Genomic DNA, 114,511 nt, shown 5'->3' with positions numbered 1-114,511 from the left:
TTGCTCATTCGGCTGTCGACTTCTGCACGCAGCTGCGCGAGAGCTTCACCCTGGATACGGGGTTCCGGCCCGAAAACGTCAGGACGCAGCTGGTGGCGAGACACACCAGTGGCCTGCTCGATGGCTATGCATCTCTCCGCAGGCACTCGGCGGCGGTCGTACCAGCCGGAAACCGACGGCGGCTTGATGCCAAGAAGCTGGGCAAGAGCCTGCTGGCTACCTGCCGACTCAACTGCTCTATCGAGGGCTGACATGTCCATGCCGCCCATTAGCTCACAGCTAACGCCTAAACGCAAGCTGTCAGCTGCACGATTTAGATTAGTTACCAACTAACCTTGCTCGATGGACATTCGCGAAATCCGCAGCCGCAACTTTCGCCACCTGGTCGAGGCGCTCGAGTCGAAGGGGATCACTAAGCGTCGGGATCAGGGGGCCCAGCTTGGAGGCTTCCTGTCCCCGTCGTATGTGTCTCAGCTGCTCGGCGGCAAATACATCGGTGACGACGTAGCCAAGAAGATAAGCCTGGCCCTCGGCAAGGACCATGGCTGGATGGACCGCCCCCAATGGAGCGACGATGGTGAAGCTTCCGTCTCATCAATCCCGGAGATTGAGACGCAGCCCGGCTATGTTCGCTTCGACTTGTTTGAAGGGGGTGCAGGGATGGGTGCAGGGCTGGTCAACCAGGACTACCCGGAGGTAGTGAAGACCATCGAGGTCGCCGAGTGGGAGGTCCGCCGGAAGCTCGGATACCTACCCAAGCCTGGCAGGATCCAGATCATCACCGGCCGCGGGCCATCGATGCGGCCCAAGCTCGAAGACGGCGACATTGTCTGGATCGACACCAGCTGCGACTACTTCGACGGCGACGACTACTACCTGATCAACATCGGTGGCGAGACGCAAATCAAGATGCTGCAGAAGCGTGGCGATGGGCTATACGTAGTGAGCGTCAACACCGACTTCCCGGCGTATCGGCCGGATCCAGGCGATGTGACCATTTTGGGGAAGGCATTGATCCACGCCGGGCTGCGGAAATTCTAAGTACGAAGATAGTTCTTACTGCTGTCCCCGTTTTGGATGACAAAAAGCCCCGCTAGTGCGGGGCTTTCTTCTTCCTTGCGACCTTCTTTGGCTTCGAGTCATCACCCCTCAGCTTCTTTGCGACTGACTCGTCCAAATCCCATGGAAGGTCGTTAGCGTGCCGCAGTAACGTCACAGAAACCACCGATTGCATACGTTCTCTCAGCATCCAGTAGATTGCTCGACCAAAGAACGGTGATGATTGCGCAAAGCGATCAAGGTCGCCATCGAGATCCGGCGAGCTACCAACAAATCCGGCCACACATTCCATGATGAAGACCTCATCCAGTTGAGCAGGGTTCCCGTCGTCGTCAACACCAACTGCTCGAGCCTGGACACCCATCTCGATAACGCTGCGATCGTCAAACTTGTGCTCGGAGACACGAGCAGCCTGAACACTAATCTCCATGTTGAACGAGGTGCCCTGGGCTCCTACAAATGCCTGCTCGTCGATGAAGATTCGACTGAAGCGTGCACCCACCATGCTGAAGTCAGCCGGACTGGACATCAATGGCTCCTTCCGTAAGCGTCGGGAGTAACGCGGCGGGTCGACGCGCCACTGACAGGCATGTACAGCTGCTCCATGCTGTGAACAATAGGTGCACGTGCGACCATAACTGCCCCTTCGAACTGAACGTGACGATCAACTGCCTGCTCAATGGCAAGGCGCACAAATTCGTTAAGGGAAACACCCCACACTTTGGCTTTGTTGGCCGCCTTGCGGTGAGTTTCGCATCCAACCCGCACATTGAAAGAGCCCTTGTAAGGCTTCTCCGGCTGCAGCCCCAACTCCGCACATTCGGCCAAGTAGCTGTCAATTGCGACCTTCAATTCCGCCTTAAGCTCGGCAATTGAAGAGCCTGAGAACATGATCAAAGCATCGACGTCGATCACTCTCCCAACAAGAACGTCATCCTCCTGGGAGTAGCTGATCTTGGCCTTATAACCTTGGTACTCGATATGCTCATTCATTCATGTATCCCCACTCGCGCAGACACCTCACCACCTCACGTACATAGACAACGAGAACGGTCGGAGGGTTCCGGCCATGCGGCTTATGTAGACGTATGACATGGCTTCGATTCGAGCCATGACGAAAACGAACAGCAGCGCCATCGCCCTGCTGCTCTTCGAAACCCAGCGCCAACAATGGCGCCCTCAGCTCGGCCCATCGCAGATCCCTTGGTATGCGCGCCAACCTTTCGAGCTGTCTCTGTAGCCGTGCAGACATCCTGTTCCCGCTCATCGTCCGGCCGGGCTCCTACTTGTGCAACCATCGCGTAGTTGCACTCCTGCGGCGGAGCATACCTCAGCGCATCAGTTCGGTGAAACCCCTCTCGCGCAAATAGCGTCAATGCCTCAGGAACGGCTCAGCCAAGTTCCTAGCAGGCCTAGGCGTATCAGTTGCAGGGGTGGCCATCACCGGCCGTGGCGGTGAGGACCAGCCATTCGGCAAAATATTAGCGGTTAGCTGTTGACTAATGATTAGTTCGTAGCTAACGTTGCCTCCAGTCGCCCAACACCACCCCATCCCGGGATCGGGCGCAGGAGATCCGCATGGCCATCCTTTCCCTCGGCGTCCGCCAGTCGACGCCAACCGTCGCCGTCGACAGCCTCAACGCCAAGGTGGTTTCCAACTTGGGCGCTGCCCGCCTCCTCCAGTCCGCTGACGAAGCCGAGCGCTATGCCGGCCAGCTGCTGGAAGCCGCCAAGCAGCTGCGCGCCGCGCAGCAGGGCGCCGCCGCATGAGCGCCGCCCTCGCCAACCACTCCACCGCTCAGCGCGCCGCTGCAGCCGCCGGCATCGTCGCCCGCGCCGGGCGCCGCTGGGGCCTCCTCCCCTACCAGGTCGTCGTCGCCGCCAGCATCGCCGCCAATGCCGTCCTGCGGCATGGCCAGAGCGCTGCTGGTGCGGTTGCAGCCGTTCGCCGCGCAGCGCGCGCACAGGCAGGTTCGGCATGAGCGCCCCTGTCGATCTGCTGCAGCTGCTCCAACAGCATGCCAAAGGTATTGCCGGCGGAGCGGAAGGCCCGGACGGCCTGAGCCTGTCAGCGCGCGCGTGCAAGAACGTCGCCAGCGAACTGCAGATGATCCACGACGCGTTTGCCGGCTTGGTCAAGGCTACTCAGGACACGCGCACATCGCTGCAGCACATGCGAGGTCCCGAGGCATTGATCCACACCCGCACGGCGGATCTCGATGCCGCTCTGGCTCGCGTCAAAGGCGGTGCCGCATGAGCCGCAGCGGCTACAGCGACGACTGCGACACCTGGCCACTGATCTGCTGGCGCGGCGCAGTTTCTTCCGCCTTGCGGGGCAAGCGCGGCCAGAAATTCCTGGTCGAGCTTCGCGATGCGCTCGACGCGATGCCCGAAAAGCGCCTCATCGCCGAACAGCTCCAGGACAGCACCGGCTGCCACTGCACGCTGGGCGTCATTGGCGCCAAGCGCGGCTTGGACATGACCGGCTTGGACCCCGACGACCGCGAGGCCGTGAGCAAAGCCTTCGGCATCGCCGAAGCAATGGCAGCGGAGATCGTTCACGAGAACGACGGCGAGTGGTGCTGGGACAACGAAACGCCAGAGCAGCGATGGACGCGCATGCGTGCATGGGTAGACAGCCACATCGCCGAAGGAGCAGCCGCGTGACCGACCACGACTTTTTCGCCGCCATGGCCGTCGGCATCCCGCCCATCACACCGCCCGTCAGCCCGGCGCCCTCGCCGGCCGAGCCCACCAGCGAACAGGAGACCGAGTAATGCGCCACCTGGCCCTGCCGACCTACTGCGCCGTCGTCCTGATCAAGCCACCGTTGCTACTCGTACTTACTTGCAATGTGCGCGAGCCGCTTGGCGCCTTGCCAATCGGCACGATCTGCGCCTGCGTTCTCTTTAAGTCCTTTGCCGAGGTTCATTCCAGGCTCCTCGATAGCCACGAGTTGAAGGTTGAGCCAGGTCGCCAAGGCCTGCCGGAGATTGGAGAGTCCAACAGCAACTTCTCTGTACCAAGACAAGTCGCCCTCTACGTTGTACCGCTGACCCGGCTCAGGCGTAAACAGGTGGACTCGCCGCTTCTCAGCGGCAGAGAGCAATGCCACTGCCTTCGTTACTTCATTCTCAACGTGTCTAGGCAAGTATTGGCTAAAGGGAATCAGTTCCCGCGCCTGAGCCGAACTAAGTACGGAGAGAGACCTGGCCATCTGATCGTACTCCCACGCGTCGGCCACCCCCGATGTGGGCACTTCGAACACGGCGCGGATAGTAATCGCTTGGATTGCAAGGTCATCGGCGAGCACCTTCGCAAGCGCGATCGCCTGCCTCTTCTTCGCTGTTCGATCGATCCATACGGGCAGGATGCCTACAAGCAGAGCAACTACCGCCGCGACGCCAGTAGCAACGGCCGATATGGCGGTCCAGTCAAGTCCAGTCGTCGCAGCCTTACCTACGTGCACCAAGACACTCACCTGAAGATCCCCCTGTGGACTCGCCGGCATTCTGCCATGCCGTCGCGGCGGGCGGAGAACTGCCATGGCTGACCAGCTGCTCACCGCTGCACCTGTGCGCAACGTAATCCGCGCGCAGTTCGTTCCTTCGCCTGGCGCGAGCGTCCTTGCCGCTCGATTCCAATGTCTGTTGTCGTGCGGCCATGTCGTGATCCGCCCAGGTGAGCACGTGCGCGGCACCAGGTTCTCCCTGCGCGCACCCCAGACAGCCGCGTGCAACCAATGCCCAAAGGAGCCCACCTATGGATAACGGTCGCCGCCTGACTGGCGCCGCGCAAGCAGCCTTCCTTCTGGAACAGCTCGAAGCCCGCATCGAGGAGTGCAACAAGCCATGACCCAGGAACATATCAGCCACCCGGAAGGGTTGCCGAACTGCGCCGCCGGCCACCGTGCGCGCCACATCCACGACAAGCGCTCCGCCTCCGCCGGTGGCGGTCACCTGGTCGAGTGCGCCTGCAGGTCGACCAGCAAGCATGCCGACCCCGACAAGGCCATCGAAGCGTGGCGCCGGCTCAACCGCCCGGCGCGCAGCGCGCGCACTGGCGTCGTGCCTACCGCGGCCGACAATGTCCTGCAGTTCCAGCTCGGCCTCGCAGAACGCAAACCCAAGACCCAGCGCGCGGCGCTGGCGGCGAGCTGAGGGAGACCAGCATGCAACTGATGACCCCCGAGCGGTGGCTGGCCCGCTACTTCGAAGAAGGCAGCCGCCCGTCCATGCAGGTGCTGCAACGACTGCTGCGCGAGGGCAAGCTGCCCGGCCGCAAGGTGGGCGGCACCTGGTTCATCGACGAACACGAATGGCTCGCCGGCGGCGATGATCTTGTCGCGCGAGTATTGGGTGAGGCGGCCTGACGATGGCACCGAGGCAACGAAGCAAGAGCCGCCAGGCATGGCCGACCAACCTGTACCCCAACCGGGACGGGTTCAAGTACCGGCACCCGGTCACGAAGAAAGAAACGTGGATGGGCACCGACCAGGCCCGCGCGTTCGCCGCGGCCAAGAAGCTCAACGCGCTGCTGATCCCGACCGACGACCTGGTCGCGAGGGTCATCACACCCGGCGAGACGGTGGCCGATGCGATTGTCGTGTTCCGCCGCGATGACGTGCCCGGTAGGAAGTGGGCGCCGAAGACGGCCGAGGTCTACGAAAGCGTGATCCGACGCATCGAGGCCGGGCTGGGTTCGAAGGCAGTGGCCGACGTGACGGTGAAGGTGTGCGCCACCTTCATCCGCGAGGTGACCGAATCCGACCGCGCGCGCCAGCAGTTCCGGCTGGTGCTGGGCTGGATCCTGGCCTGCGCCGTGGAGGAAGGCTGGATAGATACCAACCCTGCGCTGGCGACTCGCCGGTTCCAGCATGAACGGAAGCGCGAGCGCCTGACCCTCGACGTCTACCGGGCCATATGGGACCAAGCTGCGCCATGGCTGCGCAACGCCATGGACCTGTCATTGGTGACGCTGCTGCGCCGAGAGGATGTGGTAACGGTCAAGTTCACCGACGTGCGAGACGGCCACCTGTGGGTGGTGCCGTCGAAAACCGAGAGCTCGACGAACGTTCGACTACAGATCGCCGTGGCTGGCCCGCTGCTCGACCTGCTGGCCCGCTGCCGCGATGACGTGGTTTCGCCGTTCGTGATTCACCGGCTGCCGGAGAAGGCTAGGCCCAGCGACAAGCGCGCCAAGGACCGAGCGCACCACACACAGGTGTTGCCCGAGCAGCTGTCGCGTGCGTTCGCGAAGGCGCGCGATGCTGCCGCAAAGGCGCGCGATCCTGCCGGCGTGGGTAGCGAGGCGCCGCCAACCTTCCATGAGATCCGCAGCCTGGGCGGTGCGCTGCTGCGCGATGCGGGCTGGACCACGGAGCAGATTCAAGCGCTGATGGGACACGGCAACGCGTCGATGACCGAGCACTATCTGGGCGGCCACGAGGCGCCGTGGCAGCCGGTCACCACGGGTATCGCGCTTCCTCGATAGGGTGGCGATAGGGTGGTAATAGGGTGCACAACGAAAAAGGGCCTGCACCGTATGGCGCAAGCCCTTGTTCTATCGCTGCTTTTGGTCGGGACGGCCGGATTCGAACCGACGACCCTCTGCCCCCCAGGCAGATGCGCTACCAGGCTGCGCTACGCCCCGACTGATGCTGCGATGTGCCCGCCAGTGCGGCGGGCCGTGAAGTATAGCGGATTACGATGGAAATGGGATCAGCGGCGCAGCAACTGCAGCACTTCTTCCAGCTCCATGCGCACCTGCTTGATGATCTGGTTGCTCAGCGCCGATTCCTCGCGGGCATCGGGACCGTCCAGGCGCAGGCGTGCACCACCGATGGTGTAGCCCTGTTCGTACAGCAGGCTGCGGATCTGCCGCACCATCAGCACGTCATGGCGCTGGTAGTAGCGGCGGTTGCCTCGGCGCTTGGCCGGCTCAAGGCTGGGAAACTCGGTTTCCCAGTAGCGCAGGACGTGCGGCTTGACGTCGCACAGCTCGCTGACTTCACCGATGGTGAAGTAGCGCTTGGCCGGGATCGGCGGTAGTTCGCGATTACTGCCCGGATCCAGCATAAGCTTCCACCCTCTCCTTGAGCTTCTGGCCCGGCCGGAAGGTCACCACCGTACGGGCGGAAATCGGAATTTCCTCGCCGGTCTTGGGGTTGCGACCCGGGCGCTGGTTCTTGCGCCGCAGATCGAAATTACCGAAGCCCGACAGCTTCACCTGACGTCCCTGTTCCAATGCTTCACGCAGCACATCGAAAAACGCGTCGACGAATTCCTTGGCTTCCCGCTTGTTCAGACCGACTTCGTCGAACAGCTTTTCCGCCATCTCCGCCTTGGTCAATGCCATTGCCTGCTACCCCCGAGTGCTGCCCGCTCAGCCGCGGATCCGGGCGTGGTGTTCACGCTCGATGGCAGTGACCGCCTCGGCCACCACCGCATCCACGTCGCGGTCCGTCAGAGTGCGCGACTTGTCCTGCAAAATCAAGCCCATAGCGAGACTCTTGAATCCCGGCTCGACACCCTGGCCGACGTAACGGTCGAACAGGTTCAGGTCGCGCAGCAGCGGGCCGGCGGCCTGGCGGACGGTCGCCGCCAGATCGGCCCAGGCCACCTGCTCAGGCACCAGGAACGCCAGGTCGCGACGCACCGCCGGGAAGCGCGACAGCTCGCCGGCACGTGGCAGGCGCCGGGCGCTCAGCGGTTCCATATCCAGCTCGAAGGCGTAGACATCGGCCTCGATATCCATCGCCTTGGCCAGGCGCGGGTGGATCTGGCCGATCCAGCCGATCGCCACGCCATCGCGGAACACCTCGGCCGACCGCGCCGGGTGGCCGTAGGCACGGGCCGACGGGCGGAACTCCAGTACCGCACCACTGGCAGCCGCCAGCGATTCCAGGTCGCCCTTCAGGTCATGGAAGTCGACCTTGCGAGTCGGCAGGCCCCACTGCACCGCCTGCGCCTCGCCGCAGACCGCAGCGGCCACGCGCAGGGTTTCCAGCGGTGCCGGCCGGCTTTCGCCAGTCGACGCCCCGCCGGCCTGCTGGGCGAACACGCGGCCCAGTTCGAACAGGCGCACGCGACCGAGCTGGCGGGCGGCGTTGCGGCCCAGGGTGGCGACCAGGCCCGGCAGCAGCGACGGGCGCATCACCGCCAGTTCGGCCGACAGCGGGTTGGCCAGTGGCACCAGGCCGTCGCGCAGCTGCCACTGGGTCAGCAGCGCATCGTCGACGAAGGCGAAATTGACGGTTTCCTGCTGGTCACGGGCGATCAGCTGGCGGCGCACGCTCAGCGCGTCCAGCTGGGTCTCGCTCGGCATCGCCACGCGCGAAGCACCGCCCGGCAGCGTGGTCGGGATCTGCTCGTAACCGTGGATGCGGGCCAGCTCTTCGATCAGGTCTTCTTCGATGGCGATGTCGAAGCGGCGGCTCGGCGCGACCACCTGCCAACCGTCGGCAGTGGCGGCCACGTCCATGCCCAGCGCGCGCAGGATGCGCTCGATTTCGGCATCGTCGATGCTGATGCCGAGCACGCGGGCGATGCGGGCGCGGCGCAGCACGATGGTCGCCGGCTGCGGCAGATCGGCTTCACGCACGGCCTCGGTCACCGGCGCCGGGGTGCCGCCCGCCAGGTCCAGCACCAGGCGGGTGGCGTACTCGATCGCGATGCGCGGCAGCGCCGGATCGACGCCGCGCTCGAAGCGATGGCCGGCATCGGTGTGCAGGCCCAGCTTGCGGCCACGCCCCATGATCGCAGCGGGCGCAAAGTGCGCCGCCTCCAGGAACACGGCAGTGGTCGCGTCGGTGACACGGGTGTCGAAGCCGCCCATCAGGCCAGCCAGGCCGATCGCACGATCGGCGTCAGTGACTACCAGGAAGCTGTCGTCCAGCGCAGCATCGCGGCCGTCCAGCAGCTTCAGGCTCTCGCCCGCGCGCGAACGGCGCACGGCAATGCTGCCCTGCAGGGTGCCGAGGTCGTAGGCGTGCATCGGCTGGCCCAGCTCCAGCATCACATACTGGGTGATGTCGACCAGCAGCGAAACCGGACGCACGCCACTGCGGCGCAGGCGCTCGGCCATCCACAGCGGAGTCCTGGCGGCGGCGTTGACGCCTTCGATGACACGGCCCAGGTAACGCGGCGCTTCAGCCCCGGCGTCGAGCTGGATGGCCAGCTCGCGGCTGCCGGCCGCCGGAATGGCGTCGGCGGCGAAATCCAGCACTTCACTGCGGGTGGCGGCGGCGACGTCGTAGGCGATGCCGCGCAGGCTGAAGCAGTCGGCGCGGTTCGGGGTCAGCTTGATCTCGATACTGGCGTCCGGCAGGCCGAGGTACTCGACCAGCGCCTGGCCGACCGGGGCATCATCGGGCAGTTCCAGCAGGCCGGAGGCATCGTTGTCCAGGCCCAGCTCCTTGGCCGAGCACAGCATGCCGTTGGACTCCACGCCGCGCAGCTTGGCCGGCTTGATCTTCAGTTCGCCGATCTGCGCACCCACCATGGCCAGCGGCGCGACCAGGCCCGGGCGCGCGTTCGGTGCGCCGCAGACGATCTGCAGCAGTTCGCCCTGCCCGGCATCGACCTTGCACACCTGCAGGCGATCGGCTTCGGGATGGCGCACGGCCTCGACGATGCGCGCCACGACCACGTGATCGAGGCCTTCGCCCAGCGCGGTCACTTCTTCCACTTCCAGGCCGATGGCGGTCAGCACTGCACTCAGTTCATCGCGCGAGGCGCCGGTCGGGACATGGCTGCGCAGCCAGTTTTCGGAGAATTTCATGGTGTCACCCTGGTGGGCCCGGCGCATGCGCCTGGGCCTGCGAATTTAGGAGCAGCCGAGCATGGCTCGGCTCTACATGGTTGCGGCTTACGCGAACTGTTTCAGGAATCGCACGTCGTTCTCGAAGAACGCACGCAGATCGTTGACGCCGTAACGAAGCATCGCGAAACGCTCCACGCCCATGCCGAACGCGAAGCCGGTGTAGCGCTCCGGATCGATGCCGACGTTGCGCAGCACGTTCGGATGGACCATGCCGCAGCCCAGCACTTCCAGCCAGCGGGTGCTGCCGTCGGGCTGCTGCCAGGCGATGTCCACTTCCGCGCCAGGCTCCACGAACGGGAAGTAGCTGGGACGGAAGCGCATCTCGAAGTCGCGCTCGAAGAACGCGCGCACGAACTCGGCCAGCGTGCCCTTCAGGTCGGCGAAGGTCGAATGCTCGTCCACCAGCAGGCCTTCCACCTGGTGGAACATCGGCGAATGGGTCTGGTCGCTGTCGCTGCGGTACACCTTGCCGGCGGCGATCATGCGCAGTGGCGGCGCGTGGTCGCCCATGTAGCGCACCTGCACACCGGAGGTGTGCGTGCGCAGCAGGCGGCCGTCGCCGAAGTAGAAGGTGTCGTGCATGGCGCGCGCCGGATGGTGCGGCGGGAAGTTCAGCGCCTCGAAATTGTGCCAGTCGTCCTCGATCTCCGGCCCTTCCGACAGCTCGTAGCCCAGCCGGCCGAAGATGCCGGTGATGCGCTCCAGGGTGCGGGTGATCGGATGCAGGCCGGCGCGGTCGCCGTTGCGGCCCGGCAGGGTGATATCGATGGCTTCGGCGGCCAGGCGCGCATCCAGCGCCGCGTCTTCCAGCAGCGCCTTGCGCTCGCCCAGCGCGCGGGTCAGCGCGTCGCGGGCCTGGTTGATCGCTTCACCAGCGGCCTTGCGCTCGTCCGCCGGCAGGGCGCCGAGCTGCTTGAGCTGCGAGGTGATGCTGCCACTCTTGCCAAGCAGGGCAACGCGCAGCTGTTCCAGCACGTCGGGACTCTGTGCGGCGGCCACATCGGCCAGCGCCTGGGTGGTGAGGGATTGGATGTCGCTCATGAGGGGCCGGAACTCCAGTCGATCTGCCATCGCGATGCGCGAAGGGCCGACCCCTGTCGCCACCGCCGTCCCCGCGCTGCCGCCATGGCCTCGCCGGAACCCAAAAAAGAATGGGGAAGGACTTGCGCCCTTCCCCATGCATTGCCTTGACCTGACACCGTTCCGAGTGAACGGTTACGGCATCGGGAAGGACTTATGCCGCCAGCGCGCCCTTGGCCTTTTCGGCCAGCGCAGCAAAACCGGCTGCGTCGTGCACGGCGATGTCAGCCAGGACCTTGCGATCCAGGGTGATGCCAGCCTTCAGCAGGCCGTTCATGAAGCGGCTGTAGCTCAGGCCGTTGATGCGGGCAGCCGCATTGATACGGGTGATCCACAGCGAACGGAAGTTGCGCTTCTTCTGCTTACGGCCGATGTAGGCGTACTGCTGTGCCTTGATGACTGCCTGCTTGGCAACGCGGAAGACCTTGCGACGGGCGTTGTAATAGCCCTTGGCGAGATCCAGAATCTTCTTGTGGCGGCGACGCGCCTGTACGCCACGCTTAACTCGTGCCATTTTTCAGTTCCTCAGAGGTAAGGGAGCATGCGGTCCAGACGGCCTGCGTCTTCTGCACGGACATGGCCCGTCTGACGCAGATTACGCTTACGCTTGGTCGCTTTCTTCGTGAGGATGTGGCTACGGTTGGCGTGGCCGCACTTGTACTTGCCCGAGGCGGTCTTGCGGAAACGCTTGGCCGCTGCCCGGTTGGTCTTGATCTTGGGCATTGCAATGTCCTTGATGGGGGTGACCCTGGTTTCTGACTGATCTGGCGGCGGCCTGGGCCGCTCTTTCCGTCCTGCCATGATCGGCGTACGACCCGTCCTGGGTGGGTCGAGCCGGGCATGATACAGGCAAAACCGCCCTGCCACCAGCCCCTACAACCCTTTCGCCGGCACTTCACCGGCATCCTGCAAAAGCAAAGGGACGCCAGCGGCGTCCCCTTACCCTGAACCATTCAGCCAGGCGCCCCGGAAGGCGGCCCGTCAGGCCTCAGGTCTTCTTCTTCGGCGCGATCATCATGACCATCTGACGCCCTTCCAGGCGCGGACGGGATTCAATGACGATGTCCTCGCCCAGATCGGCCTCGATCCGGTTGGCCATTTCACGACCCAGTTCCTGGTGGCTCATTTCACGGCCACGGAAGCGGATGTTGACCTTGATCTTGTCGCCCTCTTCAAGGAACCCGCGCATCTTGCGCAGCTTGATCTGGTAGTCGCCCTCGTCCGTGACCGGACGGAACTTCACTTCCTTGATCTCGACCTGCTTGGTCTTCTTCTTGGCCTCGCTGGCCTTCTTCTGCGCTTCGAACTTGAACTTGCCGAAGTCCATGATCTTGCAGACCGGCGGATCGGCCTGCGGCTGGATCTCGACCAGATCCAGGCCTTCATCTTCGGCCATGGACAGCGCTTCGTCGCGCGACAACACGCCGATCATTTCTCCGTCACTGCCGATCACGCGGACGCGCGGCACACGGATTTCCTGATTCTTGCGGTTCTGTTTGTTGTCAGGGGTGCTGATATTACGTTCTCCCAAGGGTATCGAACCGGCCCGGGTGCCTGTGCCCCCGGACCGGACCTTTGCTTACGCGCCCTCGGCGTGGAGCCGCTCGATGAAGGCCTGCAGGCTCATGCTGCCCAGGTCTTCGCCAGAACGCGTACGCACCGCCACAGCCCCATTTTCCTTCTCGCGGTCACCGATGACCAGCAGGTAGGGCACGCGCTGCAACGTATGCTCGCGGATTTTATAGCCGATCTTCTCGTTACGCAAATCCGAGCTGACGCGGAAGCCTTGCTCCGCAAGGGTTTTGGTCACGCCCGCGACATAGTCGGCCTGGGCGTCGGTGATGTTGGCCACCACCACCTGGGTCGGCGCCAGCCAGGCCGGGAACTGGCCGGCATGGTGCTCGATCAGGATGCCCAGGAAGCGCTCCATCGAGCCGACGATGGCCCGGTGCAGCATGACCGGGTGCTTCTTCTGGCTGTTCTCGTCCACGTACTCGGCGCCCAGGCGGCCGGGCATCATGAAGTCGACCTGCATGGTGCCCAGCTGCCAGGTACGGCCGATCGCGTCCTTCAGGTGGTACTCGATCTTCGGGCCGTAGAAGGCCCCCTCGCCCGGCAGCTCCTGCCATTCCACGCCACAGGCGGTCAGTGCCGAGCGCAGCGCGCCTTCGGCCTTGTCCCAGGTGGCGTCGTCACCCAGGCGCGATTCCGGACGCAGCGCGATCTTGATCTGGATCTCGTCGAAGCCGAAGTGCCGGTAAACCGCCAGCGCCTGCTGGTGGAAGGCCGTCACTTCCGACTCGATCTGGTTTTCCGTGCAGAACACGTGGCCGTCGTCCTGGGTGAAACCACGCACGCGCAGGATGCCGTGCAGCGCGCCGGACGGCTCGTTGCGGTGGCAGGAACCGAACTCACCGTAGCGGATCGGCAGGTCGCGGTAGCTGTGCAGGCCCTGGTTGAACACCTGGATGTGGCCCGGGCAGTTCATCGGCTTGACCGCGTACGTGCGCTTCTCCGATTCGGTGAAGAACATGTTGTCCTGGTAGTTGTCCCAGTGGCCGGACTTCTTCCACAGGCTCACGTCCAGGATCTGCGGGCAGCGCACTTCGCCGTAGCCGCTGTTGCGGTAGACCTTGCGCATGTACTGCTCGACCACCTGCCACAGTGCCCAGCCCTTCGGATGCCAGAACACCAGGCCCGGGGCTTCTTCCTGCAGGTGGAACAGGTCCTGCTGCTTGCCGATGCGGCGGTGGTCGCGCATCTCGGCTTCCTCGATGCGCTTGATGTACGCCTCGAGCTGCTTCTTGTCGGCCCAGGCGGTGCCGTAGATGCGCTGCAGCTGTTCGTTCTGCGCATCGCCGCGCCAGTAGGCGCCGGAGATGCGGGTCAGCTTGAAGGCCTTCAGGAAGCGCGTGTTGGGCACGTGCGGGCCGCGGCACATGTCCACGTATTCCTGGTGGTAGTACATGCCCATCGCCTGGATGTCGTCGGACATGTCTTCGATCAGGCGCAGCTTGTAGTCCTCGCCACGGGCCTTGAAGATCTCGATCACCTCGGCGCGCGGCGTCATCTTCTTGATGACGTCGTAGTCCTGGGCGATCAGTTCACCCATGCGCTTCTCGATTGCGGCCATGTCGTCCGGCGTGAACGGGCGCTCGGAATAGATGTCGTAGTAGAAGCCCTCGGCGATCACCGGGCCGATCACCATCTTCACGTCCGGGTACAGCTGCTTGACGGCGTGGCCGACCAGGTGGGCGCAGGAGTGGCGGATGATCTCCACGCCCTCCTCGTCCTTGGCGGTGATGATGCGCAGGCTGGCATCGTGGTCGATGACGTCACTGGCATCGACCAGCACGCCATCGACCGAACCGGCGATGGTGGCCTTGGCCAGGCCGGCACCAATCGACTGGGCGACGTCCATGACGCTGACGGGATTTTCGAACTCGCGGCGGCTGCCGTCGGGAAGGGTAATGTTGATCATCGCATTGGCTTCGTGCGGGGCCCGCGGGGCGGGCTGGAAAGCGTTCCCGGGCCGCGGCCCGGGCAATAAAAAAGCGCCGCGAGGGCGCCTGGAACACAGGGCCTTCGGGGGCAGGTCAACAGTGGGCGGTGGTAGTGCTCATGTCGCACGCTCGGCCGGCGCCGGGCGCGGGCCACCTTGTTCCAGTCAGGAGTCTGCGACGATCTTAAACCAGCGCACCGGAAAGCCCAAGGGCTGCCGTACGGTCCGCTGAATGGCCTGCGCTGGCGGCGTGAAAACGCAATGATTACCATGTCCGCGCAGCCCGCCCCGTGCCAGCCTGCCCGCTTCCCCCAGGACCTCGTGATGCGCCACCCGCTCCGACCGGCTCCCGCCGGCCCCGCCCGTGCCCCGCGTTCGCCGGCCCACTGCCGCGGCGCCCGCCCACAATGATCACCGTCGGCCTTTCCACCCTGGGCTTCTGCAGCCTGGGCATGCTGGCAGCGATGTTTTCGGCACTGGCCTTCTATGCCGCCTCGCCGCACTGCCGTTGGCCCCGCCTGCGCCGTGCCGGTCGTCTCGGCCGCCAGATCGGCCTGGTCGCCGCAGCTGCCGCATTGTGGCTGTGGATGGCCGAACTCGGCTTCGCTGCCGGTCTGGTGGCGATGCTGTGCACCTGGATGCTCGCTGCGATGCTGCTGCCGGCGCTGGCCGCCTGGCATCGCCCGGGCACGGAGTCGCCCTGATGTGGCCGCGCGCCTTCGCCGGCATCATCGCTGGCTTCCTGCTTGCGGCCGCCGCTACCGGCCTGCTGGCCTGGCTGCCGCCCGGCCCGTGGCAGCGTGCGCTGGTGCCGACCCTGATCGCCTTCATCCCGTTATGGATGCTGGCCGCCCTGTGGGCGTTCAGCTTCCGCAGCGCACTGCGCGCCTGGCTGGTTCTGGGTGGCAGCGCCGCGGCCGGCTTCGCCGTGCTCGGGCTGCTGCGCCTGACCGGCGCGGTGCAATGAGATCCCCGCCATGAAGTTCAGTTCGCAGACGCTGCGCACGTTCACCACCCTGCACACCTGGGTCGGCCTGGTCGCCGGCTTCGGCCTTTTCGTGGCCTTCTATGCGGGTGCGCTGACCCTGTTCCATCATGACCTGCCGCTGTGGCAGACCCCGGGCGCCGCCACCGCCTTGCCGGCGGGCCTGGACGATGCGCAGTACCTGCTGGAAGACGTGCTGGCGACACACCCGGAAGCGCGCCGCCACGTGGGCATGACCTTCCCCGGTACCGAACACCCGCAGCCCCTGGCGTACTGGCAGGCCGATGACGGCAGCTGGCGCTACGCCTGGCCGGGCCAGATCGCCGGCAGCCCCGCGCCGCCGCAGACCGGACTGGCCGAACTGGTCAACGAACTGCACTACAGCCTCGGCCTGCCGGCGGCCGGCGTCTACGTGATGGGCATCGTCAGCCTGCTGTATGGCATGGCGCTGCTGAGCGGGCTGGTGATCCATCTGCCGAAGCTGTTCGGCGACCTGTTCGCGCTGCGCCCGGGCCGCAACCTGAAGCAGTTGTGGCAGGACGCGCACAACGTGATCGGCGTGCTCAGCCTGCCCTTCCACCTGATGTTCGCGGTCACGGGCGCCCTGCTGTGCCTGGTGTTCGTGCAGATGGCCCTGCTCAACCCACTGATCTACGACGGCAAGGTGCTGCAGGCGGTACCGACGGCGATGGACACTGCGCCGGTGCGCGAGGCCAGCGGGATTCCGGCGCCACCGGGCAGCCTGCGCGTGCTGCATGCGCGCGCACTTGAAGTGGCCCGCGCGCAAGGCGTGGCCAACTTCGAGCCGGCGTACCTGAAGCTGACCAATGGCAGCGATGCCAACGCCACGATCGAGATCACCGGCGAGGCCAGTGGCACCCTCGGTCCGCTTGGTGCCGTGGCATTGGACGTGGCCAGCGGCGACCTGCTGGCCTCCCAGCTGCCGGGGCAGCGCGACGCCAACCACGCCACGCTCAGCGCCGCCTACGCGCTGCACTTCGGTGAGTTCGGCAACGGCGTGGTGGTCTGGCTGTACTTCCTGCTCGGCCTCGGCGGTGCGTTCCTGTTCTACTCCGGCAACCTGCTGTGGATCGAGTCGCGGCGCAAGCGTCGCCAGCCGCAACAGCCGCGTGCCGGTGTGAACATGGCGCGGGCCACGGTCGGCGTGTGCATCGGCCTGTGCGTGGCGATCTCGGTCGCGTTCGTCACCGCACTGGTGCTGGAGCGGCTGGCACCGTCGGCGGTCGACCACGGCATCCGCTGGGCCTGCTTCGGCAGCTGGGCAGCCTGTGCGCTGTGGGCTGCACTGCGCCGCCCCGCGCAGGCCGCGCGCGAACTGCTGTGGGCCGCAGCGATCAGCACTGCACTGGTGCCGGTCCTGCACGGTGCACTCAATGGTGACTGGCTGTGGCGCGCCGCCGGGCGTGGCCAGTGGCCGCTGTTCTGGGTCGATGCCATCGCGCTGGCCATGGCCTTCGGCTTCGCCCGCCTGGCCGTCGCCAGCCAGCGCCGCGCCCGCAACGGCGATCCCAACAGCGTCTGGGCGAACTGAAGCGTCGCCGGGCATGGCCCGGCGCCAGCAGGCGACTCAATCACCGATGCGCGCCTTCTGCCACGGGGCGAGCATGGCGTTGAGCAGGCTGGCCTGCTCGTCGTCACCGGTCAGCTCCCACATGAACACCCCGGCCAGGCCCTGCTCGCGGGCGAACCGGGCACGCAGGCCGATCGAGCGCGGGTCTTCATAGCTGATGAAGATCTTCTGCCCGGCGTTGTACAGCCACGGGCTCTGCGCCTGCGGTTGCCAGTGCCTGGTCCAACCCGGCTGGTCGAGATAGCGCGCCTTGATCACCCGCCAGTCGCCGGCGTCGGCCGGTGCGCTGTAAGGCTGATACAGGCCATCCGGCGCATCGCCAGTGACCTTGAAGCCGCGCCCGTAGAACGGCACGCCCAGCACCAGTTTGTCGGCCGGCACGCCATGTTCACGGTAGTACTGCACCGCCCCGGCCACGTTGTTCCAGCGGCGCAGCTCCGGCGCCAGCGGATCGGCCGGCACTTCATGCAACGGCGCATTGAAGGTCGACACCGACGAGAAGCCGGTGCCCATGTCGTAGCTCATCAGGTTGATGAAATCGAACACCTTCGCCAGCGCCGGCAGGTCGTAGCTCGCCACCGGATCATAGGGGCCATTGGTCTGCAGGCGACCGGCGGCCAGCGCGGCGGTCAGCAGCATCGGCTGCCCCGCCTTGCGCCCCCGCGCATCCAGTGCTGCGCGGAAGGCCTGCGCAAGCCGGGTCAGGTTGGCGCGATCCTGCGGGCGATGCGCCAGCTCCTTCGGTCCGCCACTGACCGGGAACTCCCAGTCGATGTCCACGCCATCGAAGCTGCCGGCGTGGCGTTCGAAGAACAGCGCCATGCAAGAGTCGACCAGGCGCTTGCGGCTGGCCTCGGTCAGCGCTGCATCGGAGAAGCCGCCTGCGCCCCAGCCACCGATCGAGATCAGCGTGCGCAGGTGCGGGTGCGCCTTCTTGAGTTCGGCCAGTGCGGCGAAATTCTTCGGCGCTTCCGCACCGATCGTGCAGCGCCCGTCCTCGATGGTGGAGAACGCGTAGAACAGGTGGGTCAGGCGCTCGGCCGGAATGCTCGACACCGGATAGCGCTCGGCCGATCCACCCGGGTAATAGGCGCCGAAGATCGGCGGCTGCGCGGGCGCTGCGTGCGCGGCAACGGGCACGGCACCGGCAATCAGCACGGCAAGGACGGCCACGGTCTGGCGGAACATGGGATCTCCCGGTTCAAAGGCGCCGCCACGTTAGCAAACCGATGGGGCTGCGGTACGGATGTCGCGGCATGTCGTCCCATGGACAGGCGCGATCCGTGCAATCGTGACAGAACGATGGCCGCGTGGCGGGCCTCATGCACTGCGGCAGGACATGCAGCGACCTGGATGTGCGTCTCTCCACAACATCGAGGCAAAGAAAAAGCGGGCCGAAGCCCGCTTTTTCATTTGCGAAAGCGTGAGGACCAACGGTCCTCACCCACCGCACGATCAGCAGTACCGATTATTCGGCGCTGGCGCCTTCGCCTTCTTCGACGGCCTTCATCGACAGGCGGATACGGCCCTGCTTGTCGACTTCCAGCACCTTGACCTTGACCACATCGCCTTCCTTCAGCTTGTCGCCGACCTTCTCGACGCGCTCGCTGGAGATCTGCGACACGTGGACCAGGCCGTCCTTGCCCGGCAGGATGGTGACGAACGCACCGAAGTCCATGATCTTGGCGACCTTGCCTTCGTAGATGCGGCCCGGCTCGACGTCCGAGGTGATCTGCTCGATGCGGGCCTTGGCAGCCTGGGCAGCAATGGCGTTGACCGACGCGATGACGATGGTGCCGTCGTCCTGGATGTCGATCTGGGTGCCGGTTTCCTTGGTGATGGCCTGGATGGTCGAGCCACCCTTGCCGATCACTTCGCGGATCTTGTCCGGGTGGATCTTGATGGTCAGCAGGCGCGGCGCGTAGTCCGACAGCTCCTCACGCGGAGCGGTCAGGCCGTGGGCCATTTCACCCAGGATGTGCAGACGGCCAGCCTTGGCCTGCTGCAGGGCCTGCTTCATGATCTCTTCGGTGATGCCTTCGATCTTGATGTCCATCTGCAGGGCGGAAATGCCCTCAGCGGTACCGGCCACCTTGAAGTCCATGTCGCCCAGGTGATCTTCATCACCCAGGATGTCGGACAGGACCACGAAACGGTCGCCTTCCTTGACCAGGCCCATGGCGATACCGGCCACCGGGGCCTTCACCGGCACGCCGGCGTCCATCAGCGCCAGCGACGAGCCGCAGACCGAGGCCATCGACGAGGAACCGTTCGACTCGGTGATTTCCGAAACGACGCGGATGGTGTACGGGAAGGCTTCCAGCGACGGCATGACAGCCAGCACGCCGCGCTTGGCCAGACGACCGTGGCCGATTTCGCGGCGCTTCGGGCCCATCATGCGGCCGCACTCGCCCACCGAGAACGGAGGGAAGTTGTAGTGGAACAGGAAGTTTTCCTTGTACTCACCGGCAACGGCATCGATGACCTGGCCATCACGGGCGGTGCCCAGGGTGATGGTCACGATGGCCTGGGTTTCGCCGCGGGTGAACAGCGAGGAACCATGGGTACGCGGCAGCACGCCGGTCTTCACGGCGATCGGGCGGACGGTGTCCAGCGCACGGCCGTCGATGCGGACCTTGGTGTCCAGCACCGAGTCACGCATGGTGCGGTATTCCAGCTCGCCGAATTCCTTCGACAGCTCGGCCGGGTTCCAGCCTTCGGCGGCCACGCGGCCCGCCAGGGCTTCGAACACGTCCTTCTTGATCGCCGAGATGGCGTCACGGCGCTGCAGCTTGTCGCGCACCTGGAAGGCTTCGCCCAGGCGCGGGCCGATGGCTTCCTTCAGCGCGGAGATCAGCGCGTCGTTCTTGGCCGGGGCTTCCCAGGTCGACGGCTTGGTGCCGGCTTCGACGGTCAGCTCGTTGATCGCGTTGATGACCTTCTGCATTTCGCGGTGACCGAAGGTCACGGCGCCCAGCATCACTTCTTCGGACAGCAGCGCGGCTTCGGATTCGACCATCAGCACGGCGTTGGAGGTACCGGCAACGACCAGTTCCAGCTGCGAGTCAGCCAGTTCGCTGACGGTCGGGTTCAGGATGTACTCGCCGTTCTTGTAGCCGACCTTGGCAGCGCCGATCGGGCCCATGAACGGGGTGCCGGCCAGGGCCAGGGCAGCCGAGGCGCCGATCAGGGCCGGGATGTCGCCGTCCACGTCCGGGTTCAGCGACATGACCGTGGCGATGATCTGCACTTCGTTCTTGTAGTCTTCCGGGAACAGCGGACGGATCGGACGGTCGATCAGACGCGAGATCAGCGTTTCCTTCTCGGTCGCACGGCCTTCACGCTTGAAGAAACCACCCGGGATGCGGCCGCCGGCGTAGAACTTTTCCTGATAATCGACGGTCAGCGGGAAGAAGTCCTGGCCTTCGCGCGCGCTCTTGGCGGCGACGGCGGTGACCAGCAGTACGGTGTCGTCCATCTTGACGATGACCGCACCGCTGGCCTGGCGGGCGACTTCGCCGGTCTCAAGCGTGACGGTGTGCTTGCCGTACTGGAAGGTTTTGGTGATTTTTGCCACGGAGGGTGTCCTTGGGGATGCTGTCTGCGAATTGGACCGTCGGCGACCCTTGCCGCCAGCGGGTGGCCGGATCGTTCCGGCCTGAATCGGGGATTGCGGTGCTACAAAACAAAACCGCGGCGCATCGCTGCGCCGCGGGGGATTCGTTGCTTAGCGACGCAGGCCAAGCTTTTCGATCAGGGCCTTGTAACGCTCGACGTCCTTCTTCTTCAGGTAGTCGAGCAGGCTGCGACGGCGGTTGACCATCTGCAGCAGGCCGCGGCGGCTGTGGTGATCCTTCTTGTGGGTCTTGAAGTGGCCGGTCAGCAGTTCGATGCGGGCGGTCAGCAGGGCAACCTGGACTTCCGGGGAGCCGGTGTCAGCGGCGCTGCGCTTGTTGTCTTCAATGACCTTCTGGGTGTCGATCGACATTTCTTTTTTCTCTGTGATGCGTGGCCGGCAGGAACGCGCTTCGCGCACCGCCAGGCTCGCCGTGGACTACGAGGATGAAACCTGCGCGAGGCAGGTTGCCGGAAAACGGCCGCGAAATTGTAACGGCCAGGGGCTTCCGGGACAAGGACCGGGGCTGAACCACCCTGCCCCGGTCAGAGGTTGAAACGGCGCTGCGGGGCCAGCAGGCCACTGTCGTCGACCTGGCCCAGACCCTGGACAGCATCGTCCGGACCGAACACGGCCACCAGGCCATGCGGCCAGGACGCGTCGCGCTGGCGCTGGCCGACGCAGAAGCGGTGGGTCTGCTCAGCATCGAGGTCGACCCGCGGGTATTCAGCCAGGCCGGCTGCCAGCGGCAGCAGCAGCGCGTCCATGCCCGCCTCGTCGCCGGCCTCGACCATCGCCCGCAACTGGTCCAGGGTGACCATGGCCGGCGCGCGGAACGGCTCGACCCACAGCCGGCGCAGCGCACTGATATGGGCGCCACAGCCCAGGCGTTCGCCGAGGTCGCGTGCCAGGCTGCGGATGTAGGTGCCGGAGCCACAGGTCACGCGCAGCCGCAGCCGTTCCGGCTGCTGCTCGAGCACCTCGATGGCGTGCACCTGGACCTCGCGCTCCGGGGCCTCGATGGCCTCGCCGCGGCGGGCCTTCACATACAACGGTTCACCGCCCTGCTTCAGCGCCGAATAGATCGGAGCCCGCTGGCGGATGTTCCCCGTCAGTGGCGCCAGCGCAGCCTGCAGGGCCTCGGCGCTGATCGCCGGCACCGGGCGCTGCAGCAGTACCTGGCCCTCGGCATCATCGGTGTCCGTGGTCTGGCCGAGGACGATCTCGGCATCGTAGGCCTTGGCCGAACCCAGCAGCAGGCCGGCGATCTTGGTTGCCTCGCCGAAGCATAGCGGCAGCAGGCCGGTGGCCAACGGGTCGAGGCTGCCGGTGTGGCCGCCCTTCTCGGCACGGAACAGGCGGCGCGCCACCTGCAGGGCGGCGTTGGAGCTCATGCCGGTCGACTTGTCGAGCAGCAGGATGCCATCCAGGCGGCGGAACTGAATTCGGGTCATGGCAGGAATGTGTAGGGCCGAGCCATGCTCGGCTGCCGCAGCGCGGTCTGCGTCAGACGTCGCACAGCCGGAATGCAACGACGCCGGGCATGCCCGGCGTCGCGCGGTTATTCTTCGTCGCTCCCGCGACGCTTCTCCGCGGCCAGCGTATCGGGCAGGTCGCGCAGGATGTTGTCGATGTGCTCACCACGGTCGACCGAGTCGTCGTAGTGGAAATGCAGCTCCGGCACGTGGCGCAGCTTCATCGCGCGGGCCAGATCCATGCGCAGGCGGTAGCCCAGCTCCTTCAGGCCGGCCACGGCTTCAGCCGAGCGTTCCGGCATCAGCGCGGTGACGAACACCTTGGCATGGGCCATGTCGCGGGTGATTTCCACGTCGGACACGCTCACCGAGGGCAACCCGTGCTCGCGCACGGCGTTGTGCACCAGGGTGCCGAGTTCACGGCGCAGCTGGGCGGAGACACGGTCGGTTCGATGGAAAGTCTTGGGCACGAGGAGCTCTTGGTTCAGTTGTCGCCCGACCAACGGTCGGGCGCTACAGGTACATGGTAGGGCCCGACCGTTGGTCGGGCCACCTTGCAGCATTACAGGGTGCGCGGCACTTCGATACGCTCGAAGCACTCGATCTGGTCGCCCGGCTTGACGTCGTTGTAGGCCTTCACCGCGATACCGCATTCGGTACCGTTGCGGACTTCCTCGACGTTCTCCTTGAAGCGACGCAGCGATTCCAGCTCGCCCTCGAAGATCACCACGCTGTCGCGCAGCACGCGGATCGGCTTGTTGCGCTTGACCACGCCCTCGATGACCATCGAGCCGGCAACGGCGCCCAGCTTGGAGCTGCGGAAGACGTCGCGGACCTCGGCGATACCGATGATCTCTTCGCGGATCTCCACGCCCAGCAGACCGGATGCCACCTGCTTCACCTGATCGATCACGTCATAGATGATCGAGAAGTAACGCAGGTCGACGCCGTTGGATTCGATGATGCGACGGGCCGAAGCATCCGCACGCACGTTGAAGCCGATGACGGTGGCCTTCGAAGCAGCCGCCGAGTTGGCGTCCGATTCGGTGATGCCGCCCACGCCGGAGTGGATCACGTTGATGCGGATGTCCTCGTTGGACAGCGCGACCAGTGCCTGGCTCAGGGCCTGCACCGAACCCTGCACGTCGGCCTTGATGACCAGGTTGAGGACCTGCTGGCCCTCGCCCTTGCCCAGGGTCGCCATGATGTCTTCCATGCGGCTGCCAGCGGTGGCGACCAGGCGCGACTCACGGCGCTTGGTCTCACGCTGCTGGGCAACATCCTTGGCCAGGCGCTCGTCCTCGACCACCACGAAGTCGTCTCCGGCTTCCGGCACACCGGACAGGCCCAGGACCTGCACCGGGATCGACGGGCCGGCGAACTCCGGCTGCTTGCCGGTTTCGTCGAACAGCGCACGCACGCGGCCGTACTGGATACCGCACACCAGGTAGTCGCCCTTCTTCAGGCGGCCCTGCTGCACCAGCACCGTAGCGACCGGGCCGCGGCCCTTGTCCAGCGACGATTCGATCACCACGCCCGAGGCGCGGCCTTCGTCGACGGCCTTCAGTTCCAGCAGTTCGGCCTGCACCGACACCGCGTCCAGCAGGTCGTCGATGCCCAGGCCGGTCTTGGCCGAGATCTCCACCATCTGGATGTCACCACCGAACTCTTCGGCCACGACCTGCTCGGAGAGCAGCTCGTTCTTGACCCGCATCGGGTCGGCACCGGACTTGTCGATCTTGTTGATCGCCACGATCAGCGGCACACCCGCCGAACGGGCGTGCTGGATCGCTTCCTTGGTCTGCGGCATGACGCCGTCGTCGGCAGCAACCACCAGCACCACGATGTCGGTCAGCTTGGCACCGCGGGCACGCATCGAGGTGAACGCGGCGTGGCCCGGGGTATCCAGGAAGCTGATGACGCCCTTGGGCGTCTCGACGTGATAGGCACCGATATGCTGGGTGATGCCGCCGGCTTCGCCGTGGGCAACCTTGGTGCGGCGGATGTAGTCCAGCAGCGAGGTCTTGCCGTGGTCGACGTGACCCATGATGGTGACCACCGGCGGGCGCTGCACGGCTTCGCCCTGGTTTTCACCGGTCGAAGCCAGCAGCGCGTCTTCGGCATCATTGTCGTTGGCACGGATCGCCTTGTGGCCGAGTTCTTCGGTCACCAGCGCAGCGGTGTCGTGGTCGATGGACTGGGTGATGGTCGCCATCACGCCCATCTTGAACAGCGCCTTCACCACCTCGCCGCCCTTCAGCGCGAGCTTCTGCGCCAGGTCGGCCACGGTGATGGTCTCGCCGATCGCGACTTCACGCACGACCGGGGCGGTCGGGCGCTCGAACGCGTGCGGACCGGCATTGTTGCCACCACGCGACATGTCGCGACGGCCACCGGACTGGTTGCGGCCACCCGGACGTCCACGCGAATTGCTGTTGTTGCTGTTGCCACGACGCGCACGGTCGGCGGCCGACAGGTGCATCTGGCCGGCGAAGCGGTCGCCCGGGCCACGCTCGTTGCGCGGCGCGCTGCGGTTGTTGCGGTCGTCGTTGCGCGGCGGCGGCGGCGGAGCACCACGCGGCGCAGCCGGGGCGGCGGCCGGGGCGCGCGGCGGGCGCGGCGCGGTTTCGTCGATCGGAGCACGCTTGGGCTTGCTGGCGGCCAGTGCCTCGGCCGCCTTGGCCGCAGCCGCAGCTTCCTCGGCGGCCTTCTTCTCGGCCTCGGCGCGTTCCTTGGCGGCGGCCTCTTCCTCACGGGCACGGACGATGGCCTCGTCGCGCAGACGATCCTTCTCGGCCAGGGCCTGCTGTTCGGCGAGGTTGCGCGCACGCGACTCTTCCAGCTTGCGCAGGATGTCGGCGCGCTCTTCGTCCGGCGTCATGGCGCGAGCACCATCCTTGACGTAGGTACGCTTCTGGCGCACCTCGACATTCACGGTCGTCTTGCTGCGACCGGAATTGACCGTCACTTCCTGCTGCTTCCGGCGGTTGAGCGTGATCTTCTTCGCAGACTGATCGGACTCTTCCGGGGCCTGCTCGGGCTTGCCGTGCGAACGACGAAGGAAGCCCAGGAGCTTTACCTTCTCGGAGCTGGTCACGACCTGGTCGGGACCGCTGAACTTCATGCCGGCACCGGCCAGCTGTTCCAGCAGTTTTTCGACCGGCGTGTTGACCAGTTCGGCAAGCTTGCGGATGGTGGTTTGCTGCGACATTCGGATCCTATGATCTTGTGGGCGCCCCCCCGCATCTGGAGGTGGCGCGGATTCTACGCCCTGAGCGGCTCAGGGCCCTGTTCATTGCCGGCTCATTCGCCGCGTTCCAGTCGGGCGATCTCCTCGGCACGGGCGGCCAGGATCAGCGCAGCGGCGCGCGCCTGATCCAGTCCTTCGATGCCGAAGTCCATGACCTCGTCGGCGGCCAGGTCGGACAGATCCTCGCTGGTACGCACGCCGTGGCCGGCCAGCGCGTATGCGGTGGCTTCGTCCATGCCCTTCAGGGACAGCAGGTCCTGCGCCGGCTGGCCGTCTTCAAGGCCTTCTTCGACTGCCAGGGCCTCATTGAGCAGCGCATCGCGGGCACGAGCGCGCAGCTCTTCGACGATGTCCTCGTCGAAACCTTCCACGGCCAGCAGTTCGCCGACCGGGACATATGCGATTTCCTCGACGGTGCCGAAGCCTTCGCTGACCAGGATGCCGGCGATTTCCTCGTCCACTTCCAGCTTGTCCATGAACAGCTGGCGGGCGGCAGCCTGCTCGGCCTCCGACTTGGCGGTGACCTGGTCCTGGGTCATCACGTTGAGCTGCCAGCCGGTCAGGCGGCTGGCCAGGCGCACGTTCTGGCCGCCCTTGCCGATCGCCTGGGCCAGGCGGTCTTCGGCAACGGCCAGGTCCATCGAGTGCTTGTCCTCATCGACGATGATCGACTGCACTTCGGCCGGCGCCATCGCGTTGATGACGAAGTTGGCCGGGTTGTCGTTCCACAGCACGATGTCGACGCGCTCGCCATTGAGCTCGTTGGACACGGCCTGGACGCGCGAACCGCGCATGCCGATGCAGGCACCGATCGGATCGGTGCGCTGGTCGTGGGCCAGCACGGCGATCTTGGCGCGGTCGCCCGGATCGCGGGCGCAGGCCTTGATTTCCACCAGGCCCTGGCCGACTTCCGGCACTTCCAGCTTGAACAGCTCGATCATGAATTCCGGGGCGGCACGGCTGATGAACAGCTGCGGGCCACGCGGCTCCGAGCGCACTTCGGCCAGGTAGCCGCGCACGCGGTCGCCAGCGCGCAGCACGTCGCGCGGAATGCCCTTGTCCTTCGGAATGAAGCCTTCGGCATTGCCACCGAGGTCGACGTAGATGTTGCCGCGCTCGGCGCGCTTGACCACACCGGTGATCAGCTCACCCACGCGATCCTTCCATGCATCCACGACCTGCTGGCGCTCGGCTTCGCGCACGCGCTGGACGATGACCTGCTTGGCGGCTTGGGCAGCGATGCGGCCGAAGTCCGGGTTCTCGATCTGCTCTTCGATGTAGTCGCCGACCTCGACGCCTTCGGCCTCGTCGACGGCGTCCATCAGGCGGATCTGGCGATCCGGCGATTCCATGACCACGTCATCGGCCACCACTTCCCAGCGGCGGAAGGTTTCGTAGCTGCCATCCTTGTGGTCGATGACCACGCGGGTCAGCACTTCCTCCTCGGGATAGCGCTTCTTCGCTGCCGAGGCCAGGGCGGCCTCGATGGCATCGAAGATCACTTCACGCGGCACGCCCTTCTCGTTGGCGACTGCGTCGACTACCAGCAACAGTTCCTTGCTCATTGGCTCACTCCGCGCGCGGCTTCTTTGCCGCCGGCTCGTTGGAAGAAGAATTCGTGTTCGGCTTCGGACGCTTCGGCGCCGGACCGGTCGGCTTGCTCGGGGCCAGCCCCAGCGCCACCCAGTCGGGCATGATCCGTGCCTTGTCGATGTTGTCGGCCGACACGACCACTTCAGCCTTGTCGACGATGAAGGTGACGGTGCCCGCGGCCTCGTCGATCGCTTCGATGCGGCCCTGCAGGCGACGACGGTTGTCCTGCGGCAGCTTCAGCGTGACCTTGGCCGATTCACCCTGGTGGCGGCCGAACTGCTCCAGGTTGAACAGCGGGCGGTCCACGCCCGGCGAGGACACTTCCAGCGTGTAATTGCCGCTGATCGGGTCTTCGACGTCCAGCTGCGCCGAGACTTCGCGGCTGACCCGCTCGCAGTCGTCGACATTGATGATGCGCTCGGGCTGTTCAGCCAGCGGCACGTCGATGTAAAGGCGCAGGGTCGCACCGCCGGGGGCCGGCAGATACTCAACGCCCAGCAGCTCCAGGCCCAGCGACACAACGGTCGGGGCGAGCAGATTCGCGATGTCGGTTGCCTTGTCGCTCACAGCCTGCCTTGATCTCTATGGTTGGGTGCCGGCCTTGGCCGGCGTGGAAACATGACGCCCCGGAAACGACAAAGGGCCCGTTGGGCCCCTTTTCCGGAAAGACTCCGGTGACTGGATTCCGGTTGCAACCTGCATTGCCTGCCGGTTGCGGCCCTCCTTCCGGGTCCGGACTCCCGCTGGGAGGCCGCCTTCAGGGGTACTGCTAGGCCGCTGATGATAGCGGCTGCACCGCGCTGGTGCAAGGTGCGGGGCCAGGGCTCAGATCCCTTTTCCATACCGGCAGTCGAGCACGGCTCGACTCTACAAAAACGGAACCCGCCCAAAGAAAAACGCCCTCGAAGCAGGACTTCGAAGGCGATCTCCTTACTTGGTAGCGGGGGCAGGATTTGAACCTGCGACCTTCGGGTTATGAGCCCGACGAGCTGCCAGACTGCTCCACCCCGCATCAGAAGCGGAATTATGAGCGATGGCTCCAAAAACTGCAAGCCTTCCCTCATTCATCAAACCGGTTGGCGCCGATCGGACGTTGGTAGCGGGGGCAGGATTTGAACCTGCGACCTTCGGGTTATGAGCCCGACGAGCTGCCAGACTGCTCCACCCCGCACCGGAAGTGTTTGAACTGCTGCCCTGCTCTTTCGAGGAGGGCTACCGCAACGATGTTCTGGCTGAACCGCTGCAGTGACAACTCAGGCTGCGCATATTACACGAATCGCGCAGCTTTGTGTCAACTTTTATGCAAGATGCGCAAATGCCTGCTGGCACCAGACCATGATCGGGTTCCAGGCCAGGCCCAGGGCCAGCAGCGCCAGGGCATTGACGCCCAGCACCACACCCAGCACGCGGTCGTTGTTGCGCGGCATGGCCTCGCCCACCGGCTCATCGAAGTACATGACCTTGATGACGCGCAGGTAGTAGAAGCAGCCGACCACGGCGCACAGCACGCCCAGGATGGCCAGCCACAGCAGGCCGCCGTTGACGGCCGCGCCCAGCACCGCCAGCTTGGTCCAGAAGCCCAGGAACGGCGGGATGCCGGCCAGCGACGCCATGATGCACAGCACCAGGCCGGCCATCCACGGGTTGCGGGCATTGAGGCCCTTGAAGTCCTCGATGTTCTCGGCTTCAAAGCCGGCACGCGACAGCGCGATGATCGCGCCGAAGGCGGCGGTCGACATGATGGCGTAGGCCAGTGCGTAGAACAGCGCAGCGGCATAGCCCTGCGCGCCACCACCGGCGATGCCCATCAGCAGGAAGCCGATGTGCGAGACGGTGGAGAACGCCAGCATGCGCTTGAGATTGCTCTGCGCGATGGCCATCAGGTTGCCGATGACCAGCGAGACTGCGGCCAGGCCGGCGATCAGCAGCTGCAGTTCGGTCGACAGCGGACCCACGCCCATTTCCAGCAGGCGGTAGGCCATGCCGAAGGCGGCCAGCTTCGGCGCCGAGCTGATGAACAGTGCGATCGGTGCCGGGGCACCCTGGTACACGTCCGGCAGCCACATGTGGAACGGTGCGGCACCCAGCTTGAAGGCGACGCCGGCGATCATGAATACCGCACCGGTGATCAGCAGCACGCGCTCTTCCGAGTGCGGGATGGCGTCACGGATGACGTCCAGGTGCAGGCTGCCGGTAGCGCCGTAGATCAGCGACATGCCGTACAGCAGCAGGCCAGAGGCCAGCGAGCCGAGCACGATGTACTTCATCGCCGCTTCCGAGGCCAGGCCGTTTTCGCGGTTGCTGGCGACCAGGGCGTAGGAGCACAGCGCCAGCAGTTCCAGGCCCAGGTAGACCATCAGCAGGCTGCCGGCCGACACCAGGATCATCATGCCGGCGGTGCCGAACAGGATCAGCACCGGGATCTCGCCCTGGAACAGGTTGCGGTCACGCAGGTAACGCCAGCCATAGACCAGGGTCAGGCCGCTGAGCAGCACGATCCCGGTCTTCATCACGTCCGCAGCGGTATCGCGCACGAACATGCCATGGAAGACCTCGCCCTGCCCGCCCACGCCGGTGGCCAGCATGAACAGCACCACGGCCAGCGCAGCGAGCGAGAACAGGTGGGTGACGATCTTATTCCGGTTGCTGACGAACAGGTCGAGGATCATCAGGGCGAAGGCGCTGCCGATCAGCACCAGCTCGGGAGCGAGCGGTGGCAGGTCAGCGGCGGTCAATGGCAGCAGCGGCGAGGTGGTCATCATCAAATCCTGGAATTACAGCAGCTTGCTGGATGCGATCTGCATCGCCAGCTTCGCGATCGAGGGCTCCATCAGGTCGGTCAGCGGCTTGGGATAGATGCCCAGGGCCAGCACGCCGATGGCGAACACGCCCAGCACCAGCCATTCGCGGCCGTTGATGTCCTTCAGTTCGGCAACATGGCTGTTGGCCACTTCACCGAAGAAGATGCGCTTGTACAGCCACAGGGTGTAGGCGGCGCCGATGATCAGGGTGGTGGCCGCGCCCAGCGCGATCCACGGATTACGCTGGAAGGCCGACAGGATGACCATGAACTCGCCGACGAAACCGCTGGTACCCGGCAGGCCCGCGTTGGCCATGAAGAACAGCATGGCGAAAGTGGCGAACCACGGCATCACGTTGACCACGCCGCCGTAATCGGCGATGCGGCGGCTGTGCATGCGGTCGTACAGCACGCCGACGCAGGAGAACATCGCGCCGGACACGAAGCCGTGCGAGATCATCTGCACCATGGCGCCCTGCAGGCCCAGGCGGGCGGCGTCGGCGTTGCCGGCTTCACGCACCAGCCACAGGGCGATGAAGGTGCCCAGGGTGACGAAGCCCATGTGCGCGATCGACGAATAGGCGATCAGCTTCTTCATGTCGTCCTGCACCAGGGCGACCAGGCCGACGTAGATCACTGCGATCAACGACAGCGCGATCACCAGCCAGGCCCATTCCTGCGACGCGTCCGGGACGATCGGCAGGTTGAAGCGCAGGAAGCCATAGCCACCGATCTTCAGGGCGATGGCGGCCAGGATCACCGAACCGGCGGTCGGCGCTTCCACGTGGGCGTCGGGCAGCCAGGTATGGACCGGGAACATCGGCACCTTGACCGCGAAGGCGATCAGGAACGCGAAGAAGATCCAGGTCTGTTCCTTGGCCGACAGCGGCAGCGCGTACAGGTCGGCCAGCTGGAAGCTGCCGCCCTTCATGTACAGGTAGATCAGTGCCACCAGCATCAGCACCGAGCCGAGGAAGGTGTACAGGAAGAACTTCAGCGCAGCGTAGATGCGGCGCGGGCCGCCCCAGACACCGATGATCAGGAACATCGGGATCAGCATCGCTTCGAAGAACACGTAGAACAGCATCGCATCCGTCGCCGCGAAGATACCGACCGTGACGCCTTCCAGGATCAGGAAGGCTGCCACGTACTGGTTCACGCGCTTGTCGATGGCGCTCCAGGCGCCGATCAGGGCGAGCACGCTGACCAGGGTGGTCAGCAGGATCAGCGCCACGGCAATGCCGTCCACGCCCAGGTTGTAGCCGATCTTGTACGCCGGGATCCAGGCATGGGTCTCGACGAACTGCAGACCGTCGATGCCCGCGTTGTAGCCGCTCAGCAGCGAGAGGCTCGCCACGAACGTCAGCACCGCTACGCCCAGCGACGCCCAGCGGGCGGTCTGCGCATCACGGATCGCAAGGATCAGGGCGCCACCGATGATCGGCAGCCAGATGAGGACACTGAGTAGAGGCCAGTTCGACACGTCTTCTTATTCCGTACAGGTCATCAACGCAGGTAATGCATCAGCACGCCCAGCAGGGCAATCAGGCCGATGATCATCGCGAAGGCGTAGTGATAGAGGAAACCGGATTGGGTACGACGCAGCACGCCGGCTGCGACGTCCACAACACGTGCCGAGAGATTGACCACGCCGTCGACGATGTTGCTGTCGATCCAGCGCGAGACCTTGCCCAGCTTGACGCTGCCACCGGCAAAGCCATCGATCCACAGCTTGTCGAAGCCGTACTTGTTTTCCAGCACCGACACCAGCGGAGCGAAGGTCTTGCGGGCCTTGCCCGACAGGTCCGGCTTCCACAGGTAGAACAGTGCGGCCAGCAGGAAGCCCGCAACGGTCAGCATGAACGCCGGAGCCATCATGCCGTGCAGCGCGAAGGCGACCGGGCCGTGGAACTCCTCGCCCAGGAAGCCGATGGTGTTCTTGGCCGGATCGTAGAAGTCGACCACGCCGGTGAAGAACGTATGCGCCTGGCCCTTGATGGCTTCGTGCGCGTGGTGGCCGGCCCAGTCGGTGCCGTACAGCATCGGACCGATGCTGAAGAAACCGATGGCGATCGACGGGATGGCCAGCAGGATCAGCGGCAGGGTCACCACCCACGGCGTTTCGTGCGGCTCATGCGGACCGTGGCCATGGCCGTGGTCATCGTGATGCGCATCGCCGTGGTGGGCGTCGGCGGCGTGGTGATCGTCATGGCCGTGACCATGATCGTCATGATGCACGTCGCGGAAACGCTCCTTGCCATGGAAGGTCAGGAACAGCAGGCGGAAGCTGTAGAAGCTGGTGACGATCACGCCACCCAGCACCGCCCAGTAGCCGTAGGTGGCCACCCAGTTGTTGGACAGGTGCGCGTGCAGCTCGGCGGCCTCGATGATGGTGTCCTTCGAGTAGAAGCCGGAGAAGAACGGCGTACCCACCAGTGCCAGCGTACCGATCCACATGGTGATGAAGGTGATCGGCATGTACTTGCGCAGGCCACCCATCTTGCGCATGTCCTGCTCGTGGTGCATGGCAATGATGACCGAGCCGGCACCCAGGAACAGCAGCGCCTTGAAGAAGGCGTGGGTCATCAGGTGGAACACGGCTGCCGAGTAGGCCGACACGCCCAGTGCAACCGTCATGTAGCCCAGCTGCGACAGCGTGGAGTACGCGACGACGCGCTTGATGTCGTTCTGCACGATGCCGATCAGGCCGGTGAAGAAGGCGGTGGTGGCACCGATGAACAGCACGAAGTTCAGCGCGGTCTGCGACAGCTCGAACAGCGGCGACATGCGGGTGACCATGAAGATACCGGCGGTCACCATCGTCGCGGCGTGGATCAGTGCCGAGATCGGGGTCGGGCCTTCCATCGAGTCGGGCAGCCACACGTGCAGCGGGACCTGGGCCGACTTGCCCATGGCACCGATGAACAGGCAGATGCAGATGACCGTGGCGATCGACCAGATCACCGGCTCGTTCAGCAGCTGCATGCCCAGGATGGTGCCGTCCCAGATCTGCAGCTGGGCGCGCGGGTCGGCCAGCATGCCGGCCTGCGAGAACACCTGCGAGTAGTCCAGGGTGCCGAACACCCACAGCACGCCGGCGATGCCGAGCAGGAAGCCGAAGTCACCGACGCGGTTGACCAGGAACGCCTTCATGTTGGCGAAGATCGCGGTCGGGCGCTTGAACCAGAAGCCGATCAGCAGGTACGACACCAGGCCCACCGCTTCCCAGCCGAAGAACAGCTGCAGGAAGTTGTTGCTCATCACCAGGGTGAGCATCGAGAAGGTGAACAGCGAGATGTAGCTGAAGAACCGCTGGTAGCCCGGGTCGTCCTGCATGTAGCCGATCGTGTAGATGTGGACCAGCAGCGACACGAAGGTCACCACCACCATCATCATCGCGGTCAGCTTGTCGACCATGAAGCCGACGTGGGCCGAGTACTGGCCGACTTCGAAGAACGTATAGATGTTCTGGTTGAACGGCTGCGCGCCGCCCCACAGCAGCTGGTAGAGCGTGTACATCGACAGGCCGCAGGCCACCGCGACGCCGAGGATGGTGATGGTCTGCGCGCCGAAGCGCTTGACCTGGCGACCGAACAGGCCGGCGATGATGCTGCCGAACAGCGGTGCAAGCACCACTGCGATCAACAGACTCTTGGAGAGAGTGATTTCCATCTGTGGATCAGCCCTTCAACGAATCGACTTCGCCGACATTGATCGTGCGGCGGGTACGGAACAGGGTCACCAGGATCGCCAGGCCGATGGCGGCTTCCGCGGCGGCGACGGTCAGGATGAAGAACACGAACAGCTGGCCGGACGGATCGCCCAGCTGGCGCGAGAAGCCGACGAAGTTGATGTTCACCGACAGCAGCATCAGTTCGATCGACATCAGCAGGACGATGACGTTCTTCCGGTTGAGGAAGATGCCGGCCAGGCTGATGGCGAACAGCACCGCGCCAAGCGCAAGGATGTGGCCAAGGGTAATCACGGCTGGGTCTCCTCGCCGGTGGCCGGCTTGCTGTTGCTGTGCACGACCGGTGCTTCGGCACCCATCTTGACCATGCGCAGGCGCTGGCCGGCCTTGACCATGGTCTGCTCGCCCGGGTTCTGGCTCTTGACGCCGGTACGGCGGCGCAGGGTCAGCATGACGGCGGCAACCACGGCCACGGTCAGGATGACTGCGGCGAACTCGAACGGCAGCAGGTATTCGGTGAACAGCGTGCGTGCCAGCCAGGTGATGTTGGAACTGTCGGCGGCGACTGCAGCGGCGTTGTCGGCCGGGAACGGCGTGACCGAGCGTGCCTTGACACCGATCAGGATCAGCATCTGCGCCAGCATCGCCACCGCGACAATGAGCCCGACCGGCAGGTAGCGCACCCAGCCCTCACGCAGCTTGGTGGGGTCGATGTCCAGCATCATCACCACGAACAGGAACAGCACCATCACCGCGCCGACGTAGACCAGCACCAGGGCCACGCCGAGGAACTCGGCACCCACCAGCAGCCACACGCAGGCAATGGAGAAGAAGGTCAGCACCAGGCAGAGCACGGCGTGAACCGGGTTGCGCACGCTGATCACCGCACCGGCCGAAACCGTTGCCGCGATGGCGAACACCCAGAAAGCGATATTTACCCAATCCATCTCTCGACCTCAGCGGTAAGCGGCATCGGCGGCACGACGCTCGGCGATCTCGGACTCGAGACGGTCGCCCAGGGCCAGCAGCTGCGGCTTGGTAACGATGTTTTCGCCACGGTTCTCGAAGTGGTACTCGAGGATGTGGGTTTCGACGATCGAGTCCACCGGGCAGCTTTCTTCGCAGAAGCCGCAGAAGATGCACTTGAACAGGTCGATGTCGTAGCGGGTGGTGCGGCGGGTGCCGTCCTCGCGCTTGGCCGAGTCGATGGTGATGGCCAGCGCCGGGCACACCGCTTCACACAGCTTGCAGGCAATGCAGCGCTCTTCGCCGTTGGGATAACGGCGCAGGGCGTGCAGGCCACGGAAGCGCGGCGACTGCGGGAACTTCTCCATCGGGTACATCATCGTGTACTTCGGCTTGAAGCTGTACTTCAGCGTCAGCCAGAGGCCGGCCAGCAGTTCGAGCAGCAGCAGGCTCTTGAAGTAATGGGTAATCCTGTTCATCACTTAGACGCCCTTTTGAATCACGCCGAAGAACACCATGACGGCGGTAACCGCGATCCACAGAATGGCCAGCGGGATGAAGACCTTCCAGCCCAGGCGCATGATCTGGTCATAGCGGAAGCGCGGGAAGCTGGCACGGAACCAGATGTAGGCACTGGCGAAGAAGAACACCTTGACGAACAACCACGGTGCACCGCCCTTCCAGATCCAGTCGACCAGCGGCGAGACATTGCCGAAATCGACCCAGCCCTGGACCGGGCTCAGCCAGCCGCCGAGGAAGAAGATCGAGATCAGGAAGCTGATCAGGATCATGTTCGCGTATTCGGCCAGGAAGAACAGGGCGAACGCGCCGCCGGAGTACTCCACCATGTGGCCGGCAACGATTTCCGACTCGCCTTCCACCACGTCGAACGGCGCGCGGTTGGTTTCAGCCACGCCCGACACCCAGTAGATGACGAACAGCGGGAACAGCGGCAGCAGGAACCAGTCGAAGAAACCGGAGCTACCGGCCTGCGCAGCGACGATGTTGCTCAGGTTCAGGCTGCCCGAGGCGATCATCACGCCGACCAGGGCGAAGCCCATGGCGATTTCGTAGCTGATCATCTGCGCCGAGGCGCGCATGGCGCCCAGGAACGCGTACTTCGAGTTGGACGCCCAACCGGCCAGGATGATGCCGTAGATGCCCAGCGAGGTCATCGCCAGCAGATACAGCAGGCCGGCGTTGGCGTTGGACAGCACGATCTGCGAATCGAAGGGCACCACCGACCAGGCCGCGAAGGCCGGCGCCAGGGTGATCAGCGGCGCCAGCAGGTAGATCGCCTTGTTGGCGCTGCTCGGCTGGACCACTTCCTTGAACAGCAGCTTGAAGACGTCGGCGAAGGCCTGGAAGATGCCCATGCCCACGTACATCGGGCCGTGGCGGACGTGCATCCAGCCGATCAGCTTGCGTTCCCAGACCACGTAGAAGGCCACCGAGATGATCACCGGAACAGCGATCACCAGGATCTTCAGGATGATCCAGATCAGCGCGCCGATGTCACCAAGGCCAAGCAGCCACTGGTGCAGCGGATCGACCGCGTTCAACAGCAATTCGTTCATGCAGCCACCACCGATACGCGAGCGGCACCCAGCGGCGCGGTCGCGCCGTGGCCCGATTCAATCCAGACCGAACCCGCAGCGACGCGGGCGTCGACCACCACCGGCAGGGTGGCCTTGCCGGCATCGGTGCCGACCTTGGCCATCTGCCCTTCCTGCAGTTGCAGGCGAGCGGCATCTTCAGCGTTCAGCACGATGCGCGGGGCGTTGTTGAGCGGATGCGACTGCAGCGCCGGCGCGCGACGGACCACCGCATCGGTGCGGTAGATCGCGGCGGTCGAAGCCACTTCCAGGCCTTCGCCGGCAACCGCCGGCTGCGCCGAAGCGGCGACGTTGACCGACACCGGGGCCAGGCTGGCACGCAGGCCGGCCAGGTCGGTGAAGTCGAAACCGGCCAGCGCCATGTCGCCGCCCAGTGCGCGCAGCACGCGCCAGCCTTCACGGGCCTCGCCCGGCAGCTTGCCGCCGGCACGGGCCGACTGCTCGCGACCATCGAGGTTGGTCAGGGTGGCATCGATTTCCGGCAGCGCACCGATCGGCAGGATCACGTCGGCAACGTCGCGGGTCGAGGCGCAGGCGAACTGGCTGAAGGCCACCACCTGCGCACCAGCCAGCGCCTTGCGGGCGGCCGGGGCGTCGGCGAAGTCCAGGCCCGGCTCGAGGCCGTACACCACGTAGGCCTGGCGCGGCTGCGCCAGCATCGCGGCGACGTCCTTGCCGGCCGGCAGCACGCCGGCGCGGGTGAGGCCGACGGCGTTGGCACCCTGCGGGATGCGGCACAGCCTGGCACCGGTGGCGGCAGCGAACTCACGCGCAGCAGCGCGGATCGCGGCGGCCTGCGGGTGGTTCTCGGCGATGCCACCAACGATCAGCACGGTGTTGTTGCCGCCCTGCACGGCCGAACGCAGCTCGGCGTTGGCCAGCGCGTCGACGAACTTTGACGGGGCAACGATCTGCTTGCCGGCAATGCTGAAGGCGAAGTCGAAGTCCACCGGATTGATGACGTGGATCTTCGCGCCCTTGGTGGTCTGCGCCTTGCGCAGGCGGGCGTGCAGCAGCGGCAGTTCGTGGCGGATGTTGCTGCCCAGAACGACGATGCGGTCGGCGCCTTCGATTTCGGCCAGCGGCAGGCCGAACACTTCGGCGGTTGCGGCGTCGGAGAAATCGCGGTTGTTGATGCGGTGGTCGATGTTGCCCGAACCCAGGCCCTTGGCCAGGCGGGCCAGCAGTGCGCCTTCCTCGTTCGAGGTCGACGGGTGCACCAGCACGCCCAGGTTGTCGCCCTGGTTGGCCTTGAGGATCTCGGCGGCCGCGGCCAGGCCTTCGGCCCAGCTCACTTCCTTCCACTCGCCATTGACCTTGCGCAGCGGCTTGACCGCACGGTCTTCGCTGTACAGGCCCTGGTGCGAGTAGCGGTCACGGTCGGACAGCCAGCACTCGTTCACCGCTTCGTTGTCGCGCGGCACGGTGCGCAGCACTTCGCCGCGACGCACGTGCAGGAACAGGTTCGAACCCATCGCGTCGTGGTAGCCCAGCGATTCGCGCGCGGTCAGTTCCCACGGGCGGGCGCGGAACTGGAACACCTTGTTGGTCAGTGCGCCGACCGGGCAGACGTCGACGACATTGCCGGACAGTTCGGTGGTCAGCGGCTTGCCGTCGAAGGTACCGATCTGCAGGTTCTCACCGCGGTACATGCCACCCAGTTCGTAGGTACCGGCAACGTCGGCGGTGAAGCGGACGCAGCGGGTGCACTGGATGCAGCGGGTCATCTCGGTGGCGACCAGCGGACCCATGTCCTCGTCAGGCACCACGCGCTTGCGCTCGTTGAAGCGGCTGACCGAACGGCCATAGCCCAGCGACACGTCCTGCAGCTCGCACTCGCCGCCCTGATCGCAGATCGGGCAGTCCAGCGGGTGATTGATGAGCAGGAACTCCATCACCGAGCGCTGGAACTTCAGCGCCTTCTCGCTGCGGGTGGCGACCTTCATGCCGTCCATCACCGGGGTGGCACAGGCCGGCGCCGGCTTCGGCGACTTCTCCACGTCCACCAGGCACATGCGGCAGTTGGCGGCGATCGGCAGCTTCTCGTGGTAGCAGAAGCGCGGAATGGAGATGCCGGCCTTGTCGGCGGCCTGGATGATCATCGAGCCCTTGGGCACGACCAGCGACTTGCCATCGATCTCGATGGTGACGTGATCGGGTGGGACGCTCGGATTTACGGGTTGCGCGCTCATGCAGCGGCTGCCTCCACCTTCTTGCCGTCAACCATCGAATGACCGTTGACGATGTAGTACTCGAACTCGTCCCAGAACTGGCGCAGGAAGCCCTGGATGGGCCATGCAGCCGCTTCGCCGAACGCACAGATGGTGTGGCCTTCGATCTGGCCGGCCACTGCCTTCAGCTGGTGCAGGTCTTCCATCGTGGCCTTGCCGGCGACGATGCGCTCCAGCACGCGGTGCATCCAGCCGGTGCCTTCACGGCACGGGGTGCACTGGCCGCAGGATTCCTTGTGGAAGAACTGGCTGATGCGGCAGGCGAACTTGACGCAGCAGACGCTGTCGTCGAGCACGACGATCGCGCCCGAACCCAGGCCGGAACCCAGAGCACGGATGGTGTCGTAGTCCATCGGCAGGCCCTTCAGCTCGGCTGCGGTCAGCACCGGCATCGACACACCGCCCGGGATCGCGCCCTTGAGCTTGCGGCCCGGACGCAGGCCACCGGCCATTTCCAGCAGGTCGTCGAAGGTGGTGCCCAGCGGCACTTCGAAGTTGCCGCCGTTCTGCACGCAGCCTGACACCGAGAAGCACTTCGGGCCGCCGTTGGCGGTCAGGCTCAGACCCTTGAACCACTCCGGGCCGTTGCGGATGATCGCCGGCACCGAACCGTAGGTTTCGGTGTTGTTGATCGTCGACGGCTTGCCGTACAGGCCGAAGTTGGCCGGGAACGGCGGCTTGTAGCGCGGCTGGCCCTTCTTGCCTTCCAGCGATTCCATCAGCGCGGTTTCTTCGCCGCAGATGTACGCGCCGGCGCCCAGCGCGCCGTAGATGTCGATGTCCACGCCGCTGCCGAGGATGTTCTTGCCCAGCCAGCCGTTCGCATAGGCGTCGGCCAGGGCCTGCTCGAAGTGCTCGAACGGCTCGTGGTGGAACTCACCGCGCAGGTAGTTGTAACCCACGGTCGAACCGGTGGCGTAGCAGGCGATCGCCATGCCCTCCACCACCGAATGCGGGTTGTAGCGCAGGATGTCGCGGTCCTTGCAGGTGCCCGGCTCGGATTCGTCCGAGTTGCAGAGGATGTACTTCTGCATGTTGCCCTTGGGCATGAAGGACCACTTCAGGCCGGTCGGGAAGCCGGCGCCACCGCGGCCGCGCAGGCCCGAGGCCTTGACCATCTCGATGACCTGCTCCGGCGGGATCTTCTCTTCGAGGATCTTGCGCAGGGCAGCGTAGCCACCGGTCTTCAGGTAGCTTTCGTACGACCACGGGGTGTCGTAATGCAGGGTGGTATAGACCACCTGGTGCGGCAGCGGCGCGGGGCCGACCGGACCCTTGGATTCGTGGTGATGTGCCATGCCCTTACTCCAGCCCGTCCAGCAGCTCGTCGACCTTTTCCAGGGTCAGACGCTCATGGTAGTGACCGTTGATGACCATCATCGGCGCGCCACCGCAGCCGGCCAGGCACTCTTCCTCGCGCTTGAGGTAGACGCGGCCGTCAGGGGTCGATTCACCGTGCTTGATGCCCAGCTTCTTCTCGCAATGGCGCACGATGTCCTCGGCGCCATTGAGCCAGCAGCTGATGTTGGTGCAGATGGCCACGTTGTTGCGGCCCACCTTCTCGGTCTCGAACATCGAGTAGAAGCTGGCGACCTCGTAGGCCCACACCGGCGGCAGGTCCAGGTACTTGGCCACGCCGGCGATCAGTTCGTCGGTCAGCCAGCCCTGGTTCTGCTCCTGGGCCGCATGCAGGCCCTGCAGCACGGCAGAGCGCTTGCGGTCCGGCGGGAACTTGGACAGCCAGTGATCGATGTGAGCGCGGGTCTTGTCGCTCAGCACCACCATCGGGTCGACGTCGCGCGCCGCCTCGAAATTACCTGTCGCCTTCATCGGCCGACCTCAGCGAAATGCATAACGTGAAATTCCAGAAACTGCGGCGCCGGCTTGCGCCGGCTGCCTGCAGCGGGCGTTGGCGTGGCGGACGGCATTACCGGTCAACCTCGCCGAACACCAGGTCGTAGGTGCCGATCATCGCCACCACGTCGGCCAGCATGTGGCCGCGCACGACCGAATCGATCGAGGACAGGTGGGCGAAGCCCGGCGCACGCAGGTGCACGCGGAACGGCTTGTTGGCGCCATCGGAGACCAGGTAGCAGCCGAATTCGCCCTTCGGGGCTTCCACCGCCGAGTAGGTCTCGCCGGCCGGCACGCAGTAGCCTTCGCTGAACAGCTTGAAGTGATGGATCAACGCTTCCATGTCGTCCTTCATGTCCTCGCGCCTGGGCGGAGCGACCTTGAAGTTCTTCACCATCACCGGGCCCGGGTTGGCCTTCAGCCACGCCACGCACTGCTTGATGATGCGGTTGGATTCGCGCATTTCGGCAACGCGGACCAGATAGCGGTCGTAGCAGTCGCCTTCCTTGCCCAGCGGGATGTCGAAATCGACGGCATCGTACTTGGCGTACGGACGCTTCTTGCGCAGGTCCCAGGCAATGCCCGAGCCGCGCAGCATCACGCCGGTCATGCCCCACTGGTGGGCCAGTTCGGGAGTGACCACGCCGATGCCGACGGTACGCTGCTTCCAGATACGGTTGTCGGTCAGCAGGGTTTCGTATTCGTCGATGCGCTTGGGGAACTCGACGGTGAAGTTCTCCAGGAAGTCCAGCAGCGAGCCCTCGCGCGAAGCATTGAGCTGCTTCAGCGCCTTGCCCTTGTGCCAGCGCGACTCCTTGTACTTCGGCATGTGGTCCGGCAGGTCGCGGTAGACACCGCCCGGACGGTAGTACGCCGCGTGCATGCGCGCGCCGGAAACCGCTTCGTAGCAGTCCATCAGCTCTTCGCGTTCACGGAAGGCGTACAGCATCACCGCCATCGCGCCCAGGTCGAGCGCGTTGGAACCCAGCCACATCAGGTGGTTGAGGATGCGGGTGATTTCATCGTACATGGTGCGGATGTACTGGGCACGCTCCGGCGCCTCGATGCCCATCAGGGTCTCGATCGCGCGCACGTAGGCGTGCTCGTTGCACATCATCGATACGTAATCCAGGCGATCCATGTAGCCGATCGACTGGTTGAACGGCTTGGACTCGGCCAGCTTTTCGGTACCACGGTGCAGCAGACCCACGTGCGGGTCGGCGCGCATGATGGTTTCACCGTCCATTTCCAGGATCAGGCGCAGCACACCGTGAGCGGCCGGATGCTGCGGACCGAAGTTCATGGTGTAGTTGCGGATTTCCTGCCGGCTTTCGGCGGCGTTGCTGGCGAATGCTTCGCCGGCCTGGTGTACGTGGCTCACTTCACTGCCTCCTGCGCGCGCTCACCTTCTGCGGTCTGCAGGCGGGCGTCGTCGCGGATCACGCGCGGCACGCCGACACGCGGCTCCACCGAGGTGACCGGTTCGTAGATCACGCGCTTCTTCTCTTCGTCGTAGCGGACTTCGACATTGCCGATCAGCGGGAAGTCCTTGCGGAACGGATGGCCAACGAAACCGTAGTCGGTCAGGATCCGGCGCAGGTCCGGGTGGCCCTCGAAGATCACGCCGTACAGGTCGAACGCCTCGCGCTCGAACCAGTTCAGGCCCGGCCAGATACTGGTCAGCGAGGACACCACCGGCAGCGCTTCGTCAGGGGCGAAGCAGCGCAGGTGCATCATCAGGTTGTGCTGGTAAGAACGCAGCTGCGCGACCACGGCGAAGCGCTGGGTCGGCATGTGCTGCGGGCGGGCACCGTCGGCACCGTTTTCCTCGGTGGGGAACTCGCCCCACGCGAAGCGGCCCTGGGCCTTGCCTTCGACGCCTCGGCTGAAGCCCTGCGAGGACACGTCGGCGGTGTCCCATTCGTCGGAGCCATAACCGAGGTAGTCGACGCCGCACAGATCCACGGCCTGCTCGAAACCAAACTCGTCACGCAGCGCCAGGGCGGTGGCGTGCCACTCGGCGGCAGGCACTTCCAGCGTCACTTCGCCGCGGGGTTCGACCACGATGACCTTCGCACCAGCGAAACGTGCGGAGAGTCGGTCGATGAAGGATGCTTGCTCTGCCATGGGGGCTTGGCGCGCTCTAGTCAGGTGAAGGGGTCAGCGGGCGATGGTCTGTGTACGCCAGATCTTCTTCTGCAGCTGCAGGATCCCGTACACCAGCGCCTCGGCGGTCGGCGGGCAGCCCGGGACATAGACGTCCACCGGCACCACGCGATCACAGCCGCGCACGACAGAATAGGAGTAGTGGTAATAGCCACCGCCGTTGGCGCAGCTACCCATGGAGATGACCCACTTCGGGTCCGGCATCTGGTCGTAGACCTTGCGCAGCGCCGGGGCCATCTTGTTGACCAGGGTACCGGCCACGATCATCACGTCGGATTGACGCGGCGACGGGCGGAACACCACGCCGTAGCGGTCAAGATCCAGGCGCGCGGCGCCGGCGTGCATCATCTCGACCGCACAGCAGGCCAGGCCGAAGGTCATCGGCCACATCGAGCCGGTGCGCGCCCAGTTCAGCAGTGCGTCGACGCTGGTGGTGACGAAGCCCTTTTCCAGCAGCGGGTTGTCGCCTTCCGGCCGCAGGATGTCATCAACCCGGCCTTCCGGCGACGGGTTGTTCATGAGGCCATCGAGAGTCTGAATCACTCCCATTCCAGCGCTCCCTTCTTCCAGACGTAAATGAAACCGAGGAACAGCATGCCGACGAACAGGCCCATGGTGACCAGCGAACGGGCGCCCAGTTCCATGAAGACCTGGGTCCACGGCACGATGAAGATGATTTCCAGGTCGAAGACGATGAACTGGATCGCGATCAGGTAGTAGCGCACGTCGAACTTCATGCGCGCGTCTTCGAAGGCTTCGAAGCCGCACTCATACGGCGACAGCTTTTCCAGATCGGGGCGGCGGGGACCGAGGAATCGACCAACCAGCATCAGCGTAACGCCGATACCGGTGGCAACGATCAGAAACAGCAGAGACGGCAAATATTCGGCCAGCACAGCGATTCTCTCTTGCCTCTGCCGCCGCGCCTGCAGGCGCTTTGGCATGGGGGAGTGGACGGGAACCTGCCTGGCGCCTTGCGCGCCAGACGAACCCGCTTTACTTACAAATGGTGCCCAAGAGGGGACTCGAACCCCTACGACTTGCGTCGCTACCACCTCAAGGTAGTGCGTCTACCAATTCCGCCACCTGGGCAAACGATCACATCAGACTATCTTCCCGATGCGCCGCGTATTGTAACCGGCTTCAGTCTTTCTGGGAGCCTTCCGAAGGCTTTTCTTCACCAGAAACCGAAGATTCCGCCTGAGCCGGCACATTTGCGGCCGGAACCGGGGCGGCCGGAACCGCATCGGCCTTCGGGACGGCCGGCAGCTCGCCCGCCGGAGCCGCCGGAGCGGTCGCTGCCGGGGCGGACATCAGACCCAGATCCTGGTCGGCCGCCGGACGGGTACCGTGACCGGCATACCAGGCCATGAAGAGGCTGATGCCAAAGAACACGACAGCCAGCCACTTGGTGGATTTGGACAGGAAGTTCGAAGCGCCACGCGCACCGAACACCGTGCCCGAGGCACCAGCACCAAAGCCCGAACCTGCCGCCGCACCCGAGCCACGCTGCATCAGGATCAGCGCGATCATGGCCACAGCGACCAGCACGTAGACGACATTGAGGATCAACATCAGCATTGGAAACCGCCCTCGGACAATACTTCTAGGATTAGTTCGCGGCCGCCGCCCGTGCGATGGCCAGGAAGTCCGCGGCCACCAGGGAGGCGCCGCCGACCAGCCCACCATCGACATCCGGCTGCGCGAACAGTTCCCCGGCATTGTCGGGCTTCACGCTACCGCCGTAAACAATGGGCAGTGAATCAGCGATTCTAGCATCGATACGGGCGACTTCGCCACGGATGAACGCGTGCACCTGCTGTGCCTGCTCCTTGCTGGCGGTACGGCCGGTGCCGATGGCCCAGACCGGCTCGTAGGCGACCACGGCGTTGGCGAAACCGGCCGCACCGACCAGTTCCAGCACCGGCGCCAACTGGCTGGCGATGACCGTTTCGGTCTGCCCGGCCTCCCGCTGTTCCAGGGTCTCGCCCACGCACAACACCGGGACCAGGCCGGCATGCTGGGCGGCGGCGAACTTGCGCGCGACCAGCTCGCTGCTTTCATGGTGGTACTGGCGGCGCTCGGAGTGGCCGACCAGGCCATAGCGGGCCCCGACCTCAACCAGCATGGCTGCACAGACCTCGCCGGTGTAGGCACCCTTCTCATTGCTGCTCACGTCCTGCGCGCCGAACGCCAGGCCGGTCCCGCCGAAGTCCTCGACCAGCTCGCCCAGGTACGGCAGCGGCGGCAGGATCACCACCTCGACCCCGTCCAGCGGCAGACCGGCGGCCACCTGCCCCAGCAGTTCATTGGCGAATTGACGGCTGCCATGCAGCTTCCAGTTTCCGGCGACGATCTTGCGGCGCATGAGCGGGTGGCTCCTGTGTGAAGTCAGCCGATCATGATACCCGTTACGGCAAAAATCCGTTTCCTTGTAAGCGGTTACATGGATTTTCAGCCAACGGCGCAGCCCCTCGTGGCGGGGGGGGGGGCGGGGTTTGGTTGGTCGCGGAGAGCCCGGCTAGATCTGGGGCTTGGCCGGGCGGGTGGGACTGCGCAGGGGGCGCTGCAAGTACGTCCATGTAAGCTCGATCGCCGCTTGCTCGTGTGCGCTGTCCTGCGCACACGAGCAAGGCGCCATCGAGCCCCCAGGGGTGAGGTCGCTTTGCTTGCGAAGCACTGCTTCGCAAGCGCCCGAACGCACAGCCGCCAGCGGCTGGGCCGGTCTGGGGGTTCACGGCGTGTCCTGCCAACTCACGCCGCCCCGCCCAACACGCAGAAACCCAGAGCCGCTTTGGCTTTGGGTTTGCCGGCCAGCGGCCGGCACTACCGCGGGTGCAGGGTGCAACCCTGCAAAGAAAAAGGCCGCCTTTCGGCGGCCTCGCTTCTCTTTATTTCAGCTTGATCTCGCGCAGGCGCTCCTCGAGGAAGCCGTGGGCGGTGATCGGCTCCGGGTACCGGCTCGGGTTCTCCGGGGTGATGCACGAGGGCAGCACGTCGATCAGGAAGTCCGGGTTCGGGTGCAGGAAGAACGGCACCGAGTAGCGCGGCTGGCGCGCCAGCTCGCCCGGAGGATTGACCACGCGGTGGATGGTCGACGGATACACATGGTTCGTCAGGCGCTGCAGCATGTCGCCGATGTTGACCACGATGGTGTCCGCGTCCGAGGTGAACGGCACCCACTCGCCGTCGTGCGACTGCACTTCCAGGCCCGCGGCACTCGCACCCACCAGCAGGGTGATGAAGTTGATGTCGCCATGAGCACCGGCACGCACGTTCGGGATGTCGTCGGTGGTGATCGGCGGGTAGTGGATCGGGCGCAGGATCGAATTGCCGAAGTTGGTCTTGTCGGCGAAGAAATTCTCCGGCAGGCCGATGTGCAGGGCGAGCGCCGACAGCACGCGCGACCCCAGGTTGTCCAGCGCCTGGTACAGGCCGTACCCCCGCTCGCGGAAGCCCTCGACTTCGGTCGGCCACAGGTTCGGCGCCATCACGTCACGGTACTTGGAGTCGTCGGCGATCTCGCGGCCGATGTGCCAGAACTCCTTCAGGTCGAAGTGCTTGGAGCCCTTGGCGGTCTCCACGCCGAAGGGGGTATAGCCGCGGGCGCCGCCGCTGCCAGGCACGTGGTACTTGCGCTTGACCTCTTCCGGCAGGGCGAAGAAGGCCTTGAAGGCATCGTAGGCCGCGTCGATGTCGGCCTGCGGGATGCCGTGGTTGCGGATGCCCGCGAATCCCCATTGGCGATAGGCCGCGCCCAGCTCGGCCACGAAGGCCTCGCGGTCGCTGTCGAAACGGGTGATGTCGAGGGTGGGGATCTGGCTCACAGCGGTTCCTGGCTTGTCATTGGGTCTGGGGGGCCAGCGCATTCATGGCCCGCCTGAACATTGTGACAGATCGCCCGGGGGACGCCACTCGATACGAAGAAACAAACCGATACAATGCGCGACCCGCGCGCGGATTAACGCTTCCGTCACGTTGGGCCCGACCCTTTGCCCGCTTCCTGAATCCGCCCCGCATGTCCGCAGCCGCCCCTGCCACACCCGCCCTTGAAGGCTCCACCCGGCGTTGGCGCCGGCTGGCCTGGTGGTCGCTGTTCGTCGCCGGCAATGCGGCCCTGGCTGCGGCGATCGCACTGGGCAACGTGCCGCTACGGGACAATCCAGGCGGCAGCGCGGGCCTGGCCTACCTCGCGATCGCCCTGCCCGGCCACCTGCTCGCGTTCGGCGCGCTGGCCGGCCTGCTGCCGTTGCTGCTGGGGCTGTGGCCACGCACTGCCCGTACGCTGAGCATCAGCGCCGTTCTCCTGCAGGGCCTGTGGCTGTGCCTGCTGCTGGTCGACGCCAAGGTCTTCACCCTGTACCGCTTCCACCTCAACGCCATGGTCGTGAACATGGTGTTCGGCGGCGCCCTGCAGGACCAGGTCGCCCTGTCCTGGAAGACCTGGCTGCAGGTCGCGCTGCTGGTCGCCGCGGTCTTCGCCGCCGAAGGCCTGCTGGCCTGGGCGTGCTGGAAGCTGCTGCCGGCAGCGCCACGCCGGCGACGGGTGCTGCAGGCGTGGGCAGCGGTCGCGCTTCTGATGGCCGGCGGCCAGGTGGCCACCGCCTACTACGACGCCCGCGGCGACCGCGATGTGATCGTGCAGTGGAACTACCTGCCGTGGGCGCAACCGATCACCGCCAAGAGCTTCATGCGGCGCCTGGGCGTGGTCAGCCGGCAGCAGGCCGGCCTGCCCGACCCGCGCCATGCGCAGCTGCAGTACCCGCTGCACCCGCTGCGCTGCCAGAACCCGCATCGCCCCAATGTGCTGATGGTGGTGCTGGAATCGCTGCGCCAGGACGTGCTGACACCGCAGTTGATGCCCAACACGTCTACGCTGGCGCAGGACGCGCGTGTGTTCGATCACCACTTCAGCACCGGCAATGCCACCCGCTACGGCCTGTTCGGGCTGCTGTACGGCCTGCCCGGTGGTTACTGGCCAAGCATGCTCGACGAACAGCGTGGCTCGCAGCTGTTCCAGGTGCTGGGCCAGCAGGGCTACGACCTGCACCTGTACGGCAGTGCGCCGTTGTACAGCCCGGAATTCGATCGCACCGCATTCGCCGATGTGCGCGACCAGCTGCACCAGGGGCCATCGGCACTGAAGTCCGACGGCCGCGACCGCGCGATCATCAGCGCGTTGCAGCAGGACATCCGCGCCAGCCAGGCGGCGCAGCGCCCGTGGTTCGGCTTCGTGTTCCTCGACTCCACCCACGCGCCCTACCACATGCCCGACGGTTACCCGCCCGTGGCGACGCCGATGGCCGCGGACATCGACTTCCTCAAATTTGGCCCGGAGCATGACCCGACGCCGGAACTCAACCGCTACCGCACCGCCGTGCACTATGCAGACAGCCTGATCGGCTCGCTGTTGGACGACCTGCGCTCACAGGGCCTGGCCGAGGACACCATCGTGCTGGTCACCGGCGACCATGCCGAAGAGTTCAACGACCTCAAGCTGAACTATTGGGGCCACAACGGCAACTTCTCCGACTACCAGCTGCAGGTCCCGTTCGTGCTGCATTGGCCAGGCATGGCCGCTGGCCGCGACGCCCGCACCAGCTCGCACGAAGACTGGGTACCGACACTGATGCGCCATGCGCTGGGCTGCGAGAACGCGCTGAGCGATTTCAGCACCGGCCAGGACCTGCTGGCCGAACCGCAGGGCCCGCGTGCCCTGGTGGTCGAAAGCTGGTCGCAGCGCGCGATACGCCATGGCGACGCGATCTACGTGTTCGACAAATTCGGCAACGCCACGGCGCTGGACCGGCACTACCTCCCGCTGCCCCAGCAGGCCCCTGATGCGGCTGCCGTACGCACTGCATGGGAAGCGTTGACCCGCTTCCGCAACCGCTGACCCTCAAGGATCGATCCCGCATGAACCGTCCGCTGCGCATCCTGCACACCGAAGCCGCCAAGGGAATGGGCGGACAGGAGATCTACATCTTCCGCCACATGCAGGTGATGCGCGCGCGTGGCCATGAGGTGGCGCTGCTGTGCCAGCCCGAAGCACGACTGGCCAAGCTGGCCCGCGACGACGGTTTCACCGTGCACACCCTGCGCATGGGGGGCCTGCTGCGCCTGCTGCGCGGCATCTGGTCGGTCTCGCGCCTGGTGCGTCGCGAGCGCTACGACGTGGTCAACACCACCAGCCGCCGTGACGCGTTGATCGCCGCCGCCGGCGCACGCCTGGGCGGAACACCGCTGGTTATACGCTCGCGCCACCTGATGAGCCCGGTCAACTCGCTGCTGACCTATACCGGCCTGCCGCACCGGGTGCTGACCGTCAGCAGCTTCGTCAAGCAGCTGCTGGCCGAGCGCGGCATTCCGGCCGAGCACATCGGCATCGTGCCGCCAGTGGCAGTCCCGCCGCGCTGGAGCGAGATCCGCAAGGCCGATCCCTGGCAATGCCTGCAGGAGGTGCGCGCGGAAGTGCGCGCCGAGCTCGGCTTCGGCGAACAGGACATCGTGGTCGGTTGCGTGGCGGTGCTGCGCGAACCCAAGGGCCATGCCGACCTCCTGCAGGCGATGGTGCCGCTGTGCAGGACGCATCCGAACCTGCACCTGGTGGTGATCGGCGATGGCCAGCCGGTCATGGATCGGCTGCAGGCGCTGCGCGACGAGCACGGGCTGCAGCAACAGGTGCATCTGCTGGGCTACCGCGATGGCGCCTGCCGGCTGATGGCCGGCTTCGACGTCTTCGCGCTGGCTTCGCACAAGGAAGCGGCCGGTACCGTGTTCCTGGAGGCCGCCTATGTCGGAGTGCCGATCGTGGCCACGCGCGTGGGTGGCGTGCCGGAGATGGTGGTCGATGGCAGCAATGCCATCCTCACCCGATTGGGCGACAATGCAGCCCTGACAGGCGCACTGCGCCTGCTGGTGGAAGATCCGGAACGGCGACGGCAGATGGGCCGCGCCGGGTGGGACTGGATGCACGGCGCGCACCGGTTCACCCCCGATGGCCACGGTGAGACCACCGAACACTACTACCGCCAGTGGCTGAAGGAGCTGGGACATGGCTGATGCCCGAACCGTACCGGTGCTCATGCACCACCACGTCAGTCCGTCGCCGGGCATGATCACCGTGTCACCGGAGAATTTCGAAAGCCAGATCGCTTGGTTGGCCGGCAACGGCTGGACTTCGCTGACACTGGACCAGTACGCCGGCTTCCTGGCCGGCAGGCCGGTGCCGCGCAAGTCGATCGTGATCACCTTCGACGATGGCTACCTGGACAACTGGGTGTATGCGCACCCGATCCTGCAGAAGTACGGCATGCACGCAGTGGTGTTCGTGGTCACCGGCTGGATGGGCGAAGGCCCGGAGCGGCCCCATGCGGGGCTTGCCGGGGCAGTGCTGCCTGCCACGCCGGACCACCGCGGCTGCGAAGCGGCGATCTACGAGCAGAACCGCAGCGACGACGTGATGATGCGCTGGAGCGAAGCGCGCGCGGCCATCGCCGCCGGCACCTTCGAAGTGCATTGCCACACCCATACCCACACCCGCTGGCTGCGCCGCGACGACCTGGACCGCGCACAGCGCCGTGCCGGCCTGAGCCACGATCTGGCAGTCTCGCGCGAAGTCCTGCGGGACAAGCTCGGCGAGGTGTCCGATACGCTGTGCTGGCCGTACGGCGATTTCGACCAGGACCACATCGAGGTGGCACGCGAGCACGGCTTCCGCTACCTGCACACCACCCACCCGTTCGGCCGTAACGTGGTCGGCGGCGATCCGGAACGCATCTACCGCTTCGCGATCCGCAACCGCCCGGCCAGCTGGTTGCGCAAGCGCATCGCACAAAGCTACAACCCGCTGATCGCGCCGCTGTTCAATGGCTTCAAGGCGCGGCAGAAGAAGATGGTGCCGGGGCCGTGAGCCTCGCGCAGCCCTGCCGCCTGAACGAAAAACGCCCCGGCTTTACGGGGCGTTCTTGTTTGGGCGCATGCACAGCTGCCTCAGGCGGCGGCTTCACGTACCGCCGCGGACAGGCGGTCCAGCGTGTCCTGCATCAGCGATGCATCATCGGCCTCGACCGTGACACGCACCACCGGCTCGGTACCGGACGGGCGCAGGAATGCACGGCCACGGCCGGCCACTGACTGCTGCGCGACGGCCAGCGCGGCCTGCACGCTGTCGGCCTGCACCGTTGCCTTGGCCGAGACATTGCCCAGCCGCACGTTGACCGTCTTCTGCGGCACCCGCACCAGTCCCTTCAATGCCTGGCGCAGGGTCTGCCCGCTGTTGCGCAACGCCACCAGCACCTGCAGCGCACTGACGATGCCGTCACCGGTGGTGGCCCGATCCAGGCACAGCAGGTGACCGGAGGCTTCGCCGCCGAGCACCCCACCGCCTTCGATCAACGCCTGGTGCACATAGCGATCACCGACGTTGCTGCGCACGAAAGGAATCTGCAGATCGGCGAAGGCCTTCTCCACGCCGTAGTTGCTCATCAGCGTGCCGACCACCGGGCCGCGCAGGCGGCCTTCGGCTTTCCATGCTCGGGCCAGGATGTACAGCAGATCATCGCCGTCGACCGGGTTGCCCTGGTCGTCGGCCATCAGCACGCGGTCGCCGTCGCCGTCGAAGGCAATGCCGAGATCGGCGCGGGTTTCGCGGACCTTGGCCGCGAGATTGTCGATATGGGTGGAGCCCACGCCGGCGTTGATGTTGACGCCGTTGGGCTCGGCGCCAATGCCGATCACCTCGGCACCCAGCTCGCGGAACAGCAGCGGTGCGATCTGGTAGGTGGCGCCGTGCGCGCAGTCCAGCACCAGGCGTACGCCACGCAGGTCGAACGCGCGCGGCACGCTGGCCTTGCAGAACTCGATGTAGCGGCCGACCGCCTCGCGGCCACGCGACGCCTTGCCCAGCTTCTCCGATTCGACGGTGGTGAACGGAACGTCCAGCGCCGCTTCGAGGGCGAGCTCGGTGGCATCGTCGAGCTTCTCGCCCTGGGCGGAGAAGAACTTGATGCCGTTGTCGTAGTGCGGGTTGTGCGAGGCACTGATGACGATGCCGGCATCCACGCCCAGCGTACGGGTCAGGAACGCCACCGCCGGAGTCGGCATCGGCCCCAGCAGCTGCACGTCGGCACCGGCGGCCACCAGGCCGGCTTCCAGTGCCGCCTCGAACATGTAGCCGGAAATGCGGGTGTCCTTGCCGATCACCACGATCGGCCGGCGCCCGTCCTGGCCGCGCTGGGCGACCAGGACACGGCCCAGGGCGTTGCCCAGGCGCAGCACGAAGTCGGCCGAGATCACGCCCTGGCCGACCCGGCCACGGATGCCATCAGTACCGAAGTACTTGCGGCCTCCCATCAAGCCACCTCCGGCGCCGGCTGACGGCCCAGCATCGCCAGCAGGTCGGACAGGCGGTCGCGCAGCTCGCGGCGGTCGCAGATCTGGTCGATGGCACCATGTTCGAGCAGGAACTCCGAGCGCTGGAAGCCTTCCGGCAGTTTCTCGCGCACGGTCTGCTCGATCACGCGCGGGCCGGCGAAGCCGATCAGCGCCTGCGGTTCGGCGATGTTGATGTCGCCCAGCATCGCAAAGGAGGCCGAGACACCACCGGTGGTCGGATGGGTCAGCACCGAGATGTACGGCAGCCCGGCTTCACGCAGCTTGCCCAGCGCGGCCGAGGTCTTGGCCATCTGCATCAGCGAGAACAGGCCTTCCTGCATGCGGGCGCCACCGCTCTGCGAGAAGCACACGTAGGGCGCACCGATCTCGACCGCGGTTTCTGCGGCCAGTGCGAAACGCTCGCCGACCACCGAGCCCATCGAGCCGCCCATGAAGGCGAAGTCGAAGGACGATGCCACCAGCGCACGGCCCTTGAGCAGGCCGCGCATGGCGATCAGCGCGTCGTACTCGCCGGTGTTCTTCTGCGCGATCTTGATGCGCTCGCTGTACTTCTTCTGGTCCTTGAACTTGAGCAGGTCGGTCGGCCCCAGGCGCGCACCGATCTCGGTGGTGCTGTCAGCGTCGAACAGGGCGGCCAGGCGCGCACGCGCGCGGATCGCCATGTGATGGCCGCACTTCGGGCAGACCTCCAGGTTCTCTTCCAGTTCCGGACGGTACAACGCGCTGCCGCAGTTGCTGCACTTTTCCCACAGGCCCTCGGGGACACTGCGCTTCTTGCTGGGGGTGTTGTCGGTGCGGATGCCGGACGGCATCAACTTGCTGAGCCAACTCATGCGGGAGGACACTTCCGTTCAGGGCGGCCCGGGGGCCGCAAAGGCGGACAGTCTAGCTCCGCTTTCCCCGCCCGTGCACCCCCTTGCCAGCCGCGGGGCAGCCGGAAAAAACCATGCTGGGACGTACGTTTAGGTGCTGGGCGGTGCCGGCCGCCGGCCGGCAGCCCTTGCGTGCAGACCAATGGGTAGTGCCGGCCGCTGGCCGGCAGCCCTTGCACGCGAACCCTCGGGAGGATGCCGGCCAGCGGCCGGCACTACCGTTACGCGTCCAGCGCCCGCCGCAGCGGGGCGAGGAAGGCCCGGGCGTGCTGCGCGGCCTCTTCCGCCGAGCCCGCTTCAGCCAGCGCCGCCACCAGCGCGCTGCCCACCACCACGCCGTCGGCCTGGCGGGCCATGGCCGCGGCACTGGCGGCATCCTTGATGCCGAAGCCCGCCACCACCGGCACCGACGCGCGCGCGCGCAACGCCTGCAGGCGGGTACTGGCGGCATCGCTGTCCAGGCGCTCGGACGCGCCGGTGACACCGGCAAAGCTGACGTAATAAAGGTAGCCACGGGCCAGGGCCAGCAGCTTGTCGGCACGCGCCTGGCTGGTGGTCGGCGACGCCAGCAGGACCAGCGCAAGGCCGGCTGCGTCGAACGCCTGCTGGGCGTCGCCCGCTTCTTCCGGCGGCAGGTCGACCAGCAGCACGCCGTCCACGCCGGCATCGACGGCGGCCTTGGCGAAGGCCGCGTAGCCATGGATCTCCACCGGGTTGAGGTAGCCCATCAGCACCACGGGGGTCTGCGCATCGCGCTCGCGGAACTGCGCCACGGCCTGCAGCACGTAGCGGCTGCCGGCTCCCCGCGCCAGCGCGCGTTCGGAACTGCGCTGGATGGTCGGGCCATCGGCCATCGGATCGGAGAACGGCACGCCCAGTTCGATCACGTCGGCGCCGGCCTCGACCAGCGCGTGCATGACCGGCACGGTGGCCTCCAGCGAGGGATCACCGGCGGTGATGAAGGGAATCAGCGCCTTGCGCTGCTGTTCGCGCAGGCGCTGGAAGCAGGCATCGAGTCGGGATACGGACATGTCAGGTACATCCTTCGATCAGGTCAACGGCGCCGCTGGCGCCCCAGTACATTCGGGAGATGGTGCCGTCGACGATCTCCACGCGGATCGCCAGGTCGGAACCGGGGTCCTGCCAGAGCAGGCTCTCGCCGGCCTCCGCATCATCGCCATAGGGTTGCGTGGAAACGCCCTTGGGCAACTGCTGGAGTGCCTGCGCGCGTGGCATGCCCAGATGAAGGCCGAACGGCCCCGGCTGCAGCACCACCTGGCCGGAATCGTCAATGGGGGCCAGGTCGAAGCGCACCACGTCGCCGTCCTGCACCATCATCGCCACGCCCTCGGGCAGCGTGCCGCGCTCGTAGTACTCGCAACGCCCAGCGGTCGACTCGCCCAGCCCGGCCGAGTGCCACTGCGCCTCGCCCTGCAGTTCGCTGAAGGGCTGGCCGATCAGCACCTCACCGGCATGGTCCAGGGCCACCGACACCACCGCCCGGGCCGCCTGGTCCTCGCCGCCATCGCCTGCCGTGGACATCGCCGCGTCCTCGATCGGGCGATGTGCGGCCTCATCGTCGTTGCTGGCCGGTTCGCGTGCCGGGGCGATCGCCGCAGGGGTGGCAGGGGCCGAGGCAAGCACCGGTGGATCGGGCGGCGTGCAGCCGCCCATGCCGATCACCAGCACCAGCGCCCCGCCGTGGCGCAGCACGTGATTCACAGCACAAGCCCTTCGCGCGCGGCGATGGTGTGCACGTCCTTGTCGCCACGACCGGACAGGTTGCACAGCACGATCTGGTCACGCGGACGCTCACGCGCCAGCTTGATCGCCTGTGCCAGTGCGTGGCTGGACTCCAGTGCCGGCAGGATGCCCTCGGTATGCGCCAGCAGGTGGAAGGCCTGCAGCGCTTCTTCATCGGTGATGCCGAGGTAGCGCGCACGGCCGGTATCGGCCAGGAAAGCATGCTCCGGGCCGACGCCCGGATAGTCCAGGCCGGCCGACACCGAGTGGGTCTCGATGATCTGGCCGTCGTCGTCGCACAGCACATAGGTGCGGTTGCCGTGCAGCACGCCCGGCCGACCGGCGGCGATCGATGCGGCGTGGCGGCCGGTGCCGATGCCGTCGCCGGCGGCTTCGGCGCCGACGATCTCGACCTGGCGATCGTTGAGGAAGGCGTGGAACAGGCCGATGGCGTTGCTGCCGCCGCCGACGCACGCGGTGATCGCATCGGGCAGGCGGCCGTACTCGGCCAGCATCTGCTCGCGCGCCTCGCGGCCAACGATGGCATTGAAGTCACGGACCATGCGCGGATACGGATCCGGGCCGGCCACGGTGCCGATGATGTAGAAGGTGTCCTGCACGTTGGTCACCCAGTCGCGCATCGCTTCGTTGAGCGCGTCCTTCAGGGTGGCCGAGCCGGAGGTGACCGGCACCACCGTCGCGCCAAGCAGCTTCATGCGGTAGACGTTGATCTTCTGCCGCTCGATATCGGTGGCGCCCATGTACACCACGCATTCCAGGCCCAGGCGGGCGGCAACGGTGGCACTGGCAACGCCGTGCTGGCCGGCACCGGTCTCGGCGATGATGCGCGTCTTGCCCATCCGCGCGGCCAGCAGCGCCTGGCCGATGGTGTTGTTGATCTTGTGCGCGCCGGTGTGGTTCAGGTCTTCGCGCTTGAGCAGGATCTGCGCGCCGCCGACATGGTCGCTCAGGCGCTGGGCGTGGTAGATCGGGCTCGGCCGGCCCACGTAATGGGCCAGGTCGCGGTCGTAGGCCGCCTGGAATGCCGGATCCTGACGGGCCTGGTCATAGGCCTGGGCCAGTTCCTGCAGCGGACCGACCAGGGTTTCGGCGACGAAGCTGCCGCCGTAGCGGCCGAAATGGCCCTGGGCATCCGGGAAGGCGTGGTAGTCGGCAATGGGGGAGGCAGACATGGAAGCGACCGCTGGTATCGAGACAGGTGGATACTCTAGCGCACGGGTCTTGACCGGAAAATGGATATTATCTGGCGCATATCGTCAGGAAATCTCACATGAGCCGCTCCCTGCTGCCACCGCTCAATGCGCTGCGTGCGTTCGAGGCCACCGCCCGTCTCGGCGGCGTTGGCCGCGCCGCACACGACCTGCATGTCACCCATGGTGCGGTCAGCCGGCAGCTGAAGCTGCTGGAAGACCATCTCGGCCTGGCGCTGTTCCAGCGTGCCGGTCGCGGCCTGCGCCTGACCGCTGCGGGCACGCGGCTGCAGGCAGCGTGCAGCGAGGCCTTCGGCGGCATCGAAGACTGCGTGCGCGAACTGCGGCGGCCGGCGGCGGCCCCGGCGCTGGTGCTGGGCTGCAGCGGCAGCGTGCTGGCGCGCTGGATGATTCCGCGCCTGCCTGCGCTGCAGGGAGCCCTGCCCGGCGTGCGCCTGCAGTGGTCAGCGCTGGATGGCAGCTTCACCGAGGCACAGGCGGCCCTGGATGCGGTGCTGCTGCTGGCGCAGGGGCCGTGGCCCCGGGGCTGGCAGGTGCGTGAGCTGGCGCCGGAACGGGTCGGCGTGGTGGTGGCGCCCTCGCATCCGGCGGCGCAGCGGCTGCGGCATGTACCGCCCTCGGCGCTGCTGCAGGAGACGCTGCTGCACACCAGCTCACGGCCGCAGGCGTGGCCGGCGTGGGCGCAGGCGCACGCTCTGGACCCCGCGAAGCTGCAGCTGGGCACGGCCTTCGAGCATCTGTATTACCTGCTGGAGGCAGCGGTGGCCGGGCTGGGCCCGGCGATCGCACCCGAGCCACTGGTGGCCGAGGACCTGGCCGCCGGGCGACTGGTCGCGCCGTGGGGGTTTGCCGCCACCGGTGGTTTCTGGGTGCTGGCGCGACCGGACGGACCAACGGATGCGCGCGTGGATGCGCTCGCCGACTGGCTGGGCCAGCAACTCCGCTGACAACAAAAAGGGGACGGAGGGAATTAAGTCGCAAGTGGCACAAACGACTTAATTCCCTCCGTCCCCTTTTTTCAGCTGACGGTCGGTGTGGCCAGGCGCTGTTGCAGGTCTTCGCGCAGGCGCGACAGCTCGACTTCGGCCTGCTGCCGCTGCTGCATCCCTTCGCGATGGATGCTGCGCACTTCTTCCACCGTGGCGATCAGCTGGTCGTGCACATGGCGCAGCGTGGCCACGTCGATCACGCCGCGCTGGTTGCTGCGCGCGGTATCCACCGAGGCCTGGCGCAGCAGGTCGGCATTGCGGCGCATCAGTTCGTTGGTAGCATCATCGATGGCCGTGGACAGTTCGACCGCAGCCTTCTGTTCGCCCAGCGACAGCTGGATGGCGAACTGGCGCTTCCACGACGGAATGGTGATGTCGCGGACGGTGTTGAACTTCTCGATCAGCTGCAGCGCGTTGGCCTGGATCAGGCGGATCATCGGCAGCGACTGGTCGGCGGCGTGCTGCATCAGCTGCAGGTCCGACACGCGCTTCTCGATCAACCGGATTGCATTGTCGATCTCGCCCTGGCGGATGCGCTGCTGGGGGTCCTCGCTGCCCTGCCCGGCCAGCTGTTCGGCCTGCAGTTCGGCCAGCCGCTGCTTGCCCGCTGCCGCATACAGGCCGAGCGCACGACGTTCTTCGCGGACGATGTCGTGCATGCGGTCGAACTCGCCCACGCGCTTGCCCATCAACGCCTGCTGCACGCCGACGTCGGCCAGCAGCTGTTCGATCTGCGCGTTGGTGTCGCTGAACTTCTGCACCAGCTCGCCCTTGGAGGCCCGCATGCGGTCGATCAGGCCACCGATCACCGGCACCTTCGAACGCTGGGCGAAGCCATCCAGCTTCAGGCTGCGCGCGATGCGCACCACCTCGCCCAGCTTCTCGCCACTGGCATCCAGGTCACGATTGCGGACCTGGTCCAGCAACTGGCTGGAGAACGCGGCGGTGCGCGTGGCCGCCTCGCGGCCGAACACCTGCAGGTTGCCCGGGCGCAGATCGTCCAGTTCCAGACGGATCTCGGCGATGCGCGGCAGATCCTCGCGGACCAGTCCCAGCGCCTGAAGCGCACCTTCATCGAGCGCAGTGGCGGTGGTCGTGCCGGGTACGAGGGCAGCGGGGGTCTGGCTGTCCTGGGTCATCGGGCAGTCTCCTTGCAGTTGGGTAAGCGGCAGCGGCGGCCGGCTCAAGGCAGTCTAGCCTGAGCCGCGGCCACCTCGTCATCGATCTGTGCGTGCAACGTGGCAGCCTTGCCAGCCAACGCAGCGCCCGCAGCGGCCTGGCCCGCCAGTGCAGCCTGCCGCCAGGCCGGCAGCAGCACGTCATGGATGCGCGCGAAGCGTTGCAGCAGCATGTTGTCCTGGTCCTGCAGCAGCTGCCATTGGCCGGCTTCCAGGCGGCGCAGCGAGGCCAGCCGGCGAAGATGGTCCAGCCGATGCGACAGCGCGGCCCGGCCGGCGATATCCAGCGTCGTCAGCCGCGACGCGGCCAGTTCGGCCCAGCCGTCCAGCGCCGCGGCCGCCGCGGAATGTTCAACGATGGCCATGGCCCGCAGCTGCATGTGCTGCTGCAGGTGCTGGGCCTGCTCACGCGCCTGCAGGGCCAGTACGCCCAGCTGCGACTGCAGCGCGTGCCCCTCAGCTTCGCGAGCGACATCGCGCCCCAGCAGCCACCCCCACCAGCCTTCCTGCTGCCGGATCTGCGCCGGATTGCCGGCCTGCAGGGCCAGCGCGATGCGCGCAAGCGCAGCCACCAGGCGCTCGCCCGCATCCGGTGGCAACGGCGTCTCGCGCCGCGCCAGCGCCTGCAGCAACGGCGCACCGTAGTCGGCCAGCGCGGCGACATCGACCGTATCCGGCAGCATCGGTGGCGGCAGGGGCACGCGCGTGGTCACGGCAGCGGCGGCGGCTTCGGCGTGGATGCCGGCATGCCATCGCCGTCTTCCGGCGGCAATGACTCGCCGTAGAAGTGGCGCATCAGCGCCTCATCCAGTGCACGCTCCTCCGGCGTCGCGGCGCGGCGCGCGCGCGCACGCTGCGCCACCACAGCGCTCGGCGTGCCCCGTTCGACCTGCTGTCGCGCCCAGCCGGCGAACGCGGCCAGGGTCTGCGACACCTGCACCTGCTGCGCCTGCGATGCCGCCAGCAGCTCCACCAGTGGCGCCAGGCCCGCCTGCAGGTCTTCGGCCAGGGCCGTGGACGGCACGCTGGGGGCTGCCGCGACCGGCGCCGGCGCAGCGGCGGGACGCGCCTCTGAAAGGCGATCCAGGGCCTCCAGCAGCGCCGGCCACGGCGCCGGGTCCGCAACGGCGATCGCTTCCGGCGCGGGCGGTGGCAGCTGCAGCGCGGTGGCGATATCGGCCAGCTGCGCCACCACGCGCCCGCCGACATCGCTGTCGTCGGCCCCCATGGCCTTGTTGCGCAGGAAGTCGCGCTTGATCTGTGCCCAGCGCTGCGCCTGCGTGTCATCCAGTACGCCGCGCAGTTCGGCCAGCTTCAACAGGTTCTCTTCGGCGCCGGTGGTCAACAGCTGCGCCTCGCCCAGGTAGTGGTCGGAGATCAACTGCTGCAGTTCGTCCTCGTTCATCACCGGGGAGATCTTCTCGGCCAGCTTGTTCATGTTGCGGTAGCTGCCCTGCAGGCGGAACGGCGGCTCGGTGCGGTAGCGGTCGTCCTGTGCGGCACTGGCGATGTACTGCTGGTTGACCCGGTAGACCACGTCGCGCACACGCAGCATGCGCTGCAGGGTGGCGGTGATCTCGTTGATCTCCGCGCTGCTGTAGGCGTGGCTGAGGCCGTTGGTCGAGACCTCCTTGCCCATCGCGCGGTCGACCAGCACATACAGGTCGGCCATGTCGCGGGTGGCCAGCGGCGCCAGCACCGGATTGGAGGTCAGGCTGTTCTCGATGTAGCTGAGGGTGAAGGCAGCCTCCATGCCACCGAGCACGTCACCGAGGTTGTAGATGTCGGCACGGTTGGCCAGCATGTCCGGAATCTTGAACACCTCGCCGGACTCGGTGTACGGGTTGCCGGCCATCACCACGCAGAACTTCTTGCCGCGCATGTCGTAGGTGCGCGTGCGACCGCGCCACACACCCTCGATACGGCGGGTGCCGTCGCACAGCGAGATGAACTTCTGCAGGAACTCGGGATGGGTGTGCTGGATGTCGTCCACATACAGCATGGTGTTGTTGCCCATTTCCAGCGCCAGGTTGAGCTTCTCCAGCTCCTGCCGCGAGGTCGCGTCCGGTGCCTGGGCCGGGTCCAGCGACCGCACCTCGTGACCCAGCGCCGGGCCGTTGATCTTCATGAAGACCAGGCCCAGGCGGTGCGCCACGTATTCCATCAGCGTGGTCTTGCCGTAGCCGGGCGGCGAAATCATCATCAGCAGGCCCATCAGGTCGCTGCGCTTGTTCTCGCCGACCGTGCCCATCTGCTTGGCCAGGTTGTCACCGATCACGCCCAGGTAGACATCATTGATCAGCTTGTTGCGCACGAAAGACGACAACGGCCGCGCCTTGAATTCGGAAAGGCGCAGGGTCTCGCGCTCGCGACCGATGATGCTCTGGCGCAGCGCCTGGTAAGCGTGGAATGCCGGCACGAAATGGCGCAGGTGCTGCTGCAGGCGCGCGAGGAAGTCATCCAGCGACACCACCAGCGTGCCATTGCTGATGCGCGCGTGTTCGCCCAGCAGGCCACTGACCTCCGCCTGCAGTGCGGCATCGCGGGTACGGGTGCGCAACTGGCGCTGCACCAGCAGCAACGCGGCGGCTTCGTCGACATAGCCGGCATGCTGGGCATGCGCCGGCATCCGCGCCACTGCGCGCAGCCACTGCCCAGCCAATGACCAACGCGTAGCCAGTGGATCCTGGCCACGCTGCAGGGCACGCTCGACCGCCTCACGCTGCCCCGCCTGTTCCAGCTGCTGGGCCAATGCCTCCAGCAGCGCCACCGCGTGGCGGCTGCTGCTGAACACCGGATCGCCTGCCGCCAGTTCTTCGCCCAGATAGGCGGCTGCAGCCTCCGCGGCATCGGCGTCGAACGGCAACGCGTGGGATTGCGCATACGCCAGCAGCGCCTCGGCCATTTCTGTGCGCAACGCCAGACGCCCTTCGTCGGACCCCAGCAGGCGTGCCAGCGCCTCGGCGCCCACCTGCCGCGCCGGCCACTGCGCCACCGCCTCGCGGCGCTGCTCGCCTGCCCAGAACAACAACGCCAGCGCACGTGTCCGTGGTGCATGGCGCAGGCTGCCAGCGGCTTGCTGCAAGGGCAGCAACGCACGCAGGATCAGCGCGGCATCATGGTCATGGATGCCACGCTCATAGCCTTCGCGATAGCGCGGCGCGGCAAACGCACGCACGCGCTGATCCAGTGCTTCCGGGTTGGCGACGTCGTGCTGCAGCGCAGCCAGATCGAGGCCATCGCGCCCCTCCTGCGCGGCCAGCAGCAGGCTGCCGGCCAGATACTCGCCGCGATACAGCGTGGGCGATTCCGAGTCGAGGGTGACCGGCCAGAACGGCTTGAGTGCGTCCAGCTCCGGATCGTGCAGGGTCTCCAGGAAGTCGGTGCCGGTCAGATGGATGGCCAGCGCATCGCCACGCGGCAACAGGGTCAGGTCCAGTGCCTGCGTATTGACGCTGAAGCGATGGCGCGGGCCCAGCCGCACCACGTTGCCGCCGGCTTCGTACAGGTCACTGCGGTCGCGCAGCTGGCGCACCGCCTGGTCACGCACGCCCTTCAGCCGCGCCTCGATGTCGTCGGCCTTGACGTTGTCGTGCAGCGTGCGCAGGCGCTCGGCCAGCTCACGCAGCTTGAGGATCAGCGGATCACCGGCAAAGAACGCGTTGAGCTCATCGGCGGTGGCGAAGCGCTCGGTGCGCCTGGCCAGGCCGTCGAGGATCCGATTGGCCGCATCCAGCACCGAACGCGCCTTGCGCTGGCGGTCATCCAGCAACACCTGCTTGTGCGTTTCGAAGGCCTCGACCAGCTCTTCGCGCTTGCTCAGGATGTCGCCGAGGAACTGCTCGTGTTCGCCGAACTGGCTCTCCAGTTCCTCCAGCTGCACCAGCAGGCGCGACAACTGCTCGTCGGCACGTTCGGGGTCTGTGGACAGCGCCAGCGCGCTGGTGATCGACTGCGAGAACAGCGCGAACTGGGCGGCGAACTGCGCCACGGCCTCGGCCGAACCGAGTGACCTGCGGCGCTTGTCAGCACGCGCGCGGGCCTGGTTGAGGCGACCGTACAGCACCGAGATCGACTCGACCACGCGGGTGCGCGCAGTGGCATCGTCCACCTTCAGGCCGGCCATCAGCTCGGACAGCATGTCCAGGTCGGACGCCATGCCACGCAGGCCTTCCAACTGCTCGTCCAGCTGGCGCGCCGTCTGTGCCTGCTGCGCGGCATCATCCAGCGCCTGCAGGCGCGTGGCCAGCGGCGCCAGCGCTTCCTCGCCGGCGAGGAAGTCACCGGTGGCGGCGCCAACACGGTCCTGTGCCTCCACCAGTTCGACGGTCATCGCCTCGATGCGCGCGGTGTCGATGTAGCGCAGCTCGCGGAGGGTCAGCAGCCGCCCGCGCAATGCGGTGATCGCGTTGAGGGCCTCGACGAAGGCCTGCACCTCGCTCCAGTTCTGCGGTTGCAGCCGGCCCAGCAGTGCCTTGTGCGCGGCCTCGGCCTCCACCATCGCCTGCGCCGATTGCTGACGGATCGACTGCACCTTCTCGTATTCGTCCAGCACCGATTCGCCGGTCGCACTGATCTGCCGCAGCAGCGCCTCGGCGCCATCGCAGGCCGCATCACCCAGCCAGTGGTGCGCATCGAACAGGCGCCGCGTATCAGCCACCAGACGCTGGTAGCGCTGTACCGACACGTCCTGGCCATCGATCTCGCGCGCCAGGTTGAACAGGTTGGAGATGCCGCGCACCAGCTCGGCGTTGCCGATGCGGCCCATGAACGTGTTGCCGGGCGGCCGATTGGCGGCGAACTCGTCACTGCTGAACGGCGTTTGCCAGACCTGCATCGGATGGATGCGGGTCGGTTCGCTGCCCTCGGCATGGAACAGCACCATGCGCCCGTCCTGCATCAAGGCGTAGCCATGGCCGAACACCGGGTTCTGCAGCACGCGCTGGATGGTGTTGTAGACGAACAGCGCCGAGCGCCCGCCTTCGCGCTCGTAGAAGATGTACAGCACGTCCTCGCCGTTTGGCGAACGGATGCTGCGCTTGAACTGCATGCCGGCCATCGAGGCATCAAATGCCTTGTGCTCGCCGCCCTGCAGGTAATAGCCACCCGGGAAGATCACGCCATGGTCTTCGGGCAGCTGCACGCAGGCCTGCACGATCGCATCATTGCGCACGATGCCGCCGGTCAGCGTGTTGTAGATCAGGCCGCGCCATTCCGTCTCGCGGTACGGCAGCACCTTCAGCAATACCAGCGAGCCGACCCGGGCGAACTCGAACTGGGCATCGTCCAGCGACTGCGTGCTGTCCTCCACGGGTTCGCTGTAGATGCCCTGTCCGGTTTCGGTGTTGTTTTCGACCTTGATGGTGAGGTCGCCGCCGGTGGTCTCAACGAACAGGGTGTCGAGGATGTTCAGATGCGAATGGCGGCCGTTGACCGCCAGGTCGCGGGTCGCCCGGGTCCATTCGAAGTCGAACGGCGGCGGCAGTGCGATATCGCGCTCACCGCGCGCATCCAGGTAGGTCAGCTCGCCCTCGCGCGACAGCGCCCAGCGGAACACGCGCACGTCGCTGCTGCGCTCGCCGATCTGGAACGAGGCCAGCAGCTTGTCGCCGACCACGATCAGCTGCAGCAGGCGCGCGTGCTTGTAGTAGGCATACAGCTCGTTGAAATCGTGCACGAAGCCGGGCTGGTCGAGGAAGCTGCCCTTCAGTTCCAGCGCAGCGACGTCGTAGCCGTCGCTGCCCTGCACCAGCCGGTACAGGCCGAACACATCCTCGATGCGGGTCTGGGTCTTCAACCCGATGAACACGTTGTAGCCGAACAGCAGGCGGTCCGGGCCCACCTGCACGATGTCACGGCCGACGCAGTTGTTGTCGCTGCGGATGCGGAAGCGCCCGACCACATCCAGGCGGCTGTCGCCGAACTCGGCCAGGCGCTGGCGGTTGAGCGTTTCGGCCAGGCCCTGCAGGCGCTGGCCCTGCTCGGCCAGGCGGCGGCGCAGGACTTCGTAGGCGCCGCCCTGGGCGACAGCCTGGTCGACGGTGCTGCCGCCGGCCTCCGGTGCGGTGGATTCGGCGGACGGATGGGTTTCAGACATCAGCAGGTTTCCGGCTCACGGGCGGACGGCCGCGGTTGCGGCCGGCGCGGGCGGGCGATGGCCGCGGCGGCCATCGCCCGATGCATCAACGGGCGCTGTCGACCACGGTCGCCGACACGGTCGGTACCGCGTCGGCATCCTCGGCAATCTGGCGCGGTGCTGGTTCGGCCACGGCCACGCCCAGGTAGCGCTGCATCAGCTCCTGCACGATCGGGCTCTTGCCGGCGAAGCCTTCGATCGACTTGCCCAGCGACACCGCCTTGACCAGGTTCTCGAACATGCCGCCGTCGCCACCGACCAGGTCGATATCGGCGTTGCGCAGCGCGCTGGCGATGACATTGGCGTTCTCGCGCGAGACCTCCTTGCCGGCTTCGATCGAGGCCAGCGCCTGCTTCAGGCTGTTGTCCAGCATCATGCGGAACTCTTCATGGCCACGTGCCTGGTCACTCAGCGAGGCGATGGCTTCGAACTTGCGCACCAGGCCCTCGGCCTCGGCCAGCAGCTTCTTCTGCACCACCCCGGCTTCGGCATTGCCCAGCGACTCGGTGGCGCTGGCACGGGCCAGGCCCATCTTTTCCTCACCCTGCGCCTGCGCCTGCAGGGTCTCGGCCAGCACGCGGGCTTCGTTGCTGCCCTGCTTCAGGCTGGCTTCGGCCTTGGCTTCGATCACGCGGGCCTCGGCAATGCCGACCTTCTCGATGGCCAGCGCCGAGGCTTCACGCACCTGCGCTTCGGCCAGGCCCGGCGCTGCCTGTTCGGCACGCAGCGCGTCGGCCAACAGGCGCTTGGCTTCGGCCTGCTTGCCGGCCGCTTCGTGCTCGGCCTGGGCCAGCGTGGTCAGCTCCACCGCGCGATGCTTTGAAGCGGTTTCGCGCGCTTGCGCTTCCTTGACTTCGCGCACCAGCGCTTCCTGCGCCTTGGCCTCGGCTTCCAGGATCAGCACCTGCTTCTGGCGGTCGGCCTCGGAGACTTCGCGCACTTCCTTGATGCGCTCCTCTTCCTGCGCCACGGTCTTGTCGATTGAGATGCGTTCACGGGTGATGTTGGCCACGTCCATCTTGCCCTGCTCGACCACCTTGTCACGCTCCACGCCCTGCAGCTGCACTTCACGATCGGTGGTGACCTGCTCCAGCTGGCGTGCGCGCTCCACGCGCTCGGCCTCGATGGCGACGGCACGCTGGCGGTTCTGCTCGGCCACTTCCACTTCGCGCAGGCGGTTCTGATCGCGGATCTCGATCAGCTGCTGCGCTTCGATGCGGGCGTTCTCGGACAACTGGCGCTGCTCCTCCTGCACCTTGGCGGTCTCGGCCTCCTCGCGTGCGCGGATGGTCTCGATCTCGCGCTTCTGCCGTGCTTCGGCTTCGGCCTGCTGGCGTTCCAGCGCCAGCAGCGCCTCGCGCGCTTCCACGTTCTTCTTGGTGATGGCGAGCTTCTCGTTCTGCTCCAGCTCGTTGGTCACCACGTTCTGCGCGGCGGTCAATTCGGTGATCTTGCGGATGCCCTGCGCATCGAGAATGTTGAACTGGTCCAGCAGCGATTTCGGGGTCTGCTCCAGATAGTCGATCGCCACGTCCTCGAGGACGTAGCCGTTCAGATCATTGCCGATCACCGCGATGATCTCGTCGCGGAACTCCTGGCGCTTCTCGAACAGTTCGGTGAAGTCGAACTTCTTGCCGACCGTCTTCAGCGCTTCGGAGAACTTGGCGTTGAACAGCTCGTCGACGGCATGCTTGTCCGATGCACGGTCGGCACCGATGGCCTTGGCCACGCGCAGCACATCGGCCTGGGTCTCGTTGACCCGCAGGTAGAACGCCACTGCGATATCGGCACGCATGTTGTCGCGGCAGATCAGGCCTTCCTTGCCGCGGCGGTCGATCTGCAGCGTGATCAGGCTGATCCGCATCAGCTCGGCGCGGTACAGCACCGGGATGATCAGCGCACCGGTGAAGTGCACCTTGGGCGTGGAGCTCATGTCGTTGACGATCAGGGCCACGCCCTGGTCGACCTTGCGGTAGAAGGCCTTGAACAGGCCGGCCAGGCCGAGCAGTGCGACCAGCAGCACGGCTACGCCGATCAGGAAGGGGGCCATGGTTGCCAACGTCATCAGTGATTCTCCTTGTTGCCCGGAAGCAGGTTGTCCTGGAAGTCGAGGGCGACCGCGTCGGCGCGGACCACCCGGTAATGGTGTTGATCAGCCACGTGTTCGATCAGCACGATGCGCTCGCCACGCTGCAGTTCGATCTCGCTGCGCACCTGCAGCACCAGTCCGGCGCCGCCATCGTCGAAGGTGGCGTGACCGCTGCGGGCATCCACCTTCGGCGAGGCAACCACGCCGGTACGCCCCAGCAGCGAGGCCTGCGCCACCGGGCGCAGACGCAGCAGGAACCTGCGGACGGGGCGCAGCAGCAGTGCGGTGAACGGCACCGCCGGCAGCGGTGCCAGAAGGGCCACGACCGCACCGATCGCCCAGCGCAGCAGGTCCGGCAGCGGCAACAGCACGAACAGATGGACGAAATAGGTAACGATCCAGGCGAAGAAGCCCAGCAGCGTCACCACAAGCATGAGGGGAACCCCACCCAGGCCCCAGCGCGCCAGCAGCGCGGACAGTCCCTGCAGATCATGTGGGTCGCCATGCAGCGCCCCATCGGCGCCGGCATCGCCAAACCCGTCGTCGACCAGGCCGAAGGCCGCCAGTGCCCAGTACAGCACCGCCACCGCCAGCACGATGCTGTACGGCAGGGTCGGGAAACCGAACACGACGGTGAGGAACTCCTGCATCGCTTGCCTTCCTGGGCTGTGGGCGGCGGCCGCCCGTTCGGGACGCGCCGAGCGCGTCCCGTCGATCCCCGCGCCAGCCCTCATGGCAGGCGCGCCTGGGTCCATCCTATGTGAAGAATGCGTGCAGGCTCAAATCCAGGTCCAAATTACGGCAGATAGTGACGCCAATCACTCCAGAACCGCGCAATCGGCACGACGCACTTCTTCGACAAAGGTGCGCATCCTGTAGCCATCCTTGATGCCCGGCTCCAGTTCGATGCCGCTGGAGACATCCACGCCCCACGGCAAGGTGGCCAGCACGGCGTCGTAGACGTTTTCCGGATTCAGGCCACCGGCCAGCAGGAACGGCCGGTGCAGGCCGGTCGGAATGCGGCCCCAGTCGAAGGCCACGCCGGTACCGCCGCCGCCGCCCGGGGCATGGCTGTCGAACAGGAAGCCGGCGGCGCTGGGATAGCGCAGCTGCAGGGTGCGGGCGTTGATTTCTTCACGCCCCCCCATCGCGATCGCCTTCAGGTAGGGCATGTTGAAGCTGCGGCAGAAGCTCTCGTCTTCCTCCCCGTGGAACTGCAGCAGGGTCGGCCGTACCGTGCGCAGCACCTCGCGCACTTCTTCCTTGCTGTTGTTGCGGAACAGCGCCACTACGTCGACCATCGGCGCGATCGCCTGGCGCATCGCGCGCGCCTCGGCCGGGGCAACCCGGCGGCTGCTTTCGCGGGCAAAGATGAAGCCCACCGCGTCCACGCCCAGTTCACCGGCCAGGCGGACGTCGCCGGCCCGGGTCATGCCACAGAACTTGATGCGTGTGCGGTAGTAGGAGCGGCTCATAGCGTGACCTCGGCGGGCAGGTGCCAGTTGTCGGGGTACAGGGGCCCAAGGAACACCAGGCCCTGCGGCGGTGCGGTGGGACCGGCTACGGTGCGATCGCGCCCGGCCAGCAGTTCGGCGATCCATTCCACCGGCTTCTCGCCACTGCCCACCAGGATCAGCGATCCGACGATATTGCGGACCATGTGATGAAGGAATGCATTGCCCTGCACGGCGACCTCGATCACCTCGCCCTGGCGGCTGACCTGCAGTGACTGCAGCTCACGCCGGGCGTGCAGCGCCTGGCACTGCACCGAACGGAACGCGCTGAAGTCGTTCTCGCCGAGCAGGGCCTGGCCGGCGGCGTGCATCAGGGTCTCGTCCAGTGCGCGGCGCTCCCAGCTCAAGGTCTGCCGGTCCAGCGCGGGCCGCACTTCGCGGTTGAGCAGGCGGTAGCGGTAGCGGCGTGCGCGCGCGGAGAAACGCGCGTGGAAATCCTCGGCCACCGGCACGCACCAGCGCACTGCGATCGAGCGCGGCAGGCGGGTGGTAGTGCCCAGCATCCAGGCGCGCGGATCGCGCACCACGTCGGTATCGAAATGCACGACCTGGCACTGGCCGTGCACGCCGGCATCGGTGCGGCCGGCACAGACCACCTGCAGCGGCGAATCGGCCACCGACGACAGGGCCTGCTCAAGGCTGGCCTGCACGCTGGGGCCGCCCTCGCCGAGGTTCTGCCAGCCCCTGAAATCGCTGCCGTCGTACTCGACGCCAAGCGCGTAACGCATGTGCTACCTCAGATGTTGCGGGAGGGGCGGCGCTCAGGCCGGATCGCGCTCGGACCAGACCGCCAGTTCGTTGCCACCGGGCTCGACGAACTGGAAACGGCTGCCGCCGGGGAAGGAAAACACCGGCCGCACGATCTCACCGCCAGCGTCAAGCACCGCCGCTTCGATCGGTGCCAGCTGGTCAGCGTACAGCACCAGCAGCGGCGCACCGGCATCGCTGGCACGCAGCGGCTGGCCGCGGAAGAAGCCGCCCTGCAGGCGGCCGTCGTCGAACGCGGTGTAGTCGCTGCCATAGTCGACGAACGACCAGCCGAACGCCTTCTCGAAGAAGGCGCGGCTGGCTGCAGGATCCGTGGAAGCGAATTCAACGTAGTCGATGCGGCGCTCGCGGCTCATGGCGGGATCCTTGTCGGCAGGGTCGATCACGGCAGGCGGGCCAGCAGTTCGCGGGCCTGGGCCTGGCAGTGCAGGTCCCCGCCCTCGGCCACTTCCTGCAGCAACGTCCGCGCGGTCTGGGCATCGCCCAGGTCGAGGTAGGCGATGGCCAGCTCAAGGCGCTCCTGCCCGGCGCGCGGCGCCCAGCCGGCATCGCTGGCCGGTGCCGCAGTACCCTCTTCATGCGCCGCGGCGGCCAGCGCGTCGTGCGGCGCCGCGCCTGAAGCCTCGCCGTCATGGTGCTCGGCCGGCAGGTCGAACACGCCGCGGAACTGCGGCTGCTGTTCGGCGTGCAGCGCGTAGTCCGGTACTGCCACCTCACCAGGGGCCGCCTGCGCGAGCGGCTCATCCTGCACGGCGGCGGCCGGCGCGGGATCCTCCTGCGTGGTCACCGGCTCGTCCCAGCGCGGCAGGCCGGTCACTGCCTCGGGCAGCTCCACCACTTCGTCATCGCGCAGCGTCTGCGCCTGCCAGTCAGCCTGGGCGGCGACGTCGGCGACCGGTTCGGCAACCACGTCATCCTGCCCCCCGGTTTCGCTCGCCCAAGCCGGCATCGCCGGCTCCTGGCGGCCCGCTTCGGGCACCACCGACGACCACGAGGACTGCTCGGCCAGCGTATCCAGCGCCGCGCCCGCCGGTACCGCAGCGGCCAGGCCGGCGGCATCGTCTTCTTCCCGCAGCGGCGGCAGCGGCGACGGCTTGCGACGACGCAGCAGCCAGGCTGCACCGGCCGCCAGCAGCAGCACCGGCAGCCCCAGCCAGTACCACGGCGTTGCCGCATCGCGGGTATCCGGTGCCTGCGCCAGGCGCTGCTGCGCGGCGGCCAGGTCGTTATCCTTCATCGCGATCAGCGACTGCTGCTGTTCCTTGAGTTTTTCCAGGTCGGCCACGCGCTGCTTCAGCTCGCCAATCTCGGCATCGCGGGTCGCGATGTCCTCGCGTGCCTGGCGCAGTTGTTCATTGCCCAGCATGTCACCCTCGCTGCCGGCTCCAGTGCCGGTGGTTGTGCCCGCGCGCGCGGCGTCGGAAGCCAGTGCCGGGGCGATTTCAAGTCGTGCCCCATTGGCCGCGGCCGGGGAAGAAGCGTTCGTGGTTGCCGCCGCGGCCGCCGGGGCGACGGTACCCGCCGGTTGCGGCACGGTGCGCGCCTGCCGCCACTGCGCGGCGTGCTCGCGCACCAGCGCTGCGGCCTCGGCGGCATCGACCGCCGCCAGTGCATCGCTGTCGGGCATGCGCAGTACGGCGCCTTGCTTGAGCAGGTTGACGTTGCCGCGGATGAAGGCCTCGGGGTTGGCCCGCAGCAGGGCGATCATCGCGCGGTCGCGGCTGACCTGGTTGCCGCGGGCCACCGCGCTGGCGATCTGCGACAGGGTCTGCCCACGCTGGACGATGACGCTGCCATCGGCTGCCTGCGCGGCAGCGGGTGCAGCCCCTGCACGCGGGCGAGCCGATGCAGGTGCCGGCGCTGCCGCAGCGGACGGCGCAGGTGTGCTTGCGCTCTCCGCAGCGGCCGGTGCAGGTGCCGGTGCAGCGTCACGGACGATGGTGTTGGAGAGGGTACCTGCCGGCGCGACGATTTCCGGTTCGGCCACCGCCAGTGCGCTGGAGGGCGCATCAACCAGTGCCGAGTATTCGCGCACCAGGCGGCCCTGGCCCCAGTCGGCCTCGATCAGGAAGCTCAGCGACGGGGTTTCGACCGGCGTCTGCGAGGTCACCCGCACCACCGCCCTGCCCTGCGCATTGCGGGTCAGTTCGAACTGCAGCTCGCTGACCAGCCCGGCCGGCCGCTGCAGGCCGACGCGTTCGAAGGTGACCGCAGAGGCCAGCGCGACGCGCAGGTTCTCCAGTTCGGACGGATCGGCCGAGACTACCGGGATTTCGGCCAGCAGGGGCTGGCCCGGCTTGGACAGGACACGGATGTCACCCAAGCCCAGGGCAAGCGCCGAACTGCTGGCCAGGGCCAGCAGCGCGGTGGAAAGATAGAGGAGCGGGCGCTTTGCGCCCCTGGCCCGTTTATTCATGGGCGACACTATAAAGCGTGCGGACCGGGGTCCGCACCCACCGAGGGGGGACCTTCGGTCACGCACGCCCCCATCACGGCAATGCCGGCCAACGGCCGGCACTACCGGTGAGGCAACCGCTGTGATCAGCGCTGTTCGGCGGCGACCAGCTCGGCCAGCTGCACGGCGTTCAGGGCAGCGCCCTTGCGCACGTTGTCCGACACGATCCACAGGTTCAGGCCACGCGGGTGCGACAGGTCCTCGCGGATACGGCCGACATACACCGCATCGGTCCCCGAAGCATGGGTAACCGGAGTCGGATAACCACCGGCCTCGTGACGATCCACCACTTCGATGCCCGGCGACTGCTCCAGCAGCGCGCGCGCTTCAGCGACGGTGACCTTGTCGCGCGTCTCGATCGCCACCGACTCGGAGTGGCCGTAGAACACCGGCACGCGCACCGCGGTCGGGTTCACCAGGATGCTGTCGTCACCCAGGATCTTGCGGGTTTCCCAGATCAGCTTCATCTCTTCCTTGGTGAAGCCATTGTCCTGGAAGTCATCGATGTGCGGGATCAGGTTGAAGGCGATCTGCACCGGGAAGCGCTGCGGATCGATCTCCTGGAAGCTGAGCAGCTGGCCGGTCTGCTTGCCCAGTTCCTCCATCGCCGAGCGGCCACCGCCGGACACCGACTGGTAGGTGGAGACATTGATGCGTTCGATACCGTACTTGCGGTGCAGCGGCGCCAGCGCCACCAGCATCTGCATGGTCGAGCAGTTCGGGTTGGCGATGATGCCGCGCGGACGGTTGGCGACCTGCTCCGGGTTGACCTCGGACACCACCAGCGGCACGTCATCGTCGTAACGGAAGGCCGAGGAGTTGTCGATCACCACCGCACCGGCGGCGGCGAACTTCGGTGCGTATTCCTTGGACACGCTGCCGCCAGCCGAGAACAGCGCGATCTCGACACCGGTCGGATCGAAGGTGGCCAGGTCCTGGACCTTGACCTTCTGGCCGTTGAATTCGATCTCGCCGCCGGCCGAACGCTCGGAGGCGAGGACGCTCAAGGTGCCGACCGGGAAATCACGCTCGGCCAGGATCGACAACATGGTCTCGCCAACGGCGCCGGTGGCACCGACGACGGCGACGTGGAAACTGCGCTGTGCATTGCTCATGGGGAACTCTCACAAAAACGGGAATGGGGGAAATCACGCACGACAGCTGGGTTCGGGGAACCTCCTCAAGCGGGGCGCGCGGAGGTTCCCTATCGTTTCCCGGTTTTTTTGCCCAGCGTCACGCGCGCGGCCATCGCCGCGTCAGCGTTGATCGCGCTCGGCATCCGCGACGGGCCGCTGTCCAGGCCGAGCCCGGCAGCCAGATTATCCACGGCCAGCTGTACCATCGCCGTGCGCGTGGCCAGCGAGGCGCTGCCGATATGCGGAGTGAGCACCACGTTGCGCAGCGCCAGCAGCTCCGGGCGCACCGTCGGCTCGCCCTCGTACACATCCAGGCCGGCGGCCGCCAGGTGGCCGTTGGCCAGTGCGTCGGCCAGCGCCAGTTCGTCGACGATGCCGCCGCGGGCGATGTTCACCAGGGTTGCCGTCGGCTTCATCTTCGCCAGCGCAGCCGCATCGATGATGTGATGCGAGGCCGGCGTGTAGGGCAGCACCGTGACCAGATGGTCGGACTGTGCCAGCAGTGTATCCAGGTCCACATAGGTCGCGCTGAGCGACGCCTCGGTATCGGCCGACAACCGTGAACGGTTGTGGTACAGCACCTTCATGCCGAAACCGTGCGCGCCGCGGCGGGCGATGCCCTGGCCGATGCGGCCCATGCCAAGGATGCCCAGCGTGCTGCCATGGACATCCGCGCCCAGCATGGTCTGGAACGACCACTGCTGCCACTGCCCTTCACGCAGCCAGCGCTCGGACTCGGTGATCCGGCGCGCGGTTGCCATCATCAGGGCAAAACCGAAATCGGCGGTGGTTTCGCTCAGCACGTCCGGCGTGTTGCTGGCCAGGATGCCGGCCGCGCTGAGCGCGTCGACATCCAGGTTGTTGTAGCCGACGCCGACGTTGGCGATCACCTGCAGCTGCGTGGCCGCCGCCACCTGGGCCGCACCGATGCGCTCGTTGAGGGTGATGATCGCGCCGTCGGCGCTGGCCAGCTGTGCGGCGATCTGGTCCGGCGACCAGGCGGTGACGGTGTCGGTGCTGCGCAACTGCACGCGATCGCGCAGCGGCGCGATGGCCGCCTCGATCAGCGGCTGGCTCACCCACACGGTCGGCCGCGTGTCAGCCATCGATCTGCCCGGGAATGCGCGGGGTGATCGTGCCGACATCGCCGCACTGCGCGCGATGGCGCAGCGCCTGGTCCATCAGCACCAGCGCCACCATCGCCTCGGCGATGGGCGTGGCGCGGATGCCGACGCAGGGATCGTGGCGTCCGGTGGTGATCACCTCGACCACGTTGCCGGCCGTATCCAGCGACGGGCCCGGCAGGCGCAGGCTGGAAGTCGGCTTCAGGGCGATCGACGCAACGACCGGCTGGCCGGTGGAGATGCCACCGAGGATGCCGCCGGCATGGTTGCTGGCGAAGCCCTGCGGGGTCAGCAGGTCGCGGTGTTCAGTGCCCTTCTGCGCGGCGCTGGCGAAACCGTCGCCGATCTCCACGCCCTTCACCGCATTGATGCTCATCAGCGCAGCGGCCAGTTCGCCATCAAGCTTGCCGTAGATCGGCTCACCCCAGCCCGGCGGCACGTTGTCGGCGACCACGTCCACGCGCGCACCGACCGAATCACCGGACTTGCGCAGCGCATCCATGTACGCCTCGAGTTCCGGCACCTGTGCGGCGTGCGGCCAGAAGAACGGATTGTCTTCCACCGCCGACCAGTCGAAACCGGCCGGGGTGATGTCGCCCAGCTGCGACAGGTAGCCACGCACGGTGACGCCGAAACGCTCGGCCAGCCACTTCTTGGCGACCACGCCAGCGGCCACGCGCATGGTGGTCTCGCGTGCCGAGGAACGGCCACCACCGCGCGGATCGCGGATGCCGTACTTGTGCCAGTAACTGTAGTCGGCATGGCCCGGGCGGAACTGCTGGCCGATGTTGGCGTAGTCCTTGCTGCGCTGGTCGGTGTTGCGGATCAGCAGCGCGATCGGGGTGCCGGTGGTCAGGCCCTCGTATACGCCGGACAGGATCTCGACCTCGTCAGCCTCGCGACGCGCGGAAGTGTGCCGGCTCTTGCCGGTCGCACGGCGCTGCAGGTCGTGGGCGAATTCGGCCGCGTCCAGCGCCAGCCCCGGAGGGCAGCCATCGATCACGCAGCCGATGGCCGGCCCGTGCGACTCGCCGAACGTGGTGACAGTGAACAGCTTGCCGAACGAATTGGAGCTCACGGGCGCTGCGCCGCCAGTTCGGTGATGCGTGCGCTGTGGGCGATCAGCTCGCGGCATTCGACCGCGAAGATGCCCATCTGGCCGACCTTGAATTCGATCCAGGAAAAATCGACTTCCGGCAGCAGCTTGACCAGATGCTGTTCGGACTCACCCACTTCACAGATCAGCAGACCGTCTTCGCTCAGGTGCAGCGGGGCGTCGCGCAGGATCTTCAGCACCAGGTCCAGGCCATCATCACCGGCACGCAGGCCCATTTCCGGCTCGTAGGAATATTCCTGCGGCAGGGCATCAGTCTCGTCGTTGGTGACGTACGGCGGGTTGGTGACGATCAGGTCGTAGTGGCGGCCGGTCAGGCCATTGAACAGGTCCGACTTGATCAGGGTGACGTTGTGCGCCTGCAGGCGCTCCTTGTTCTCCTCGGCCAGCGACAGTGCGTCGTCACTCAGGTCGACGCCGTCCACTTCCCAGTTCGGGTAGTAGTGGCCCATGGCGATGGCGATGCAGCCCGAACCGGTGCACAGGTCCAGCGCACGGCTGACATCGCGGCCGGCCAGCCACGGCTCGAAGCCGCATTCGATCAGTTCGGCGATCGGCGAGCGCGGCACCAGCGCGCGCGCGTCGCTCTTGAAGCTCAGGCCGGCGAACCAGGCCTCACCGGTCAGGTAGGCGGCCGGGATGCGTTCATCGATGCGGCGCTGGAACAGCTCCAGCACGCGCAGCTTTTCGGCCTCCAGCAGGCGCGCCTGGCCGTAGGCCGGGCCCAGATCGTGCGGCAGGTGCAGGCTGTGCAGCACCAGCTGGGTCGCCTCGTCCAGCGCATTGTCGTAGCTGTGCCCGAAGGTCAGCCCGGCTTCGTTGAAACGGCTGGTGCCGTAGCGGATCAGATCGATGATCGTATGGAGTTCGGCGGCCGTTTCAGCGGTCATGGCGGTACTGCGGGCAAAGTGGCCCCCGATTATAGGGGCTGGCGCCCGCGGCGGCATCCGTTGCGGCGGAAACGATCGGGCCGCAGCCGGTATGATGGAGCCCATTTCGCGCGGGAGCCCCCATGTTCAATCGCAACGCCGGCATCATCCTGCTGATCGCCCTGGCCGCGGGGCTCGGCCTGCTCGCCGCCCAGCAGGTGTTCGCGCCGAAGCCGCCGGCCAACGCCCCGGCCACCGAAGCGATCACCCTGTACCCGCAGCCGCGTGAACTGCCCGACTTCAACCTGGCCCAGTCCGACGGCACCCGCCTGATCCCGGGCGAGCTGAAGGGCCACTGGACCCTGGTGTTCCTGGGCTTCACCTTCTGCCCGGACGTCTGCCCGACCACGCTGGCCGAGCTGGCCGGCGCGCAGAACCAGTGGGAAGCCCTGCCCGACAGCCTGCGCCCACGCGTGCTGTTCATCTCGGTCGACCCGGACCGCGACAGCGCCACCCGCCTCGGCGAGTACGTGCACGGCTTCCACAAGGACACCCTGGCCGCCACCGCCGATATCCCCTCGCTCGAGCGCTTCGCCACCTCGCTGGGCTTCGTGTTCCAGAAAGTGCCGGGCAAGCATTTCGACGAGAACGCCGAGGATTACACCGTCGAGCATTCGGCCAGCCTGGCCGTGCTCGACCCGCAGGGCCGCCTTGCCGGCCTGGTGCGCCCCCCGTTCAATGCGCCGGCGATCGCCCGCGACCTGCACAAGCTGACCGAGAAAACCGCCCCATGAGCCTCACCACCGCCCTGACGTACGCCCTGCCCCATCGCCTGCTGTCCTCGATGGCACGCTCGCTGGCGTACTCGGACGATCCGCGCGTGTCGCGCTGGCTGATCGACACCGTCACCCGCAAGTTCAACGTCAACCTGGACGAAGCGGCCAACCCGGACCCGCGCAGCTATGCGACCTTCAACCAGTTCTTCACCCGCGCGCTGAAGCCGGGCGCGCGCGTGGCCGATGCCGATCCGCGCAGTCTGGTGATGCCGGCCGACGGCCGCATCAGCCAGCTCGGCAGGATCGAGGCCGGCCGCATCTTCCAGGCCAAGGGCCAGTCGTTCACCGCCGCCGAACTGCTGGGCAGCGACGAGGATGCCAAGCCGTACAACGATGGCCTGTACGCCACCGTGTACCTGTCGCCACGCGACTACCATCGCGTGCACATGCCGTGGACCGGCACCCTGCGTGAAACCGTGCACGTGCCAGGACGCCTGTTCAGTGTCGGTCCCGCAGCCGTCAACGGCGTACCGCGCCTGTTCGCACGCAACGAGCGCCTGGTTTGCCACTTCGACACCAGCTTCGGCCCGATGGCCAGCGTGATGGTCGGCGCGCTGCTGGTGTCCGGCGTGGAAACCGTGTGGAGCGGCGAGGAGATCCCGGCCTACGGCGACCGCATCACCCGCAAGGACTACCGCGGCCAGGGCATCAAGCTGGAGCGTTTCGCCGAGATGGCACGCTTCAATTACGGCTCGACCGTGGTGGTGCTGCTGCCGCCGGGCGTGGCCGAGTTCGCACCGCATCTGGATGCCGAGCATCCGGTGCAGCTGGGCCAGGCGCTGGCAAAGCTGCGCTGACCGTAGATCCACGCGATGCGTGGATGAATTCAACGGGATGCCGGCCAGCGGCCGGCACTACCGGGTCTGTAGAGCCGAGCATGGGCTCGGCTCTACAGACGCAGGACGATTACTGCAGGACCGGTGCCGGGCCGACGTCCATGCCGTCGTAGTCTTCCACGCCGTGCTCCGCGGCCAGCGCCGCGAATTCCTGGTTGCGGCGGTCCAGCGAGGCTTCGTCGTGGATTTCCACGCGCTCCACGTGCAGCACGTGGAACGGCGCGTCCCCCTCTTCCGGCTCCTGCTCGAAGAGTTCCACGAACGTGTAGCCCTGCGCCTGCAGGTGCTGGGCCAGCGCCTGCAGCGGCTCGGCACTGGCGTGGACGAAGAAATACCCCCACAGCAACGGGCCGTTGATGTCCCAGTCGGTGTTCTCGCGGAGGTTGGCGAACAGGTTGCGGGTGGCTTCGAGGTCCATACGGATTCCAGTGGTCTTGGGAATTACTTGTCGCAGCCCTGCAGCTTCAGCGTCTGGCCCTGGCGCAGGCTGTAGGCCGGAGCCTTCAGGCCGTTGGCGCGGGCCAGGGTCGGCAGGTCGCACTGGAACTTCGCGGCGATGGCGCCCAGGGTCTCCCCCCGGCCCACCTTGTGGCTGCGCGCCGGCTTCGGCCGGGCGGCCGGCGCCGGGCGCGGTGCCGCCACTGCAGCCACCGGTGCGGTCGGCACGCTGGTGGATGCAGCCGCGTCGGCAACCGGCACCACGCCGCCCACCGCCACGCTGCCGGTGTAGCTGGCCGCGGTCGGGCGCTTGATCGCCGCGTTGAGATCAGCGGTGATCAGCGTGCGGGCGAGGTCGGCACGCGGACCACTGACACAATTTCGCTGGTACAGGCCGGCGATGCGGGTGGTGGCGTTGATCAGCGTACCGGCCGGAATCCAGCCATCGGCTTCATAACGCGGGTTGAGGTTGCGCAGCGCGCGCATGTAACCATCACGGGTGCCGTGGCTGCCCAGGCAGATGGTCAGTTCGTAGATGGTGGTGGACTTGGCCAGCCGCAGCGTGGCCGGCTGCGCGCTGATCTTCGGGAACTCCACGCCGTACTGCTGCGGGTGCAGGAAGATCCAGGCCGCGGCGATCACCATCGGCACGTAGTCCTTGGTCTCGCCCGGGAACTGGTTGTAGACGCTGTCGGTCCAGAAGCTCTGCCCACCGCTCTGCTTGAACACGCGCGCAGCACGGCCTTCGCCACCGTTATAGGCGGCCACCGACATTTCCACGTTGTTGTTCAGTTCACGCAGACGCTCGTTGAGGTAGCTGGCGCTGGCCTCGGCGGCGCTGCGCGCGTCGAAGCGGGTATCGAAGCCGGTGCCGTCCGGGCCCAGGCCGAAACGGCGGCCGGTGGCTGGCATGAACTGCATCAGGCCGGCGGCGCCGGCGCGCGAGGAAGCATGCACACGGCCATTGGATTCCTTGGCCATGATCCCGAACAGCAGCGCCTCGGGCAGGCCACGCTTCTCCCACTCCGGCCACATCACCGCGCGCAGGTTCTGGTAATTCTCGTAGCTGGTCAGCAGCGCCGGGCGCATGTCGGTCAGCCAGCGGCGGATGCCGGCCTGCACCGCCGGGTTGTACTCGACCATCGTGTCGAAGGCGTGCCGCTTGTCGTTCAGCAGCGCGGCAGCGCGCGCGGCCTCGGGCACGTCGGCGGTGAGCGGGCCGATGTGGTCCGGGTCGGCTTCCAGGCGGTCACCGCCCTCGTCGGCCACGTCATCGCTGGCGGCGGCATCGGCGTCGTGCTTGAGCAGCCGCTTGTAGCTGGCCAGCAGGGTCCCCATCTGGCAGCCCTTCTGCTTGACGCAGTCGTTGAGGACATCTTCCATGTCCTCCAGCGCGGCATCGGCCTCGTTGCTGCCCTTGGGATCGGCGTTGGCGACCAGCAGCAGGGCATCGCCGTAGCGCTTTTCGGCGGCGGTCATGCGCTGCTGCAGCGCATCCACCTTCACCTTGTCCCGGGCCGAAACCCGCTGTGCGTGGGCGTCGGGCGCCAGGGAAACCAGGCCGGCCAGGGCCAGCAGCGGCCAACCGCGGGAAATCAGGACAGGAACGGGCATTGATGGCACTGTGTGCGAAACAGGCAGGCAGAGTAGCGGCGCCGCCAAGGTCCGGGCAAGCCGACCTTCGGACCGTCACTGCCGGCGGTTAACATTGGACTATTCATCACAAGGGCTGGACCATGGATCCGATTCTGCTCGGCAAAGGCATTACCGACGATATTGCCGTCACCCTGCTGCCGAAACTCGGCAACCGCCACGGTCTGGTGGCCGGCGCCACCGGTACCGGCAAGACCGTGACCCTGATGACCCTGGCCGAGGGCTTCTCGCGACGGGGCGTGCCGGTGTTCCTGGCCGATGTGAAGGGCGATGTCTCCGGCCTGGCCGTGCCCGGCAGCGGCGCCGAGAACCTGCTCCAGCGTGCCGCCGAGATCGGCGTGGCCGACTATGCGCCGGCCGCCAGCCCGACCCTTTTCTGGGATCTGTACGGCAAGCTGGGCCACCCGGTGCGTACCACGGTCAGCGAGATGGGCCCGACCCTGCTGGCGCGCATCCTCGAATTGAACGACACCCAGGCCGGGGTACTCGACATCGTATTCAAGCTGGCCGACGACCGCGGCCTGCTGCTGCTGGACATGGACGACCTGCGCGCCCTGCTCGGCCTGGTCGCCGAGGAGCGCAAGGACATTTCCACCGAGTACGGCCTGGTCAGTGCGCAGTCGATCGCGGCCATCCAGCGTTCGGTGCTGCGCCTGGCGCAGGACGGTGGCGAGAATTTCTTCGGCGAACCGGCGCTTGAACTGGCCGACATCATGCGGGTCAACCACGACGGCCGCGGCATGATCGGCATCCTCGCCGCCGACCAGCTGGTGCTCAAGCCCAGGCTTTATTCCACCTTCCTGCTGTGGCTGCTGTCGGAACTGTTCGAGCAGCTGCCGGAAGTGGGCGACCTGGACAAGCCGAAGCTGGTCTTCATCTTCGACGAGGCGCACCTGCTGTTCGATGATGCACCGCCGTCGCTGGTGCAGCGCATCGAGCAGGTGGTGCGCCTGATCCGTTCCAAGGGCGTGGGCGTGTACTTCTGCTCGCAGTTCCCCGACGACGTGCCGGGCAACATTCTCGGCCAGCTGGGCAATCGCGTGCAGCACGCACTGCGTGCGTTCACCCCGCGCGACCAGAAGGCGGTGAAAACCGCGGCCGAGACGTTCGTGCCGAATCCGAAGCTGGACGTGGCCAAGGTACTGAGCCAGCTCGGCACCGGCGAGGCGCTGGTATCCACGCTGCAGGACAAGGGCGTGCCGATGCCCGTGCAGCAGACGTTGATCGCGCCGCCGCGCTGCCGGATGGGACCGATCACCGAGGCCGAGCGTGCACAGGTACGCGCCGGCAGCCCGGTCGGCAGCCGCTACGACACCGCGGTCAACCGCGAATCGGCCGCCGAGCTGCTGGCCCAGCGTGCACAGAAGACCGTCGAACAGGCCCAGGCGCCGGCCGCGCGCAGCCGCGAGCAGGACGACGCACAGGAAGGCGGGTTCGGCCAGGCCATCAAGGACGCGATCTTCGGCACCAAGCGCCGCCAGGGCATGATCGAAACCATGGCCAAGCAGACCACGCGCACTGTCGGCACCAAGCTGGGCAACCAGATCGTGCGCGGCATCCTCGGTGGCATCTTCGGCGGCAAGCGCTGATCTGCCACGGCCGGGGTCAGAGCCCTTTCCGCTGGAAAGGGATCTGACCCCAGGGTCGGATCCCTCCCGCCAGGGAGGGCTCCGACCCCGCTCCCCGTTCGTCATCCAGAAAAAGAAGCCGTATTGCATGTCCCGTTGGCGTCCCCCCGCAGAAAAAAGCACCGCCCTGATCACCGCCTCCGGGCATGCGCGACTGAAGGCCGAACTGGATGAGCTATGGCGCGTGCGTCGCCCGGAGGTGGTGAAAGCGCTCGCCGCCGCTGCCGCAGAAGGCGACCGTTCCGAGAACGCCGAGTACACCTACCGCAAGAAGCAACTGGGCGAGATCGACCGCCGCGTGCGCTACCTGACCAAGCGGCTGGAATCGCTGCGCGTGGTCGATACCACGCCAACCGATCCGCTGGCAGTGTTCTTCGGCGCGTGGGTGGAACTGGAGAATGTGGACAGCGGCGACACCAGCCGCTATCGCATTGTCGGTCCGGATGAGACCGATGCGGGCCTGGGCTGGATCAGCATCGATTCCCCCCTGGCGCGTGCGCTGCTGAAGAAGCGGCTGGATGATGAGTTCTCGGTGGAGCTGCCTGGCGGGCAGTTCACCTTTGCGGTGATCGGGGTGGAGTACGAGCCTGTGTAGCGTCGAGCCATGCTCGACCTCGCTGTCCATGCGGAGCCGAGCCCATGTTCGGCTGATGCGCCGCGCAGCCGAGCATGGGCTCGGCTCTACAACGGCGGTGGGTATGTGCGCCCCGCACGCAACGGGCGGAAATAATCGGCATTGCGATAGAAGGCGGAATCCTGCACGACATGCCAGCCGGGAATACCGGCCAATGGCAACGGCCGCAGCTGCAGCGGATCGGTTACTGCCCTGCCCTCGGCGATGGCCGCGGTCACCGCGTCAACACAGGCCGCATCGGCATCGCTTTGCACCACCACGCACTTGCCCACCAGCAATCGCCCCGGCAGCAGCGCCTGCTCCATCAGCGCATGCCCGAACACCGCCACGATGGCGATGTCGCCGCTGTGCCAGCGCGTCGGCTCGAACACTGCAGGCCAGTCATGCCCATCCCATGCGCGCAGCACAGTGCCATCGCGCACACGCACGATCACGCCGGCTTCGTCGAACTGGGTCAAGGCGGCCTGCGCACGGTTGCGCTGGCCGGGCGGCATCGCCTCGATATGCAGGCACTGCTGCACGTTGAGCGCGCGCTTCAGCTGCGGCTGGGAAGCCCACACCAGCGCATTGAACAGGTCGTGCCAGTTGCCGGCGCGGGTGGCGATGCGACCCTGCGCAATACGCTCCTCATAATGCAGGCCATCGGCCAGCAGCGCGGCGTCCTGTTCAACCAGGCGCTTGCCCGGCACGGCCAGGCGTGCATCTAGCGCCGCGATGGACGGCCACGCGGTGCCGTCCAGAAGGTCACGGAAGTCATCAAGTCCGGCAAACAGCGGATGCTCGAACCGCCGTGCAGCTACCGCCGCACGTGGCGGCGGTACGAAGCGCCGTGAACCGCCGCCGTTGCCGGTGGCGGCCGTCGCTGCGGTCACAGCACCTTGAGGTCGAACGCCGGACGGGGGGCGGCCGCCAGCGCGTCACCGTACAGGTCGTGCTCGTCGCTCTCGGTGATCTCCACGTCGACGAATTCGCCCACGCGCAGCGGCACCTGGTCGGCATTCTGGATGTGCACCAGGCCGTCGATCTCCGGGGCATCGGCCTTGGAGCGGGCCACGGCGATATCGCCTTCGATGGCGTCGACCAGGCACTGCTGCACGGTGCCTATCTTGGCTTCCAGGCGTGCGGCGGAAATCTGCGCCTGCTTCTCCATGAAGCGGGCCAGACGCTCCTGCTTCACCTCTTCCGGCACGGCGTCAGGCAACTCGTTGGCGGTGGCACCCTCGACCGGCGAGTAGGCGAACGCACCGACGCGATCCAGCTGCGCCTCGTCGAGGAACGACAGCAGTTCCTCGAACTCGGCTTCGGTCTCGCCCGGGAAGCCGACGATGAAGGTCGAACGCACAGTGATGTCCGGCGCGATACGGCGCCAGTTCTGCACGCGCTCCAGGGTCTTCTCCACCGCGCCGGGGCGCTTCATCAGGCGCAGGATGCGCGGGCTGGCATGCTGGAACGGGATGTCCAGGTACGGCAGGATGCGGTTCTCGGCCATCAGCGGCACCACTTCGTCCACGTGCGGATACGGGTAGACGTAGTGCATGCGCACCCACGCATCCAGCTCCGACAGGCCTTCGCACAGCGCCTTCAAACGGGTCTGGTAGGCCTTGTCGCGCCACATCCTTTCGGCGTACTTCACGTCCACGCCGTAGGCCGAGGTGTCCTGCGAAACCACCAGCAGCTCGCGCACGCCGCCACGCACCAGGCGCTCGGCTTCACGCAGCACCTCGTCGACCGGGCGCGAAACCAGCTTGCCGCGCATCGACGGAATGATGCAGAAGCTGCATTTGTGGTTGCAGCCCTCGGAAATCTTCAGGTACGCGTAGTGCCGCGGAGTCAGCTTGATACCGTAGTCGGGCACCAGGTCCACGAACGGATCGTGCTTGGGCGGCAGTGCTTCATGCACCGCTTCCATCACGCTCTGGTAATCCTGCGGGCCGGACACCGCCAGCACGTTGGGGTACGCCTCGCGGATCTGCTCCGGGCGCTTGCCCAGGCAGCCGGTGACGATGACCTTGCCGTTCTGGTTCATCGCCTCGCCGATCGCGTCCAGCGACTCGGTCACCGCCGAATCGATGAAGCCACAGGTGTTGACCACCACCACGTCGGCCGAATCGTAGGACGGGACGATGTCGTAGCCTTCCGAGCGGAGCTGGGTGAGGATGCGCTCGGAATCGACGAGGGCCTTCGGGCAGCCAAGGCTGACGAAGCCGACTTTGGGGTTCAGCTGGGACATGGAAATCGCGGGACTCTGGGGGCCTGGGCCCCTGCCGGCATGGCAGGGGGTCCTGGGGGCCGGGGCCTGAAAGGGCGCCAGTATACCGGGGTTGGCGGCGTCGCTCTGAACGGCCAGCCGCCCGATCGCGCACAGCCACTGACACCGCGCTAACCCGCGCAGCAACGACAATGCAGCCCTGTCCCCTGCAACGAGAGTAGATGACGATGGCCGAATGGATCACCCTGGATACGCATCACGGCCCGGTACGGGCGTGGCAGGCCCTGCCGGAAGGCACCGCGCGCGGCGGCCTGGTGGTGGTGCAGGAAATCTTCGGCGCCAATCCGCATATCCGCAGCGTGGCCGAGCGCTTCGCGGCGGAAGGTTATGCGGTGCTGGCGCCCTCGTTCTTTGACCTGCTCGATGGCCCCGACGCCGATCCGGACGCGCTGCCCTACGACGCCGAAGGCGTGAAGCAGGGCCTGGAACGGGTCGGCGCGCTGGGCATGGAGCGGGCGCTGGAAGTGGTCCGCGCCGCGGCCACCCGGCTGGCCCCCTACGGCAAGGTCGGCACCGTCGGCTACTGCTGGGGCGGTACGGTGGCGATGCTGTCCGCAGTGCGCCTGGGGCTGCCGTCGGTCAGCTACTACGGCGCACGCAACGTCCAGTTCCTTGATGAGACACCCAAGGCGCCGGTGATCTTCCACTTCGGCGCCCAGGACCGCAGCATCCCGCCGGAAGCAGTGCAGGCCCACCGCGAGAAGCTGCCGCAGATGGCCACCTACGTCTATCCGGCCGATCATGCCTTCAACCGGGAGGTCGGACATGCGTATGATCCAGACAGCGCCGCCCTGGCGCTGCAACGCACCCTGGACTTCTTCTCGGAGCATCTTGGATGAGCGAATTCGAACTCGATTCACGCCTGGCCACCGATAGCGTGCTGGTGGCGGAAGGACCGTTGTCGCAAGTGCGACTGATGAACGACGAACGATTCCCCTGGCTGGTGCTGGTACCGCGCTTGGCCGGGGTCACCGAGTGGATCGAGCTGGACGGCGAGCAGCAGGACAAGCTGCGCACCGAGCTCAACCGCGCCTGCAAGGCCCTGAAGGGCTCCGACGGAGTGGAAAAGATCAACATCGGGGCGCTGGGCAATATCGTGCGCCAGCTGCACTTCCATGTGATCGGCCGCCATGACGGTGATCCGGCCTGGCCGGGCCCGGTCTGGGGCAGCGGCCCGGCGCACCGCTACGAGCCGGCGGCGCTGGACCAGCATGTCGCCTACTGGAAGGAACGGCTAGGATATCCGGCCCTGTCCTGAGCCTCCGCCGACCCGATGCGATTCAACCTCGTTGCCGCCGTCCTGCTGATCCTGATCGGCCTGTTCATGCTCGCCAGCAATCTCGGCTGGACGCACCTGAACCTGTCCAAGCTGCTGCTGACCTGGTGGCCGGTGGCCCTGGTGGGTGTCGGCATCGCGATGCTGTTCGGTCGCGGCAAGTAAGGAAGGCGGCGCATTGCGCCGCCTTCCTTCATGTAGAGCCGAGCCATGCCCGGCGGCCCGGCATTGAAGCCGAGCATGGCTCGGCTCCACAAATCGCCTGCGATCTTCAGGTCCGCGGCAGGGTCACGCCGGTCTGGCCCTGGTACTTGCCGCCACGGTCGCGGTACGACGTCTCGCAGATGTCATCGGCGGCCGCCTGGAAGAACAGCATCTGCGCCACGCCTTCGTTGGCGTAGATGCGCGCCGGCAGCGGCGTGGTGTTGCTGAATTCCAGGGTGACGTGGCCTTCCCATTCCGGCTCCAGCGGCGTCACGTTGACGATGATGCCGCAGCGCGCGTAGGTGCTCTTGCCCAGGCACACCACCAGGGTATCGCGCGGAATGCGGAAGTACTCCACGGTACGCGCCAGCGCGAAGCTGTTCGGCGGGATGATGCACTCATCGCCGACGATATCCACGAAGCTGCCCGGATCGAAGTGCTTGGGATCGACGATCGTCGAGTTGATGTTGGTGAACACCTTGAACTCGCGCGAGCAGCGCACGTCATAACCATAGCTGGACGTGCCGTAGCTGACGATGCGCTGGCCGTTGGCCTGCTTGACCTGCCCGGCCTCGAACGGCTCGATCATGCCGTGCTGCTCGGACATGCGGCGGATCCAACGGTCACTCTTGATGCTCATGCTTTGTCCTGGGGGATACGAGGGGGCGCGAGGATTCTAGCAGGGGGCCGGCCTGCGCCGGCGGCCCCTGCACCTGCACTTACAGCAGCGAGGACAGGATCGGGATCGAGGCCCGCGGGCGCTTGCCGACTTCCTCGATCAGGCGCTGCGCGGCATGGCGGTAGGCCTGGGCCGGTGCCGAATCCGGCTGGGCCACGGTGATCGGCGTGCCTGCATCGCCCTGCTCGCGGATGCCGATCTGCAGCGGCAGCGACCCCAGCAGCGGCACGCCGTACTGCGCGGCCATGCGCTCGCCGCCGCCCTCGCCGAACAGGTGCTCGATGTGCCCGCAGCTGCTGCACGTGTGCACCGCCATGTTCTCGACGATGCCCAGCACCGGCACCTCGACCTTCTCGAACATCTTCAGCGCCTTCTTCGCATCCAGCGTGGCGATGTCCTGCGGCGTGGTGACGATCACCGCACCGGCCAGCGGAATCTTCTGGGTCAGGGTCAGCTGGATGTCACCCGTGCCCGGCGGCAGGTCGATCAGCAGGAAGTCCAGGTCGTCCCACAGGGTATCGTTGAACAGCTGGGTCATCGCCGAGGTGGCCATCGGGCCGCGCCAGATCATCGGGGTGTCTTCTTCGATCAGGTAGCCGATCGACATGGTGTCCACGCCGAACGCACGCAGAGGCTCGATGCTCTTGTTGTCCGGGCTTTCCGGGCGGCCGGACAGCCCCAGCATGGCCGGCACGCTGGGGCCGTAGATGTCGGCGTCGAGCACGCCCACCCGCGCACCGAGCTGTTGCAGCGCCACGGCCAGGTTCACCGAGGTGGTGGACTTGCCGACGCCGCCCTTGCCCGAACCGACCGCGATGACATTGCGGATGCGGGCATGCGGCGCAAGTCCCTTCTGGACCTGGCTGGCATGGGGACGGCGGGGAGAACTGTTCACAACGAGCACCGGCGGAGTCAGGGGGATAACCCAACATCATACAAGCTGGACGTAACCTGACTGAAATTCAGGATTGCGACGGATTCGTGCACAGATTGTTAAGTTCATGTTACGTTCGATCAGCACTGTTTTGAGCTGCGGAGCCCGCTGTTCCGGCCCGCGCGATGGCGCATGCGCAGTGCCGTTTTTGTTTTTTGCTCTCCATTGGAACTACATGAAACACGTCAGCAATACCGCACGTCGCAACACGCTCGCCGTCGCCCTGATTTCCGCTCTGATGGCCGCCGCCCCGGCAATGGCCCAGGACAAGGCGACCAACCTGGACAAGATCACCGTCACCGGTTCGCTGATCCCGCAGACCCAGGTCGAAACCCAGACCCCGGTGATGTCCATCACCGCCGAAGACATCCAGACCCGCGGCTTCAGCAGTGTTGCTGAAGTGCTGCAGCAGTCATCGCTGACCACCGGCGGCCTGCAGGGTGGCCAGACCTCGGGTGCGTTCACCCAGGGCGCCGAAGCCGCCGGCATGTTCGGCCTGAATCCGGGCTACACCAAGTACCTGATCAACGGCCGCCCGATGCTCTCGTATCCGGCGCTGTACAACGGCAGCGAGTCGTTCAACAACATCAGCGGCATTCCGATCGACATCGTCGAGCGCATCGAAGTCCTGCCGGGCGGCCAGTCGTCGCTGTACGGCTCGGACGCGATCGCCGGCGTGGTCAACATCATCCTGAAGGAACGCATGGACGGCGGCACGATGTCGATCCGTGGCGGTACCTACACCGAAGGTGGTGGCAGCAACATCCGCTTCAGCGCCGCCAAGGGCTTCAACGCGTTCGACGACCGCTTCCACGCGCTGGTCAACGTGCAGATCGAGAACGGCAGCCCGATCTGGGGCTACCAGCGTGACATCACCAAGCAGAACAACCCGGTCGGTTACACCGCGCAGCTGCCGTCGAACGACTTTGCCGTCATCGGCAACGCCGACAACAAGCTGTACATGATGGACCCGACCCGCTGCGCCAACGTGGCAGGCCTGTACGACGGCACCACCACCGTCGGCAAGCGTGCATCGGGCGAATCCTGCGGCTCGGTGTACAGCGCCGGCTACAAGACCCTGAAGAACGGCAAGAACAGCGGCCAGTTCTACTCGTCGATGACCTTCGACGTGAACGACAACTTCCAGCTGTTCGCCGACGTGCTGTACAGCAAGGAAAAGACCGAGTTCACCTCCGGCTCCAGCGCCCTGTGGTGGGGTACCAAGTCGGTGATGGGCGGCTTCTACGACCAGGGCCTGGGCAAGGTCGTGAACCTGCAGCGCGCCTTCGCGCCGGAAGAAATCGGCCCGGGCCACTACAACAACATCCTGAACTCCGATGAGAGCCGTTCCTACCAGGTCACCCTGGGCGGCAAGGGCATGGTCGGCGACTGGGACTACAGCGCCAGCTTCACCCGCGGCGAATACCGCCTGGACCAGAACCGCTTCGCGCGCTGGAAGGACAAGATCGAAGGCTTCTTCGGCGACACCGTGCTGGGCCCGCGCCTGGGCACCACTGCTGATGGCTTCGGCATCTACAACCCGAACTACACCGCCTTCTACTCGCCGATCACGCCGGACCAGTTCGCCAGCTTCACCGGCTATGGCACCCACCGCAGCAAGACCTGGCAGAACCTGGGTCGCGTGCAGGTGACCAACGGCTCGCTGTTCTCCCTGCCGGGCGGCGACGCCGGCCTGGCCGTCGTGCTGGAAGGTGGCAGCGAGGGCTGGGACTACTCGCCCGACCAGGCCTTCGTCGATGGCAACGCGTGGGGCGCCAGCGCCGTGGCCGGTGCCGGCCACCGCAGCAACTACGCGGTGACCAGCGAACTGCGCATGCCGGTGTTCGAGTCGCTGACCGTCAGCGCCTCGGGCCGCTATGACGCCTTCAAGATCGCCGACAAGACCGTCGACAAGGCCACCTACAGCATCGGCCTGGAATACCGTCCGGTGGAAAGCCTGCTGCTGCGCGGCAAGTACGGCACCGCGTTCCGCGCGCCGACCCTGTCCGATGCCTTCCAGGGCATGAGCGGCTCGTTCGCCTCCGGCCAGAACGACTACTACCGCTGCAGCCAGATGGGTTACGCGCTGCGTGACGAAGCCTGCTCGTTCTACAAGACCACCTCGGTGTACAGCGAAAAGTCCGGCAACCCGGACCTGAAGCCGATCACCGCCGACGTGTGGAGCGCAGGCGTGGTGTGGGCCCCGGTGAGCAACTTCTCGCTGTCGGTCGACTACTACAACTGGAAGATCAAGAACGAGGTCAAGACCCTGAGCACCGACCAGCTGCTGCTGGCCGAGTACCAGTGCCACAACGGCCTGCCGAACAACACCTCGGCCAGCTGCCAGAACGTGACCGACTGGGTGACCCGCGACGCCGGTGGCAACCTGACCCGCGTTTACACTCCGAAGCTCAACGTGGCCAGCCAGAACCTGGAAGCGGTGACCGTCGGTGCCAAGTACCAGCAGGACCTGGGCCGCTTCGGTTCGCTGATGTTCTCCGGCAACTACACCAACATGCTGAAGCGTGAAGTGGTGGCCCTGCCGGGTGCGCAGAAGCTGGACCTGCTGAGCGATCCGTACAACATGTGGTACTACGACAACTTCGCCAAGGTACGCGGCGACGTGTCGGTGGGCTGGGCCATCTCCAAGTTCACCACCACCGTGTACGCCAACTACGTCGGCAGCACCCCGAACTACCTGGCCTACACCGGCCGCAGCTATGACTACGTCCACGCCTCCGGCGCCAAGGCCGGCAAGTGGGGCTCGTACACCACGTACAACATGAGCCTGAACTACCAGGCACAGGACGATCTGACCCTGTCGCTGATGGTCAACAACGTGTTCAACAAGCTGCCGGAAGGCCAGCGCTACAACTACCCGGGCAACGAATCGACCCCGTTCAACGACGGCTTCTACAGCGTCTACGGCCGTCAGATCTCGGCCCAGGTCAAGTACGACTTCTGATCCCGTCGTATTCCGGACGCCGTGTCTGGACCAGGCCCCGCTTCGGCGGGGCCTTTTTTTTGGGCACCACTGCGCTCCGCCCCCCGGTCCGGCCTATAGCAGAAAGTGTGATCCACAACGCACAAACGTCCGGGTTACCGGGAACGCTGATCCAGGACAACACATTGATCTACAAGGCATATCCGTCATGCTGACATGCCCCCTTGCACGTCGCCATCTTTTGAAACATGCCAAAACAAATCGCCTTATTAATTGATTCTGAAGCGTTTTTTCATCTCCCAACGGCACCTTGATGTGACAGGCCCGTGTTGGCGGCGTTAACGACGTGTTACGGTCGACCTGAATGGAGTCACACTGAACGAATTGTTAATGCGCAGGGAATGCGCCGCCAAGACATTGCTCACTACGGGGATCCACCATGTCTCGCCAACGTTCCACGCTCTCGCGCCACCCTCTGACCCTCGCCCTGCTCGGCACCCTCCTGGCCTCCGGCACTGCCCTGGCCCAGGACGGCAATGCGCCGACCCAGCTTGATCGTGTGACCGTCACCGGGTCGCTGATTCCTCAGACCGAGATCGAGAACCACACGCCCGTCCTGACCGTCACCGCCGAGGATATCCAGACCCGCGGTTTCACCAGCGTCGCCGATGTCCTGCAGCAGTCCTCGCTGTCCACGGGCGGCCTGCAGGGTGGCCAGACCTCCGCATCCTTCACCCAGGGCGCCGAAGCGGCGGGCATGTTCGGCCTCAGCCCGGGCTATACCAAGTACCTGATCAACGGCCGCCCGATGCTCTCGTATCCGGCGCTGTACAACGGCGGCGATACCTTCAACAACATCAGCGGCATCCCGATCGACATCGTCGAGCGCATCGAGATCCTGCCGGGTGGCCAGTCGTCGCTGTACGGCTCGGACGCGATCGCCGGCGTGGTCAACATCATCCTCAAGGAGCGCATGGATGGCGGCGTGCTCAACGTGCGCGGCGGTGCCTACAGCGAAGGTGGCGGCAACAGCTTCCGCTTCAGCGGCGCACGCGGTTTCAACTCCAAGGATGACCGCTTCAATGCACTGGTCAACGTGCAGTATGAGAAGACCAGCCCGATCTGGGGTTACCAGCGCGACCTGACCAAGGTCAACAACCCCGACGGTTACAGCCCGCAGTACGTCTCCAACGATTTCCTGGTGCTGCTGCCGGCCGCCAACAACCGCTACGCGATGATGGACCCGAACCGGTGCGCCAACGTGGCGGGCCAGTTCGACGGCACCACCGTGCTCGGTACCCGCCCGACCGGCCAGGCCTGCGGCTCGGTCTACGGCACCGGTTACAAGACCATCAAGAACGGCAAGGAAAGCGGGCAGATCTACAGCTCGGCCACCTTCGACGTGAACGACAATTTCCAGCTGTTCGGCGACGCGCTGTACAGCCTGGAGGAGGTCAAGTACGCCACCGGTTCCGGTTACACCTGGTGGGGCACCTCCTCGGGCTGGGGCCGCTTCTACGACCAGGCCAGCGGCCAGTACATGAACCTGCAGCGCGTGTTCGCGCCGGAGGACATCGGCGGCGGCGGTTACCGCGACATCATGAACACCGACCGCAACAAGGCCTACCAGGTCACCCTCGGCGGCCGCGGCACCGCAGGCAACTGGGACTACAGCCTCAGCTTCACCCGTGGCGAGTACAAGCTGACCGAGCGCAATTTCGTGCGCTGGAACGACCCGATCAACGACTACTTCGAGCAGCGCGTGCTGGGCCCGGTGCTGGGTACCACCAGCACCGGCTACAACATCTACAGCCCGAACTGGGAAGCGTTCTACGCACCGCTGCCCGCCGGTGACTTCCAGAGCTTCACCGGCTACAGCTACAGCGAAAGCCGCACCTGGCAGAACCTGGCCCGCGCCCAGGTCACCAATGGCTCGCTGTTCAAGCTGCCGGGTGGCGATGCCGGCTTCGCCGTGGTTCTGGAAGGCGGCAGTGAAGGCTGGGATTACACGCCCGACCCGGGCCTGATGGATGGCAGCGTGTGGGGGACCACTGCCGTATCCGGTGCCGGCCATCGCAGCAACTACGCGGTGACCACCGAACTGCGCATGCCGCTGCTGGAAACGCTGACCGTCACCGGCTCCGGCCGCTATGACGCCTTCAAGATCGGCAGCAACACCGTGGACAAGGCCACCTACAGCGTCGGCATCGAGTTCCGCCCGATCGAAAGCCTGTTGTTCCGTGGCAAGTACGGCACGGCGTTCCGCGCACCGACCCTGTCCGATGCCTTCCAGGGTCGCAGCGGTTACTACGCCAACGGCTCCACCGACTACTACCGCTGCGGCCAGCTGGGCTACGACCCGGCCAACACCACCGGCTGCCCGTACGACAGCGTCTCGGTGTTCGGCACCCGCTCGGGCAACCCCGACCTGGAGCCGATCACCGCCGACGTCTGGAATGCAGGCGTCGTGTGGGCACCGATCAACAACCTGTCGCTGTCGGTCGACTACTACAACTGGAAGATCAAGAACGAGGTCGATACGCTCAGCTCCGACCAGCTGCTGCTGGCCGAGTACTACTGCCGCAACGGCCAGTCCAACAACACTTCGGCCAGCTGCCAGAACGTCGATGACTGGATCACCCGTGATGCATCGGGCGTGCTCGACGAGATCTACACGCCGAAGATGAATGTCGCCCGCCAGAACCTGGAAGCACTGACCGCCAGCTTCAAGTACGTGCAGGACATCGGCCGCTTCGGTTCGCTGCAGTTCTCGGCCAACTACACCGACATGCTCAAGCGCAAGCTGCAGCCGCAGCCGGGTGACGAGTTCCTGGACCTGCTGCACGACCCGTATGCGATGTGGGTGTATGACTCGTACGCCAAGGTACGCGCGGACGGTTCGATCGGCTGGGCCAAGGACAACTGGACCACCACCCTGTATGCCAACTACATCGGCAAGACGCCGAATTACATGGCTTACGTGGGCAACGGCTATGACTACGTCCACAGCTCCGGCTACAAGGCAGGCAAGTGGGGTTCCTACACGACCTACAACCTGAGCGTGAACTACCGCGCGATGGAGAACCTGACCCTGTCACTGATGGTCAACAACGTGTTCAACAAGATGCCGGACAACCAGCGCTACAGCTTCGCCGGCACCAGCGGCCAGCCGTACAACAACTACCTGTACAACGCCTACGGGCGCGCGATCTACGTGCAGGCCAAGTACGCGTTCGGCGTGAAGTAATCCCGCAACCGCAGCAACGGAAAAGCCCCGCCATGGCGGGGCTTTTTCGTGTCCGGCCTGAGCGGATGGAAGAACAGGCCCTGGTGGAACAGGGCCTGCCCATTCCCGGCCCCAGCGGAACTGGCACTTGGGCTCATCGAACGTATCCATGCGCTCCACGAACCGCACATCCGCGTTCGCCGCCTGACCACTATGCTTCGGCATGTAGCCGTAGAAATCGAATGCAACTTGGCCCAATCGGCCCATATCCCAGTTGTAGAAACCTGTCGAACTCGGCCGACTGCTACAACTGCAAGATCGAGAACGAAGTTGATGCAGCCAGCATAGACCGGCTGCTGCTGGCCGAGTACTACTCCGCAAGGACTCGCCGAAGAGCTCCTCGCCCCCGTCAGAACATGGCCGACTGGGTCGTACGCGATTCGGCCAGCAACCTGAGCTCGCTGTGCACCCCGAAAATGAGTATGGCCTGCCAAAACCTGCAGGGCCTTATCGTCGGCTTCACGTACTTGCAAGACATCGGCGGCTTCGGTTCGCTGCAGTTCTCGGACAACTACACCAACATGCTGAAGCATGAAGTGCAGGCGCAGCCGGGTGAGGACTTCCAGGACCTGCTGGGCAACCCGAAGTCGATTTGGAATTACGAAAGCCAAGCAAAGGCACGTTCCGACGCATCGGCGGCCTAGTCGCCAGCCAAGTGGACCGCCACGCTGTAGGCGAACTACGGCAGCTTCCTCCGCCCCGCTGATAAACACCCACTCCTGGACGGATGACACGCCTATTTGCGCAAAGTGCGCGTCTCACCACATTCAGCTTCGCGTCATCAAGTTGCCGCCGACAGATCACAATTGATATTAAATGATTGTATTTGTTGCACTTTCAGCTAGCTGCGAACTGGGCCTAGTACCATTTTGTGACATTTGTATGCATTTCTCGTTAAGGTCGTGTTAGGTTCCATGAACGACGCCCGTTATATGAACTTAGATGTAACGAACGGACGGAACAGCACGCTTCAATTCATTAGGGGACCCATAACGATGACGTACAACCGCCCACCTGGCCGTCACCCGCTCAGCAGCGCCCTGCTCGTCGGTCTGCTCGCCGTGGCCGCAGCACCTGCCTTCGCGCAGGAAGCCTCCTCCAACCCGATCGACCTCGATCGCGTCAGTGTGACCGGCTCGCGCATTGCGCGTACGGGCTTTGTGACCCCCTCGCCGGTCACGGCCATCACCGCCGAGGAGATTCGTGCCACCGGTGCGAACAACATCGGCGATCTGATGACGCGCCTGCCAGCGCTGACGCCGACCTACACGCTGGGCAACTCGACCCGCTTCATCGGCACCGCCGGCGTGGGTCTGATGGACCTGCGTGGCATGGGCACCTCGCGCACTCTGGTGCTGGTCAATGGCCGCCGCCACGTCGGCGCGACCTCGGGCTCCTCGGCCGTGGACGTCAACACCATCCCGGTGGAATGGATCGAGCGCGTGGAAGTGATCACCGGTGGTGCCTCGGCCGTGTACGGCGCCGACGCCGTGGCTGGCGTGGTCAACTTCATCATGAAGAAGTCCTTCGACGGCGCCGAAGTGCGCGGTCAGACCGGCATGGCCAGCGAAGGCGGCTTCAACCGCTCCTTCATCAGCGCCTCGGCCGGCACCGACTTCGCTGGTGGCCGCGGCAACGCCGCCGTCGCCCTTGAGTACAGCAAGCAGGACCGCTTCGTCCGCACCGACCGCGCCATCGGCAACGAGTTCTTGGTGTCGGTGCGCAACCCGAACTACGACAGCAGCAAGCCGTCCAGCGAAAGCAACCCGGAAACCGTGCTTGCAGGCCCGGGCGGCAACCACTCGATCTCCTTCGGCGGTACCTTCAACATCGGCACCTTCAACCCGAACAATCCGGCTACCTGGGGCAACCGATACCAGTTCAACCCGGATGGCACCTTCCGCAAGCAGCGCTATGACGGCACCGTGGTCAGCGCAACCAGCTGTGTGAACTGTGATTTCGCCGACCTGAACTCGGTTGCCGACCTGCAGCCGAAGTTCGACCGCAAGAGCATCAACACGGTCGTCAACTTCGACCTGACCGACAACCATCGCCTGTACTTCGAAGGCAAGTACACCGAAACCGAGTCGGACTTCCTGGCACAGCCGTCGTTCGACCAGACCTTGCGCATCCAGCGCGATAACGCTTACGTGTCGCCGGAATTGCGTGCACTGATGACCAGCGCCGGCCTGAGCCAGCTAACCCTGAGCCGCTTCAACGTCGACGCCGGCCAGCGTGGTGAGCACGTGGAGCGCAACACCCAGCGCTTTGTGCTGGGCATGGAAGGCAATCTGACCGAGAACTGGACCTACGACGTTTACGGCAACTGGGGCCAGAGCGAAGTCAAGCGCTGGAACCTCAACAACCGTATCAACGAGCGTTGGCAGGCTGGCCTGGATACCGTGGTCAACCCGGCCACTGGCCAGATCGTCTGCCGCACCACGCTGAACCCGAACGCGACCAACCCCAACAACGGCAACCGCGTGTACTCGCAGTTCGCCCGCGAAGGCTGCGTGCCGTTCTCAGTGTTCGGCAACGGCGCGGTGACCCAGGCCGCACGTGACTGGATGAACGTCAATTCGTTCAACTACTCGCGCCTGCAGCAGTCGGTGTTCAGCGCATCGCTGGCCAACGGCTCGCTCTTCAGCCTGCCGGCCGGTGACGTCGGCGTGGCTGGTGGCGTTGAATACCGCCGCGAAAAGAGCCGCGAAATCACCGATCCGCTGGCCGCGCAGGGCCTGACCTTCCTCAACGCCATTCCCAACCGCATGGGCAAGTACGACGTGCGCGAGGCCTTCGTTGAAACCACCGTGCCGCTGCTGGCCGACATCCCGGGCATCTACAACCTGACCCTGGACGCCGCAGGCCGCTGGTCGGACTACAGCAGCATCGGCAAGACCACCACCTGGAAGGTGGGCCTGGACTGGACCATCATCCCGTCGCTGCGTGCCCGCGGCACCCTGTCGCAGGCGGTGCGCGCACCGAGCATCGGTGAGCTGTACAACCCGCAGAGCGAAAACTTCGCCACGGTCAACGACCCCTGCAACTACCTGGCCACCAACCCGAACCGCCCGAACACCGCAGCGGACCCGGCACTGCGCCAGGCCAACTGCTCGGCACTGGGCGTGCCGGTCGGCTGGGTCGACACCTACACTGCCACCCGCCCGGGCGTCAGCGGCGGCAATCCGGACCTGAAGCCGGAACGCGCACGCAGCTTCACCTATGGCCTGGTCTGGCAGCCTGATTTCCTGCAGGGCTTCGGCATGTCCGTCGACTACTGGTGGATCAGTCTGAAGGACGCCATCGGTGCGGTGACCGCGCAGACCAATGCAACCCGTTGCGTGGATTCGCCGGGGGGGATCAACAACAGCTTCTGCGGCTTCATCGAACGCGCACCGGTGGGCGGCAAGACCGATGCTGGCGGCCGCACCTTCCCGGAATACTCGATCAGCCGCTGGGTTGCGCTGAACGAAAACCTGGCCCGCTCGCGTCGCGTCGGCGTCGATCTGGAAATGGACTACCGCTTCAAGCTGGCCGAGGGTGACACCGTCATCCGCCTGGTGGGCACCCGCCTGCTGCAGTCGCGCGAGTGGGCCTTCCAGGCCTTCCCGAACGAGTACGACGAGAACGTCACCTGGGTGACCGATCCGCGCTGGCGCGGCCAGTTGCAGACCAAGTACTCGCTGGGCCAGTGGCGCGCGTCGTGGGACATGACCTACGTCGGCCCGAACCTGCGTGTGCAGCCGAAGAGCTACCAGGCCAACCCGGGACAGACCAGTCCGATCCGCAACGGCTCGTACACGTACCACAACTTCCAGTTCGGCTACCGCTTCCCGGGTGACAAGATCGACGTCTACCTGGGCATCGACAACGCCTTCGACAAGGACCCGCCGGTGAACTACTTCGGCTCCGATGTCGGTTCAGCGATGTACGACAACATCGGCCGTTACATGTATATGGGCGCCACGTACAAGTTCTGATCCATCCAGAACCGCAACACCCGACAGCCCCGGCTTTTGCCGGGTCTGTCTTTTCCGGGCCACCAAGCGGCCCCCTTGCACCCGGCCATGACCTTCGACACCCTTGCAGGTCTGGCCGGCGGCGTATCGTTCGGCCCACGGCCGTCCCACGGCCTTTCCCTGACTCACTCGGCCTGGAGGCCATCAAAGTGACCCGTACTCCCAAGATCGTGCTGCTGACCCTGGCCGTTTCGGCCGCGCTGGTCGGCTGCGGCAAGACTGAAACCCCGGCCAAGGACGCCACCGCCTCCACGCCGGCCGCGGCCGAAGCCACCAACTACACGCTGGACGAAAGCAAGCTGCCGGCCTACAACGCTTTCCAGCCCAGCGATCTGGATACCACCAAGGACGCCTGCGGCGCCTTCGGCGACTATGTGAACAGCAAGTGGCTGGCCGCCAATGAAATTCCGGGCGACCGCACCAGCTGGGGTGCGTTCACCATCCTCGACGAGCGCTCGGTGGCCGTGCAGCACCAGCTGGCCGAACAGGTGGCGCAGGTCAAGAATCCGAACCACATCGAGAAGATCGTCGGCGACCTGTGGGCCACCGGCATGGACGAAGCCAAGATCAACGCGCAGGGCATCGAGCCGCTGAAGGCCGACCTGGCCGCCATCGACGGCCTGCAGGACAAGGCGGCGATCGCCAACTACCTGCGCAGCAGCGCCGCCAAGGGTGACAACGTCCTGTTCGGCTTCGGTGCCGAAGCCGACTTCAAGAACTCGGCCATGAACATGGCCTACGCCAGCCAGGGCGGCCTGGGCCTGCCGGATACCACCTATTACACCGATGCCAAGAACGCCGACAAGCTGAAGGCCTACCAGGCGCACGTCGCCAAGGTGCTGGAGCTGTCCGGCGTCGCCGCGGCCGACGCGGCCAAGCAGGCCGAAGACGTGGTCAAGTTCGAAACCCGCCTGGCCAAGGCCTCCAAGTCGCGCGTCGAGCTGTCGCGCAACGTCGAGCTGTACTACAACCCGGTCACCCTGGCCGACGCCGACAAGCTGACTCCGAACTTCAGCTGGACCGAGTTCTTCAAGTCGCAGGGCGTGGCCGCGCCGGAGAAGTTCTCGCTGGCCATGCCGGCCTTCCATGAAGAAGTGAGCAAGGCGCTGGGCGATACCGACCCGTCGGTGTGGCGCGCCTACCTGCGCTTCCACACCGTGGACAGCGCCTCGCCGTACCTGGCTGACGCCTTCGTGCAGGAGAACTACGAGTTCTACGGCAAGACCCTCAACGGCCAGAAGGAACAGAAGCCGCGCTGGAAGCGCGTGCTGGGCACCATCGAGAACGATGCCGGTGAAGCCTTCGGCCAGCTGTACGTGAAGGTCGCCTTCTCGCCGGAAGCCAAGGCGAAGATGGAAGAGCTGGTGAAGAACCTGGCCGCCGCGCTGAAAGACCGCATCCAGGGCCTGAGCTGGATGAGCGAGGAAACCAAGGCCAAGGCCATCGCCAAGTGGGAGACCTTCACCCCGAAGATCGGTTACCCGGACAAGTGGCGCGACTGGTCGGGCCTGCAGACCCAGCGCGACAGCTTCCTGGGCAACGTGCGCGCGGCCAACGAGTTCAACTACAAGTTCAACCTGTCCAAGATCGGCAAGCCGGTGGACAAGACCGAGTGGGGCATGACCCCGCAGACCGTCAACGCCTACTACAACCCGCTGCAGAACGAGATCGTGTTCCCGGCCGCCATCCTGCAGCCGCCGTTCTTCGATCCGAAGGCCGACGACGCGCTGAACTACGGCGGCATCGGTGCGGTGATCGGCCATGAAATGACCCACGGTTACGACGACCAGGGTGCACGCTTCGGGCCGACCGGCAACATGGAAGACTGGTGGACCCCGGCCGACAAGAAGAACTTCGAAGGCCTCACCGGCAAGCTGGTCAAGCAGTTCGACCAGTACAAGGTCGACGGCCAGGCGGTGAACGGCCACCTGACCCTGGGCGAGAACATCGCCGACCTGGGTGGCCTGGCCACCGCCTACGACGCGCTGCAGAAGGCCACCGCCGGCAAGGAAGATGCGAAGGTCGATGGCTTCACCCGCGACCAGCGCTTCTTCTTCAACTGGGCCACCGTGTGGCGTACCAAGTACACCCCGGAAAACGCCAAGGTCCGCCTGGCCACCGACCCGCACGCCCCGGCGCAGTTCCGCGCCATGGGCGCACCGTCGAACCTGCCGACCTTCGCCGCCGCGTTCCAGTGCAAGGCCGGTTCGCCGATGGCCCGCACCGGCGAGCAGCAGGTGGTGATCTGGTAAGTCGCGGCTGACGTTGCGGCGTACCTGCGAGGGCCCGGGAATTCCCGGGCCTTTGTTTTTCACAGCACCCGTCATCCACGCATGGCCCACGCCGTTGGTAGACGCCGACCTTGGTCGGCGCACGGCTTGGCGGAGCCACCGTGATGCGTGCATGCCGCGCCCATGCCCGGCTTGCTATAGTGCGCGCGCCCTCAATCCATCACGGATTCGTTCCACATGCCCAACTTCCGTCCGCTTGCCATCGCCCTGGGCATCAGCCTGGCGACTCTGGTCCCGACCCACGATGCGTTTGCCGCCGCCAAGAAGAAGGCCGGACGCGCCCCGGCCGTCAGCGCCCAGTGCAGCGACTTCTACGACGCCACCAATGCAGGCTGGCTGAAGGCCAACCCGGTGCCGCAGACCGGTGCCACTACCGCGCTCGGCCAGCTGGTCGACCGCAGCCGCCAGCAGCAGCGCGAGCTGCTCGACGCCGCGATGAAGTCGCCGCAGGGCAACGTGCAGAAGCTGCTGGGTGACTTCTGGGCCAGCGGCCTTGACGAAGTCGCCGTGGAAGCGGACGGTTCCAATCCAATCGCCCCGCTGCTGACCCGCATCAACGCCATCAAGAAGGCCAAGGATGTGCCGGCCTCGATCGCCGCGCTGCACCAGGTGGGCATCCCGGTCGCCTTCAACTTCGGCCCTGACGTCGACCTGAAGGCACTGGACCGCCACATCGGTTACTTCATGCAGGGCGGCATGGGCCTGCCGGATCCGGCGTTCTATACCCGCACCGACGCCGATACCGTGGCGCTGATGGGCCGCTACCGCAACTACGTCAAGCAGATCCTGGCGCTGACCGGCACCCCGGCGGCCAAGCTGGATGCCGAATCGCAGGCGGTGATCGCACTGGAGACCGAGCTGGCGCGCAACGCGCAGTCGCTGGCCGGCATCAACAACCCGTTCAACAACTACGCGCCGATCTCCACCAAGGAGCTCAACAGCCGCTACCGCAACCTGCAGCTGGACGCGTTCCTGAAGGCACAGGGCGTGGATGACGACCTGGTCTCGCTGGCCGATCCGGGCCTGTTCAAGCAGCTCGATGGCATGGTCACCAAGCTCAAGCCGGACCAGTGGAAAGCCTACCTGCGCTGGCGCGTGGGCGATTCGATGGCGCCGTACCTGTCCAAGGCGTACCGCGACGCCGAGTTCGAATTCCGCGGCCGCGTGCTGCGCGGCGAAACCCTGCCACCGCAGCGCTGGGAAAGCGTGCTCGATGCGATCAACGTGGCCGCCGGCCCGATGGTCGGCCGCGAATATGCCGCGCGCTACCTGTCGGCCGAAGATCGTCGCCAGGCGGCGTGGATCGTCGACAAGCTGCGCGAAGTACAGATCGAAGCGGTCAAGAACAACAGCTGGATGAGCGCCGAAGCCAAGGCTGAAGCGCAAGCCAAGCTGGCTGCGCTGAAGATCGAGATCGGCACGCCGCTGCGCGACCTGGACTACAGCGTGCAGCCGATGGGGCGCGGCTCGTTTGGTGGCAACATGCTGATTGCTTCGACCTGGCGCCACCGCGAGGAAATGAAGCGCATCGGCAAGGGCAATGCCGACCGCCGCTGGGACGTGCTGCCGCAGCAGCCGTCGCTGGCCTACGACCTGGCGCAGAACCGCCTGATCGTCACCGCCGCGATCCTGCAGGGCCCGGTGTTCAACGCCAAGGCCGACACCGCCGACAAATTCGGCAGCTTCGGTGGCCTGGTCGGCCATGAGCTGACCCGTGCGATCGATGCCAAGGGCGCGCTGGTCGATGCCAAGGGCGAGCTGCGCAGCTGGTGGACCCCGGCCGACAAGACCGCCTGGACCCTGCTCGGCAATCGCGTGGCCGCGCAGTACAGCGCCTACGACTTCCCGGGCGTAAAGGGTGCCAAGGTCAACGGCACGCTCACCCAGGAAGAAAACCTGGCCGACATCGCCGGCCTGGAACTGGCATGGGCGGCGTATGCTGCGCAGGAGCCCAAGGCCAAGCAGGCACAGCAGCAGGGCTTCTTCCGCGCCTGGTCGACGCTGTGGGCACAGCAGCTGTCGCCGAACGAGGCCGCGCGCCGCCTGACCGCCGACATCCGCGCACCGGGCCTGTGGCGCAGCAACGGCACGCTGGCCAACCTGCCGGCGTTCGGTGCCACCTTCAGTTGCAAGGCCGGGCAGCCGATGCAGCGCAGCGAAGCCGACCAGATCAAGGTCTGGCGCTGAGCCGGCTGCCGCACGGGTAATACAAAGGGCGCCTTCGGGCGCCCTTTTTTTGCGGGTGCAGCACGATGCCGCATTAACACCAGGCGTGCTATCGCTGCGCCTTCGTCCGCTGCGGAGCCCGACCATGGCCCACAAGAACACCATCTGCGTGTGGTACGACAAGGAAGCGCTGGAGGCCGCCACCTTCTATGCCAACACCTTTCCCGACAGCGCGGTGACCGCTGTCCACCGCGCCCCGGGCGACTACCCCGACGGCAAGGAAGGCAACGTACTGACGGTCGAATTCACGGTCTGCGGCATCCCCTGCGTCGGCCTCAACGGCGGCACCGCGTTCAAGCACAGCGAAGCCTTCTCCTTCCAGATCCAGACCGAGGACCAGGCCGAGACTGACCGCTTGTGGGACGCCATCGTCAGCTACGGCGGACAGGAGAGCCAGTGCGGTTGGTGCAAGGACCGATGGGGCGTTTCCTGGCAGATCAGCCCACGCCTGCTGATCGAAGCGGTGACCAGCCAGGACAAGGCACTGGCCAAGCGCGCCTTCAACGCGATGATGCCGATGAAGAAGATCGACATTGCCACCATCGAAGCGGCAATCAAAAAAGGGGACGGAGGGGATTAAGTCGTTATTCCCCATTGCCGAGGACCCCATGCGACTTGCGACTTAATTCCCTCCGTCCCCTTTTTCCGAGGTGTTGATGTCCTGGGATGCGATCATCATCGGTGGCGGCCACAACGGCCTGGTCTGCGCGGCCTATCTCGCGCGCGCTGGCAAGAAGGTGCTGGTGCTGGAACGTCGTGGCGTTCTGGGCGGTGCTGCGGTCACCGAGGAATTCCACCCCGGGTTCCGCAACTCGGTGGCGTCATACACGGTGTCATTGCTGCAGCCGAAGGTGATCGACGACCTGCAGCTGCACGCGCATGGGCTGCGCATCATCAATCGCCCGGCCAACAACTTCCTGCCGCTGCAGGATGGCCGTTACCTGCTGTCGGCACCGGGCCACACCCAGGCCGAGGTCGCGAAGTTTTCCGAACGGGATGCACAGCGGCTACCCGAATACGAAGCGCGCCTGGAGATCTTCGCTGATGTGCTGCGCGCCTGGGCCCTGCGCGCGCCGCCGGACCTGGGTGCAGCAGGCGGTTGGCGTGCCCTGCCCGCCCTGTGGCAGATGGGCCGTCTCGGTCGTGAACTGGCCACGCTGGATGCCTCGCTGCGGCAGGAGCTGCTGGACCTTTTTACGCTGTCGGCGGCCGAGTACCTGGACCGCTGGTTCGAAAGCGAGCCGATCAAGGCGCTGTTCGGCTTCGATGGCATCGTCGGCAACTACGCAAGCCCGTATACACCGGGCAGTGCCTACGTGCTGCTGCACCACGTATTCGGCCAGTGCAATGGCATGAAAGGTGCGTGGGGCCATGCGATCGGCGGCATGGGCGCGATCAGCCAGGCCATCGCCACTGCCGCGCGGGAGGCCGGGGCTGAGCTGCGCGTGGATGCCGGTGTGCAACGCCTGCTGATCGAGCAGGGTCGTGTCGTGGGCGTGGTGCTGGCCAATGGCGAAATCCTTCGCGCACGCGCGATGATCGCCAACGTCAATCCAAAGCTGCTGTACGAGCAGATGCTGGCACCGGAGCAGGTACCGGACGCAACGCGAGAACGCATGGCGAACTGGCGCTGCGGTTCCGGCACGTTCCGGATGAATGTCGCGCTGTCGCAGCTGCCGGACTTCCGCGCCCTGCCCGGTCCCGGCGATCACCTCAGCGCCGGCATCATCATGGCCCCAAGCTTGGATTACATGGACCGTGCCTGGCTGGATGCGCGTCGCAATGGCTGGTCACGCGAACCGATCGTGGAAATGCTCATTCCCAGCACGCTGGACGATTCGCTGGCGCCGCCGGGGAAGCACGTCGCCAGCCTGTTCTGCCAGCACGTGGCGCCGGTGCTGCCCGGTGGGCGTCACTGGGATGATCATCGTGAAACGGTGGCCGATCTGATGATCGCCACCGTTGAACGATATGCGCCGGGTTTCGCTGGCAGCATACTGGGCCGCCAGGTGCTGTCACCGCTGGATCTGGAGCGCACCTTCGGCCTGATCGGCGGCGATATCTTCCATGGAGCGCTCAGTGCCAACCAGTTGTTCTCGGCACGGCCGATGGTTGGCCAGGCTGGCTATCGTGGTGCCCTGCCCGGCCTGTATCTGTGTGGGTCGGGAACACATCCCGGGGGTGGCGTGACCGGCGCGCCAGGTCACAATGCGGCGCAGGTGGTGTTGCAGGATCTGTAGAGGCATGCCGACCAACGGTCGGCACCTACCGCATCAAATGATCCTGGCCAAGGTGTGCCAACCAAGGTTGGCACCTACCCCGCGTGAAGCGAGGCGCATCGCGTCTCACTTCACGCTGCGCAGATGGTTCGGGCGCTTCGGTGGGCCCGGCGGGCGGCGCTTGTTGAACGGCGGCTGCCCGCGCCAGTAGCGGATCAGCAACCAGCCGAACAACATGCCGCCCAGGTGCGCGAAGTGGGCCACGCCCGGCTGCAAGCCGGTCATGCCCAGCACCAGTTCGCCCACGCCGAACAGGATCACGAAGGTACGCGCCTTCATCGGGATCGGCGGGAACAGCAGCATCACCCGCTGGTTCGGGAACAGCATGCCGTAGGCCAGCAACAGGCCGAACACGCCGCCGGAGGCCCCCAGCACCGTGGCCGGGTTCTCCAGCAGCGTACCCACCAGCAGCTGGCAGACACCGGCACCGGCTACGCAGACCAGGTAATACAGCAGGAAGCGCTTTTCACCCCAGGTCTGCTCCAGCGGCGCGCCGAACATGAAGACCGCCAGCATGTTGAAGAACAGATGCATGAAGCTGCCATGCAGGAAACCGTAAGTCAGCAGCTGCCAAAGCTGGAAGTTGCCACCCGGCGAGAACGCGTCGAAGCCCTGCTGCAGCGGTTGCAGCATGAACGGCTCGAAGGTCTGCATGCCGAGCAGGAACGGCTGCTGCAGCAGGAACAGGATCGCGTTGGCGATCAGCAGGGCCTTGGTGACGGTTGGCAGTCGCGGGAACATGGGAGCACCGGCATGGAACGACCTCCATCATAGCCGCAGCACCGCGCCTTGTTGGCGACCCGCAGGTCCGGCCTGTTCAGTCGCCGGGGGCGCTCAGCCCGGCCCCCATACGGCAGCATCCAGCGCTACCGCCGGATCGGTCGTGGGCATCCGCACCCGGCCGTTCTCAACCACCACGCCCTCGGCACGCAGCCGCTGCGACTGCTCGCGCCAGCCCGCCGACCCTTCTTCCATGGCGATGCGCCCATCCGAGCGCAGCACGCGGTGCCAGGGCAGCTCCGGGTCGTCGTTCTGGCCCAGGATGCGCGCGGTCAGGCGTGCACGCCCGGGCAGGCCCGCGCGCATCGCCACCTGCCCGTACCCCATCACCTGCCCCGCCGGGATCGCGCGGATCACCGCCAGGATGCGCGCACGCGCCTGCTCCGGCGTCAGCGCCGCAGGCGGGTCACCAGCAGAACGCCGATCAGCACCAGCACGGTGCCGGCGATCTGTGCCGGCCCCATCGGTTCGTCGAGCAGCCATAGGCTCATCACGATGGTGGAAACAGGGCCCAGCATACCGACCTGCGCGGCCAGCGACGAACCCACGCGCTGCACCGCCAACATGATCGCCAGCACCGGCAGCACCGTGCACACGGTGGCGTTGACCAGCGACAACCACTGTACCGGTGCCGGTGCCTGCCACAGCAGTGGCAGCGGATGGGTCACCGCGAAATGCAGCAGCACCAGCACGCCCGCCACGCAGCTGGCATAGGCGGTCAGCCGCACCGCGCCGATGCGCGCCACCACCTGCCCACTGCCGAACAGGTACAGCGCGTAGCTGAGCGCACTGCCGAGCACCAGCAGGCTGCCGACGATGATCTGACCGCCCTCGCGCTGCAGATCGTGGCCGAACGCCAGCAGCACGCCCAGATAGCTCAGCACCAGCGCGCCGATCTGCCAGCGTCCCGGGCGCTGCCGCGCCAGCAGCACGTTGATCAGCAGCACCAGGGTCGGGTTCAAGTACAGGATCAGCCGTTCCAGCGTCACGCTGATGTACTGCAGGCCCTGGAAATCGAGCAGGCTGGACAGGTAATAGCCGGTGAAGCCCAGCCACAGCACGCGGGCACGGTCGGCCCAGGACAGCGGCGTGGCCCGGCGCGCGGCCCACAAGGCCATCAACGCGAGCAAGGGCAGCGCCATCAGCATGCGCAGGGCGAGCAGCGTGGTGGCATCCACGCCATGGCGCAGGCCGAGCTTGACGATGATGGCCTTGCCGGAAGCAGCAATGGCGCCGATCGCAGCCAGGCCGATCCCCCCCAGCGCGATGCGGGGGGAAGCCGTAGCGATGCGGGAAGCGGGAGTGGACATCAGGACGACGGCGGGCCGCGCAGAGCGGCCCGGTAAGGCGTGGGGGCGCCCATTGTCGCATGGGGGCGCCTGCTGTCCTGTAGCGTCGAGCCCGCGCTCGACTCCGCCAAGCCGGGGCGAAAAGCAGCCGAGCGTGGGCTCGGCGCTACAACGGGCACGTCAGCGCATCAGCACCACTTCCTCAGCCGAGGTCGGGTGGATCGCCACGGTATCGTCGAACTGGGCCTTGGTCGCGCCCATCTTCACTGCCACGGCAAAGCCCTGCAGGATCTCGTCGGCCGCTTCGCCCAGCAGGTGGATACCCACCACGCGCTCCTCCGGGCCCGCGCACACCATCTTGAACAGGCTGCGCTGGGTGCCGTTGGCCAGCGCCTGCAGCATCGGGCGGAAACGGCTGTGGTAAACGCTCACCTGGTCGAAACGCGCGCGCGCTTCCTCTTCGCTCATGCCCACTGCACCCAGCGGCGGGTGCGAGAACACCACGCTGGCCACGTTCTCGTAATCCATCTTCGATTGCGGACGACCACCAAACAGGCGGTCCATCAGCCGCCGTGAAGCGGCCACCGCGACCGGGGTCAGGCCAACCTTTCCGGCGATGTCACCGACCGCGTGCACGCTCGGCACAGAGGTGGTCTGCCATTCGTCCACCTGCACCTGCTCGTGCTCTCCGATGCCGATGCCGAGCGCTTCCAGGCCCAGGCCCCGGCTGTTGCCCCGGCGGCCGGCAGCGAAGAACACCGCATCGAACACACTGTCGAGTGGGCCGTCATGGCCGAACGCACGCACACGCTCACCGTCGCGCTGCAGTTCGCGCAGCCGGTAGCCGAAATGGATCCGCACGCCCTGCTGCTTCAGGTTCTCGGCCAGCTGGTCGGTCAACTCGTAGTCGAAGCGCTCCAGCAACCGCTTGCCCCGCACCAGCAGGCTCACCTTGCTGCCCAGTGCCTGCAGCAACCCGGCCAGTTCCACCGCGATGTAGCCACCACCAATGATCGCCACCTCGGCCGGTGCCGCACGCAGATCGAAGAAGTCATCGGAAACCAGGCCCAGTTCCGCGCCGGGAATATCCGGACGCAGCGGATGCGCACCGGTGGCGATCAGGATGTGCTCGGCGCTGTAATGCACGCCGTCACTGCAGGCCACGGTATGCGCATCGAGCAGACGGCCGCGCGCAGGGATGCGCACCACGCCGGTTTCATCCAGGCGCTTGTGGTAGCTGGTGTGGATGTTGGTGATGTAGGCCTGGCGATGGATCACCAGCTCCTTCCACGAAAGCGCCGGGCGTGCCTCGACATCGAAGCCCATCGCATTGGCCAGGCCGATGCGCTCGTGCAGGTCGGCTGCCAGCCACATCGCCTTCTTCGGCACGCAGCCAACATTGACACAGGTACCGCCCAGTTCGCCGGGTTCCAGCATCGCCACGCGCTTGCCATGCTGCGCTGCGCGGATGGCACCGGCCAGGCCGGCGGAGCCGCCGCCAAGGACGATCAGGTCGTAATCATAAGGTGCAGTGCTCATCGGAATCGCTCGGGTCGGTAAGGGGCAGGATCGATCGCTGGCGTGCGGCCGCAGACGAGATCGGCGATCAGCTGGCCGGTGCCGGCGCTCATGCTGATGCCGAGCATGCCACGCCCCGCTGCAAGCCAGACGTGAGGATGCGCGGGCGCGCGGCCGATCAGCACAGCGCATGCGCGCCCATCGCTCACCCCTGCTCCGTCCTGCGCCGCATCGATGGCCACTGCCGATAGGTCATCGCACGCCACACCCACTCGATCGGGCCGAAGCGGAAATGGCGCAGCCACAGGTGCGAGAAGACCACCTGCGCGGCAAACAGCAGCAGCGCGAACAACAGCTGCACGCTGCGCGGCATCGTCTCGAACCTGCCCAGGCCATAGTGGTAGAAGATCCAGGTACACAGCAGCGACTGGCCAAGATAGTGGGTCAGCGCCATGCGCCCGACCGGTGCCAGCCAGGCCAACCGCGCACGCCAATGCACGATCCACGCGAGGTAACCCAGGCACATCGGCAGGCCACCGATCGTCACCAGCGCCATCGCCGCCGTCACCGGCAGGTTGTAGGCGCCGGGTGCAAGGTAGGGTTTCCAGGCAACACCCAGCAGTGTGACCACAAGGCCCAGCGGCAGTGCCCCCCAACGCAGCACCGCGTACAGCCGCGGAAAGCGCTCCGGCGTCGCCAACGCGCCGCTGCCGGCGAACCAGCTGCCGATCAGGAACATGCCCAGCACTTCCGGGCCGGTGATCAGCAACGCGCCCATCGAAGTGCCGAACTCGCTCAGGCGCTGCACAGTGGCCTGCGCCCAGCTGCCCTGCCCGTACACCTGCCGCTGCAGATCGATGCTCTGCTGCGCCTCGGCAAGCATGCCCCGCACCTCTTCGGCCGAAGCCATCGACACCATCGCGCCCACCAGCAGCATCAGCGCAACGCCGCCCAGATAGACGATCACGCCCATCCACGGCAGCCAGCTGCGCGGGGCCTCGCGGCAGGCCAGCAACGGCAACGAGACCAACGCGTACATCACGAGGATGTCGCCGGACCAGACCAGCAGCGCGTGGCACAGGCCGATCAGCAGCAAGCCAGCGCTGCGGCGCAGGTAGAACGGGGTGAAGTCGCGCCCGGCGGCCTCAGCGCGCTGCGCCATCACCGCGAAGCCGGCGCCGAACAGCAGCGAGAACAGGGTGAAGAACTTGCCCTGCACGAACACGTACACAAAGGCATCGGCCCAGTAGTCGATGCCCTGCCAACGCACGTCGATGCCGGTGAAGGCCAGATCCAGCGGTCCGCTGAAGGCCTCGATGTTCATCAGCAGGATGCCCAGCAGCGCGGCACCGCGCAGCACGTCCAGCACGGCGATGCGTTCGCCGGAAGCCACCGGCTGCAGGGAAGGAGAAGCGGCGTTCACGGGGCGTCCGTCAGGCAGGTCCGCCATTATGCCGCCGGCCCGCACGCCATGGATGGCCGCGCCGTGTTCCAGAAACGCAACGGCCCGCCGAAGCGGGCCGCTGCATCCATCACGATCGCGCTGCGATCAGTGCTGGTGACCACCGTCGCCATGGACGTGGCCGTGGTCGATCTCTTCCTTGCCGGCTTCGCGCACGTCGACGATCTCGACGTCGAAGTGCAGGTCCTTGCCGGCCATCGGGTGGTTCAGGTCGACGTCGACGACGCTCATGCCGACCTTCTGCACGGTCACCGCACGCGGGCCGAAGTTGGTCTGCAGCACGACCTGCTGGCCCGGGGCCAGCTTGGTGTTGCCGAAGTGCTTCTTCGGCACGCGCTGGGACAGGCCCTCGCGGCGCTCGCCGTAGGCATCGGCTGCGTTGACGTCAACGCTGAAGGTCGCGCCGGCTTCCTTGTCCATCATGGCGTTTTCCAGGCCCGGGATGATGTTGCCGTGGCCGATCAGGATCGCCAGCGGCTCGCCGCGGTCCTTGGACGACTCAATCGGCTCCTGGCCGACTTCGGAAACGGTGTAGTGGAAGCGGACAACGCGGTCTTTTTCGATCTTCATGCGCAACTCTGTCTGGATCTGCCGGAGGCAGGCGGGTTGGGGCGGGTTGTCGCCCGGCGGGGACGCCGCCATCATGACGGCCAATCCAAGGTGGCGCATTATCCGGAGATCATGCACATCACGCCAGTTTCGTCCGGCCCGCGCCGGTTTCTCGCCCCGGCCCTGCTGCTGGCCCTGCCCGTGTTGATGACGGCCTGTGGAGGTGGCAAGGCCACCCGCCCGGCGCCGCCCCCGCCGACGGCGAACTGGCCGAAGACCGTGCCGGACAACCCCGAGGCCGCCAACTCGGTGCTGATGCGGGCCATCAGCCTGGTCGGCACGCCCTACCGCTATGGCGGCAACACCCCGGATTCGGGCTTCGACTGCAGCGGCCTGGTCGCCTATGTCTATCGCGAGATGCTGGACCTGCGACTGCCGCGCACCTCGCGCGACCTGGCCGCGGTACAGGGCCCGAAGATCGATCCGCAGCGCCTGGCCACCGGCGATCTGGTGTTCTTCGGCAGCCGCGGCAGCGTCACCCATGTCGGCATCTATGTAGGTGAGGGGCGCTTCGTGCACGCGCCGAGTACCGGCGGGACGGTACGCCTCGACTCGCTCAGCGGTCCCTACTGGAAAGACCACTACACAGGGGCGAAACGCGTCCTTCGCTAAAATGAACAGGCGATATGTTCAAAACTGTGACGGAAATCACTGCTGGCATAACGTTTTACTAACGGAATTTTTAACTTATCGACGCTTTTACAGGGCATGATGCCCCATCGTTTTTTTCCTGTGACCGACGCGTGACGACTGACGACCTGAAAAGCGAAGGCCAGATTTCCGTATCTTCACGCAGTGCCCGCCCGTTGTTGCTTGGCCTGGCGCTGTGCCTGACCAGCCTTCCGGCCTGGTCGCAGACTGCTCCGAACCGTTCCGATGTGCCCCCGGCCCCGATGGCCGAGAACACCGCCCGACCGGCCGCCAAGGCCGAGGCTGCCGCTCCGCAGCGCAGCCGAGTCGATGCCGCCGCCAGTGCCACGCTGGCCGCCCTGCTGCCGCACCTGGCCGCCAACGACACCATTCCGCTGATGGACCGCTCGGCCGTGGTGGCCGGCGACCTCAGCCGCCTGCTCGCCAACTACGACACCAGCAGCGCCACCAATGGCAGCGTTGTCGGTACCGCCGCCGACAACGGCAAGGTGCAGTCGCTGCTGCGGCGCGCGATGACCCTGCTGGGCACCCCGTATCGTTGGGGTGGCAGCAACCCGGACAGCGGTTTCGACTGCAGCGGCCTGGTCGGTTATGTGTTCCGTTCGGCCCTGGGCATCGAGCTGCCGCGCGTCTCGCGCGAGATGGCCCACGATGACAATGCCGAACTGATCAACGACCGTACCGCACTGGCCGCCGGTGACCTGGTGTTCTTCGGTCGCAAGGGCCGTGTTGACCACGTCGGCATCTATGTCGGCGACGGCCGCTTCCTGCACGCACCGAGCTCAGGCAAGGACGTGCGCGTGGACACCCTGCTCAGTGGCTACTGGGGCAACAAGTTCATGCAGGCCCGCCGGGTCGACCTCTGATCCGACCAGTTGGCGCTACCGCGCCGCCTGACACGAAAAAGCCGCTGCCCTGCAGCGGCTTTTTTTGTTGGGCCCGTTATGGGTGGGTAGCTGCCGACCTTGGTCGGCACTCTCCATCCACGCATGGCGTGGATCTACCAGGTGCCCGCCTCGGTCGGTACCGCGCAAGCCACCTCTCCCAAGCAAAAGGCCCGCCGGTCAGGCGGGCCTTTCATCTCCAAGCAACCTCAGCCGCGTGGCGGAGTCGGGTCAGGATCGTCCACGCCCACATTGCTGGACGGATTGTCATACATCGCCTGGTCGAGCAGCCCGGTTTCCTTGGCCACGAGCACCGGCACCAGCATCTGGCCCGTCACATTCGTCATCGTGCGCATCATGTCCAGGATGCGGTCGATGGCATACAGGTAACCGATGGTCTCCAGCGGCAGGTTCGCCGCGCTCAGCACCACCGTGGCCATGATCACCGCAGTACCCGGCACGCCGGCGGTACCGAAGCTGCCCAGCACCGAAGCGATCAGCACCACCACGTACTGCTCCGGGGTCAGCGGCACACCGCTGTACTGCGCGATGAACACCGCGCACAGCGCCGGATAGATCGCGCCGCAGCCGTCCATCTTGATGCTGGCGCCCAGCGGCACCGCGAACGAACCGTAGTCCTTGTTCACGCCCAGGTTGTGGGTGATCGAACGCAGCGCCACCGGCATCGCAGCGAAGCTGGACGAGCTGACGAACGCAACCTGCATGCCCGGTGCCGCGCCCCGGAAGAACTTCAGCGGGTTCAGGCCGTGCGCCAGCAGCAGCGCGCTGTAGACCACCACGATGTGCAGCGCACAGGCCACGTACAACGCCAGCACGAAATGGCCCAGCGGCAGCAGCTTCTCGAACCCATAGCTGCCGACCAGGCCTGCGATCAGGCCGAAGGTGCCGATCGGTGTGACTTCCAGCACGAAGCGGGTCACCTGGATCATGATGTCGCTCATCTGGCCGACCAGCTTGCGCGCCTCGGTCACCTTCTCGCCCAGCTTGACGATGGCAAAGCCCACCAGGCCGGCGAAGAAGATCACCGGCAGGATCGAGCCGCGACCCGCGGCCAGCACGGTCTCACCGGCCGCGTTGACCTTGGTGCCGATGCCGGACAGCGCATAGAAGACATTGGCCGGCACCACGTCCAGCAGCACCTGCACCACGCTGGGCACTTCACGCGGCACGTAGTTGCTGGCCATCGTCAGCTGCAGGCCACCCGCGCCGGGCTGCAGCACGGTGCCCACGCCCAGCCCGACGCACACCGCCAATGCAGCGGTGATCACGAACCACAGGAAGGTACGGCCACTGAGCGCGGCCACCGACTTCTGCCCGTGCAGCGACGAGATCGCGTTGATGACCGCGAAGAACACCAGTGGCACGGCGATCATCTTGATCAGGGTGACGTACAGCTCGCCGAGCGGGCCGAACCACGTTTCCGCGGCGGGGCCGAGCGCCCAGCCGGCCAGCGCACCGAGCACGAAGCCACCGACCACGCGCTGCCAGAATGGAATCCGCAGCCAGGCAGAGACCAGCTTCATAGGCAATCCAGAGGGGAAGGAAGGGATGCTGGCACGATAGCCCAAGGCAGCCCGCAGAACGACCGCCCGGCCGGCAAATCAGTGTGTCATCGGCGTGCCTTGCGAGGGCGGGCATAATGAATGTCCCGTTACAGTTTGTGAGATCCCTGCGTCCATGCGCCGTTCTGTCTCCCTGTTGGCCGCCTGCGCCACCACCCTGCTGCTCGGCGCCTGCGCCAGCACCTCCCCTGCCTCCACCCCGGCCGGCCTGAAGGTCGCCGTCGACCCGGTCGCCCACCCGGCCGGCGAAACCCCGCAGTGGTGGTACCGCAGCGGCGCCGCCCAGGCTGCGGCCAACGGTGCGATGTCCGGCAAGGCCAAGAACGTCATCCTGTTCCTCGGTGACGGCATGAGCCTGACCACCGTGGCCGCCTCGCGCATCTACGAGGGCCAGCGCAAGGGCGGCTCCGGCGAAGAGAACCTGCTGTCGTGGGAACGCTTCCCGGCCACGGCGTTCAGCAAGACCTACAACACCGATTCGCAGACCCCGGATTCGGCCGGCACCATGACCGCCATCACGACCGGCGTGAAGACCCACATGGGTGCGATCGGTGTCAGCGCCGGCAGCCGTACCGACTGCGCCGACAGCCTGTCCAAGGGCCTGCTGACCTGGCTGCAGCTGGCCGACAGCGCCGGCCTGGCTACCGGTGTGGTGTCCACCGCGCGCCTGACCCATGCCACCCCTGCTGCCACCTATGCGCACTCGCCCGAGCGCAACTGGGAAAACGACACCGACCTGACCGAGGCGGCCAAGGCCGCGGGCTGCAAGGACATCGCCCAGCAGCTGCTGTCCACCTCGCGCTACGGCCGGGGCCCGCTGGTCGCCCTGGGTGGCGGTCGCGGTGAATTCACCACCGTCGAAGAGCGCGATCCGGAATACGACGACAAGGTCGGCCAGCGCCTGGATGGTCGCAGCCTGGTGCAGGAATGGCAGCAGGCGCACCCGCAGGGCACCTACGTGTGGAACAGCAGGCAGCTGGCCGCCGCCGCCAATGCACCGGCCATCCTCGGCCTGTTCGAGCCGGACCACATGCGCTACGAATACGAGCGCCCGCAGGATCCGGGCGGCGAGCCGAGCCTGGCTGAACTGACGGCGGCAGCGATCAGGAATCTGTCGAAGCACCCGGAAGGCTACGTGCTGATGATCGAAGGGGCGCGCATCGACCACGCCAATCACAGCGGCAACGCCTACCGTGCACTGACCGAGACCGTGGCGCTGTCCGACGCGGTGCGCGTGGCCAACGAGCTGACCTCGGCCGACGACACCCTGATCATCGTTACCGCCGACCACTCGCACACGCTGAACTTCGTCGGCTACCCGGCGCGCGGCAACCCGATCCTGGGCAAGGTGAAGGACAAGGGCGGCGAAGATGGCGCCGGCAAGCTGGACTACGCACTGGATGGCACCGGCCAGCCGTACACCACGCTGAGCTACGCCAATGGCCCGGGCCATACCGGCAGCAGCAACCAGCAGCCGGCCGGCCCGAAGCGCTACCCGCACAACCCGAGCAGCTTCGAACCGGCCAACGGCCGCCCGAACCTGCGCGAGGTCGACACCGAGCATCCGGACTACATGCAGGAGGCGCTGGTGCCGATGAAGTCCGAGTCGCACGGCGGCGAGGACGTCGGCATCTGGGCACGTGGCCCGGGCAGCAAGGCGATCCGCGGCACGCTGGAACAGAATGCGATCTACCACATGATCGTGCAGGCCACTCCGGCCCTGCGCGAGCGCCTGTGCCAGGCCGGTACCTGCGATGACAAGGGCGTGCCGGTGCAGCTGCCGGCACCGACGGCGTTCGAACGCAAGGCCGAGGCCAAGTGATCGTGCGGCAGGCCCGCCCTGCCCCTGCCAGCGGCCGCTTCGCGCGGTCGCTGGCCCTGCTCGGCGTGCTGGCCAGTGCCAGCGCGCTGGCACAGGCACCGGCATGCAAGCTGCTGACCGACGAACACGGATTGTGGCCGCTGCCCAACTGCGAGGTGGTCGATCACCGGCCGAAGATCCAGCCGGGCACGCTGAAAGAACTGAACTTTGATGACCACGGCCTCGCCGTGGTGTATGCCGACCAGGGCTTCCATTACGTCGACCGCACGGGCCGGAGCCTGCCGGTGCTGACCTGGGACAATGGCCCGGAAACGCCGCAGGAAGGCCTGCTGCGCGGCCGCGTCGGCAATCGCGTGGGCTACTTCGATCTGGAATTCCGCCAGGTGGTACCGGGCACCTTCGATTTCGCCTGGCCGTTCCAGGATGGCGTGGCCGAGGTCTGCAACGGCTGCCGCCGCGGCACGCCGGACGCCGATGGCCACACGCCGATGGAAGGCGGAGAGTGGTTCCGCATCGACCGCGCGGGCCGCCGGGTGAAGTAGGTTTTTCGGCAGGGCTGCGCCCTGCA

The 114,511-nt window shown here is 66.1% G+C and carries 102 protein-coding genes, 4 tRNA genes and 1 pseudogene (1 of these 107 only partly in view); 34 read left to right on the top strand and 73 right to left on the bottom strand.

What is annotated here, in order from left to right:
- A protein-coding gene (locus KXV01_RS10780) for a helix-turn-helix domain-containing protein (protein WP_263467769.1) crosses the window boundary here: on the bottom strand, positions 1-254 show its 5' portion. It extends 217 nt beyond the left edge of the window; 254 of the gene's 471 nt are visible here — the first part of the coding sequence; it begins with the start codon at positions 252-254; the stop codon falls past the left edge of the window.
- Positions 255-342: 88 nt separating this feature from the next.
- Here KXV01_RS10780 and KXV01_RS10775 point away from each other — a divergent pair, with 88 nt between their 5' ends.
- Positions 343-1,041: a S24 family peptidase gene (locus KXV01_RS10775; RefSeq protein WP_263467768.1), complete on the top strand. Its 699-nt coding sequence runs from the start codon at positions 343-345 to the stop codon at positions 1,039-1,041.
- Between the two features lie 52 nt (positions 1,042-1,093).
- On the opposite strand, the gene KXV01_RS10770 is transcribed toward KXV01_RS10775, so the two are convergent.
- Together KXV01_RS10770 and KXV01_RS10765 are read right to left on the bottom strand one after the other, a co-directional pair.
- Positions 1,094-1,588 carry a hypothetical protein gene (locus tag KXV01_RS10770; protein WP_263467767.1) on the bottom strand — a complete coding sequence of 165 codons (495 nt, stop codon included), beginning with the start codon at positions 1,586-1,588 and terminating at the stop codon, positions 1,094-1,096.
- The gene (locus KXV01_RS10765) at positions 1,588-2,052 is read right to left on the bottom strand and encodes a type II toxin-antitoxin system HicB family antitoxin (protein ID WP_263467766.1); all 465 of its coding nucleotides are present in this window, start codon (positions 2,050-2,052) and stop codon (positions 1,588-1,590) included. The genes KXV01_RS10770 and KXV01_RS10765 overlap by 1 nt, the downstream gene beginning before the upstream one ends.
- A 585-nt stretch (positions 2,053-2,637) precedes the next feature.
- On the opposite strand from KXV01_RS10765, the gene KXV01_RS10760 reads away from it, so the two are divergent.
- From KXV01_RS10760 to KXV01_RS10745, 4 genes are read left to right on the top strand one after another with little or no spacing between them, the layout of a single operon-like run.
- A complete protein-coding gene (locus KXV01_RS10760; RefSeq protein WP_263467765.1) occupies positions 2,638-2,829 on the top strand; it encodes a hypothetical protein in 192 nt (63 codons plus the stop codon).
- Entirely contained in the window at positions 2,826-3,041 is a 216-nt protein-coding gene (locus KXV01_RS10755; protein WP_263467764.1) for a hypothetical protein, read from the top strand. The genes KXV01_RS10760 and KXV01_RS10755 overlap by 4 nt, the downstream gene beginning before the upstream one ends.
- Positions 3,038-3,316, top strand: coding sequence for a hypothetical protein (locus KXV01_RS10750; RefSeq protein WP_263467763.1), 279 nt, complete (start codon positions 3,038-3,040; stop codon positions 3,314-3,316). The genes KXV01_RS10755 and KXV01_RS10750 overlap by 4 nt, the downstream gene beginning before the upstream one ends.
- The gene (locus KXV01_RS10745) at positions 3,313-3,726 is read left to right on the top strand and encodes a hypothetical protein (RefSeq protein ID WP_263467762.1); all 414 of its coding nucleotides are present in this window, start codon (positions 3,313-3,315) and stop codon (positions 3,724-3,726) included. Before KXV01_RS10750 ends, KXV01_RS10745 begins: the two co-directional genes overlap by 4 nt.
- 166 nt (positions 3,727-3,892) lie before the next feature.
- Here the strand turns inward: KXV01_RS10745 and KXV01_RS10740 are convergent, their stop codons facing one another.
- Positions 3,893-4,528 carry a hypothetical protein gene (locus KXV01_RS10740; RefSeq protein ID WP_263467761.1) on the bottom strand — a complete coding sequence of 212 codons (636 nt, stop codon included), beginning with the start codon at positions 4,526-4,528 and terminating at the stop codon, positions 3,893-3,895.
- A gap of 382 nt (positions 4,529-4,910) precedes the next feature.
- Between KXV01_RS10740 and KXV01_RS10735 the strand changes: the two genes are divergently transcribed.
- Genes KXV01_RS10735 through KXV01_RS10725 form a run of 3 tightly spaced genes read left to right on the top strand, consistent with a single transcriptional unit; the run spans position 4,911 to position 6,552 of the window.
- Complete coding sequence (locus tag KXV01_RS10735; RefSeq protein ID WP_263467760.1) at positions 4,911-5,219, top strand: hypothetical protein; 309 nt, start codon at positions 4,911-4,913, stop codon at positions 5,217-5,219.
- An 11-nt stretch (positions 5,220-5,230) separates the two neighbouring features.
- Complete coding sequence (locus KXV01_RS10730) at positions 5,231-5,431, top strand: hypothetical protein (protein WP_049441206.1); 201 nt, start codon at positions 5,231-5,233, stop codon at positions 5,429-5,431.
- 2 nt (positions 5,432-5,433) lie between these two features.
- Complete coding sequence (locus KXV01_RS10725) at positions 5,434-6,552, top strand: tyrosine-type recombinase/integrase (RefSeq protein ID WP_263467759.1); 1,119 nt, start codon at positions 5,434-5,436, stop codon at positions 6,550-6,552.
- A gap of 82 nt (positions 6,553-6,634) precedes the next feature.
- On the opposite strand, the gene KXV01_RS10720 is transcribed toward KXV01_RS10725, so the two are convergent.
- The 9 genes from KXV01_RS10720 to thrS form a co-directional block, all read right to left on the bottom strand.
- Positions 6,635-6,711, bottom strand: a tRNA-Pro gene (locus KXV01_RS10720).
- A gap of 68 nt (positions 6,712-6,779) precedes the next feature.
- A complete protein-coding gene (locus tag KXV01_RS10715; RefSeq protein ID WP_005410431.1) occupies positions 6,780-7,136 on the bottom strand; it encodes a MerR family transcriptional regulator in 357 nt (118 codons plus the stop codon).
- Positions 7,117-7,416, bottom strand: coding sequence for an integration host factor subunit alpha (locus KXV01_RS10710; RefSeq protein ID WP_005410432.1), 300 nt, complete (start codon positions 7,414-7,416; stop codon positions 7,117-7,119). Before KXV01_RS10710 ends, KXV01_RS10715 begins: the two co-directional genes overlap by 20 nt.
- A gap of 27 nt (positions 7,417-7,443) precedes the next feature.
- Complete coding sequence (gene pheT / locus KXV01_RS10705; protein WP_263467758.1) at positions 7,444-9,840, bottom strand: phenylalanine--tRNA ligase subunit beta; 2,397 nt, start codon at positions 9,838-9,840, stop codon at positions 7,444-7,446.
- Positions 9,841-9,927: 87 nt separating this feature from the next.
- Positions 9,928-10,923: a phenylalanine--tRNA ligase subunit alpha gene (locus tag KXV01_RS10700; RefSeq protein ID WP_005417865.1), complete on the bottom strand. Its 996-nt coding sequence runs from the start codon at positions 10,921-10,923 to the stop codon at positions 9,928-9,930.
- A gap of 193 nt (positions 10,924-11,116) precedes the next feature.
- Complete coding sequence (gene rplT / locus KXV01_RS10695; RefSeq protein ID WP_005410435.1) at positions 11,117-11,476, bottom strand: 50S ribosomal protein L20; 360 nt, start codon at positions 11,474-11,476, stop codon at positions 11,117-11,119.
- 11 nt (positions 11,477-11,487) lie between these two features.
- Positions 11,488-11,685 carry a 50S ribosomal protein L35 gene (gene rpmI / locus KXV01_RS10690; RefSeq protein WP_005410436.1) on the bottom strand — a complete coding sequence of 66 codons (198 nt, stop codon included), beginning with the start codon at positions 11,683-11,685 and terminating at the stop codon, positions 11,488-11,490.
- 265 nt (positions 11,686-11,950) lie between these two features.
- Positions 11,951-12,478 (bottom strand): translation initiation factor IF-3, encoded by a 528-nt coding sequence (gene infC / locus KXV01_RS10685; RefSeq protein WP_072169143.1) that lies wholly within the window; start codon positions 12,476-12,478, stop codon positions 11,951-11,953.
- A gap of 63 nt (positions 12,479-12,541) precedes the next feature.
- Positions 12,542-14,443, bottom strand: a complete 1,902-nt coding sequence (gene thrS / locus KXV01_RS10680; protein WP_049413664.1) for a threonine--tRNA ligase — start codon at positions 14,441-14,443, stop codon at positions 12,542-12,544.
- 428 nt (positions 14,444-14,871) lie between these two features.
- Between thrS and KXV01_RS10675 the strand changes: the two genes are divergently transcribed.
- The 3 genes from KXV01_RS10675 to KXV01_RS10665 are packed head-to-tail and all read left to right on the top strand — an operon-like array spanning position 14,872 to position 17,001.
- Positions 14,872-15,168: a hypothetical protein gene (locus KXV01_RS10675; protein WP_005410439.1), complete on the top strand. Its 297-nt coding sequence runs from the start codon at positions 14,872-14,874 to the stop codon at positions 15,166-15,168.
- Positions 15,168-15,431, top strand: a complete 264-nt coding sequence (locus KXV01_RS10670; protein WP_049413666.1) for a hypothetical protein — start codon at positions 15,168-15,170, stop codon at positions 15,429-15,431. The genes KXV01_RS10675 and KXV01_RS10670 overlap by 1 nt, the downstream gene beginning before the upstream one ends.
- Positions 15,432-15,441: 10 nt before the next feature.
- Entirely contained in the window at positions 15,442-17,001 is a 1,560-nt protein-coding gene (locus KXV01_RS10665; protein ID WP_111096535.1) for a PepSY-associated TM helix domain-containing protein, read from the top strand.
- A gap of 36 nt (positions 17,002-17,037) precedes the next feature.
- Here KXV01_RS10665 and KXV01_RS10660 read toward each other — a convergent pair whose 3' ends face one another.
- The 28 genes from KXV01_RS10660 to KXV01_RS10525 all read right to left on the bottom strand — a co-directional run bounded on the left by KXV01_RS10660 (position 17,038) and on the right by KXV01_RS10525 (position 46,167).
- Complete coding sequence (locus tag KXV01_RS10660) at positions 17,038-18,228, bottom strand: glycoside hydrolase family 18 protein (protein ID WP_111096536.1); 1,191 nt, start codon at positions 18,226-18,228, stop codon at positions 17,038-17,040.
- A 280-nt stretch (positions 18,229-18,508) separates the two neighbouring features.
- Positions 18,509-20,617 carry a polyribonucleotide nucleotidyltransferase gene (gene pnp, locus KXV01_RS10655; RefSeq protein WP_049413671.1) on the bottom strand — a complete coding sequence of 703 codons (2,109 nt, stop codon included), beginning with the start codon at positions 20,615-20,617 and terminating at the stop codon, positions 18,509-18,511.
- A 150-nt stretch (positions 20,618-20,767) separates the two neighbouring features.
- Entirely contained in the window at positions 20,768-21,028 is a 261-nt protein-coding gene (gene rpsO / locus KXV01_RS10650; protein WP_005417886.1) for a 30S ribosomal protein S15, read from the bottom strand.
- 173 nt (positions 21,029-21,201) lie between these two features.
- On the bottom strand, positions 21,202-22,110 hold the full coding sequence (gene truB, locus KXV01_RS10645; RefSeq protein ID WP_100478512.1) for a tRNA pseudouridine(55) synthase TruB: 909 nt from the start codon (positions 22,108-22,110) through the stop codon (positions 21,202-21,204).
- Positions 22,111-22,217: 107 nt separating this feature from the next.
- Entirely contained in the window at positions 22,218-22,601 is a 384-nt protein-coding gene (gene rbfA / locus KXV01_RS10640) for a 30S ribosome-binding factor RbfA (protein ID WP_005417890.1), read from the bottom strand.
- Between the two features lie 92 nt (positions 22,602-22,693).
- Positions 22,694-25,342, bottom strand: a complete 2,649-nt coding sequence (gene infB, locus KXV01_RS10635) for a translation initiation factor IF-2 (RefSeq protein ID WP_099596726.1) — start codon at positions 25,340-25,342, stop codon at positions 22,694-22,696.
- 92 nt (positions 25,343-25,434) lie between these two features.
- The gene (gene nusA / locus KXV01_RS10630; RefSeq protein ID WP_005417911.1) at positions 25,435-26,946 is read right to left on the bottom strand and encodes a transcription termination factor NusA; all 1,512 of its coding nucleotides are present in this window, start codon (positions 26,944-26,946) and stop codon (positions 25,435-25,437) included.
- Between the two features lie 4 nt (positions 26,947-26,950).
- On the bottom strand, positions 26,951-27,541 hold the full coding sequence (rimP, locus tag KXV01_RS10625) for a ribosome maturation factor RimP (RefSeq protein ID WP_049413675.1): 591 nt from the start codon (positions 27,539-27,541) through the stop codon (positions 26,951-26,953).
- A gap of 368 nt (positions 27,542-27,909) precedes the next feature.
- Positions 27,910-27,986, bottom strand: a tRNA-Met gene (locus KXV01_RS10620).
- 82 nt (positions 27,987-28,068) lie between these two features.
- Positions 28,069-28,145 (bottom strand) — tRNA-Met (locus tag KXV01_RS10615).
- Between the two features lie 127 nt (positions 28,146-28,272).
- Complete coding sequence (nuoN, locus tag KXV01_RS10610; protein WP_049415243.1) at positions 28,273-29,733, bottom strand: NADH-quinone oxidoreductase subunit NuoN; 1,461 nt, start codon at positions 29,731-29,733, stop codon at positions 28,273-28,275.
- 15 nt (positions 29,734-29,748) lie between these two features.
- Complete coding sequence (locus KXV01_RS10605; RefSeq protein ID WP_005410452.1) at positions 29,749-31,257, bottom strand: NADH-quinone oxidoreductase subunit M; 1,509 nt, start codon at positions 31,255-31,257, stop codon at positions 29,749-29,751.
- A gap of 23 nt (positions 31,258-31,280) precedes the next feature.
- Complete coding sequence (nuoL, locus tag KXV01_RS10600; protein ID WP_049415240.1) at positions 31,281-33,446, bottom strand: NADH-quinone oxidoreductase subunit L; 2,166 nt, start codon at positions 33,444-33,446, stop codon at positions 31,281-31,283.
- Between the two features lie 7 nt (positions 33,447-33,453).
- Positions 33,454-33,759, bottom strand: a complete 306-nt coding sequence (gene nuoK, locus KXV01_RS10595) for an NADH-quinone oxidoreductase subunit NuoK (protein WP_005417921.1) — start codon at positions 33,757-33,759, stop codon at positions 33,454-33,456.
- A complete protein-coding gene (locus KXV01_RS10590) occupies positions 33,756-34,412 on the bottom strand; it encodes an NADH-quinone oxidoreductase subunit J (protein ID WP_005417923.1) in 657 nt (218 codons plus the stop codon). Before KXV01_RS10590 ends, nuoK begins: the two co-directional genes overlap by 4 nt.
- 9 nt (positions 34,413-34,421) lie before the next feature.
- On the bottom strand, positions 34,422-34,910 hold the full coding sequence (gene nuoI / locus KXV01_RS10585; protein ID WP_005417924.1) for an NADH-quinone oxidoreductase subunit NuoI: 489 nt from the start codon (positions 34,908-34,910) through the stop codon (positions 34,422-34,424).
- A gap of 3 nt (positions 34,911-34,913) precedes the next feature.
- Positions 34,914-36,008, bottom strand: coding sequence for an NADH-quinone oxidoreductase subunit NuoH (gene nuoH / locus KXV01_RS10580; RefSeq protein ID WP_065186670.1), 1,095 nt, complete (start codon positions 36,006-36,008; stop codon positions 34,914-34,916).
- Entirely contained in the window at positions 36,005-38,239 is a 2,235-nt protein-coding gene (gene nuoG / locus KXV01_RS10575) for an NADH-quinone oxidoreductase subunit NuoG (RefSeq protein WP_111096538.1), read from the bottom strand. Before nuoG ends, nuoH begins: the two co-directional genes overlap by 4 nt.
- A complete protein-coding gene (nuoF, locus tag KXV01_RS10570; RefSeq protein ID WP_005417934.1) occupies positions 38,236-39,576 on the bottom strand; it encodes an NADH-quinone oxidoreductase subunit NuoF in 1,341 nt (446 codons plus the stop codon). The genes nuoG and nuoF overlap by 4 nt, the downstream gene beginning before the upstream one ends.
- A 4-nt stretch (positions 39,577-39,580) precedes the next feature.
- Positions 39,581-40,108: an NADH-quinone oxidoreductase subunit NuoE gene (nuoE, locus tag KXV01_RS10565; protein WP_005410460.1), complete on the bottom strand. Its 528-nt coding sequence runs from the start codon at positions 40,106-40,108 to the stop codon at positions 39,581-39,583.
- 97 nt (positions 40,109-40,205) lie between these two features.
- On the bottom strand, positions 40,206-41,513 hold the full coding sequence (locus KXV01_RS10560) for an NADH-quinone oxidoreductase subunit D (protein ID WP_005417935.1): 1,308 nt from the start codon (positions 41,511-41,513) through the stop codon (positions 40,206-40,208).
- Positions 41,510-42,259, bottom strand: coding sequence for an NADH-quinone oxidoreductase subunit C (locus tag KXV01_RS10555; RefSeq protein WP_010486428.1), 750 nt, complete (start codon positions 42,257-42,259; stop codon positions 41,510-41,512). The genes KXV01_RS10560 and KXV01_RS10555 overlap by 4 nt, the downstream gene beginning before the upstream one ends.
- Positions 42,260-42,292: 33 nt before the next feature.
- Positions 42,293-42,847, bottom strand: a complete 555-nt coding sequence (locus KXV01_RS10550) for an NADH-quinone oxidoreductase subunit B (protein ID WP_005417936.1) — start codon at positions 42,845-42,847, stop codon at positions 42,293-42,295.
- Positions 42,838-43,194, bottom strand: a complete 357-nt coding sequence (locus tag KXV01_RS10545; protein ID WP_005417937.1) for an NADH-quinone oxidoreductase subunit A — start codon at positions 43,192-43,194, stop codon at positions 42,838-42,840. Before KXV01_RS10545 ends, KXV01_RS10550 begins: the two co-directional genes overlap by 10 nt.
- Positions 43,195-43,305: 111 nt before the next feature.
- Positions 43,306-43,390, bottom strand: a tRNA-Leu gene (locus KXV01_RS10540).
- A gap of 51 nt (positions 43,391-43,441) precedes the next feature.
- Positions 43,442-43,879: a preprotein translocase subunit SecG gene (secG, locus tag KXV01_RS10535; RefSeq protein ID WP_049415231.1), complete on the bottom strand. Its 438-nt coding sequence runs from the start codon at positions 43,877-43,879 to the stop codon at positions 43,442-43,444.
- Between the two features lie 31 nt (positions 43,880-43,910).
- Positions 43,911-44,666 carry a triose-phosphate isomerase gene (tpiA, locus tag KXV01_RS10530; protein ID WP_049415228.1) on the bottom strand — a complete coding sequence of 252 codons (756 nt, stop codon included), beginning with the start codon at positions 44,664-44,666 and terminating at the stop codon, positions 43,911-43,913.
- A gap of 523 nt (positions 44,667-45,189) precedes the next feature.
- Positions 45,190-46,167, bottom strand: coding sequence for a 2-oxoglutarate and iron-dependent oxygenase domain-containing protein (locus KXV01_RS10525; RefSeq protein WP_049414703.1), 978 nt, complete (start codon positions 46,165-46,167; stop codon positions 45,190-45,192).
- Between the two features lie 149 nt (positions 46,168-46,316).
- Between KXV01_RS10525 and KXV01_RS10520 the strand changes: the two genes are divergently transcribed.
- The 3 genes from KXV01_RS10520 to KXV01_RS10510 are packed head-to-tail and all read left to right on the top strand — an operon-like array spanning position 46,317 to position 50,210.
- Positions 46,317-48,194, top strand: a complete 1,878-nt coding sequence (locus KXV01_RS10520) for a sulfatase-like hydrolase/transferase (RefSeq protein ID WP_111096895.1) — start codon at positions 46,317-46,319, stop codon at positions 48,192-48,194.
- Positions 48,195-48,214: 20 nt separating this feature from the next.
- Positions 48,215-49,360: a glycosyltransferase family 4 protein gene (locus KXV01_RS10515; RefSeq protein WP_049414700.1), complete on the top strand. Its 1,146-nt coding sequence runs from the start codon at positions 48,215-48,217 to the stop codon at positions 49,358-49,360.
- Positions 49,353-50,210, top strand: coding sequence for a polysaccharide deacetylase family protein (locus tag KXV01_RS10510; RefSeq protein ID WP_049414699.1), 858 nt, complete (start codon positions 49,353-49,355; stop codon positions 50,208-50,210). The genes KXV01_RS10515 and KXV01_RS10510 overlap by 8 nt, the downstream gene beginning before the upstream one ends.
- Positions 50,211-50,290: 80 nt before the next feature.
- Here the strand turns inward: KXV01_RS10510 and glmM are convergent, their stop codons facing one another.
- From glmM to trpB, 5 genes are all read right to left on the bottom strand, one after another.
- On the bottom strand, positions 50,291-51,652 hold the full coding sequence (glmM, locus tag KXV01_RS10505; protein WP_049414697.1) for a phosphoglucosamine mutase: 1,362 nt from the start codon (positions 51,650-51,652) through the stop codon (positions 50,291-50,293).
- Complete coding sequence (accD, locus tag KXV01_RS10500; protein WP_005417947.1) at positions 51,652-52,527, bottom strand: acetyl-CoA carboxylase, carboxyltransferase subunit beta; 876 nt, start codon at positions 52,525-52,527, stop codon at positions 51,652-51,654. Before accD ends, glmM begins: the two co-directional genes overlap by 1 nt.
- Before the next feature lie 260 nt (positions 52,528-52,787).
- Positions 52,788-53,597: a tryptophan synthase subunit alpha gene (gene trpA, locus KXV01_RS10495; protein ID WP_049438796.1), complete on the bottom strand. Its 810-nt coding sequence runs from the start codon at positions 53,595-53,597 to the stop codon at positions 52,788-52,790.
- A 1-nt stretch (position 53,598) separates the two neighbouring features.
- Positions 53,599-54,288, bottom strand: coding sequence for a hypothetical protein (locus KXV01_RS10490; RefSeq protein WP_049414705.1), 690 nt, complete (start codon positions 54,286-54,288; stop codon positions 53,599-53,601).
- Positions 54,285-55,502: a tryptophan synthase subunit beta gene (gene trpB / locus KXV01_RS10485; RefSeq protein ID WP_049414706.1), complete on the bottom strand. Its 1,218-nt coding sequence runs from the start codon at positions 55,500-55,502 to the stop codon at positions 54,285-54,287. The genes KXV01_RS10490 and trpB overlap by 4 nt, the downstream gene beginning before the upstream one ends.
- A 98-nt stretch (positions 55,503-55,600) precedes the next feature.
- Between trpB and KXV01_RS10480 the strand changes: the two genes are divergently transcribed.
- Positions 55,601-56,488 (top strand): LysR family transcriptional regulator, encoded by an 888-nt coding sequence (locus tag KXV01_RS10480; protein WP_049414708.1) that lies wholly within the window; start codon positions 55,601-55,603, stop codon positions 56,486-56,488.
- Between the two features lie 71 nt (positions 56,489-56,559).
- On the opposite strand, the gene KXV01_RS10475 is transcribed toward KXV01_RS10480, so the two are convergent.
- From KXV01_RS10475 to prmB, 13 genes are all read right to left on the bottom strand, one after another.
- A complete protein-coding gene (locus KXV01_RS10475) occupies positions 56,560-57,669 on the bottom strand; it encodes a toxic anion resistance protein (RefSeq protein ID WP_263467757.1) in 1,110 nt (369 codons plus the stop codon).
- Between the two features lie 44 nt (positions 57,670-57,713).
- The gene (locus KXV01_RS10470; protein ID WP_263467756.1) at positions 57,714-58,409 is read right to left on the bottom strand and encodes a hypothetical protein; all 696 of its coding nucleotides are present in this window, start codon (positions 58,407-58,409) and stop codon (positions 57,714-57,716) included.
- 8 nt (positions 58,410-58,417) lie between these two features.
- A complete protein-coding gene (locus KXV01_RS10465) occupies positions 58,418-63,805 on the bottom strand; it encodes a DNA repair ATPase (RefSeq protein WP_263467755.1) in 5,388 nt (1,795 codons plus the stop codon).
- Between the two features lie 85 nt (positions 63,806-63,890).
- A complete protein-coding gene (locus KXV01_RS10460) occupies positions 63,891-65,909 on the bottom strand; it encodes a hypothetical protein (RefSeq protein ID WP_049440817.1) in 2,019 nt (672 codons plus the stop codon).
- The gene (locus KXV01_RS10455) at positions 65,909-66,583 is read right to left on the bottom strand and encodes a DUF1449 family protein (protein ID WP_049414716.1); all 675 of its coding nucleotides are present in this window, start codon (positions 66,581-66,583) and stop codon (positions 65,909-65,911) included. The genes KXV01_RS10460 and KXV01_RS10455 overlap by 1 nt, the downstream gene beginning before the upstream one ends.
- A 168-nt stretch (positions 66,584-66,751) precedes the next feature.
- A complete protein-coding gene (locus KXV01_RS10450; RefSeq protein ID WP_049414718.1) occupies positions 66,752-67,408 on the bottom strand; it encodes a phosphoribosylanthranilate isomerase in 657 nt (218 codons plus the stop codon).
- Positions 67,405-68,175, bottom strand: a complete 771-nt coding sequence (gene truA, locus KXV01_RS10445; protein WP_049414719.1) for a tRNA pseudouridine(38-40) synthase TruA — start codon at positions 68,173-68,175, stop codon at positions 67,405-67,407. Before truA ends, KXV01_RS10450 begins: the two co-directional genes overlap by 4 nt.
- Before the next feature lie 33 nt (positions 68,176-68,208).
- Positions 68,209-68,571: a VOC family protein gene (locus KXV01_RS10440; protein ID WP_049414720.1), complete on the bottom strand. Its 363-nt coding sequence runs from the start codon at positions 68,569-68,571 to the stop codon at positions 68,209-68,211.
- A gap of 26 nt (positions 68,572-68,597) precedes the next feature.
- The gene (locus KXV01_RS10435) at positions 68,598-70,631 is read right to left on the bottom strand and encodes a FimV/HubP family polar landmark protein (RefSeq protein ID WP_164283103.1); all 2,034 of its coding nucleotides are present in this window, start codon (positions 70,629-70,631) and stop codon (positions 68,598-68,600) included.
- 125 nt (positions 70,632-70,756) lie between these two features.
- Positions 70,757-71,785 carry an aspartate-semialdehyde dehydrogenase gene (locus KXV01_RS10430; protein WP_019660602.1) on the bottom strand — a complete coding sequence of 343 codons (1,029 nt, stop codon included), beginning with the start codon at positions 71,783-71,785 and terminating at the stop codon, positions 70,757-70,759.
- Positions 71,786-71,874: 89 nt separating this feature from the next.
- Positions 71,875-72,912, bottom strand: a complete 1,038-nt coding sequence (locus tag KXV01_RS10425) for a D-glycerate dehydrogenase (protein ID WP_100478521.1) — start codon at positions 72,910-72,912, stop codon at positions 71,875-71,877.
- Positions 72,905-74,008, bottom strand: coding sequence for a chorismate synthase (gene aroC / locus KXV01_RS10420; protein ID WP_049414726.1), 1,104 nt, complete (start codon positions 74,006-74,008; stop codon positions 72,905-72,907). Before aroC ends, KXV01_RS10425 begins: the two co-directional genes overlap by 8 nt.
- Positions 74,005-74,934 carry a 50S ribosomal protein L3 N(5)-glutamine methyltransferase gene (prmB, locus tag KXV01_RS10415; protein ID WP_099485959.1) on the bottom strand — a complete coding sequence of 310 codons (930 nt, stop codon included), beginning with the start codon at positions 74,932-74,934 and terminating at the stop codon, positions 74,005-74,007. Before prmB ends, aroC begins: the two co-directional genes overlap by 4 nt.
- Before the next feature lie 122 nt (positions 74,935-75,056).
- Between prmB and KXV01_RS10410 the strand changes: the two genes are divergently transcribed.
- The gene (locus KXV01_RS10410) at positions 75,057-75,707 is read left to right on the top strand and encodes an SCO family protein (RefSeq protein WP_049440828.1); all 651 of its coding nucleotides are present in this window, start codon (positions 75,057-75,059) and stop codon (positions 75,705-75,707) included.
- Positions 75,704-76,546, top strand: a complete 843-nt coding sequence (gene asd, locus KXV01_RS10405) for an archaetidylserine decarboxylase (RefSeq protein WP_049414731.1) — start codon at positions 75,704-75,706, stop codon at positions 76,544-76,546. The genes KXV01_RS10410 and asd overlap by 4 nt, the downstream gene beginning before the upstream one ends.
- A 109-nt stretch (positions 76,547-76,655) precedes the next feature.
- Here the strand turns inward: asd and KXV01_RS10400 are convergent, their stop codons facing one another.
- Both KXV01_RS10400 and KXV01_RS10395 read right to left on the bottom strand, forming a co-directional pair.
- Complete coding sequence (locus KXV01_RS10400) at positions 76,656-77,003, bottom strand: ribonuclease E inhibitor RraB (RefSeq protein WP_049414732.1); 348 nt, start codon at positions 77,001-77,003, stop codon at positions 76,656-76,658.
- Positions 77,004-77,026: 23 nt separating this feature from the next.
- Positions 77,027-78,637, bottom strand: coding sequence for a transglycosylase SLT domain-containing protein (locus KXV01_RS10395; protein WP_111096887.1), 1,611 nt, complete (start codon positions 78,635-78,637; stop codon positions 77,027-77,029).
- A gap of 122 nt (positions 78,638-78,759) precedes the next feature.
- Here KXV01_RS10395 and KXV01_RS10390 point away from each other — a divergent pair, with 122 nt between their 5' ends.
- Positions 78,760-80,265 (top strand): helicase HerA-like domain-containing protein, encoded by a 1,506-nt coding sequence (locus KXV01_RS10390; protein WP_099485963.1) that lies wholly within the window; start codon positions 78,760-78,762, stop codon positions 80,263-80,265.
- Between the two features lie 127 nt (positions 80,266-80,392).
- Positions 80,393-80,899, top strand: a complete 507-nt coding sequence (gene greB / locus KXV01_RS10385; RefSeq protein WP_005418006.1) for a transcription elongation factor GreB — start codon at positions 80,393-80,395, stop codon at positions 80,897-80,899.
- Between the two features lie 86 nt (positions 80,900-80,985).
- Here the strand turns inward: greB and KXV01_RS10380 are convergent, their stop codons facing one another.
- Both KXV01_RS10380 and rimO read right to left on the bottom strand, forming a co-directional pair.
- Complete coding sequence (locus tag KXV01_RS10380) at positions 80,986-81,810, bottom strand: DUF3025 domain-containing protein (RefSeq protein WP_111096886.1); 825 nt, start codon at positions 81,808-81,810, stop codon at positions 80,986-80,988.
- Entirely contained in the window at positions 81,807-83,168 is a 1,362-nt protein-coding gene (rimO, locus tag KXV01_RS10375) for a 30S ribosomal protein S12 methylthiotransferase RimO (RefSeq protein WP_049414740.1), read from the bottom strand. The genes KXV01_RS10380 and rimO overlap by 4 nt, the downstream gene beginning before the upstream one ends.
- Before the next feature lie 206 nt (positions 83,169-83,374).
- Between rimO and KXV01_RS10370 the strand changes: the two genes are divergently transcribed.
- From KXV01_RS10370 to KXV01_RS10360, 3 genes are read left to right on the top strand one after another with little or no spacing between them, the layout of a single operon-like run.
- Positions 83,375-84,046, top strand: coding sequence for a dienelactone hydrolase family protein (locus KXV01_RS10370; RefSeq protein WP_049414745.1), 672 nt, complete (start codon positions 83,375-83,377; stop codon positions 84,044-84,046).
- Positions 84,043-84,465 (top strand): HIT family protein, encoded by a 423-nt coding sequence (locus tag KXV01_RS10365; RefSeq protein WP_049414742.1) that lies wholly within the window; start codon positions 84,043-84,045, stop codon positions 84,463-84,465. Before KXV01_RS10370 ends, KXV01_RS10365 begins: the two co-directional genes overlap by 4 nt.
- Before the next feature lie 15 nt (positions 84,466-84,480).
- Positions 84,481-84,648: a DUF5668 domain-containing protein gene (locus KXV01_RS10360; protein WP_005418011.1), complete on the top strand. Its 168-nt coding sequence runs from the start codon at positions 84,481-84,483 to the stop codon at positions 84,646-84,648.
- A 106-nt stretch (positions 84,649-84,754) separates the two neighbouring features.
- On the opposite strand, the gene dcd is transcribed toward KXV01_RS10360, so the two are convergent.
- Together dcd and apbC are read right to left on the bottom strand one after the other, a co-directional pair.
- A complete protein-coding gene (gene dcd, locus KXV01_RS10355) occupies positions 84,755-85,327 on the bottom strand; it encodes a dCTP deaminase (protein WP_005418012.1) in 573 nt (190 codons plus the stop codon).
- Positions 85,328-85,406: 79 nt separating this feature from the next.
- Entirely contained in the window at positions 85,407-86,261 is an 855-nt protein-coding gene (gene apbC, locus KXV01_RS10350) for an iron-sulfur cluster carrier protein ApbC (RefSeq protein WP_049414747.1), read from the bottom strand.
- A gap of 214 nt (positions 86,262-86,475) precedes the next feature.
- Between apbC and KXV01_RS10345 the strand changes: the two genes are divergently transcribed.
- The 8 genes from KXV01_RS10345 (at position 86,476) to KXV01_RS10310 (ending at position 103,306) form a co-directional block, all read left to right on the top strand.
- Positions 86,476-89,265, top strand: coding sequence for a TonB-dependent receptor (locus tag KXV01_RS10345; protein WP_049436234.1), 2,790 nt, complete (start codon positions 86,476-86,478; stop codon positions 89,263-89,265).
- A 418-nt stretch (positions 89,266-89,683) separates the two neighbouring features.
- Positions 89,684-92,491, top strand: a complete 2,808-nt coding sequence (locus tag KXV01_RS10340) for a TonB-dependent receptor (protein WP_049459580.1) — start codon at positions 89,684-89,686, stop codon at positions 92,489-92,491.
- Positions 92,492-92,712: 221 nt separating this feature from the next.
- Positions 92,713-93,174 (top strand): hypothetical protein, encoded by a 462-nt coding sequence (locus tag KXV01_RS10335; protein WP_258390907.1) that lies wholly within the window; start codon positions 92,713-92,715, stop codon positions 93,172-93,174.
- A 351-nt stretch (positions 93,175-93,525) separates the two neighbouring features.
- Positions 93,526-96,510, top strand: coding sequence for a TonB-dependent receptor (locus tag KXV01_RS10330; RefSeq protein WP_049417119.1), 2,985 nt, complete (start codon positions 93,526-93,528; stop codon positions 96,508-96,510).
- Between the two features lie 188 nt (positions 96,511-96,698).
- The gene (locus KXV01_RS10325; protein WP_111096838.1) at positions 96,699-98,801 is read left to right on the top strand and encodes a M13-type metalloendopeptidase; all 2,103 of its coding nucleotides are present in this window, start codon (positions 96,699-96,701) and stop codon (positions 98,799-98,801) included.
- A 216-nt stretch (positions 98,802-99,017) separates the two neighbouring features.
- Positions 99,018-101,027, top strand: a complete 2,010-nt coding sequence (locus KXV01_RS10320; protein WP_111096837.1) for a M13 family metallopeptidase — start codon at positions 99,018-99,020, stop codon at positions 101,025-101,027.
- A 124-nt stretch (positions 101,028-101,151) separates the two neighbouring features.
- Positions 101,152-101,646: a VOC family protein gene (locus KXV01_RS10315; protein WP_111096836.1), complete on the top strand. Its 495-nt coding sequence runs from the start codon at positions 101,152-101,154 to the stop codon at positions 101,644-101,646.
- 76 nt (positions 101,647-101,722) lie between these two features.
- Positions 101,723-103,306: an NAD(P)/FAD-dependent oxidoreductase gene (locus KXV01_RS10310; RefSeq protein WP_111096896.1), complete on the top strand. Its 1,584-nt coding sequence runs from the start codon at positions 101,723-101,725 to the stop codon at positions 103,304-103,306.
- A gap of 105 nt (positions 103,307-103,411) precedes the next feature.
- Here the strand turns inward: KXV01_RS10310 and KXV01_RS10305 are convergent, their stop codons facing one another.
- The 7 genes and pseudogenes from KXV01_RS10305 to KXV01_RS10275 all read right to left on the bottom strand — a co-directional run bounded on the left by KXV01_RS10305 (position 103,412) and on the right by KXV01_RS10275 (position 108,964).
- On the bottom strand, positions 103,412-104,086 hold the full coding sequence (locus KXV01_RS10305; protein WP_049417113.1) for a rhomboid family intramembrane serine protease: 675 nt from the start codon (positions 104,084-104,086) through the stop codon (positions 103,412-103,414).
- Between the two features lie 93 nt (positions 104,087-104,179).
- Positions 104,180-104,518 (bottom strand): MGMT family protein, encoded by a 339-nt coding sequence (locus KXV01_RS10300; protein WP_238378504.1) that lies wholly within the window; start codon positions 104,516-104,518, stop codon positions 104,180-104,182.
- The gene (locus tag KXV01_RS10295; protein ID WP_111096835.1) at positions 104,515-105,435 is read right to left on the bottom strand and encodes a DMT family transporter; all 921 of its coding nucleotides are present in this window, start codon (positions 105,433-105,435) and stop codon (positions 104,515-104,517) included. Before KXV01_RS10295 ends, KXV01_RS10300 begins: the two co-directional genes overlap by 4 nt.
- Before the next feature lie 159 nt (positions 105,436-105,594).
- A complete protein-coding gene (gene gorA, locus KXV01_RS10290; RefSeq protein ID WP_099496206.1) occupies positions 105,595-106,953 on the bottom strand; it encodes a glutathione-disulfide reductase in 1,359 nt (452 codons plus the stop codon).
- A pseudogene (locus KXV01_RS10285) lies at positions 106,950-107,114 on the bottom strand (amino acid dehydrogenase); the annotation flags it as partial. The pseudogene KXV01_RS10285 and the gene gorA, both read right to left, overlap by 4 nt.
- Positions 107,115-107,137: 23 nt before the next feature.
- Complete coding sequence (locus KXV01_RS10280) at positions 107,138-108,382, bottom strand: DUF418 domain-containing protein (protein WP_111096834.1); 1,245 nt, start codon at positions 108,380-108,382, stop codon at positions 107,138-107,140.
- 99 nt (positions 108,383-108,481) lie between these two features.
- Positions 108,482-108,964, bottom strand: a complete 483-nt coding sequence (locus KXV01_RS10275) for a peptidylprolyl isomerase (protein WP_049398704.1) — start codon at positions 108,962-108,964, stop codon at positions 108,482-108,484.
- A gap of 111 nt (positions 108,965-109,075) precedes the next feature.
- Between KXV01_RS10275 and KXV01_RS10270 the strand changes: the two genes are divergently transcribed.
- Together KXV01_RS10270 and KXV01_RS10265 are read left to right on the top strand one after the other, a co-directional pair.
- A complete protein-coding gene (locus tag KXV01_RS10270) occupies positions 109,076-109,615 on the top strand; it encodes a C40 family peptidase (RefSeq protein WP_005418044.1) in 540 nt (179 codons plus the stop codon).
- Between the two features lie 131 nt (positions 109,616-109,746).
- A complete protein-coding gene (locus KXV01_RS10265) occupies positions 109,747-110,520 on the top strand; it encodes a C40 family peptidase (protein WP_111096833.1) in 774 nt (257 codons plus the stop codon).
- A gap of 227 nt (positions 110,521-110,747) precedes the next feature.
- On the opposite strand, the gene KXV01_RS10260 is transcribed toward KXV01_RS10265, so the two are convergent.
- Positions 110,748-112,082 (bottom strand): dicarboxylate/amino acid:cation symporter, encoded by a 1,335-nt coding sequence (locus KXV01_RS10260; protein WP_111096832.1) that lies wholly within the window; start codon positions 112,080-112,082, stop codon positions 110,748-110,750.
- A 154-nt stretch (positions 112,083-112,236) separates the two neighbouring features.
- On the opposite strand from KXV01_RS10260, the gene KXV01_RS10255 reads away from it, so the two are divergent.
- Together KXV01_RS10255 and KXV01_RS10250 are read left to right on the top strand one after the other, a co-directional pair.
- Complete coding sequence (locus KXV01_RS10255; protein WP_263467754.1) at positions 112,237-113,943, top strand: alkaline phosphatase; 1,707 nt, start codon at positions 112,237-112,239, stop codon at positions 113,941-113,943.
- Positions 113,940-114,485, top strand: coding sequence for a WG repeat-containing protein (locus tag KXV01_RS10250; protein ID WP_100478533.1), 546 nt, complete (start codon positions 113,940-113,942; stop codon positions 114,483-114,485). Before KXV01_RS10255 ends, KXV01_RS10250 begins: the two co-directional genes overlap by 4 nt.
- The last annotated feature ends 26 nt before the right edge of the window (positions 114,486-114,511 follow it).

It is taken from the genome of Stenotrophomonas sp. Ps181, from assembly GCF_025697425.1.
Taxonomy (GTDB): domain Bacteria; phylum Pseudomonadota; class Gammaproteobacteria; order Xanthomonadales; family Xanthomonadaceae; genus Stenotrophomonas; species Stenotrophomonas sepilia.
This window is presented reverse-complemented; position numbering and strand designations above follow the sequence as displayed.

What these genes read in the sequence shown, in the direction of transcription:
- KXV01_RS10775 (WP_263467768.1), top strand. Translation starts at nt 343, where the DNA reads ATGGACATTCGCGAAATCCGCAGCCGCAACTTTCGCCACCTGGTCGAG.
- KXV01_RS10770 (WP_263467767.1), bottom strand. Translation starts at nt 1,588, where the DNA reads ATGTCCAGTCCGGCTGACTTCAGCATGGTGGGTGCACGCTTCAGTCGA.
- KXV01_RS10765 (WP_263467766.1), bottom strand. Translation starts at nt 2,052, where the DNA reads ATGAATGAGCATATCGAGTACCAAGGTTATAAGGCCAAGATCAGCTAC.
- KXV01_RS10760 (WP_263467765.1), top strand. Translation starts at nt 2,638, where the DNA reads ATGGCCATCCTTTCCCTCGGCGTCCGCCAGTCGACGCCAACCGTCGCC.
- KXV01_RS10755 (WP_263467764.1), top strand. Translation starts at nt 2,826, where the DNA reads ATGAGCGCCGCCCTCGCCAACCACTCCACCGCTCAGCGCGCCGCTGCA.
- KXV01_RS10750 (WP_263467763.1), top strand. Translation starts at nt 3,038, where the DNA reads ATGAGCGCCCCTGTCGATCTGCTGCAGCTGCTCCAACAGCATGCCAAA.
- KXV01_RS10745 (WP_263467762.1), top strand. Translation starts at nt 3,313, where the DNA reads ATGAGCCGCAGCGGCTACAGCGACGACTGCGACACCTGGCCACTGATC.
- KXV01_RS10735 (WP_263467760.1), top strand. Translation starts at nt 4,911, where the DNA reads ATGACCCAGGAACATATCAGCCACCCGGAAGGGTTGCCGAACTGCGCC.
- KXV01_RS10730 (WP_049441206.1), top strand. Translation starts at nt 5,231, where the DNA reads ATGCAACTGATGACCCCCGAGCGGTGGCTGGCCCGCTACTTCGAAGAA.
- KXV01_RS10725 (WP_263467759.1), top strand. Translation starts at nt 5,434, where the DNA reads ATGGCACCGAGGCAACGAAGCAAGAGCCGCCAGGCATGGCCGACCAAC.
- KXV01_RS10715 (WP_005410431.1), bottom strand. Translation starts at nt 7,136, where the DNA reads ATGCTGGATCCGGGCAGTAATCGCGAACTACCGCCGATCCCGGCCAAG.
- KXV01_RS10710 (WP_005410432.1), bottom strand. Translation starts at nt 7,416, where the DNA reads ATGGCATTGACCAAGGCGGAGATGGCGGAAAAGCTGTTCGACGAAGTC.
- pheT (WP_263467758.1), bottom strand. Translation starts at nt 9,840, where the DNA reads ATGAAATTCTCCGAAAACTGGCTGCGCAGCCATGTCCCGACCGGCGCC.
- KXV01_RS10700 (WP_005417865.1), bottom strand. Translation starts at nt 10,923, where the DNA reads ATGAGCGACATCCAATCCCTCACCACCCAGGCGCTGGCCGATGTGGCC.
- rplT (WP_005410435.1), bottom strand. Translation starts at nt 11,476, where the DNA reads ATGGCACGAGTTAAGCGTGGCGTACAGGCGCGTCGCCGCCACAAGAAG.
- rpmI (WP_005410436.1), bottom strand. Translation starts at nt 11,685, where the DNA reads ATGCCCAAGATCAAGACCAACCGGGCAGCGGCCAAGCGTTTCCGCAAG.
- thrS (WP_049413664.1), bottom strand. Translation starts at nt 14,443, where the DNA reads ATGATCAACATTACCCTTCCCGACGGCAGCCGCCGCGAGTTCGAAAAT.
- KXV01_RS10675 (WP_005410439.1), top strand. Translation starts at nt 14,872, where the DNA reads ATGATCACCGTCGGCCTTTCCACCCTGGGCTTCTGCAGCCTGGGCATG.
- KXV01_RS10670 (WP_049413666.1), top strand. Translation starts at nt 15,168, where the DNA reads ATGTGGCCGCGCGCCTTCGCCGGCATCATCGCTGGCTTCCTGCTTGCG.
- KXV01_RS10665 (WP_111096535.1), top strand. Translation starts at nt 15,442, where the DNA reads ATGAAGTTCAGTTCGCAGACGCTGCGCACGTTCACCACCCTGCACACC.
- KXV01_RS10660 (WP_111096536.1), bottom strand. Translation starts at nt 18,228, where the DNA reads ATGTTCCGCCAGACCGTGGCCGTCCTTGCCGTGCTGATTGCCGGTGCC.
- rpsO (WP_005417886.1), bottom strand. Translation starts at nt 21,028, where the DNA reads ATGTCGATCGACACCCAGAAGGTCATTGAAGACAACAAGCGCAGCGCC.
- truB (WP_100478512.1), bottom strand. Translation starts at nt 22,110, where the DNA reads ATGACCCGAATTCAGTTCCGCCGCCTGGATGGCATCCTGCTGCTCGAC.
- infB (WP_099596726.1), bottom strand. Translation starts at nt 25,342, where the DNA reads ATGTCGCAGCAAACCACCATCCGCAAGCTTGCCGAACTGGTCAACACG.
- nusA (WP_005417911.1), bottom strand. Translation starts at nt 26,946, where the DNA reads ATGAGCAAGGAACTGTTGCTGGTAGTCGACGCAGTCGCCAACGAGAAG.
- nuoN (WP_049415243.1), bottom strand. Translation starts at nt 29,733, where the DNA reads ATGACCACCTCGCCGCTGCTGCCATTGACCGCCGCTGACCTGCCACCG.
- nuoL (WP_049415240.1), bottom strand. Translation starts at nt 33,446, where the DNA reads ATGGAAATCACTCTCTCCAAGAGTCTGTTGATCGCAGTGGTGCTTGCA.
- KXV01_RS10590 (WP_005417923.1), bottom strand. Translation starts at nt 34,412, where the DNA reads ATGGATTGGGTAAATATCGCTTTCTGGGTGTTCGCCATCGCGGCAACG.
- nuoI (WP_005417924.1), bottom strand. Translation starts at nt 34,910, where the DNA reads ATGAACAGGATTACCCATTACTTCAAGAGCCTGCTGCTGCTCGAACTG.
- nuoH (WP_065186670.1), bottom strand. Translation starts at nt 36,008, where the DNA reads ATGAACGAATTGCTGTTGAACGCGGTCGATCCGCTGCACCAGTGGCTG.
- nuoG (WP_111096538.1), bottom strand. Translation starts at nt 38,239, where the DNA reads ATGAGCGCGCAACCCGTAAATCCGAGCGTCCCACCCGATCACGTCACC.
- nuoF (WP_005417934.1), bottom strand. Translation starts at nt 39,576, where the DNA reads ATGGCACATCACCACGAATCCAAGGGTCCGGTCGGCCCCGCGCCGCTG.
- nuoE (WP_005410460.1), bottom strand. Translation starts at nt 40,108, where the DNA reads ATGAAGGCGACAGGTAATTTCGAGGCGGCGCGCGACGTCGACCCGATG.
- KXV01_RS10555 (WP_010486428.1), bottom strand. Translation starts at nt 42,259, where the DNA reads ATGGCAGAGCAAGCATCCTTCATCGACCGACTCTCCGCACGTTTCGCT.
- KXV01_RS10550 (WP_005417936.1), bottom strand. Translation starts at nt 42,847, where the DNA reads ATGGGAGTGATTCAGACTCTCGATGGCCTCATGAACAACCCGTCGCCG.
- secG (WP_049415231.1), bottom strand. Translation starts at nt 43,879, where the DNA reads ATGCTGATGTTGATCCTCAATGTCGTCTACGTGCTGGTCGCTGTGGCC.
- tpiA (WP_049415228.1), bottom strand. Translation starts at nt 44,666, where the DNA reads ATGCGCCGCAAGATCGTCGCCGGAAACTGGAAGCTGCATGGCAGCCGT.
- KXV01_RS10525 (WP_049414703.1), bottom strand. Translation starts at nt 46,167, where the DNA reads ATGCGCTGGCCCCCCAGACCCAATGACAAGCCAGGAACCGCTGTGAGC.
- KXV01_RS10520 (WP_111096895.1), top strand. Translation starts at nt 46,317, where the DNA reads ATGTCCGCAGCCGCCCCTGCCACACCCGCCCTTGAAGGCTCCACCCGG.
- KXV01_RS10515 (WP_049414700.1), top strand. Translation starts at nt 48,215, where the DNA reads ATGAACCGTCCGCTGCGCATCCTGCACACCGAAGCCGCCAAGGGAATG.
- KXV01_RS10510 (WP_049414699.1), top strand. Translation starts at nt 49,353, where the DNA reads ATGGCTGATGCCCGAACCGTACCGGTGCTCATGCACCACCACGTCAGT.
- glmM (WP_049414697.1), bottom strand. Translation starts at nt 51,652, where the DNA reads ATGGGAGGCCGCAAGTACTTCGGTACTGATGGCATCCGTGGCCGGGTC.
- accD (WP_005417947.1), bottom strand. Translation starts at nt 52,527, where the DNA reads ATGAGTTGGCTCAGCAAGTTGATGCCGTCCGGCATCCGCACCGACAAC.
- trpA (WP_049438796.1), bottom strand. Translation starts at nt 53,597, where the DNA reads ATGTCCGTATCCCGACTCGATGCCTGCTTCCAGCGCCTGCGCGAACAG.
- trpB (WP_049414706.1), bottom strand. Translation starts at nt 55,502, where the DNA reads ATGTCTGCCTCCCCCATTGCCGACTACCACGCCTTCCCGGATGCCCAG.
- KXV01_RS10480 (WP_049414708.1), top strand. Translation starts at nt 55,601, where the DNA reads ATGAGCCGCTCCCTGCTGCCACCGCTCAATGCGCTGCGTGCGTTCGAG.
- KXV01_RS10475 (WP_263467757.1), bottom strand. Translation starts at nt 57,669, where the DNA reads ATGACCCAGGACAGCCAGACCCCCGCTGCCCTCGTACCCGGCACGACC.
- KXV01_RS10465 (WP_263467755.1), bottom strand. Translation starts at nt 63,805, where the DNA reads ATGTCTGAAACCCATCCGTCCGCCGAATCCACCGCACCGGAGGCCGGC.
- KXV01_RS10460 (WP_049440817.1), bottom strand. Translation starts at nt 65,909, where the DNA reads ATGACGTTGGCAACCATGGCCCCCTTCCTGATCGGCGTAGCCGTGCTG.
- KXV01_RS10455 (WP_049414716.1), bottom strand. Translation starts at nt 66,583, where the DNA reads ATGCAGGAGTTCCTCACCGTCGTGTTCGGTTTCCCGACCCTGCCGTAC.
- KXV01_RS10450 (WP_049414718.1), bottom strand. Translation starts at nt 67,408, where the DNA reads ATGAGCCGCTCCTACTACCGCACACGCATCAAGTTCTGTGGCATGACC.
- truA (WP_049414719.1), bottom strand. Translation starts at nt 68,175, where the DNA reads ATGCGTTACGCGCTTGGCGTCGAGTACGACGGCAGCGATTTCAGGGGC.
- KXV01_RS10440 (WP_049414720.1), bottom strand. Translation starts at nt 68,571, where the DNA reads ATGAGCCGCGAGCGCCGCATCGACTACGTTGAATTCGCTTCCACGGAT.
- KXV01_RS10435 (WP_164283103.1), bottom strand. Translation starts at nt 70,631, where the DNA reads ATGAATAAACGGGCCAGGGGCGCAAAGCGCCCGCTCCTCTATCTTTCC.
- KXV01_RS10430 (WP_019660602.1), bottom strand. Translation starts at nt 71,785, where the DNA reads ATGAGCAATGCACAGCGCAGTTTCCACGTCGCCGTCGTCGGTGCCACC.
- KXV01_RS10425 (WP_100478521.1), bottom strand. Translation starts at nt 72,912, where the DNA reads ATGGCTGACACGCGGCCGACCGTGTGGGTGAGCCAGCCGCTGATCGAG.
- prmB (WP_099485959.1), bottom strand. Translation starts at nt 74,934, where the DNA reads ATGACCGCTGAAACGGCCGCCGAACTCCATACGATCATCGATCTGATC.
- KXV01_RS10410 (WP_049440828.1), top strand. Translation starts at nt 75,057, where the DNA reads ATGTTCAATCGCAACGCCGGCATCATCCTGCTGATCGCCCTGGCCGCG.
- asd (WP_049414731.1), top strand. Translation starts at nt 75,704, where the DNA reads ATGAGCCTCACCACCGCCCTGACGTACGCCCTGCCCCATCGCCTGCTG.
- KXV01_RS10400 (WP_049414732.1), bottom strand. Translation starts at nt 77,003, where the DNA reads ATGGACCTCGAAGCCACCCGCAACCTGTTCGCCAACCTCCGCGAGAAC.
- KXV01_RS10395 (WP_111096887.1), bottom strand. Translation starts at nt 78,637, where the DNA reads ATGCCCGTTCCTGTCCTGATTTCCCGCGGTTGGCCGCTGCTGGCCCTG.
- KXV01_RS10390 (WP_099485963.1), top strand. Translation starts at nt 78,760, where the DNA reads ATGGATCCGATTCTGCTCGGCAAAGGCATTACCGACGATATTGCCGTC.
- greB (WP_005418006.1), top strand. Translation starts at nt 80,393, where the DNA reads ATGTCCCGTTGGCGTCCCCCCGCAGAAAAAAGCACCGCCCTGATCACC.
- rimO (WP_049414740.1), bottom strand. Translation starts at nt 83,168, where the DNA reads ATGTCCCAGCTGAACCCCAAAGTCGGCTTCGTCAGCCTTGGCTGCCCG.
- KXV01_RS10370 (WP_049414745.1), top strand. Translation starts at nt 83,375, where the DNA reads ATGGCCGAATGGATCACCCTGGATACGCATCACGGCCCGGTACGGGCG.
- KXV01_RS10365 (WP_049414742.1), top strand. Translation starts at nt 84,043, where the DNA reads ATGAGCGAATTCGAACTCGATTCACGCCTGGCCACCGATAGCGTGCTG.
- KXV01_RS10360 (WP_005418011.1), top strand. Translation starts at nt 84,481, where the DNA reads ATGCGATTCAACCTCGTTGCCGCCGTCCTGCTGATCCTGATCGGCCTG.
- dcd (WP_005418012.1), bottom strand. Translation starts at nt 85,327, where the DNA reads ATGAGCATCAAGAGTGACCGTTGGATCCGCCGCATGTCCGAGCAGCAC.
- KXV01_RS10345 (WP_049436234.1), top strand. Translation starts at nt 86,476, where the DNA reads ATGAAACACGTCAGCAATACCGCACGTCGCAACACGCTCGCCGTCGCC.
- KXV01_RS10340 (WP_049459580.1), top strand. Translation starts at nt 89,684, where the DNA reads ATGTCTCGCCAACGTTCCACGCTCTCGCGCCACCCTCTGACCCTCGCC.
- KXV01_RS10335 (WP_258390907.1), top strand. Translation starts at nt 92,713, where the DNA reads ATGCAACTTGGCCCAATCGGCCCATATCCCAGTTGTAGAAACCTGTCG.
- KXV01_RS10330 (WP_049417119.1), top strand. Translation starts at nt 93,526, where the DNA reads ATGACGTACAACCGCCCACCTGGCCGTCACCCGCTCAGCAGCGCCCTG.
- KXV01_RS10320 (WP_111096837.1), top strand. Translation starts at nt 99,018, where the DNA reads ATGCCCAACTTCCGTCCGCTTGCCATCGCCCTGGGCATCAGCCTGGCG.
- KXV01_RS10315 (WP_111096836.1), top strand. Translation starts at nt 101,152, where the DNA reads ATGGCCCACAAGAACACCATCTGCGTGTGGTACGACAAGGAAGCGCTG.
- KXV01_RS10310 (WP_111096896.1), top strand. Translation starts at nt 101,723, where the DNA reads ATGTCCTGGGATGCGATCATCATCGGTGGCGGCCACAACGGCCTGGTC.
- KXV01_RS10305 (WP_049417113.1), bottom strand. Translation starts at nt 104,086, where the DNA reads ATGTTCCCGCGACTGCCAACCGTCACCAAGGCCCTGCTGATCGCCAAC.
- KXV01_RS10295 (WP_111096835.1), bottom strand. Translation starts at nt 105,435, where the DNA reads ATGTCCACTCCCGCTTCCCGCATCGCTACGGCTTCCCCCCGCATCGCG.
- gorA (WP_099496206.1), bottom strand. Translation starts at nt 106,953, where the DNA reads ATGAGCACTGCACCTTATGATTACGACCTGATCGTCCTTGGCGGCGGC.
- KXV01_RS10280 (WP_111096834.1), bottom strand. Translation starts at nt 108,382, where the DNA reads ATGGCGGACCTGCCTGACGGACGCCCCGTGAACGCCGCTTCTCCTTCC.
- KXV01_RS10275 (WP_049398704.1), bottom strand. Translation starts at nt 108,964, where the DNA reads ATGAAGATCGAAAAAGACCGCGTTGTCCGCTTCCACTACACCGTTTCC.
- KXV01_RS10270 (WP_005418044.1), top strand. Translation starts at nt 109,076, where the DNA reads ATGCACATCACGCCAGTTTCGTCCGGCCCGCGCCGGTTTCTCGCCCCG.
- KXV01_RS10260 (WP_111096832.1), bottom strand. Translation starts at nt 112,082, where the DNA reads ATGAAGCTGGTCTCTGCCTGGCTGCGGATTCCATTCTGGCAGCGCGTG.
- KXV01_RS10255 (WP_263467754.1), top strand. Translation starts at nt 112,237, where the DNA reads ATGCGCCGTTCTGTCTCCCTGTTGGCCGCCTGCGCCACCACCCTGCTG.